The sequence below is a fragment of the Devosia sp. ZB163 genome, assembly GCF_028613635.1.
Lineage (GTDB): Bacteria > Pseudomonadota > Alphaproteobacteria > Rhizobiales > Devosiaceae > Devosia_A.
The window spans coordinates 110096-225438 of the sequence record NZ_JAQRMY010000004.1 but is presented as its reverse complement, the minus strand read 5'-3'; the positions used below and the strand labels follow the sequence as shown (position 1 = coordinate 225438).

The 115343-nt window shown below is 65.6% G+C and carries 103 protein-coding genes, 1 tRNA gene and 1 pseudogene (1 of these 105 cut by a window edge); 49 read left to right on the top strand and 56 right to left on the bottom strand.

What is annotated here, in order from left to right:
• Positions 1-136: 136 nt before the first annotated feature.
• The 8 genes from urtA to PRN20_RS19260 all read left to right on the top strand — a co-directional run bounded on the left by urtA (position 137) and on the right by PRN20_RS19260 (position 8133).
• A complete protein-coding gene (urtA, locus tag PRN20_RS19295; RefSeq protein WP_273959676.1) occupies positions 137-1396 on the top strand; it encodes an urea ABC transporter substrate-binding protein in 1260 nt (419 codons plus the stop codon).
• A gap of 213 nt (positions 1397-1609) precedes the next feature.
• The gene (urtB, locus tag PRN20_RS19290) at positions 1610-3220 is read left to right on the top strand and encodes an urea ABC transporter permease subunit UrtB (protein ID WP_443112594.1); all 1611 of its coding nucleotides are present in this window, start codon (positions 1610-1612) and stop codon (positions 3218-3220) included.
• A gap of 316 nt (positions 3221-3536) precedes the next feature.
• Positions 3537-4712 carry an urea ABC transporter permease subunit UrtC gene (gene urtC / locus PRN20_RS19285; RefSeq protein WP_273959267.1) on the top strand — a complete coding sequence of 392 codons (1176 nt, stop codon included), beginning with the start codon at positions 3537-3539 and terminating at the stop codon, positions 4710-4712.
• Positions 4709-5464: an urea ABC transporter ATP-binding protein UrtD gene (gene urtD / locus PRN20_RS19280; RefSeq protein WP_273959266.1), complete on the top strand. Its 756-nt coding sequence runs from the start codon at positions 4709-4711 to the stop codon at positions 5462-5464. The genes urtC and urtD overlap by 4 nt, the downstream gene beginning before the upstream one ends.
• 178 nt (positions 5465-5642) lie before the next feature.
• Positions 5643-6344, top strand: a complete 702-nt coding sequence (gene urtE, locus PRN20_RS19275) for an urea ABC transporter ATP-binding subunit UrtE (protein ID WP_273959265.1) — start codon at positions 5643-5645, stop codon at positions 6342-6344.
• A 194-nt stretch (positions 6345-6538) separates the two neighbouring features.
• Positions 6539-7288, top strand: coding sequence for an urease accessory protein UreD (locus PRN20_RS19270; RefSeq protein ID WP_273959264.1), 750 nt, complete (start codon positions 6539-6541; stop codon positions 7286-7288).
• 8 nt (positions 7289-7296) lie between these two features.
• The gene (locus tag PRN20_RS19265; protein ID WP_273959263.1) at positions 7297-7599 is read left to right on the top strand and encodes an urease subunit gamma; all 303 of its coding nucleotides are present in this window, start codon (positions 7297-7299) and stop codon (positions 7597-7599) included.
• A gap of 228 nt (positions 7600-7827) precedes the next feature.
• The gene (locus tag PRN20_RS19260; protein ID WP_273959262.1) at positions 7828-8133 is read left to right on the top strand and encodes an urease subunit beta; all 306 of its coding nucleotides are present in this window, start codon (positions 7828-7830) and stop codon (positions 8131-8133) included.
• A gap of 4 nt (positions 8134-8137) precedes the next feature.
• Here PRN20_RS19260 and PRN20_RS19255 read toward each other — a convergent pair whose 3' ends face one another.
• Positions 8138-8521, bottom strand: a complete 384-nt coding sequence (locus PRN20_RS19255; RefSeq protein WP_273959261.1) for a hypothetical protein — start codon at positions 8519-8521, stop codon at positions 8138-8140.
• Between the two features lie 131 nt (positions 8522-8652).
• On the opposite strand from PRN20_RS19255, the gene PRN20_RS19250 reads away from it, so the two are divergent.
• Entirely contained in the window at positions 8653-9054 is a 402-nt protein-coding gene (locus PRN20_RS19250; RefSeq protein ID WP_273959260.1) for a hypothetical protein, read from the top strand.
• 123 nt (positions 9055-9177) lie between these two features.
• On the opposite strand, the gene PRN20_RS19245 is transcribed toward PRN20_RS19250, so the two are convergent.
• Entirely contained in the window at positions 9178-10005 is an 828-nt protein-coding gene (locus tag PRN20_RS19245; RefSeq protein WP_273959259.1) for a c-type cytochrome, read from the bottom strand.
• A 166-nt stretch (positions 10006-10171) separates the two neighbouring features.
• On the opposite strand from PRN20_RS19245, the gene ureC reads away from it, so the two are divergent.
• The 10 genes from ureC to ureG all read left to right on the top strand — a co-directional run bounded on the left by ureC (position 10172) and on the right by ureG (position 17020).
• Positions 10172-11881 (top strand): urease subunit alpha, encoded by a 1710-nt coding sequence (gene ureC, locus PRN20_RS19240; RefSeq protein ID WP_273959258.1) that lies wholly within the window; start codon positions 10172-10174, stop codon positions 11879-11881.
• Between the two features lie 65 nt (positions 11882-11946).
• Positions 11947-12405 carry a DUF29 domain-containing protein gene (locus PRN20_RS19235; protein WP_273959257.1) on the top strand — a complete coding sequence of 153 codons (459 nt, stop codon included), beginning with the start codon at positions 11947-11949 and terminating at the stop codon, positions 12403-12405.
• Between the two features lie 59 nt (positions 12406-12464).
• Positions 12465-13313 carry an SDR family NAD(P)-dependent oxidoreductase gene (locus PRN20_RS19230; RefSeq protein ID WP_273959256.1) on the top strand — a complete coding sequence of 283 codons (849 nt, stop codon included), beginning with the start codon at positions 12465-12467 and terminating at the stop codon, positions 13311-13313.
• 57 nt (positions 13314-13370) lie between these two features.
• Positions 13371-13712, top strand: coding sequence for an MliC family protein (locus PRN20_RS19225; RefSeq protein WP_273959255.1), 342 nt, complete (start codon positions 13371-13373; stop codon positions 13710-13712).
• 7 nt (positions 13713-13719) lie between these two features.
• Positions 13720-14307: a hypothetical protein gene (locus tag PRN20_RS19220; protein WP_273959254.1), complete on the top strand. Its 588-nt coding sequence runs from the start codon at positions 13720-13722 to the stop codon at positions 14305-14307.
• A 2-nt stretch (positions 14308-14309) separates the two neighbouring features.
• Positions 14310-14633: a low molecular weight protein tyrosine phosphatase family protein gene (locus PRN20_RS19215; protein WP_273959253.1), complete on the top strand. Its 324-nt coding sequence runs from the start codon at positions 14310-14312 to the stop codon at positions 14631-14633.
• 62 nt (positions 14634-14695) lie between these two features.
• The gene (locus tag PRN20_RS19210) at positions 14696-15169 is read left to right on the top strand and encodes an urease accessory protein UreE (protein ID WP_273959252.1); all 474 of its coding nucleotides are present in this window, start codon (positions 14696-14698) and stop codon (positions 15167-15169) included.
• Positions 15166-15966 carry an urease accessory protein UreF gene (locus PRN20_RS19205; protein WP_273959251.1) on the top strand — a complete coding sequence of 267 codons (801 nt, stop codon included), beginning with the start codon at positions 15166-15168 and terminating at the stop codon, positions 15964-15966. The genes PRN20_RS19210 and PRN20_RS19205 overlap by 4 nt, the downstream gene beginning before the upstream one ends.
• Entirely contained in the window at positions 15963-16391 is a 429-nt protein-coding gene (locus tag PRN20_RS19200; RefSeq protein WP_273959250.1) for a DUF3995 domain-containing protein, read from the top strand. The genes PRN20_RS19205 and PRN20_RS19200 overlap by 4 nt, the downstream gene beginning before the upstream one ends.
• On the top strand, positions 16388-17020 hold the full coding sequence (gene ureG, locus PRN20_RS19195; protein ID WP_273959249.1) for an urease accessory protein UreG: 633 nt from the start codon (positions 16388-16390) through the stop codon (positions 17018-17020). Before PRN20_RS19200 ends, ureG begins: the two co-directional genes overlap by 4 nt.
• Before the next feature lie 39 nt (positions 17021-17059).
• On the opposite strand, the gene PRN20_RS19190 is transcribed toward ureG, so the two are convergent.
• Complete coding sequence (locus tag PRN20_RS19190; protein WP_273959248.1) at positions 17060-17470, bottom strand: hypothetical protein; 411 nt, start codon at positions 17468-17470, stop codon at positions 17060-17062.
• Between the two features lie 347 nt (positions 17471-17817).
• On the opposite strand from PRN20_RS19190, the gene PRN20_RS19185 reads away from it, so the two are divergent.
• Positions 17818-18201 (top strand): GNAT family N-acetyltransferase, encoded by a 384-nt coding sequence (locus PRN20_RS19185; protein ID WP_273959247.1) that lies wholly within the window; start codon positions 17818-17820, stop codon positions 18199-18201.
• 7 nt (positions 18202-18208) lie between these two features.
• On the opposite strand, the gene PRN20_RS19180 is transcribed toward PRN20_RS19185, so the two are convergent.
• The 7 genes from PRN20_RS19180 to PRN20_RS19150 all read right to left on the bottom strand — a co-directional run bounded on the left by PRN20_RS19180 (position 18209) and on the right by PRN20_RS19150 (position 30843).
• Entirely contained in the window at positions 18209-19522 is a 1314-nt protein-coding gene (locus PRN20_RS19180) for a hemolysin family protein (protein ID WP_273959246.1), read from the bottom strand.
• A gap of 95 nt (positions 19523-19617) precedes the next feature.
• Entirely contained in the window at positions 19618-21777 is a 2160-nt protein-coding gene (glgX, locus tag PRN20_RS19175; protein ID WP_273959245.1) for a glycogen debranching protein GlgX, read from the bottom strand.
• Positions 21778-21790: 13 nt separating this feature from the next.
• On the bottom strand, positions 21791-23422 hold the full coding sequence (locus tag PRN20_RS19170; protein ID WP_273959244.1) for an alpha-D-glucose phosphate-specific phosphoglucomutase: 1632 nt from the start codon (positions 23420-23422) through the stop codon (positions 21791-21793).
• Positions 23403-24863 carry a glycogen synthase GlgA gene (glgA, locus tag PRN20_RS19165; RefSeq protein ID WP_273959674.1) on the bottom strand — a complete coding sequence of 487 codons (1461 nt, stop codon included), beginning with the start codon at positions 24861-24863 and terminating at the stop codon, positions 23403-23405. The genes PRN20_RS19170 and glgA overlap by 20 nt, the downstream gene beginning before the upstream one ends.
• Before the next feature lie 13 nt (positions 24864-24876).
• Entirely contained in the window at positions 24877-26148 is a 1272-nt protein-coding gene (gene glgC, locus PRN20_RS19160) for a glucose-1-phosphate adenylyltransferase (protein ID WP_273959243.1), read from the bottom strand.
• 30 nt (positions 26149-26178) lie between these two features.
• Entirely contained in the window at positions 26179-28371 is a 2193-nt protein-coding gene (glgB, locus tag PRN20_RS19155) for a 1,4-alpha-glucan branching protein GlgB (protein ID WP_273959242.1), read from the bottom strand.
• A gap of 3 nt (positions 28372-28374) precedes the next feature.
• Positions 28375-30843 carry a glycogen/starch/alpha-glucan phosphorylase gene (locus PRN20_RS19150; RefSeq protein WP_443112593.1) on the bottom strand — a complete coding sequence of 823 codons (2469 nt, stop codon included), beginning with the start codon at positions 30841-30843 and terminating at the stop codon, positions 28375-28377.
• A 213-nt stretch (positions 30844-31056) separates the two neighbouring features.
• Here PRN20_RS19150 and PRN20_RS19145 point away from each other — a divergent pair.
• Together PRN20_RS19145 and PRN20_RS19140 are read left to right on the top strand one after the other, a co-directional pair.
• Positions 31057-31344 (top strand): annotated as a pseudogene (locus PRN20_RS19145) (type II toxin-antitoxin system RelE/ParE family toxin).
• Positions 31345-31641: an addiction module antidote protein gene (locus tag PRN20_RS19140; RefSeq protein ID WP_273959240.1), complete on the top strand. Its 297-nt coding sequence runs from the start codon at positions 31345-31347 to the stop codon at positions 31639-31641.
• 4 nt (positions 31642-31645) lie between these two features.
• Here the strand turns inward: PRN20_RS19140 and PRN20_RS19135 are convergent, their stop codons facing one another.
• The 3 genes from PRN20_RS19135 to PRN20_RS19125 form a co-directional block, all read right to left on the bottom strand.
• Positions 31646-33499: a monovalent cation:proton antiporter-2 (CPA2) family protein gene (locus PRN20_RS19135; RefSeq protein ID WP_273959239.1), complete on the bottom strand. Its 1854-nt coding sequence runs from the start codon at positions 33497-33499 to the stop codon at positions 31646-31648.
• Between the two features lie 85 nt (positions 33500-33584).
• Positions 33585-34826 (bottom strand): AI-2E family transporter, encoded by a 1242-nt coding sequence (locus tag PRN20_RS19130; RefSeq protein ID WP_273959238.1) that lies wholly within the window; start codon positions 34824-34826, stop codon positions 33585-33587.
• A gap of 55 nt (positions 34827-34881) precedes the next feature.
• Positions 34882-35994, bottom strand: coding sequence for a baeRF11 domain-containing protein (locus PRN20_RS19125; protein ID WP_273959237.1), 1113 nt, complete (start codon positions 35992-35994; stop codon positions 34882-34884).
• Between the two features lie 208 nt (positions 35995-36202).
• Here PRN20_RS19125 and PRN20_RS19120 point away from each other — a divergent pair, with 208 nt between their 5' ends.
• The 3 genes from PRN20_RS19120 (at position 36203) to PRN20_RS19110 (ending at position 37862) form a co-directional block, all read left to right on the top strand.
• On the top strand, positions 36203-37144 hold the full coding sequence (locus tag PRN20_RS19120) for a nucleoside hydrolase (protein ID WP_273959236.1): 942 nt from the start codon (positions 36203-36205) through the stop codon (positions 37142-37144).
• Between the two features lie 104 nt (positions 37145-37248).
• Positions 37249-37503: a GlsB/YeaQ/YmgE family stress response membrane protein gene (locus PRN20_RS19115; protein ID WP_273959235.1), complete on the top strand. Its 255-nt coding sequence runs from the start codon at positions 37249-37251 to the stop codon at positions 37501-37503.
• Between the two features lie 86 nt (positions 37504-37589).
• Complete coding sequence (locus PRN20_RS19110) at positions 37590-37862, top strand: hypothetical protein (protein WP_273959234.1); 273 nt, start codon at positions 37590-37592, stop codon at positions 37860-37862.
• 89 nt (positions 37863-37951) lie between these two features.
• Here PRN20_RS19110 and PRN20_RS19105 read toward each other — a convergent pair whose 3' ends face one another.
• Genes PRN20_RS19105 through PRN20_RS19095 form a run of 3 tightly spaced genes read right to left on the bottom strand, consistent with a single transcriptional unit; the run spans position 37952 to position 39985 of the window.
• Positions 37952-38509 carry a DUF1214 domain-containing protein gene (locus PRN20_RS19105; protein WP_273959233.1) on the bottom strand — a complete coding sequence of 186 codons (558 nt, stop codon included), beginning with the start codon at positions 38507-38509 and terminating at the stop codon, positions 37952-37954.
• A gap of 38 nt (positions 38510-38547) precedes the next feature.
• On the bottom strand, positions 38548-39591 hold the full coding sequence (locus PRN20_RS19100) for a DUF1214 domain-containing protein (protein ID WP_273959232.1): 1044 nt from the start codon (positions 39589-39591) through the stop codon (positions 38548-38550).
• Position 39592: 1 nt separating this feature from the next.
• A complete protein-coding gene (locus PRN20_RS19095) occupies positions 39593-39985 on the bottom strand; it encodes a hypothetical protein (protein WP_273959231.1) in 393 nt (130 codons plus the stop codon).
• Between the two features lie 241 nt (positions 39986-40226).
• Between PRN20_RS19095 and PRN20_RS19090 the strand changes: the two genes are divergently transcribed.
• A complete protein-coding gene (locus PRN20_RS19090; protein ID WP_273959230.1) occupies positions 40227-40844 on the top strand; it encodes a LysE family translocator in 618 nt (205 codons plus the stop codon).
• A 10-nt stretch (positions 40845-40854) separates the two neighbouring features.
• Here PRN20_RS19090 and PRN20_RS19085 read toward each other — a convergent pair whose 3' ends face one another.
• Positions 40855-41625, bottom strand: a complete 771-nt coding sequence (locus PRN20_RS19085) for an NYN domain-containing protein (protein WP_273959229.1) — start codon at positions 41623-41625, stop codon at positions 40855-40857.
• A 12-nt stretch (positions 41626-41637) separates the two neighbouring features.
• Entirely contained in the window at positions 41638-43041 is a 1404-nt protein-coding gene (locus PRN20_RS19080; RefSeq protein ID WP_273959228.1) for a phosphomannomutase, read from the bottom strand.
• Between the two features lie 133 nt (positions 43042-43174).
• Here PRN20_RS19080 and PRN20_RS19075 point away from each other — a divergent pair, with 133 nt between their 5' ends.
• The 5 genes from PRN20_RS19075 to PRN20_RS19055 all read left to right on the top strand — a co-directional run bounded on the left by PRN20_RS19075 (position 43175) and on the right by PRN20_RS19055 (position 46876).
• Positions 43175-43381, top strand: a complete 207-nt coding sequence (locus PRN20_RS19075) for a hypothetical protein (RefSeq protein WP_273959227.1) — start codon at positions 43175-43177, stop codon at positions 43379-43381.
• Positions 43382-43420: 39 nt separating this feature from the next.
• Positions 43421-43975, top strand: a complete 555-nt coding sequence (locus PRN20_RS19070; protein ID WP_273959226.1) for a DNA-3-methyladenine glycosylase — start codon at positions 43421-43423, stop codon at positions 43973-43975.
• Between the two features lie 60 nt (positions 43976-44035).
• Positions 44036-44338 carry a hypothetical protein gene (locus tag PRN20_RS19065; protein WP_273959225.1) on the top strand — a complete coding sequence of 101 codons (303 nt, stop codon included), beginning with the start codon at positions 44036-44038 and terminating at the stop codon, positions 44336-44338.
• A gap of 176 nt (positions 44339-44514) precedes the next feature.
• A complete protein-coding gene (locus PRN20_RS19060) occupies positions 44515-45723 on the top strand; it encodes an ATP-grasp fold amidoligase family protein (RefSeq protein WP_273959224.1) in 1209 nt (402 codons plus the stop codon).
• A gap of 28 nt (positions 45724-45751) precedes the next feature.
• A complete protein-coding gene (locus tag PRN20_RS19055; protein WP_273959223.1) occupies positions 45752-46876 on the top strand; it encodes a PQQ-dependent sugar dehydrogenase in 1125 nt (374 codons plus the stop codon).
• Between the two features lie 15 nt (positions 46877-46891).
• Here the strand turns inward: PRN20_RS19055 and PRN20_RS19050 are convergent, their stop codons facing one another.
• From PRN20_RS19050 to PRN20_RS18970, 17 genes are all read right to left on the bottom strand, one after another.
• Positions 46892-47677 (bottom strand): SDR family NAD(P)-dependent oxidoreductase, encoded by a 786-nt coding sequence (locus tag PRN20_RS19050; RefSeq protein ID WP_273959222.1) that lies wholly within the window; start codon positions 47675-47677, stop codon positions 46892-46894.
• Positions 47677-47799, bottom strand: a complete 123-nt coding sequence (locus tag PRN20_RS19045) for a hypothetical protein (protein WP_273959221.1) — start codon at positions 47797-47799, stop codon at positions 47677-47679. The genes PRN20_RS19050 and PRN20_RS19045 overlap by 1 nt, the downstream gene beginning before the upstream one ends.
• A gap of 49 nt (positions 47800-47848) precedes the next feature.
• Positions 47849-48472, bottom strand: a complete 624-nt coding sequence (locus PRN20_RS19040) for a hemopexin repeat-containing protein (RefSeq protein ID WP_273959220.1) — start codon at positions 48470-48472, stop codon at positions 47849-47851.
• A complete protein-coding gene (locus PRN20_RS19035) occupies positions 48456-48866 on the bottom strand; it encodes a hypothetical protein (RefSeq protein ID WP_273959219.1) in 411 nt (136 codons plus the stop codon). Before PRN20_RS19035 ends, PRN20_RS19040 begins: the two co-directional genes overlap by 17 nt.
• Positions 48867-48881: 15 nt before the next feature.
• On the bottom strand, positions 48882-50507 hold the full coding sequence (locus tag PRN20_RS19030) for a S8 family peptidase (protein ID WP_273959218.1): 1626 nt from the start codon (positions 50505-50507) through the stop codon (positions 48882-48884).
• A gap of 150 nt (positions 50508-50657) precedes the next feature.
• Positions 50658-51695 carry a succinylglutamate desuccinylase/aspartoacylase domain-containing protein gene (locus tag PRN20_RS19025; RefSeq protein WP_273959217.1) on the bottom strand — a complete coding sequence of 346 codons (1038 nt, stop codon included), beginning with the start codon at positions 51693-51695 and terminating at the stop codon, positions 50658-50660.
• A gap of 10 nt (positions 51696-51705) precedes the next feature.
• The gene (locus PRN20_RS19020; protein ID WP_273959216.1) at positions 51706-52878 is read right to left on the bottom strand and encodes a mandelate racemase/muconate lactonizing enzyme family protein; all 1173 of its coding nucleotides are present in this window, start codon (positions 52876-52878) and stop codon (positions 51706-51708) included.
• Between the two features lie 25 nt (positions 52879-52903).
• Positions 52904-54100, bottom strand: a complete 1197-nt coding sequence (locus PRN20_RS19015; RefSeq protein WP_273959215.1) for an NAD(P)/FAD-dependent oxidoreductase — start codon at positions 54098-54100, stop codon at positions 52904-52906.
• A gap of 20 nt (positions 54101-54120) precedes the next feature.
• Positions 54121-54438 (bottom strand): MocE family 2Fe-2S type ferredoxin, encoded by a 318-nt coding sequence (locus tag PRN20_RS19010; protein ID WP_273959214.1) that lies wholly within the window; start codon positions 54436-54438, stop codon positions 54121-54123.
• Positions 54431-55507: a fatty acid desaturase family protein gene (locus tag PRN20_RS19005; RefSeq protein ID WP_443112601.1), complete on the bottom strand. Its 1077-nt coding sequence runs from the start codon at positions 55505-55507 to the stop codon at positions 54431-54433. The genes PRN20_RS19010 and PRN20_RS19005 overlap by 8 nt, the downstream gene beginning before the upstream one ends.
• A 43-nt stretch (positions 55508-55550) precedes the next feature.
• Positions 55551-56420, bottom strand: a complete 870-nt coding sequence (locus PRN20_RS19000) for an amidohydrolase family protein (protein ID WP_273959212.1) — start codon at positions 56418-56420, stop codon at positions 55551-55553.
• Between the two features lie 17 nt (positions 56421-56437).
• Positions 56438-57211 carry an ATP-binding cassette domain-containing protein gene (locus PRN20_RS18995; protein ID WP_273959211.1) on the bottom strand — a complete coding sequence of 258 codons (774 nt, stop codon included), beginning with the start codon at positions 57209-57211 and terminating at the stop codon, positions 56438-56440.
• A gap of 70 nt (positions 57212-57281) precedes the next feature.
• Positions 57282-58262 carry a substrate-binding domain-containing protein gene (locus PRN20_RS18990; protein ID WP_273959210.1) on the bottom strand — a complete coding sequence of 327 codons (981 nt, stop codon included), beginning with the start codon at positions 58260-58262 and terminating at the stop codon, positions 57282-57284.
• Positions 58263-58330: 68 nt separating this feature from the next.
• A complete protein-coding gene (locus PRN20_RS18985; RefSeq protein WP_273959209.1) occupies positions 58331-59365 on the bottom strand; it encodes an ABC transporter permease in 1035 nt (344 codons plus the stop codon).
• Entirely contained in the window at positions 59365-60045 is a 681-nt protein-coding gene (locus PRN20_RS18980; RefSeq protein WP_273959208.1) for an RraA family protein, read from the bottom strand. The genes PRN20_RS18985 and PRN20_RS18980 overlap by 1 nt, the downstream gene beginning before the upstream one ends.
• Before the next feature lie 15 nt (positions 60046-60060).
• Positions 60061-61827 (bottom strand): IlvD/Edd family dehydratase, encoded by a 1767-nt coding sequence (locus tag PRN20_RS18975; protein WP_273959207.1) that lies wholly within the window; start codon positions 61825-61827, stop codon positions 60061-60063.
• Between the two features lie 100 nt (positions 61828-61927).
• Positions 61928-62968 carry a LacI family DNA-binding transcriptional regulator gene (locus PRN20_RS18970; protein ID WP_273959206.1) on the bottom strand — a complete coding sequence of 347 codons (1041 nt, stop codon included), beginning with the start codon at positions 62966-62968 and terminating at the stop codon, positions 61928-61930.
• Between the two features lie 68 nt (positions 62969-63036).
• Here PRN20_RS18970 and PRN20_RS18965 point away from each other — a divergent pair, with 68 nt between their 5' ends.
• Positions 63037-63774 carry an SDR family NAD(P)-dependent oxidoreductase gene (locus PRN20_RS18965; RefSeq protein WP_273959205.1) on the top strand — a complete coding sequence of 246 codons (738 nt, stop codon included), beginning with the start codon at positions 63037-63039 and terminating at the stop codon, positions 63772-63774.
• On the opposite strand, the gene PRN20_RS18960 is transcribed toward PRN20_RS18965, so the two are convergent.
• On the bottom strand, positions 63771-64973 hold the full coding sequence (locus PRN20_RS18960; protein WP_273959204.1) for a mandelate racemase/muconate lactonizing enzyme family protein: 1203 nt from the start codon (positions 64971-64973) through the stop codon (positions 63771-63773). The genes PRN20_RS18965 and PRN20_RS18960 overlap by 4 nt on opposite strands.
• A gap of 185 nt (positions 64974-65158) precedes the next feature.
• Here PRN20_RS18960 and PRN20_RS18955 point away from each other — a divergent pair, with 185 nt between their 5' ends.
• From PRN20_RS18955 to PRN20_RS22905, 7 genes are all read left to right on the top strand, one after another.
• Positions 65159-66736, top strand: coding sequence for an ABC transporter substrate-binding protein (locus tag PRN20_RS18955; protein ID WP_273959203.1), 1578 nt, complete (start codon positions 65159-65161; stop codon positions 66734-66736).
• A 71-nt stretch (positions 66737-66807) separates the two neighbouring features.
• Positions 66808-67758: an ABC transporter permease gene (locus tag PRN20_RS18950; RefSeq protein WP_273959202.1), complete on the top strand. Its 951-nt coding sequence runs from the start codon at positions 66808-66810 to the stop codon at positions 67756-67758.
• Position 67759: 1 nt separating this feature from the next.
• Positions 67760-68650 (top strand): ABC transporter permease, encoded by an 891-nt coding sequence (locus PRN20_RS18945; protein ID WP_273959201.1) that lies wholly within the window; start codon positions 67760-67762, stop codon positions 68648-68650.
• The gene (locus PRN20_RS18940; protein WP_273959200.1) at positions 68647-69624 is read left to right on the top strand and encodes an ABC transporter ATP-binding protein; all 978 of its coding nucleotides are present in this window, start codon (positions 68647-68649) and stop codon (positions 69622-69624) included. Before PRN20_RS18945 ends, PRN20_RS18940 begins: the two co-directional genes overlap by 4 nt.
• Positions 69624-70613, top strand: coding sequence for an ABC transporter ATP-binding protein (locus PRN20_RS18935; protein WP_273959199.1), 990 nt, complete (start codon positions 69624-69626; stop codon positions 70611-70613). The genes PRN20_RS18940 and PRN20_RS18935 overlap by 1 nt, the downstream gene beginning before the upstream one ends.
• Positions 70614-70666: 53 nt before the next feature.
• Positions 70667-71977 (top strand): histidinol dehydrogenase, encoded by a 1311-nt coding sequence (gene hisD, locus PRN20_RS18930; RefSeq protein ID WP_273959198.1) that lies wholly within the window; start codon positions 70667-70669, stop codon positions 71975-71977.
• A 222-nt stretch (positions 71978-72199) separates the two neighbouring features.
• A complete protein-coding gene (locus tag PRN20_RS22905; RefSeq protein ID WP_273959197.1) occupies positions 72200-72352 on the top strand; it encodes a hypothetical protein in 153 nt (50 codons plus the stop codon).
• A 68-nt stretch (positions 72353-72420) separates the two neighbouring features.
• Here the strand turns inward: PRN20_RS22905 and PRN20_RS18920 are convergent, their stop codons facing one another.
• The 7 genes from PRN20_RS18920 to PRN20_RS18890 all read right to left on the bottom strand — a co-directional run bounded on the left by PRN20_RS18920 (position 72421) and on the right by PRN20_RS18890 (position 91334).
• Complete coding sequence (locus PRN20_RS18920) at positions 72421-73185, bottom strand: ATP-binding cassette domain-containing protein (RefSeq protein WP_273959196.1); 765 nt, start codon at positions 73183-73185, stop codon at positions 72421-72423.
• Positions 73178-75451 carry an ABC transporter permease gene (locus tag PRN20_RS18915; RefSeq protein ID WP_443112600.1) on the bottom strand — a complete coding sequence of 758 codons (2274 nt, stop codon included), beginning with the start codon at positions 75449-75451 and terminating at the stop codon, positions 73178-73180. The genes PRN20_RS18920 and PRN20_RS18915 overlap by 8 nt, the downstream gene beginning before the upstream one ends.
• Positions 75452-75529: 78 nt before the next feature.
• Positions 75530-76612 (bottom strand): substrate-binding domain-containing protein, encoded by a 1083-nt coding sequence (locus tag PRN20_RS18910; protein WP_273959194.1) that lies wholly within the window; start codon positions 76610-76612, stop codon positions 75530-75532.
• Positions 76613-76920: 308 nt separating this feature from the next.
• Positions 76921-78237, bottom strand: a complete 1317-nt coding sequence (locus PRN20_RS18905) for an HlyD family type I secretion periplasmic adaptor subunit (protein WP_273959193.1) — start codon at positions 78235-78237, stop codon at positions 76921-76923.
• 13 nt (positions 78238-78250) lie between these two features.
• Positions 78251-80113 (bottom strand): calcium-binding protein, encoded by a 1863-nt coding sequence (locus PRN20_RS18900; RefSeq protein ID WP_273959192.1) that lies wholly within the window; start codon positions 80111-80113, stop codon positions 78251-78253.
• Positions 80110-81855 (bottom strand): type I secretion system permease/ATPase, encoded by a 1746-nt coding sequence (locus PRN20_RS18895; RefSeq protein WP_273959191.1) that lies wholly within the window; start codon positions 81853-81855, stop codon positions 80110-80112. Before PRN20_RS18895 ends, PRN20_RS18900 begins: the two co-directional genes overlap by 4 nt.
• Positions 81856-81920: 65 nt before the next feature.
• Positions 81921-91334 carry a peroxidase family protein gene (locus PRN20_RS18890; RefSeq protein WP_273959190.1) on the bottom strand — a complete coding sequence of 3138 codons (9414 nt, stop codon included), beginning with the start codon at positions 91332-91334 and terminating at the stop codon, positions 81921-81923.
• A gap of 165 nt (positions 91335-91499) precedes the next feature.
• On the opposite strand from PRN20_RS18890, the gene PRN20_RS18885 reads away from it, so the two are divergent.
• A complete protein-coding gene (locus PRN20_RS18885) occupies positions 91500-92909 on the top strand; it encodes a sensor histidine kinase (protein WP_273959189.1) in 1410 nt (469 codons plus the stop codon).
• Here PRN20_RS18885 and PRN20_RS18880 read toward each other — a convergent pair.
• Together PRN20_RS18880 and PRN20_RS18875 are read right to left on the bottom strand one after the other, a co-directional pair.
• On the bottom strand, positions 92906-93556 hold the full coding sequence (locus PRN20_RS18880; RefSeq protein WP_273959188.1) for a response regulator: 651 nt from the start codon (positions 93554-93556) through the stop codon (positions 92906-92908). The genes PRN20_RS18885 and PRN20_RS18880 overlap by 4 nt on opposite strands.
• A 481-nt stretch (positions 93557-94037) precedes the next feature.
• Positions 94038-96209 (bottom strand): autotransporter family protein, encoded by a 2172-nt coding sequence (locus PRN20_RS18875; protein WP_273959187.1) that lies wholly within the window; start codon positions 96207-96209, stop codon positions 94038-94040.
• Positions 96210-96222: 13 nt separating this feature from the next.
• Between PRN20_RS18875 and PRN20_RS18870 the strand changes: the two genes are divergently transcribed.
• The gene (locus tag PRN20_RS18870; RefSeq protein WP_273959186.1) at positions 96223-96759 is read left to right on the top strand and encodes a hypothetical protein; all 537 of its coding nucleotides are present in this window, start codon (positions 96223-96225) and stop codon (positions 96757-96759) included.
• On the opposite strand, the gene PRN20_RS18865 is transcribed toward PRN20_RS18870, so the two are convergent.
• The 4 genes from PRN20_RS18865 to PRN20_RS18850 all read right to left on the bottom strand — a co-directional run bounded on the left by PRN20_RS18865 (position 96749) and on the right by PRN20_RS18850 (position 101031).
• The gene (locus tag PRN20_RS18865; RefSeq protein ID WP_273959185.1) at positions 96749-97585 is read right to left on the bottom strand and encodes a carbohydrate ABC transporter permease; all 837 of its coding nucleotides are present in this window, start codon (positions 97583-97585) and stop codon (positions 96749-96751) included. The two genes, PRN20_RS18870 and PRN20_RS18865, sit on opposite strands and share 11 nt — an antisense overlap.
• On the bottom strand, positions 97582-98475 hold the full coding sequence (locus PRN20_RS18860) for a carbohydrate ABC transporter permease (RefSeq protein WP_273959184.1): 894 nt from the start codon (positions 98473-98475) through the stop codon (positions 97582-97584). Before PRN20_RS18860 ends, PRN20_RS18865 begins: the two co-directional genes overlap by 4 nt.
• Positions 98476-98553: 78 nt before the next feature.
• Positions 98554-99798 carry an ABC transporter substrate-binding protein gene (locus PRN20_RS18855; RefSeq protein ID WP_273959183.1) on the bottom strand — a complete coding sequence of 415 codons (1245 nt, stop codon included), beginning with the start codon at positions 99796-99798 and terminating at the stop codon, positions 98554-98556.
• A gap of 213 nt (positions 99799-100011) precedes the next feature.
• A complete protein-coding gene (locus PRN20_RS18850; RefSeq protein WP_273959182.1) occupies positions 100012-101031 on the bottom strand; it encodes a Gfo/Idh/MocA family protein in 1020 nt (339 codons plus the stop codon).
• Positions 101032-101372: 341 nt separating this feature from the next.
• On the opposite strand from PRN20_RS18850, the gene PRN20_RS18845 reads away from it, so the two are divergent.
• Positions 101373-102449, top strand: a complete 1077-nt coding sequence (locus PRN20_RS18845; RefSeq protein ID WP_273959181.1) for a GntR family transcriptional regulator — start codon at positions 101373-101375, stop codon at positions 102447-102449.
• Between the two features lie 103 nt (positions 102450-102552).
• Here the strand turns inward: PRN20_RS18845 and PRN20_RS18840 are convergent, their stop codons facing one another.
• Entirely contained in the window at positions 102553-102915 is a 363-nt protein-coding gene (locus tag PRN20_RS18840; protein ID WP_273959180.1) for a cation transporting ATPase C-terminal domain-containing protein, read from the bottom strand.
• A 96-nt stretch (positions 102916-103011) separates the two neighbouring features.
• Between PRN20_RS18840 and PRN20_RS18835 the strand changes: the two genes are divergently transcribed.
• Positions 103012-103995 carry a zinc-dependent alcohol dehydrogenase family protein gene (locus tag PRN20_RS18835; protein ID WP_273959179.1) on the top strand — a complete coding sequence of 328 codons (984 nt, stop codon included), beginning with the start codon at positions 103012-103014 and terminating at the stop codon, positions 103993-103995.
• A gap of 254 nt (positions 103996-104249) precedes the next feature.
• Here the strand turns inward: PRN20_RS18835 and PRN20_RS18830 are convergent, their stop codons facing one another.
• Both PRN20_RS18830 and PRN20_RS18825 read right to left on the bottom strand, forming a co-directional pair.
• On the bottom strand, positions 104250-106142 hold the full coding sequence (locus tag PRN20_RS18830) for a heavy metal translocating P-type ATPase (protein WP_273959673.1): 1893 nt from the start codon (positions 106140-106142) through the stop codon (positions 104250-104252).
• A gap of 88 nt (positions 106143-106230) precedes the next feature.
• Positions 106231-107070, bottom strand: coding sequence for a universal stress protein (locus PRN20_RS18825; RefSeq protein WP_273959178.1), 840 nt, complete (start codon positions 107068-107070; stop codon positions 106231-106233).
• A gap of 455 nt (positions 107071-107525) precedes the next feature.
• Between PRN20_RS18825 and PRN20_RS18820 the strand changes: the two genes are divergently transcribed.
• A complete protein-coding gene (locus PRN20_RS18820; protein WP_273959177.1) occupies positions 107526-108269 on the top strand; it encodes an SDR family NAD(P)-dependent oxidoreductase in 744 nt (247 codons plus the stop codon).
• A 13-nt stretch (positions 108270-108282) separates the two neighbouring features.
• Here PRN20_RS18820 and PRN20_RS18815 read toward each other — a convergent pair whose 3' ends face one another.
• Both PRN20_RS18815 and PRN20_RS18810 read right to left on the bottom strand, forming a co-directional pair.
• Positions 108283-109098 carry a DUF1365 domain-containing protein gene (locus PRN20_RS18815; protein WP_337956264.1) on the bottom strand — a complete coding sequence of 272 codons (816 nt, stop codon included), beginning with the start codon at positions 109096-109098 and terminating at the stop codon, positions 108283-108285.
• Positions 109098-110552 carry an NAD(P)/FAD-dependent oxidoreductase gene (locus tag PRN20_RS18810; protein ID WP_273959176.1) on the bottom strand — a complete coding sequence of 485 codons (1455 nt, stop codon included), beginning with the start codon at positions 110550-110552 and terminating at the stop codon, positions 109098-109100. Before PRN20_RS18810 ends, PRN20_RS18815 begins: the two co-directional genes overlap by 1 nt.
• A gap of 151 nt (positions 110553-110703) precedes the next feature.
• Between PRN20_RS18810 and PRN20_RS18805 the strand changes: the two genes are divergently transcribed.
• The 4 genes from PRN20_RS18805 (at position 110704) to PRN20_RS18790 (ending at position 113964) form a co-directional block, all read left to right on the top strand.
• On the top strand, positions 110704-111240 hold the full coding sequence (locus tag PRN20_RS18805) for a sigma-70 family RNA polymerase sigma factor (RefSeq protein WP_273959175.1): 537 nt from the start codon (positions 110704-110706) through the stop codon (positions 111238-111240).
• Positions 111237-111896, top strand: a complete 660-nt coding sequence (locus PRN20_RS18800; protein ID WP_273959174.1) for a ChrR family anti-sigma-E factor — start codon at positions 111237-111239, stop codon at positions 111894-111896. Before PRN20_RS18805 ends, PRN20_RS18800 begins: the two co-directional genes overlap by 4 nt.
• A 17-nt stretch (positions 111897-111913) precedes the next feature.
• A complete protein-coding gene (locus tag PRN20_RS18795; RefSeq protein ID WP_273959173.1) occupies positions 111914-112318 on the top strand; it encodes a DUF2177 family protein in 405 nt (134 codons plus the stop codon).
• Positions 112319-112842: 524 nt separating this feature from the next.
• Positions 112843-113964 carry an NAD(P)-dependent alcohol dehydrogenase gene (locus PRN20_RS18790; RefSeq protein ID WP_273959172.1) on the top strand — a complete coding sequence of 374 codons (1122 nt, stop codon included), beginning with the start codon at positions 112843-112845 and terminating at the stop codon, positions 113962-113964.
• A 183-nt stretch (positions 113965-114147) separates the two neighbouring features.
• Here the strand turns inward: PRN20_RS18790 and PRN20_RS18785 are convergent.
• A tRNA-Ile gene (locus PRN20_RS18785) sits at positions 114148-114223 on the bottom strand.
• Between the two features lie 193 nt (positions 114224-114416).
• Here PRN20_RS18785 and PRN20_RS18780 point away from each other — a divergent pair.
• Positions 114417-114971: a dihydrofolate reductase family protein gene (locus tag PRN20_RS18780; protein ID WP_273959171.1), complete on the top strand. Its 555-nt coding sequence runs from the start codon at positions 114417-114419 to the stop codon at positions 114969-114971.
• Positions 114972-115029: 58 nt separating this feature from the next.
• Here PRN20_RS18780 and PRN20_RS18775 read toward each other — a convergent pair whose 3' ends face one another.
• Positions 115030-115343, bottom strand: the final stretch of a protein-coding gene (locus tag PRN20_RS18775) for an aldehyde dehydrogenase family protein (RefSeq protein WP_273959170.1). The gene runs 1126 nt beyond the window's last position; 314 of the gene's 1440 nt are visible here — the last part of the coding sequence; the start codon falls outside the window, past its right edge; its stop codon occupies positions 115030-115032.

Sequence of the window (115343 nt, the reverse complement as noted above, 5' to 3'; positions counted from 1 at the left end):
TTCAGTGCCTTAGCGTCCTAACGCGGTGCTGGCACGGCGATTGCAACTTCCCTTCCGGTGCAAACAACCAAACTGTCGGAGGGTAAATATGACAGGGATTAGTCGCATAATGGCCGGTATCGGCCTGGGAGTAGCGATGACTGCCGGGGCGCTCGCGCCCCTCGCCGCCCATGCACAGGAAGAAACCATCAAGGTCGGCATCCTCCACTCGCTGTCGGGCACGATGGCGATCTCGGAGACGACCCTGAAGGACACCATGCTCTTCCTCATCGACGAGCAGAACAAGAAGGGTGGTCTCCTCGGCAAGAAGCTCGAGGCCGTGGTCGTCGACCCGGCATCGGACTGGCCGCTCTTCGCCGAGAAGGCGCGCGAGCTCATCTCGGTGAACAAGGTCGCCGCGGTGTTCGGCTGCTGGACCTCGGTGTCCCGCAAGTCCGTGCTCCCCGTCTTCAAGGAGCTCAACTCGATCCTCTTCTACCCCGTGCAGTACGAGGGCGAGGAATCCGAGCGCAACGTGTTCTACACCGGCGCTGCTCCGAACCAGCAGGCCATCCCGGCCGTCGACTACCTGATGAACGAAGAAGGCGTCGAGCGCTGGGTCCTCGCCGGCACCGACTACGTCTATCCGCAGACCACCAACAAGATCCTCGAGCAGTACCTCAAGGACAAGGGCGTGGCCGCTGAAGACATCATGATCAACTACACGCCGTTCGGGCACTCCGACTGGCAGACCATCGTCTCCGACATCAAGGCCTTCGGCTCGGCCGGCAAGAAGACCGCCGTGGTCTCGACCATCAACGGCGACGCCAACGTGCCGTTCTACAAGGAACTCGCCAACCAGGGCATCAAGGCCGAGGACATCCCGGTCGTGGCCTTCTCGGTCGGCGAGGAAGAACTGGCCGGCTTCGACACCGCCCCGCTCGTGGGTCACCTCGCCGCCTGGAACTACTTCCAGTCGGTCGATACCCCGGAGAACGCCGACTTCATCGCCAAGTGGCGCGAGTTCATCAAGAACCCCGAGCGCGTCACCAACGACCCGATGGAAGCCCACGTGATCGGCTTCAACCTGTGGGTCCAGGCCGTCGAGAAGGCCGGCACCGCCGACACCGACCCGGTGCTCGACGCCATCATCGGCCTCGAGACGCCGAACCTGACCGGCGGCATCGCCAAGATGCTCCCCAACCACCACATCACCAAGCCCGTCCTGATCGGCGAGATCCAGGCCGACGGCCAATTCGAAGTGGTGTCGGCCAGCGACCTCGTGCCGGGCGACGCCTGGTCCGACTTCCTGCCCGAATCCAAGCCGATCGAGGCCGATTGGACCGCCCCGATCAACTGCGGCAACTACAACACCGAGACCAAGGCCTGCGGCGGCGACGTCGCCACGGCTCAGTAAGCCGGCACCCAGCCTTCGCGAGGGCGGTCCGCCGCCCTCGCTTCTCCCGGATTTCCTTCGAGGCCAAAGATGAACGACGGTCAGATCGGGCTTGTGGCCTCCCCCCTCCCAGCCTCCCCCGCAAGGGGGGAAGTTCCGAGCAGTGCGAATGGCTCGATCGCGCCACAAGCACCGGCCCACACCTCCCCCCTTGCGGGGGAGGTTGGGAGGGGGGTGGCGACACGCTGGATCGCAGCGCTGCTCACCGTTCTCGCCCTGCTCTTTTCGATCACCCCCGCCTTCGCGCAGACCGATGACGCGACGCTGACAACGCTCGTCAACGCTCTCGCGCCGGGCAACTTCAAGGATCGCGAGGCTGCGGCCAAGGCTCTCGGCGCCACGGGTGATCCCCGCGCCGTTCCGGTGTTGCAGACGCTGCTCGACGGCAATCTCTATGCAGCCAAGACCACCGGCCAGGTCGTCTTCCTCGCCCGCAACGGGGTGACCGATCCGGTGACCGGCGCCGCGGTCGAAGGCATCGCCAAGGGCGACACCGAGAAGGTGAAGGTCAACAACGGCCTCCGTCGCGGGCTGCGCACCATCATCGGCCAGATGACACTTCTCAGCGAGGATCGCGGCACCCGCATGAGCGCCGCCCAGTCGGTGCTGCGCGACGCCAACCCCGACAATCTCGAACTGCTGAACTCGGCGCTATCGAGCGAGGCCGACCCCCAGATCAAGGCCGTGATGGAAACGGCCCGCGCTGCCATCATCCTCAAGACGGATGCTTCGGTGGAGGAAAAGACCGCCGCCGTGGCAGCGCTCAAGGCGCGCGGCGGACGCGATGCAGTCACGCTGCTGACCTCGGTGCTCGCCAGTTCGCCCGAGGAACTGAAGCCCCAGATCCAGGGCGCCATCGACGCGCTCAACCAGACGCAGGCCGCCTGGGGCGTGGCGCAGAATGTCTGGTACGGCATCTCGCTCGGCTCGGTGCTGCTGCTCGCCGCCATCGGCCTCGCCATCACCTTCGGCGTGATGGGCGTCATCAACATGGCGCATGGCGAGATGGTGATGCTGGGCGCCTACACCACCTTCACCGTGCAGGAGATCATCCGGCGCAGCTTCCCCGGCATGCTCGACTACTCGCTGGCGATCGCCCTGCCCCTCGCCTTCCTCGTCACGGCGCTGATCGGCATCGCCATCGAGCGCGGCATCATCCGCTGGCTCTACGGCCGGGCGCTCGAAACGCTGCTCGCCACCTGGGGCCTGTCGCTGATCCTGCAGCAGGCGATCCGCACCGCCTACGGGCCGACCAACAAGGAAGTGGCGAACCCCAGCTGGATGTCCGGCTCGTTCGACCTGGGTGGGCTCTCGATCACCTGGAACCGCTTCTGGATCGTGATCTTCGCCATCGCGGTCTTCGTGGCGCTGCTCGCCGTGCTCAACCGAACCTCGCTGGGCCTGCAGATGCGCGCCGTCACGCAGAACCGCCGCATGGCCTCGGCCATGGGCATCCGCACGCCCTTCGTCGACGCCATGACCTTCGGGCTCGGCTCGGGCATCGCCGGCCTTGCGGGCGTGGCGCTGAGCCAGATCGACAACGTCTCGCCGAACCTGGGCCAGAACTACATCATCGACAGCTTCATGGTCGTGGTCTTCGGCGGCGTCGGGAACCTCTGGGGCACGCTGGTCGGCGCGCTTTCGATCGGCATCGCCAACAAATTCCTCGAGCCCTACGCCGGCGCGGTGGTGGCCAAGATCCTGATCCTCGTGCTGATCATCCTGTTCATCCAGCGCCGGCCCAGGGGGCTGTTTGCGTTGAAGGGCCGGGCGGTGGAGCAATGATTATGCCGATCCGGAAGCCCGCTGTTCGCGCCTCCCTCCCCCTTGAGGGGAGGGATCGAGGGAGGGGGTGGTGCAGTCACCGCCGTGCTCTCCTCGCCACCCCCACCCCCAGCCCCTCCCCTCAAGGGGGAGGGGAGCCGTCAGTTCGACCGACCGGACTCCACCCCTCACCCGTCTCGGCCTTCGGCCGATCCACCCTCTCCCCGACGGGGAGAGGAATGGTGCCCCGCACCGGCCCCTCGGTATTCTTCTCCCCGTCGGGGAGAATGTGGCGCGTAGCGCCGGATGAGGGGTTCCAGGCCACCGGAGCAGGCAATTGATCACCCAACTCCTCTTCCGCGCCCTCGACAGAAAGGCGATCTGGCTGGTTGCGATCCTCGTCGCCATCGCGATTGCCGTGCCGGCGCTCAACCTGCTGGTGCCGCCGGGCTCGCCCTTCCATGTGCCGACCTACGTGGTGACGCTGTTCGGCAAGTATCTCTGCTACGCGATCCTCGCGCTCTCGCTCGATCTGGTCTGGGGCTATGTCGGGATCCTGTCGCTCGGCCACGGCGCCTTCTTCGCGCTGGGCGGCTACGCCATGGGCATGTACCTGATGCGCCAGATCGGCACGCGCGGCGTCTATGCCAACCCGGTCCTGCCCGACTTCATGGTGTTCCTGAACTGGAAGGAGTTGCCCTGGTACTGGCACGGCTTCGACATGTTCTGGTTCGCCATGCTGATGGTGGTGCTGGTGCCGGGCATCCTCGCCTTCGTCTTCGGCTACCTCGCCTTCCGCAGCCGCGTGACCGGCGTCTACCTCTCGATCATCACCCAGGCGATGACCTTCGCCCTGCTGCTCGCCTTCTTCCGCAACGACTTCGGCTTCGGCGGCAATAACGGGCTCACCGACTTCAAGGACATCCTCGGCTTCAACGTGCAGGCGGCGACAACCCGCGCGACGCTGTTCGCGCTGAGCGCGCTGTTCCTTGCCCTGTTCGTCCTCATCTGCTCGATGATCGTCAATTCCAAGCTCGGCAAGGTGATGGTTGCCGTGCGCGATGCCGAGAGCCGCACCCGCTTCCTCGGCTGGCGGCCCGAGAACGTGAAGCTCTTCGCCTTCACCGTCTCAGCCGTGATGGCGGGCATCGCCGGCGCGCTCTACGTGCCGCAGGTCGGCATCATCAACCCGGGCGAGTTCGCCCCCGAGAACTCGATCGAGGCCGTGATCTGGGTCGCGGTCGGTGGTCGCGGCACCATCGTCGGCCCCATCATCGGTGCGGTGCTCGTCAACTTCGGCAAGACCGTGTTCACCAGCGCCCTCCCCGAATACTGGCTGTTCGCGCTCGGGGGGCTGTTCGTCGTGGTGACGCTGTTCCTGCCCAAGGGCCTCGTCGGCCTGTTCGCGAAAGTCCGCACCCGCAAGGGCAAGGAACAGAGCGCCGCCGCCGAGGCCGGCGAGGATCCCACCACCCTGCCCCCGACCAAGACCGCGCCGGAGCCCGCCGAATGACCGTCCCCGACAAATCCGGCACGATGCTCTATCTCAACGGCGTCTCCGTCGCCTTCGACGGCTTCAAGGCGCTGAACAACCTCTCGATCATCGTCTATCCCAACGAGATGCTGGCGATCATCGGCCCGAACGGCGCCGGCAAGACCACCATGATGGACATCATCACCGGCAAGACCCGCCCCGACGATGGCGATGTCTATTTCGACGGGCGCACCGACCTCACCAAGCTCGACGAGGCGCAGATCGCCAACCTCGGCATCGGCCGCAAATTCCAGAAGCCGACGGTCTTCGAAAGCCACACGGTATGGGACAATCTCGTGCTGGCGCTCAAGAAGCCGCGCGGCGTGTTCAACGCGCTGTTCTATTCGCAGAGCGGAGAGGACGAGGCCCGCATCGACGAGATCCTCGCGACCGTCCGCCTCACCGCCCGCAAGGACGATCTCGCCGCCGACCTCAGCCACGGCCAGAAGCAGTGGCTGGAGGTGGGCATGCTGCTGGCCCAGGACCCCAAGTTGCTGCTGGTCGACGAGCCCGTCGCCGGCATGACCGATGCCGAAACCGTCGAGACGGCCAAGCTCCTCAAGGAGATCGCACGAACCCGCTCCGTGGTCGTCGTCGAGCACGACATGAGTTTCGTGCGCGAACTGGGCACCCGCGTCACCTGCCTCGCCGAAGGCTCGGTGCTGGCCGAGGGCTCCCTCGACCAGGTGAGCGCCAACCCGGTCGTCATCGAGCGGTATCTGGGCCGATGATGCAGTTCTACAGCCTTCATCCATGTTCCGTATCCCTCCTGCCCTTGAGGAGAACACCGGAACAGGAACTCGCCTCCCTCCCCTTCGCGGGGAGGTTTCGAGGGTGGGGGTGGTGCGGGTCGAGGGCAAAAGGACCCCCACCCCCAACTCCTCCCCGCGCAACCGCCGGAGCACGCTCATGACCACACTCGCCATCCGCGCCATCGACCTCCACTACGGCGCCGCGCAGGCGCTTAAGGGCATCACCATCGAGTGCCGTCCCGGGCGCATTACCGCGGTGCTCGGGCGCAACGGCGTGGGCAAGTCCTCGACGATGCGGGCAATCACCGGCATCAACAACGTCTCGGCCGGCGAGATCGTCTTCGACGATGCCGTGCTGAAGAAGGCGCCGCCCTACAAGCGCGCCCGCATGGGCCTCGGCTACGTTCCGCAGGGCCGCGAGATCTTCCCGCTGCTGACGGTCAAGGAAAACCTCGAGACCGGCTATGCCGGGTTGAAGCCCGGTGACCGCAACATCCCCGGCTACATCTTCGAGTTGTTCCCGATCCTGAAGTCGATGCTGGGGCGTCGTGGCGGCGACCTGTCGGGCGGGCAACAGCAGCAACTCGCCATCGGCCGGGCGCTGGTGACGCGACCCAAGGTGCTGGTGCTGGACGAACCCACCGAGGGCATCCAGCCTTCGATCATCAAGGACATCGGCCGCGCGCTGCAGTTCCTGCGCGACGAAAAGCAGATGACGATCCTCCTGGTCGAGCAGTATCTGGACTTCTGCCGCGAGATCGCCGACGACATCTACATCATGGATCGCGGTGAGATCATGCATTCCGGCCCGGCCGCCGACCTCGACCTGCCCGAGGTGCGCCGGCATTTGATGGTGTAGCATTGGCGATCCAACCCGAGCCCGCAGCCGTCGCCTCCCTCCCCCCTGAGGGGAGGGATCGAGGGAGGGGGTGGCCCGGTTCAAGAACCGAAGGACCCCCACCCCCCACCCCTCCCCTCAAGGGGGAGGGGAGCAACGCGGCCGCCCTCCCCCGCCACCAGCGCGCCCGCGGCGTCGGTCGTCTCGGCACGCGCGTGCTCGACGGCCGCACCCGGCTGACCACCCTCTTCCAGGAGGGCTGCGCCAAGATCCGGCTGCCGCATACCCATGACCAAAGCCTCCAGGCCGTGCTGATCAATACCGCCGGCGGGCTCACCGGTGGGGATGATGTCGCCTGGGAGATCGACGCCGCGCCTGGCGCCCGGGTGGTGCTGACCACGCAGGCCTGCGAGCGCGTCTACCGCTCGCTCGGGGATGACGCCACGGTGCGCTCGACGATCACGGTCGGCGCGGGCGCCCATCTCGACTGGCTGCCGCAGGAGACGATCCTGTTCGAGGGCGCCCGGCTCGATCGCGGCCTCGAGGTCGACCTCGCGCCCGACGCGAGCTTTTTTGCCATCGAGGCGATCCTCCTCGGCCGCGAGGCCATGGGCGAAGCCGCGCGCAACGCCCACCTCCGCGACAACTGGCGCATCCGGCGCGGCGGCCGCCTGATCCACGCCGAAGCGACTCGGCTGAGCGCCGACCCGCTCGAACGCGACGGGCTGGGCCTGCTCGACGGCGCCAACGCGTTCGCGACCCTCCTCTATGTCGGCGCCGATGCCGAGCTGAAGCTCGACCGGGTCCGCGATCTCCTCACCGACGCAACCGGCGCCAGCGTCGTCGGCGAACGCCTCGTCGTGCGCGCCATGGCCCCTTCGGGGCTTGCGTTGCGCCGGATCATCACGCCACTTATCGCTCACCTCTCCGGCGCAGGCACCCTGCCCCGCCTCTGGCATCTCTAGGACCGCCCATGAACCTGACGCCCCGCGAGAAAGACAAGCTGCTGATCGCCATGGCCGCGATCGTCGCGCGCAAGCGCCTCGAGCGCGGCGTGAAGCTGAACCACCCCGAGGCGATCGCGCTGATCACCGATTACGTCGTCGAGGGCGCCCGTGACGGCCGCTCGGTCGCCGACCTGATGGAGGCTGGCGCCCATGTCGTCACCCGCGACCAGGTGATGGAGGGCATCGCAGAGATGATCCACGATGTGCAGGTCGAGGCCACCTTCCCCGACGGCACCAAGCTCGTCACCGTGCATGAGCCGATCCGGTGAACGCACGGCACCTGCCCCGGGCCCGCCTCGACACCGACGCGGACTTTGCCGAGCTCGATGGGCTGGCGAGGAGAAGTGCAGTCAGGGTCCAGTCCAACCCCAAGGCGCGATCGATCTTTCCCGAGTTCCGCACGTCCAGGGACTGTGGTGAGTTTCGCACGTGGGTCATGGTCAGGATGAACGTCCACATCCCGTGTTCGCAATGCGATACCGAGAAAGGTGATCCAGATGATCCCAGGTGAAATCCGCACCGTCCCCGGCGACATCGAGCTCAATGTCGGTGCGCCGCAGATCACGCTCGAAGTCGCCAATACCGGCGACCGGCCGATCCAGGTCGGCTCGCACTACCACTTCTACGAGACCAATGCCGGGCTGAGCTTCGATCGCGAGAAGGCCCGCGGCATGCGGCTCGACATCGCCGCTGGCACCGCGGTGCGCTTCGAGCCGGGTCAGACGCGCGAGGTGAAGCTGGTCCCGCTGTCGGGGAAGCGCGAGGTCTATGGCTTCCAGCAGAAGATCATGGGGAAGCTCTGAGGCGTCACAGGTCGTTCGCGTAGAGCACCCCGCCGCCGTCACCGGCCACCTGCAGCGAGACGATCTGCTCGAGCGCCACGCCTTCGTTGCGGATCGCTGTCATCGCCATCGGGTTGATGGCGAGATTGCCCCACAGGAAGCGGATCGCGCGCCGATGGCGGTCCACTGCTGCGTAGAGCCGCCCGGCGCTGCGCTCGGCGGCGGCCAGCGACGACAGCCGGATGACCCGGAGGCCGGCCGCGCTGTGCGCCCGCTCGGCATCGCGCATGAACTTCACGCCGCCGATATCGGCGATGATGGCATTGATTTCCATGTGCTGGGCCTGCACCACCTGCGGCGCGGCGACGAACAGGGCTGCGGCGAGGATCGCGGCGAAGCGGAATTTCATGTGAGCCTCCAGGTGATTGGCGTCAGCTGAGCCCCGTTCTATGGCGAAAAGCAGCCGCCCCCGCCAGAGTCCTTTGGCATTGCCGGTCGTTTTCGTTTAGGGATGCGCCGGCTTCAACGGGCAGGACGGCAATGGCCACCAAGGAACAGGACTTCAAGGAACGCTTCGTGGCAGTGCTGCAGGACCTGCGCACCAACGGAGGCAAGGACCCCGAGGCCATGTTCCTCATCGGCAGCCTCGCCGCGCGCCTGATCGACCGGACCAGCCAGCCGAGCTGGGCCAGCTTCAAGTCCAACATGACCCCGCCGGCCTATGCGAGCCTCCTCAGCGATTTTGAGAAGCAGGGCAACCAGTTCCACCAGGACGGCAAGGCCAAGCACGCCTACGCCATCCAGGTGCTCGCCATCTCGCTCATCGCCCGCACCCAGACCGACCCTGACGTCCGCACGGGCGAGGCCTTCCTCGACGACATGCTTGGCTTCCTCATCGCCGCCTACCGCAAGGCCAGGGCCGAAGACGCCAAGCTGAACTGAGGCCCCTCCTCCGGCGACGAGGCTCGCTGACGCTCCTTGCGGATCTCGACCGCTGATGACCGTCACCTTGATCAAGCGCAGCTAGCTGGCGGGGGGAGCCGCATTGGCTCCCCGCTCCATCGCTTACTTCGCCGGCAGCGAGCGCAGGTAGAGGACCACTGCCTGTACGTCGTTGGGCTTCATCTTCGCGTAGTGCCCGATCGACATCGGCGGCAGCAGCCGGCTTCCGTTCGGGCGGACGCCCGTGGTGATGATGGTGGCGAGTTCGGCATCGCTGTAGCCCGAAAGCCCGGTCGGCGTGATGTTCGCCGCGACCGACGTGCCCCATGGTCCATGGAACTCCTGCCCGCCGGCGCCGAGCGCCGTATCGAGCATCGGCCCCTGCGGCCCGAAGGTCGTGTGGCAGACGGTGCAGTGGCCCACCGGGCCCGCGAGATAGGCGCCATACTCCGCCGTCACGCCCTCAGGCACATCGGCGACGCTCGTGATCGGCGGGCCCCAGGCTGGCGGCAGCGGGACGTTGTAGGCCGATGTGCCCGGATCGTTCTCCACCGCCGGTACGGTGCGCAGGTACATCACGATCGAGGCGAGGTCGGTGTCCGACAGGCCCTTGTAGACCTCGAACGGCATCGGCATGCCGATCACCGAACCATCGGGGCGAACGCCCTCGCGAATGGCCTTGGCGAGTTCGGCGTCGGTCCAGTCCTTCACCCGGCCGGCCGGCGTGATGTTGGGTGCGATCGCGGTGAAGGCCGGTGTCTCTTCGACCAGCCGGCCGCCCAGCTCCTGCGTGGCGACATAGCCCTCGGGCCCCAGCGGGGTGTGGCAGCTGCCGCACGCGGCAATCGAATTGACCAGGTAATCGCCCCGTTCGACCGACGGAGCAGCGTTTGCACCGCCCACGGCGAGGCTACCGGCCGCAATCGCGGCCAACCATAAAATCCGTTTCATGAAAATCCCCTCAAATACAGCGCCCAGCCTAAGCCACGATTCCGCGACCGGCAAATTTGTTTCTGCCACTCTGGTTTGCCTGCCGATTTTCGCGGCAGATATCTGGACAGCCTCAGAATTAGGCGGTTCAAATGGCGACACACGCGCGTCGCCCCAGAGGATCGTCATGCCCGCTCGCATCTCCCGCTCGACCTATGCCCAGATGTACGGGCCGACCACCGGCGACAAGGTCCGGCTGGCCGATACTGAGCTGTTCATCGAGGTGGAGCGCGACCTCACCACCTATGGCGAGGAGGTGAAGTTCGGCGGCGGCAAGGTGATCCGCGACGGCATGGGCCAGAGCCAGATCACCCGCGCCGCGGGCGCCATGGACACGGTCATCACCAACGCACTGATCGTCGACCACACCGGCATCTACAAGGCCGATGTCGGCCTCCGCGACGGGCGCATCGCGAGGATCGGCAAGGCCGGCAACCCGGACACGCAACCGGGCGTCGACGTCATCATCGGCCCCTCGACCGAGATCATCGCCGGCGAGGGCAAGATCCTCACCGCCGGCGGCATGGATTCGCACATCCATTTCATCGCGCCGCAGCAGATCGAGGAAGCGCTGATGGCCGGCATGACCACCATGGTCGGCGGCGGCACCGGCCCGGCCCACGGCACGCTCGCCACCACCTGCACCGGCGCCTGGCATGCCCAGCGCATGATCGAGGCGTTCGATGCCTTCCCGATGAACCTCGGCATCGCCGGCAAGGGCAACGCCTCGGTGCCGGCCCCGCTCGAGGAAATGATCCTCGCCGGCGTCTCGTCGCTGAAGCTGCACGAGGACTGGGGCACCACGCCCGCCGCCATCGACAACTGCCTCGCCGTCGCCGACGCCTACGACGTGCAGGTGATGATCCACACCGACACGCTGAACGAGAGCGGCTTCGTCGAGGACACCGTGCGCGCCTTCAAGGGCCGCACCATCCACGCCTTCCATACCGAAGGCGCCGGCGGCGGGCACGCGCCCGACATCATCAAGGTGGCGAGCCTGCCCAACGTGCTGCCGTCGTCCACGAACCCGACGCGGCCCTACACGGTCAACACGCTGGCCGAGCACCTCGACATGCTGATGGTCTGCCATCACCTGTCGCCGGCCATCGCCGAGGACGTCGCCTTCGCCGAGAGCCGCATCCGCAAGGAGACGATCGCCGCCGAGGACATCCTCCACGACATCGGCTGCTTCTCGATGTTCTCCTCCGACAGCCAGGCCATGGGCCGGGTCGGCGAGGTGATCATCCGCACCTGGCAAACGGCCGACAAGATGAAGAAGCAGCGCGGCCGGCTCGCCGAGGAAACCGGCGACAACGACAATTTCCGGGTGAAGCGCTACATCGCCAAGTACACGATCAACCCCGCCATCGCGCAGGGCATGAGCCGGCATATCGGCTCGATCGAAGTGGGCAAGCGCGCCGACCTGGTGCTCTGGAACCCCGCCTTCTTCGGCGTAAAGCCCGAGATGGTGTTGCTCGGCGGCTCCATCGCCGCCGCGCCGATGGGCGACCCGAACGCCTCGATCCCCACCCCGCAGCCGATGCACTACCGGCCCATGTTCGCCGGCTACGGCAAGCTCAAGACCAGTTCCACCGTCACCTTCGTCAGCCAGGCCGCCTATGACGACGGCCTGCAGGCAAAACTCGGCGTCGCCAAGGGCATGCTCCCGGTCGAGAACACCCGCGGCGGCATCACCAAGGCCTCGATGATCCACAACTCGGCGATGCCGCACCTCGAGGTCGATCCGGAGACCTACGAGGTGCGCGCGGATGGCGAATTGCTGACCTGCGAGCCGGCCACCGTGCTGCCCATGGCGCAGCGGTATTTCCTGTTCTGAGCTCGCGCGCCGGCTCAGACCACAACCGGTTTTGCTACCGTCGGTAGTTTTGATACGATACCGCCATGAACAAGATCGACCTCAAGAGGCTTGCGGGATACCGGCAGGACTTGGCGCTATGGAGTGCCGAGCAGGCCGCTCTCATCCGCGAGGGAAAGCTCGACCGCGTCGATCTCGAGAATGTCGCCGAGGAGATCGAGAGCTTGGGGCGCTCCGAGGAAAGCGAGATCGAAAACCGCATGGCGGTGCTGCTGGCGCACCTGCTGAAGCATCAGTTCCAGCCGGACAAAAGATCGCCAAGCTGGACATCGACGATCTTCGAGCAACGGTACCGCATCGCGCGTGTCATCCGTCGGAGCCCCAGCCTGAAGGCCTATCCCGCGACCACGCTCGACGGCGAGTATCTGATCGCCCGCCGAAATGCAGCTGCGGAGACGGGCATGCCGATCGAGGCCCTCCCCGAAACCTGCCCCTATACCATCGATCAAGCGCTCGACCCCGACTACCTGCCGGGTCAGTCGTAAGAACTTATCCCCGCATCTTTGTTCATGCTATGTTCCCGCGGTGAATCGGAGGAACAAGCATGGCGGTCGATCTCGCGGGCAAGGTTTGCCTCGTCACCGGGGCCAGCCGGGGCGTCGGGCGCGGCGTGGCGCTGGGGCTGCTGGAGGCGGGCGCGACGGTCTACATTACCGGGCGCACCAAGCGGGATGGTGAGCACCCGGACGGGCTCGACCGGGCCGGCTCGCTGGCCTCGGTGCTCGACGAGTCCGGCAAGTATCCGGGACGGTGCGTCGCGCATCGGGTCGATCATTCCTCCGACATCGAGACCGAAGCCATCGTCCGGCGGGTGATCGCCGACGAAGGCCGGCTCGATGTGCTCGTCAACTCCGCCTGGGGCGGCTACGAGCGCATGGAGGAAGACAACCGCTTCACCTGGGTCGATCCGATCTGGCAGCAGCCGATGTGGCGCTGGGACGCCATGATGGATGTCGGCGTGCGCTCCTCCTGGTGCGCCATACGCATTGCCACCGAGCAGATGGCGCGGCAGCGCTCGGGCCTCATCGTCAACATCTCTTTCTGGGCCGCCCAGAAGTTCATGCAGAACACCGTCTACGGCGTCTCCAAGGCCGCGATGGACAAGATGGCCCATGACGTCGCCCACCAGATGCGCGAGTTCGACGTCGCCGCCGTCGCCCTCTATCCCGGCCTCGTCCGCACCGAGGAGGTGCTGAAGAACGCGCAGTACTTCGACATGTCGAACGCCGAGAGCCCCGAGTTCCAGGGCAGCGCCGTCGCCCACCTCGCCGCCGATCCGGCGCTGATGGAGAAATCCGGGAAGGTCCACACCACTGCCGGCCTCGCCCTCGAATACGGCTATGCCGACATCGACGGCTACCAGCCCCGCCCCGCGACGCTGGAGAGCGTCTAGCCACCGCGCCTCCATCTGCTAGGCTCCCATCCTGCTGAATCGCGAGGAGAACTGCCGATGGAAGCCCTGGCCACCGCCGCCATGATGCAGAATGTGGATGTTTCCGCGCAGGTCGTCCTCGAGCTCGCCGGCAATTTCGAGCGCAACGTCGTGCACTACCAGTGCGAGGGGCTCGAGCCGTTCTCGGTGGATTTCATCAACGCCGAGCCCAACTTCCTCGCCATCGTCCCGGTGGGCGGCAAGAAGCTGGTGTTTGTCAACGTGATGTCCGGTTCAGGCGCGCGTTACGCCGCCGGCCAGTACGAATTCTGGACCAAGGGCAGCGACGCGACCCTCACCGACCTCCAGGCCGACCCGCAGACGCCGGTCAACTGCGGCGAAGTCACCAACACGCCCTGAGGCGCCCATGGAAGTCGATGTCGCCCAGGATGTGTTCGTCCATGTGCGCATCGTCATGGGCACGATCATCGGCCTGGGACTTACGCGCCTGCTGATGGGCGCCGCCGGCATCATCCAGCACCCGCAGCGGGCCAAGCTCTCGCTCATCCACCTGCTGTGGGCGGCCTCGATCACGATCGAGCTCATCCTCTTCTGGTGGTGGGAATACGACCTCGCCGGCCTCCAGAGCTGGAACTTCGGCACCTTCGCCTTCCTGATCTTCTACTCGATCACGCTGTTCGCCCTCTCGGCGCTGCTGTTCCCCGATAGGCTCGACGATTACGAAGGCTACGAAGATTTCTTCATCAAGCGCCGCCACTGGTTCTTCTCGATCTTCGGGCTGACCTTCTTCCTCGATCTCATCGACACGATGATCAAGGGAACCGACTATTTCGACCCGCTGGACTGGACCTACCTCGTGCAGATACCCGTCGGGCTGCTGCTCTCGGCCATCGCGATCTGGACGCCGAACCGGCGTTTCCAGCTGGGGTTCGTGATCCTCCATCTCGCCTATCAGGCCTGGTCCATCGTCTTCTATTTCAACATCCGCGCCTGACCATGCGCCGGATCCTCTTCATCTGCAGCCGGAACCGCCTCCGCTCGCCGACGGCCGAGCAGGTCTTTGCCGGCTACCCGGGTATCGAGGTCGCGTCGGCGGGGCTTGCGCCCGACGCCGAGGAGCGACTGACGCCGGAACACCTCGAGGGCGTCGATACGGTCTTCGTCATGGAACGCGCGCACCGCGCCAAACTCATGCGGGATTTCGGCCGTCATATCCGATCCATCAGGGTCATCTGCCTCGATATCCCGGATCGCTACGCCTACATGCAGCCCGAGCTCGTCGACATCCTGCGCGCACGGGTTACGCCGCATTTGCGGTGAGGCGGCTTCATCGCTAAGGTCGGCGGCAAGGTTGGGAAGCCTCGAAGACTTGGTCGTGTATCATGCCGCAGACGTTTCGAGCGGTAAGCTATGTGCCGCCCGGCAAGGGCGGTATTCCTTTCGATCTGGCCGTTCTCCTCCATGATGAACGCCGCGTGCGCCGGCGCAGCCTGACGCTCGTCCATGGCGACAGCGTGCTGGTCGATTTTCCCGAGCCCGTGACCCTTGCCGATCGCTCGATGCTGGAGCTCGAGGACGGGCGGCTGGTCGAGATCATCGCCGGCGAGGAGCAGCTCTACGAGGTGCGCGGGCGGGACCAGATCCATCTGAAGCGCCTCTGCTGGCACCTGGGCAACCGGCACCTCAAAACGCAGATCGAGGATGACCGCGTGCTGATCCTGCGCGACCACGTGATCCGCGACATGCTGCGCGGGCTGGGCGCCACGGTCACCGACGTGACGGAGCCCTTCAATCCCGAGGAAGGTGCCTATTCCCACAACCACGGCGAGCCGGCGCACGCGCTGCTCAACCGATGACGTCACCCGCTGCGCTCCAGAAGCTCGTCACCTGGCTGTCGCCCGCCTTCCCGGTGGGGGCCTTCGCCTGGTCGGCCGGACTTGAGATGGCGATTGCAGATCGTCGCGTAACCGATTCCGCACGCTTGATGAGCTGGATCGAGGGCGCGCTGGCGCATGGCGGGATCAGGACGGATGCCATCCTCCTCGCCCACGCCTGGCGCGCGGTGCGGGAGACCGAGCCTGCCGCTCCCCCCTCTCCAACCCTCCCCGCGAGGGGGAGGGTGCCGGCCGGCGTGTCGGGCACGATCGCGCCGCAAACTCAGAGCGGCACCTCCCCCCTTGCGGGGGAGGATGGGAGGGGGGAGGCCACCATCACCGCCCTGTCCACCCTCGCCGACCTCAGCCTCGCGCTCGTCTCGAGCCGCGAGCGCTGGATGGAGACCACCATCACCGGCGACAGCTATGTCCGCGCCGCCAGCCTGTGGCCGGCCGAGGTGCTGGCCCGCCTGCCGCAGCCCTGCCCCTATCCGATCGCCGTCGGCGCCATTGCCGCCGCCCACGACATCGACCTCGAGGACACCCTTCTCGCCTGGCTGACCGCCACCGTGCACGGGCAGGTCTCGGTCGCCATCCGCCTCGTGCCCCTGGGCCAGACGGACGGCCTCAGGATCATGTCCGCCCTCGAACCCCGCGTCGCCGCGCTGGCGAAATCCGCGGCCTCCGCGACACTTGCCGATATCGGCGCGATCGCCTACGCCGCTGACATCGCGCAGATGCGTCACGAGACGCTGGAACCGAGGATATTCCGCTCATGAGCATGTTCGTCGCCGCCCTGATCTTCGTCGTGCTGCTGGCGGTGGCGATCGCCCATTTCATGTGGGCCATCGGCAGCCCCTGGCCGATCCGCGACCCCGCGCTGCTGGCGCGCACGGTGATCGGCCGCCCCGGCGTGACGCGCGTGCCGCGCCTCGCCTCGCTCGCCGTGTCGATCCTCGTCCTTGCCGCCGGGGTATTCGCGCTGTCGCTGGCCGATCACACTGCCGGCGGCTGGTGGCTCTCGGTGGTCGGGCTCCTCCTCGCCGCTTTGTTCCTCGGCCGCGGCGCCATCGGCTACACCGACGGCTGGCGCGCCCGCTTCTCCGAGGAGCCGTTCGCCACGCTCGACCGCAAGAACTACTCCCCGCTCTGCCTTGCGCTCGGCATCGGCTACCTCCTGCTCGTGATCATGAGGCTCATATGAAATCCTCCAACGGTCCCCTCCGCATCGGCATCGGCGGCCCTGTCGGCTCAGGCAAGACGACGCTGTGCGAGATGCTGCTCAAGGCCATGCGCGAGCGCTACTCGATGGCCGTCGTCACCAATGACATCTACACCAAGGAAGACGCGCTGATCCTCAACCGGGTGCAGGCGATCTCCGAGGATCGGATCGTCGGCGTCGAGACCGGCGGCTGCCCGCATACTGCGATCCGCGAGGATGCCTCGCTCAACCTCGCGGCCATCGCCGACCTCAACCGCAAGTTTCCCGATCTCGACATCATCCTGATCGAGTCCGGCGGCGACAATCTCGCGGCGACGTTCTCGCCCGATCTGGCCGACATCACGCTCTATGTGATCTCGGTGGCGCAGGGAGAGAAGATCCCGCGCAAGGGCGGCCCGGCGATCACGCGCTCCGACCTCTTGATCGTCACGCATACCGACATCGCGCAATACGTGAACGCCAGCCTCGAAGTCATGGACGCCGATACGCGAAAGGTCCGTGAGGGTCGACCCTACGTCTTCACCGACCTGCTCCGCCGCGAGAACCTCGACGAGATCGTCGCCTTCATCGAGCGGATGGGCGGCCTCGCGCCGGCCGCGGCGGCAGAGTAGCAGGCGCCGGGCAGTTGCCCGCCCGGCGCAGTCTCTTGCTCAGTAGAGGAAGATCTCGGGGTTGCCGTTCGGATCGGCGACCGCGATCACCCGGTTCACGTCGATATTGTGGGTCTTGAACCAGTTGGCGAGCCCGGTATCGGCCTTGATGGCAGCGCGGAACTTGGTGAGATCGGCGCTTTTGGCCGTCTCGGCGCTGGCGATCTTTTCCTGGTCGCCGGCGCTGTACAGCGTCTTGGTGTCGAACACCTTGATCGAGGCGGCCTTGTCGAGGAAGCTCAGGTCGCCGGCAGTCCATTCGCCGACCATTGCGGTGAGGTTCCCGACGGGGAGTGCGTCGGCCTTCATCGCATTGACGACGGTGGCGCTGTCATTGGTGGCCGCGAGGGCCGGAGCCGACAGCAGGGCCACAATGGCAACGGCAACGGAAGTCTTGAGGTTCGGATGCATTTGATCATCTCCATACGGATCGGATTGGGCCGCAGGGCAAATCTTGCAGTGTCGCGCCGCCGGAAGATCTGGTGGCAGGGCAGCGAGCGGTCATCGGCGTGACATCGCGTCGACGGTCGGGATATGGCTCCTCGAGAGCGGCGGATGTGCGAAGGAGCAAGGGTATGTTTTCGCCCGAAACCCGCCGGATTCCGGGCGTTTTCGAACCACTCCAATCATGGACGAAGGGTAACGTTGGTAAGCTCCCGGGGACCGGTCACAAGATGACTCACAGCGAAGGATTCCTCCTCCTGAGACGGTCCCTCGCGGACCCCGCACCACCCGCCGTGTGGCCCCCCGGAGTGGAGGTGGCGCCGATCGCCGCGAGCGATGCGGGGCGAGTGCATGCGCTGCTGCAGCGCGCCTACACCAACGGCTTCGGCAAGGTGCCGGACAACCTGCTCGACTGGTGGGAGGGCCTGTTGACCGACAGCGAGTTCGACCGCAACCTCGCTCTCGTCGCGAGGCACGGCGACGACGTCGTGGGCTTCTGCCTGTGCTGGACCTCGAGCTTCGTCAAGGACCTCGTCGTCGACGCCCACTGGCGCAACCACGGCATCGGCTCGGCCCTGCTCTCGACGGCAATCGAGGCACTACGCGCCCGGCATGCCGAGGAGCTGGCGCTGAAGGTGGACATCTACAACGCCACGGCGCAGCGGCTGTATCGGCAGTTCGGGTTCGCGCAGGACTGAGCCAGGGTCAGGAAGCGCCCCGCCCCGCCGGCTTGCTGCCGATCCTGGTCACCAGCAGCTGGTTGAGCCGCAGCGTGTCGGCGTCGACGACCTCGAAGAGGTAGCCGCCGAGCTCGACCTTGTCGCCCTTGCGGGCGGCGCGGCGCAGGGTGTGGACGATGAAGCCGCCGATGGTCTCGTAGGCGCCGTCGAGCGGGAAGCTCTTGATGTTGAGCACGCGGACCACGTCGACCACCGGGGCGACGCCGTCGATGAGCCAGCTCGTGTCGTCGCGGCGCATGATTGCCTCTTCCTCGAACGGATTGGCGAGGCCCTGCATCAGCGCGCCCATCAGGTCCTTGAAGGTGACGACGCCGACGACATGCGCGTACTCGCTCACTACCACGGCAAAGCCGCTGCCGCTCGACTGGAACTCGGCCAGCACCTCCCAGACATTGAGCGTATCGGGCACCGACAGCACGTCGCGCCTCGCCTTGGCGAAATCGACCGGCGCGTCGCGATCCATCACCGTCGCGAGCACATCCTCGGCCCGCACGCAGCCGATCACCTCGTCGATGCCGCCATTGCAGATCGGATAGTGCGAGAACGGCCGGCGGCGGACCTTTTCCTGCTGCACTTCCAGCGGGTCGCTGAGGTCGAGGTAGACGATCTCGTCGCGCACCGTCATCACCGAGGTGACGCTGCGCAGCTCGAGCCCGAGCACGTTCTCGATCAGCCGGCGCTCCTTCTTCATCAGCGCCCCCGACTTCTCCCCGCCCGCAAGGATCATGCGGAAATCCTCGGTGGTCACCTCGTCGACCGGGCCGGAGGGCGCGAGGTGGAGCCGTGCGATCACCCAGTCGGCGATGCCGCTGAACAGCCACACCAGCGGCCGCAGCACCAAGACCGCCGCCTCCGGGAACCACACCAGCGCCAGCGCCACCTTCTCGGGGATAAGCATGCCGATGCGCTTGGGGATCAGGTCGGCGAAGAGGATGAACAGCGTCGTCGTGAAGAGGAACGCGAGGACCGAGCCGACCGGCGCGGCAAGGCTCCCTGCCCCGACCCGCGCCAGCGCGTCGGCGAACGTCGGCCCGAGCAACCCGTCACCGACGATGCCGGCGAGAATCGAGATCGAGTTGATGGCGATCTGGAACGCCGTGATGATGTTGCCGGCATCGGCGCGCAGCGCGGCGAACCGGATGGCCCGGCTGTCCCCGCCCTCCGCCAGCGCGCGTATCCGCACCTCGCGCGCCGCCGCGAAGGCGATCTCCGACATCGAGATGATGGAACTGGCGCCCACCAGCGCGGCGATAAGAACGAGCCCGAGCAGCGGCGACATACGGAACCTCCTGCAAAACACTGCAGCAGCCCATATGTCACATCGGCGGCCCGCGGCCAAACGGCCGGCGGCGATCTATGTTTGCGGAGCCAAGCCTACTCCGTCGGCGTCTCCTCGGGCGGCTCGTTGCCCGGCAGTTCCTGGGGCTGTTCGCCCGGCACCGTGTCCGGCTGGGGCGCCGGTTGCGGCGTTTCCGGCTGCGGTGGGACTTCCTGCGGCTGCTGCGGCGGGGTTTCCTGCGGCTGCGACGGCGGGATCTGGCCCTTCAGCAGCACGACGACCGAACGCGGGGGGAGCGTCGCGGCGCCGTCGGCCAGCGGCAGCACGGCCTGGTCGTCCGACAGCAGGCCGACCGTCCAGTAGCCCTCGGGCAGGCGTGCGAGGACCGGGTCGATCCGGCGGTTGAACCAGACGATGAGGTCTTCGTCGGCGGTCTGGAGGCGCATGCCGAGGACCGAGGCGTGGGAATCGTTCCAGTCGCCCTCGTTCATCTCCCGCCCGTCGGGATGCAGCCAGATCACGTCGCGGATGCCGTGCCGCGCCTGCCCGGTGAGGAAATGATCGTGGGTGATCGCCGGATGGAGCCGGCGGAAATCGTTGAGGGCCGAAACGTAGTCGACCAGCGCCCCGTCGGCCTTCTCCCAGTCGAGCCAGGTGATCTCGTTGTCCTGCGCATAGGCATTGTTGTTGCCGTTCTGCGTGCGCCCGAACTCGTCGCCCTGCTGGATGAGCGGCAGGCCGCGGCTGAGGAGCAGCGTCGCCAGCAGCGCCCGCACGTCGCGGCGCCGGGCGGCATTGATGCCCGCGTCGTCCGTCGGCCCCTCGGCGCCGCAGTTCCACGAGTAGTTGTTGTTGTGCCCGTCGCGGTTCTGCTCGCCGTTCGCCTCGTTGTGCTTGTCGAGATAGGAGACCAGGTCGACGAGGGTGAAGCCGTCGTGGACGGCAAGCATGTTCACCCCGGCGCTCGGCTTGCGGCCGGCGAAGTTGAAGATCTCGGCCGACCCGGCCACCTTGCCGGCCAGCGCGCCGATCTTGCCCTGGTCGCCCTTCCAGAACGAGCGGATGTCGTCGCGGAAGGTATCGTTGTGCTCGTGGAACTCCTTGCCGAAGCGTCCGAGCTGATATCCCCCCGGACCCGGATCCCACGGCTCGGCGACGAGGATGGATTTGCTGAGCACCGGATCGGACTTGATCATCTGCAGCATCTGCGCGTCCGGATTGAACCCCGGCTCGCGCCCCAGCACGGTGGCGAGATCGAAGCGGAAGCCCGAGACGCCCATCTCCTCGACGAAGTAGCGCAGGGACTCGATCACCAGCCGCTGCACCGCGGGATGGTCGCCGCGCAGCGTGTTGCCGGTGCCGGTGTCGTTGACGAGCACCTGCTTGCCGTCGACTTCGACGAACCGGTAGTAGGTCCTCGCGTCGAGCCCCATCATCGAGAGCATGGGGCCATTGGCGTCGCCCTCGCCGGTATGGTTGTAGACCACGTCGAGGATCACCGAGATGCCCGCCTTGCGGTACATGTCGGTCATGGTGCGCAGTTCCTGCGGACCGCGCGGCGCGAGCCGCGGATCGAGCGCGAAATAGGTGACCGGGTTGTAGCCCCACGCGTTGGTCAGCCCCAGCGCCGGCAGGTGCCCCTCGTCAATCCAGGCGGCCGTCGGCATCAGTTGCACCGTGTCGACGCCCAGGTACTTGAAGTGGTCGATCACCCGCTTGGTCGTGAGCCCCGCAATGGTGCCGCGCAGCGGCCCCTGCACCGAGGGGTGGCGCATGGTGTAGCCGCGCACGTTGAGCTCGTAGAAGAACTGCGGCGACCTGCGGCGCGGCATCACCGCCTTGTTGCTGGCGCCGACGACGATCGCCTTGGGCACCAGCGGCGCCGTGTCCACCGCCTCGTCGCGATGCAGCCGCAGGCGCGGCGAGCGCACGAAGGTGCGGTCGATACGTTTTGCATAGGGGTCGACGAGGAGCTTGGCGGGATCGAAGAAATAGCCCTGGTCGGGGTCGTAGCGCCCGTCGGCGCGCAAGCCGTACCTGGCCCCTGCCCCGATGCCGGCCACCAGCCCGTGATGGATGTGGTCGTCGTGTCCGTCGAGTTCGATGCGTGCGATTTCCGTGTCGAGCTCGTCGTAGATCGACACCCAGATGGCCGACGCCGTCTCCGAATAAACGGCGAAGTTCACCCCCTCGGCGGTGATGGTCGCGCCAAGTTTCTCCGGGCTTCCGCCACCCGGCACCAGAACCGGTTTCACTGCGACAGGATCCTCAAGTGACAACGCTCGGCGCGTCACGACCGGTTCGCGCCTTGATGCCCGCGAGGCTGTCGGCGATGGCGATGAGGGGAGCGAGAGCCGACTGAGTGTCGAGATCGTGCTGTCCATGCGGTGGTTCGTACCGTTCCAGGTAGAGTCGCAACGTGGCGCCTACGGTCCCGGTTCCACTGAGCCTCAGTACGATACGGCTCCCATCGGAGAAGCCGATGCGGATGCCCTGCTTGCCGCTGGTCGAGCCGTCGATCGGATCGTGGTAGGTGAAGTCGTCCGCATAGGCGACGGGGCGTCCTTCGAGCGTCTGCCCCGCGAGGGTGGGGAGCCTGGCGCGGAGGTCGTCCATCAGCTGGTTCGCCGCGGCCGCATCGACCTCCTCGTAGTCGTGGCGCGTGTAGTAGTTGCGCCCATAGGTCGCCCAGTGATCCTGCACGATCATGTCGACGCTCTGCTCGCGCGCCGCGATGATGTTGAGCCACAGCAGCACGGCCCACAGTCCGTCCTTCTCGCGCACGTGGTTGGAGCCGGTGCCCGCCGATTCCTCGCCGCAGATGGTCACCCGGCCGGCATCGAGCAGGTTGCCGAAGAACTTCCAGCCGGTCGGCGTCTCGTGCATCTCGATGCCGAGCTTTTCCGCCACGCGATCGGCCGCGGCGCTGGTCGGCATCGAGCGGGCGATGCCGGCGATGCCTGCCGCATAGCCCGGCGCATGCGGGGCGTTGGCCGCGAGGATGGCGAGCGAGTCCGAGGGCGTGACGAACCGGTTCTTGCCGATGATCAGGTTGCGGTCGCCATCGCCGTCCGAGGCGGCGCCGAAATCCGGTCCGTCCTCGCTCATCATCAGGTCGTAGAGGTCCTTGGCGTAGACGAGGTTCGGATCGGGGTGGCCGCCGCCGAAATCGGGCGACGGCGTGCCGTTGATCACCGTTCCCTCGGGCGCGCCCAGCATCCCCTCGAGGATGCGATGGGCGTACGGGCCGGTGACGGCGTGCATGGCATCGAAGCGCATGCTGAAGCCGGCCGCGAACATCGCCCGGATGCGATTGAAGTCGAACAGCCTCTCCATCAGCGCGGCATAGTCGGCCACGGGGTCGATGACCTCGACAGTCATGCCGGCCGATTGCTGGATGCCGATGCGGCTGAGATCCACATCGGGCGCGTCGACGGTGTAGTAGCGGTCGATCACCTTTGAGCGCTCGAACACCGCCTCGGTGATGCGCTCGGGCGCCGGCCCGCCGTTCGAGACGTTGTACTTGATGCCGAAATCGCCCTCCGGCCCGCCCGGATTGTGGCTGGCGGACAGGATCAGGCCCCCGAAGGCCTTGTGATGGCGGATCACGTGGCTCGCGGCTGGCGTCGACAGCAGCCCGTTCTGGCCGACGAGTACGGAGCCGAAGCCGTTGGCTGCCGCGATCCTGATGATCTTCTGGATGGCGACGTCGTTGAAATAGCGGCCGTCGCCGCCCAGCACGAGCGTCTTGCCCTTGAAGCCCTCGAGGCAGTCGAAGATCGACTGCACGAAGTTCTCGAGATAGTTGGGCACCATGAACGCCGCCGTGCGCTTCCTCAGCCCGGACGTGCCCGGTTTCTGGTCCGCGAACGGCGTGGTCTCAATCGTCAGAATCGTCATCGCGTGTATGCCCCAGAAGTGAGCCGTAGAGATCGGCATATTTTTCGGCGCTGAGGTCCCACGAAACGTCGGACTTCATCCCGCGCCGCTGCATCTTGTGCCACACCTTGGGCCGCGCAAAGAGGGCGATCGTACGACGGATCGCCTCGGCCAGTGCGACTTCAGTGGCCGGCGAGAACACGACGCCCGTTCCGACGCCCGCCTCGATCGCGGCTTCGTTGGCATCGATCACGGTGTCGGCGAGCCCGCCCACCCGGCTCACCACCGGAATGCAGCCGTAGCGCAGCCCGTAGAGCTGGGTCAGGCCGCACGGCTCGAACCGCGACGGGATCAGGATCGCATCCGCCCCGCCCTGGATCAGGTGGCTGAGTTTTTCGTCATAACCGATCATGACGCCCACCTTGCCGGGGTGCCGCAGCGCCGCGCCGGCAAAGGCGTCCTCGATCCACTGCTCGCCCGAACCGAGCACCACCAGCCGCCCGCCCTGCGCGACGAGGTCGTCGATCCGGGGCGGCAGCATGTCGAGCCCCTTCTGCCAGGTGAGCCGGCTGACCACCGAGAAGATCGGCCCCTCGCCCGGCTCCAGGCCGAACCGTTCTTCGAGCGCCGCCCGGTTGGCCGCGCGCTGGGCGATCGTACTGGCCGTGTAGGGCTGAACCAGCGCCGGATCGGTGGCTGGATTCCATTCCGTCGTGTCGATACCGTTGAGGATGCCGGCCACCGTCTCGGCCCGCTCCTGCAGCAGTCCCTCAAGCCCCATGCCGTAGTCGGCCGTTCGAATCTCGTGCGCGTAGGTTGGGCTGACGGTCGTGACCGCGTCGGCGAGCATCAGGCCGGCCTTGAGGAAGCTGATGCCGCCGAAATACTCGATCGCACCCGAGCGCGCCGCCTCGTAGTCGAGGCGCAGCCCGTTGAACACATCCCAGCCGAACGCGCCCTGGAAGGCGATGTTGTGCACGGTGACGACGGTCTTTGCCGTGCTGCCGGGATTGAACCGCGCATAGGCCGGCACCAGTCCGGCCTGCCAGTCGTGGCAGTGGAGGATATCCGGCCTGTAGCCCTCGATCCGCCCGCGCGAGATCTCGTAGGCGGCGTAGCTCAGTCCGGCGAAGCGCTGCCAGTTGTCCGGCCAGTCCTTGCCGTCGGGTCCGAGATAGGGATTGCCCGGCCGGTCGTAGAGGTGCGGTGCGTCGATGGCGATGACGTCGAGCCCGCCGGCCCGGCCCGCGACCAGCCGCGCCTCTTCGCCGAAGAAGTCGTCGAACCCGTGAACCTCGCGACCGCTCGAAAGCGCAGCCATCACCTTGGGATAGCCCGGCACGAGCACGCGCATCGACACCCCGTGCGGCGCGAGCGCGGCCGGCAAGGCGCCGACCACGTCGGCCAGCCCACCCGTCTTGATCAGCGGATAGGCCTCCGCGGCGACGGAGAGAACCTCGATCATGCGTTCCCCGCTAGCGACTGGCCAGATAGGCGTCGACCATCGGTTGGGTGACCAGTGTCACACCGTCGGCCGTGCGGCGGAACCACTGGGCGTCGAAACTGGCGTCTTCGCCTACCACCAGTCCCTCCGGAATGTTGACGCCCCGGTCGAGGACGACCTTCCTGAGCCGTGCGCCGCGCCCGATCGTGCAATAGGGCAGCACCACCGCCTCGTGCAGTTCCGAATAGGAATGGACGCGACTGCCCGTCGACAGCAGCGTCTTGGTCAGCGCGCCGCCCGAGATGATGCAGTCGCCCGAGACCAGCGAGTTCACCGCCGTGCCGCGCCGTCCGTCGAAATCGTGCACGAACTTGGCCGGCGGCGTGATCTCCGCAAAGGTCCAGATCGGCCAGTCGCGATCGTAGAGGTCGAGCTGCGGGGTCACGTCGCAGAGGTCGATATTGGCCTTCCAGTAGGCATCCACCGTCCCCACGTCGCGCCAGTACGCCACTTCCTCGTTGGGCGAGCGCACGCACGAGCGCGGGAAGCGATGGGCCCAGGCCGAGCCGTGCTTGACGATGTAGGGGATGATGTCCTTGCCGAAGTCGCGGCTCGAGCCCTCGGTCGCCGCGTCGCGGCGCAACTGCTCCATCAGGAACCGCGTCTCGAACACGTAGATGCCCATCGACGCCAGTGCATAGTCGGGCTTGTCCGGAATGCCGGGCGGGTTCTTGGGCTTTTCGACGAAATCGACGATCCGGTCGCGCCCGTCGACGGCCATCACGCCGAAGCCGGTCGCCTCCATGCGCGGCACCTCGAGGCAGCCGATGGTCACGTCGGCGCCCGTATCGACGTGCTGCCGGAGCATGATCTCGTAGTCCATCTTGTAGATGTGGTCGCCCGCCAGCAGCACGATGTAGCGCGGGCCGTAGTCCTCGATGATGTCCATGTTCTGGTACACGGCATCGGCAGTGCCCTCGTACCACTGCGTCTCGGACACGCGCTGCGAAGCCGGCAGCACGTCGAAGCTCTCGTTTCGCTCGGTGCGGAGGAAGTTCCAGCCGCGCTGCAGGTGGCGGATCAGCGAGTGCGCCTGGTACTGCGTCGCCACCGAGATGCGGCGGATGCCGGAGTTGAGCGCGTTCGACAGCGCGAAGTCGATGATGCGCGACTTGCCGCCGAAATAGACGGCCGGCTTGGCGCGCCGGTCGGTCAACTCGAACAGGCGCGTCCCGCGTCCCCCTGCCAAGACATAAGCCATCGCCTCGCGCGCCAGCGGTGATGGTGTCCGATAGTCAGCCATGCTTCCCTCCCCTAACCCGTGTTGTCCCGCTTAGGCGGGATCGTATTTCAGATACAAAGTCGACATCGGCGGCAGGTAGAGATCGGCGTACGGGCCGAGCCCCTCCACCTCGCTGGCATGGGCGGTGACCCGGCCCTGGTTGCCCTTGTTGGTGCCCCCGTACCAGCCCGCATCGGTATTGAGCCGCTCGACCCATGTTCCGGCAACGGGCATCGGCACCCGGTACTTGTCGCGCGGCATCGGGGTCATGTTCGAGATCACGACCACCGGGTCCGCGCCCGGCGCCTTGCGCGCGAAGGCGAACACCGAGTTGGCATGGTCGTTCGCGATCAGCCACTCGAAGCCCTCCGGCTCGTTGTCGCGCGCATGCAGCGCCGGCAGCTCGCGATAGAGCGCGTTGAGGTCCGTCACCAGCCGCCTGATGCCCTCGTGCGAGGGCGCATCGAGCAGCCACCAGTCGAGGCCGCGCGACTCGTTCCACTCATCGCGCTGCGCGAACTCCTGCCCCATGAACAACAGCTTCTTGCCCGGCCAGCCCCACATGAACCCGTAGTAGGAACGCAATCCTGCAAACTGAGCCCAGTCGTCGCCGCCCATCTTGCTGAGCAGCGTTCCCTTGCCGTGCACCACCTCGTCATGGCTCAGGGGAAGGATGAAGTTCTCCGCGTAAGCGTAGAGTGACGCAAAGGTCATGTCGTTGTGATGATAGCGGCGGTGGATCGGGTTGCGGCTCATGTAGCGCAGGGTGTCGTTCATGAACCCCATGTTCCACTTGAACCCGAAGCCCAGCCCACCGGCATCCACCGGCGCGCTCACCCCACTCCACGAGGTCGATTCCTCGGCGATCATCATCACGCCCGGATGCTGCGCATAGGCCTCGGTGTTCACCCGCTTGAGGAACTCGACCGCCTCGAGGTTGTGGTTACCCCCGAACTGGTTCGGCACCCACTCCCCCGGCTGGCGTGAGTAATCGAGGTAGAGCATCGAGGCCACCGCATCGACGCGAAGCCCGTCGAGATGGAAGGCCTCCAGCCAATACAGCGCGTTGTTGACGAGGAAGCTCGAAACCTCCTGGCGCCCGAAATTGTAGATCGCGGTGTTCCAGTCCGGGTGGTAGCCCTTGCGCGGATCGAGGTGCTCGTAGAGCGCCGTGCCGTCGAAACGGGCGAGCCCGTGCTCGTCGGTCGGGAAATGCGCCGGGACCCAGTCGAGGATCACCCCCAGCCCCGCCGCGTGCGCCGTGTCGACGAAGCGCGCGAACCCGGCGGGATCACCGAACCGCGCGGTCGGCGCATAGAGCCCGGTGGGCTGGTAGCCCCAGCTCGGGTCATACGGGTGCTCGGTGATCGGCAGCAGTTCGAGATGCGTGAAGCCGCTGTCGGCCGCATAGGGGATCAGCTGCTCGGCGAGCTGGTCGTAGCTCATGAACGAGCCATCCGCCCGCCGCCGCCACGAGCCCAGGTGCACCTCGTAGATCGAGACCGGCTTCCGCCGCCAGTCGGTCCTGGCGCGCTTCTCCATGTACGCCGCATCGGTCCATTCGAACGGACGCGGGTTGGCGATCACCGAGGCGGTCTTGGGCCGAAACTCAGACTGCCGCGCGAACGGATCGGCCTTCAGCGGCTGCAGCTGCCCGTTGGCGCCCACGATCTCGTACTTGTAGATCTCGCCCGGCCCGACATTGGGGATGAACACTTCCCAGATGCCGGTGTTGACGCGCATCCGCATCGGATGCCGCCGCCCGTCCCATTCGTTGAATGGTCCGACGACGCTGACCCGGCGCGCATTGGGTGCCCAGACCGCGAAATGCGTGCCGCTGACGCCCTCGAACTCCATCGCGTGGGCGCCGAGCTTGTCGAACAGCCTCAGGTGCGAGCCCTCGCCGATATAGTAGTCGTCCATCGGCCCCAGGACCGGCCCGAAACTGTAGGGGTCGAGCACGTCCCATTCGCCGCCGTCGTTGCGGGCATGGTAGCTGACCGGTATCCGGCCGCTGACCTTGACCTCGCCTTCGAAGAAACCGTCGCCGCGCGGCTGCAGCTCGCCCAGGATGCGCTGGTCGAGCGTGCGCGCCGAAACCGTCTCCGCATGTGGGATGAATGTCCGCGCCACCCACGTCTCGCCCACCTGGTGCAGGCCCAGAAGGGCGAACGGATCCGCATGGCGGCCGGCGACGATCGCCCTGATGTCGCTGTCAGCCGCCTGCCACTTCGCTTTCGTCAAGCCCTAACCCCCGATGACCGGGACATTCCAGATGTCCCTGGCGTACTGCGTGATCGTACGATCCGAGGAAAACCAGCCGACATGTGCAGTGTTCCTGATCGCCATCGAATACCATTTGCGCGGGTTGATCCAGACCTCGTCGACGCTCCGCTGCGCCGCCGCATAGGCGTCGAAGTCGCGCGCCACCATGAACCAGTCGTGGTCGTAGAGCCCGCCGATGAGATCGCGGTAGCGGTACGGGTCGTCCGGCGAGAACACGCCCGTGGCAATCGCCTCCAGCGCCTCGCGCAGCGCCGGCGAGTTGTCGATCGCCGTCCGCGGTACCTCGCTGCGGTTGCGCTTCTCGGCCACCTTGTCCGCGGTGAGCCCGAAGATCACCATGTTCTCCGGCCCCACCTGCTCCAGCATCTCGACATTGGCGCCGTCGAGCGTGCCGATGGTGATGGCGCCGTTGGCCATGAACTTCATGTTGCCGGTGCCCGAGGCCTCCATGCCGGCCGTCGAGATCTGCTCCGACAGGTCGGCCGCCGGGATGATCTGCTCGGCGAGGCTGACGTTGTAGTTGGGCAGGAACACCACCTTGAGCAGGCCGCGCACCGCCGGATCGTTGTTGATCACCTTGGCGACGTCGTTGATCAGCTTGATGATCAGCTTGGCGTTCCAGTAGCCCGGCGCCGCCTTGCCCGCGAACACCTTCACCCGAGGCACCCAGTCCTTCTCCGGATGCGAGCGGATCGCCGAGTACTGCGCCACCGCCTCGATGATGTTGAGCAGCTGCCGCTTGTACTCGTGGATGCGCTTGACCTGCACGTCGAACATGGCGTCGGGCGAAACCACGATCCCCAGCCGGTCCTTGATCACCTGCGCCAGCTTCACCTTGTTGTCGCGCTTCACCGCCGCGAACTGATCCTGGAAAGTCGGATCGTCGGCATGCCTGTCCAGGGCGGCGAGCAGCTCCAGGTTGTCCTGGAACTCCGGCCCGATCCGCTCACTGATCAGCTTGGTGAGGCCCGGGTTGCACTGCAGCAGCCATCGCCGCGGCGTCACGCCGTTGGTCTTGTTGTTGATCCGGCCCGGATAGAGCCGGTTGAGATCGGCGAACAGCGTCTTCTTCAGGAGGTCCGAGTGGAGCGCCGAGACGCCGTTGATCGAATGCGCGCCGACGAAGGCCAGCTGGCCCATGCGCACGCGGCGCCCGCCATGCTCGTCGATCAGCGACAGGTTGGCGATCTGCGCGTCGGTGAAGCCGCCCATCTCGCGCGCCTCCGCCAGCACCTGGGCGTTGATCGCGTAGATGATCTGCATCTGTCGCGGCAGCATCCGCTCCAGCAGGCCCACCGGCCAGGTCTCCAGCGCCTCGGGCAGCAGCGTATGGTTGGTGTAGCCGAACGTCGCCTTGGTGAGCTTCCAGGCAGCGGCGAACTTCATGCCGTGGACGTCGATGAGGATGCGCATCAACTCGGCGATCGAGATCGCCGGGTGCGTGTCGTTGAGCTGGATGGCCACCTTGTCGCTGAGCGAGCCGAGGTCGCCATAGGCCTGCATGTGGCGGCGGACGATGTCCTGCAGCGAGGCGGAGGAGAAGAAGAACTCCTGGCGCAGGCGCAGCTCCTGCCCCGAGGGAGTGGAGTCGGCGGGATACAGCACCCGCGTCACCGCCGCCGCCCGGGCGCTCTCCTCGAGGGCGCCGATGTGGTCGCCGGCATTGAACCTGTCGAGCAGGATGGGGTCGATCGGCTGGGCCGACCACAGGCGCAACGTGTTCACGCGCTTGCCGCGCCAGCCCACGATCGGTGTGTCGAAGGCCACTGCGAGGAGGTGCTCGGCCGGTCGCCATTCGAGGCGCGTCGAACCGTCGGGCTCGGCCACCGGCTCGACATGCCCGCCGAAGCCGATCTCGTAGCTGGATTCCCGGCGCTCGAACTCCCAGGGATTGCCGTGCGCGAGCCAGTCCTCGGGCAGCTCGACCTGCCAGCCATCGCTCATCTCCTGGCGGAACAGCCCGTGCACATAGCGGATGCCGTAGCCATAGGCCGGGATGCCGACCGTCGCCATCGACTCCATGAAGCACGCGGCAAGGCGGCCAAGGCCGCCATTGCCCAGCGCCGCATCGGGCTCGAGGTTGATCAGGTCGCCGAGATCGACATTGAAGTTCTTGAGCGCGGCGCGCACCGGCTCCATCGCGCCGATATTGCTCATCGCGTCGCGCATCAGCCGGCCGATAAGGAACTCGAGGCTCAGGTAGTAGACGCGCTTGTTCGACGTGCGCCACGTCTCGCGGCTCGACTCCATCCACTGGTCGATGATGTGGTCGCGGACCGTCAGGATCGTCGCCTTCAGCCAATCATGCGGCCGCGCGACGATCGGGTCCTTGCCGATGGAATAGATGAGGTTCTCGAGAATCTCCGCCTGCAGCGCCTCGGTAGTCAGCGCGCTCTTCTGCGGGACGGGAGCATCCAAAACGAGGGGCATTTGCGCCATTGTCGCAATCCATACGTCATTACGATGTTCCCCTCTAGAGACTCACCCTTGCATTGAATCGAACCGCTGTGAAGTCCCGATGAGAACGGTTCTAAGGCAGCCTGCCTAAACCTTGGTCGGTTTTTCCAAGCCCGATCGCACAGCGCGTGAACTGCGGTTCACACCGCACTTTACACGACCCGAGGCGTGAACTACGGTTCACACATGATCGAAGTTCGCCAGACCGAGGACTTTCGGCATTGGCTCCGGGGCCTGGCCGACGCCCAGGCGGCGAAGCGGATCGCGCAGCGCATTGTCCGCGTGTAAGCCGGACTACTGGGCGACGCCAAGTTCTTCGACGGAATCGGCGAGCTTCGTATCGATTACGGGCCGGGCTACCGGGTCTACTTCGTGCAGCGCGGCAAGGTGCTGATCGTCCTGCTCGCGGGTGGCGACAAGTCCACCCAGAGCAAGGACATCAAGCGGGCGAGGAAGCTCGCCAAGGAGGTTTGAATGGCGATCGAAACCACACTGTTCGATGCGGCGGAGTTCCTTGACGACCCGACCTCCCAGGCCGAGCTGCTGGCCGATGCCTTCGAGAGCGGCAACGCCACCTACATTGCTCAGGCTCTGGGGGTCGTGGCCAGGGCCCGCGGCATGAGCGACATTGCTCGGGAGGCCGGGGTGACGCGTGAGGCGCTGTACAAGGCACTCAGCGAACGGGGCGATCCGAAGCTGAGCACCCTGCTGGGTGTCGCGCGGGCGCTGGGCGTGAAGCTCACCGCCACGCCTTTGGCACGGAACGACTAGGCCCCTAAGCCTTCTCCTGCTCGCCCTCGGGCGCGATGATCGGCTCCGACGGCCCCGCCACCGTGCCGCTTTCGCGCGCCTGGTCTTCGGCATTGGCGATGAGCAGTTCGCGGCCGGCCATGATGCCGCCTACCATCTGCTGGCTGAAGCGCTGGCGGTCGTTCTCGCGCACCTTCTCGATGATCTCGTCGACTTCCATCGTGTCGACACCCAGTGCCCTGAGCGTCTCGGCGCCGAACTCGAGCGAGGACTCGAAGAGCTCGCGCAGCTGGTAGTCGACGCCGGCCTTCACCAGTTCCAGCGAGTGCCCGCGATCGAACGAGCGGGCGAAGACCTTGGCCAGCGGAAACTCCGACTTCACCAGCTCCACGATCCGCGTCGCCGCCTCCTTCTTGTCGACGCAGACGAGGACGAGGTCGGCCGTCCCTGCCCCGGCGGCGCGCAGGATGTCGAGCCGCGTGCCGTCGCCATAGTAGATCTTGAAGCCGAAGGTCTGCGCCACCTCGATCATCTCGACGTCGTTGTCGATGATCGAGATCGAGTGCTGGCCCTTGGCGATGAGCGGCTGGCTGGCGATCTGCCCGAAGCGCCCGAACCCGATCATCAGCACATTGCCGGTCAGCCCCTCGGGCTTCTCCACGCCTTCGAGCGACCGTGCCGGCTTGGGCAGGAACTTCAGCAGCATCGTCGAGAACGGCGTCAGCGCCATCGAGATGATGACCGTCGCCGTGAAGATGGCGCTGAGCTCGCCACTAAGCAGCCCGCTCGCGGTTGCCGTGGTGTAGAGCACGAAGGCGAACTCGCCGCCCTGCGCCATCAGCACGGCCCGCTCGAGCGCTGTCTGGTTGCTCCCGCCCAGCAGCCGGGCGAGCCCGTAGATCACCGCGCCCTTGAGCAGCATGTAGGTCAGCACCGCGAGCGCGATGAACTGCCAGTTGGCGGCCACCACCCTGAGGTCGAGCGCCATGCCGACCGCGAGGAAGAACAGCCCCAGGAGGAGGCCGCGGAACGGCTCGACATCTGCCTCGAGTTGATGCCGGAAGGTCGAGGTCGAAAGCAGCACGCCCGCCATGAAGGCGCCCATGGCCATCGACAGCCCGCCCAGTTCCATGATCAGCGCCGCGCCCAGCACCACTAGCAGCGCCGCCGCGGTCATCACCTCGCGCGCCTTCGATTCTGCGAGCAGCTTGAACACCGGGTTCAGCACCCAGCGCCCCGCGAAGATCACGGCAACGATCGAGGCCACCGCGACGCCCACGCTGATCCAGCGCTGCGTGGCGCTGACGTCTGCATCGCCCCCCGGCGAGATGAGCGCCACCGCCGCCAGCAGCGGTACGATCGCGAGGTCTTCGAGCAGCAGCACAGAGACGATCTTCTGCCCGTCCGGAGTTTGCAGCTCGCCGCGCTCGGCGAGGATCTGCATGACGATGGCGGTCGAGGTGAGCACGAAGCCGAGGCCGGCCACGAACGCCACTGCCGGCGTCAGCCCGAGGAGGAAGACGCCGGCGAGAGTGAGGACGGCGCCGCACAGCCCGACCTGCAGCACGCCGAGTCCGAATATCTCCTTGCGCAGGCCCCAGAGCTTGGCCGGCTCCATCTCGAGGCCGACGATGAACAGGAAGAGCACCACGCCCAGTTCGGCCGCGTGCAGCACCGATTGGGGATCGCTGACCACCTTGAGGCCAAACGGTCCCAGCACCAGCCCCGCCGCAAGATAGCCCAGCACCGAGCCGAGCCCCAGCCGCCGGAACAGCGGCACCGCTATGACGCCCGCGCCCAGGATCGCGGCGATCTGCACCAGGTCGATGCCGCCGTGCGCCGCCACTTCGGCCGCATGCGCAGCCACTTCGCCCGCCATCAGTCACCTCTGTCCCGTCTGGAATCTGTCAAGCGTGAGGCCAGAGTACGGGTGCGTCAAGGCTGTCCAATCGGCCAGATTGCCATCACCCGGCAGGTGCCGTCCGGGAACGGGTAGCGGCACCCTTCCGCGCCGGCTCCTTCGCGGTCTTGGGCGGTGATGGCGGTGCCGCCTTGGGCTCGGCCGCGTCCGCATCCCGGTTTGCCTTCTGCTCCAGCGCCCGGCGCACCCGCCGCGGCGGTACTGCGGTCATCGGCAGGATGTGCGTCGCCACCGAGTAGAGCACCAGCAGCGAGGGCACCGCGACAAGGCCGCCGACCGGGCCCCAGGCCCAGATCCAGAACGTCAGCGCCAGAAAGATCATGAACGGGTTGATCGTCATCGTCCGACCCAGCAGGTTCGGGGTGACGAAGTTGCCCTCGATGAAGTTGATGCCGAAGTAGAGCGCCATCGGCAGCAGCCCGCCGAACAGCCCGCCGGTGGTGCCGAGCCCGACAAGGAACAGCACCAGCGCCATGACGGCCTGCCCGATGAACGGGATGTAGTTGAGCACCGCCGCCATTGCGCCCCACAGCAGCGGCGACGGCAGGCCGACCGCCCAGGCCATGAGCGTGACGACCACCCCTACCCCCAGGTTCACCAGCGAGATGGTGAGCAGGTACTTCGACACCTTCTGCTCGACATCGCGGAACACATGCGCGGTCCGCCAGCGCATCCGCCGGCTGACGCAGAGCGAGAGCGTCGCGATGCGGATGTTGTCGCGCGTCGCGAGGAAAAAGTAGAGCGAGACGAGGAACACGCCGATCTGCGCGAGGATCGCCGGCGCCAGCATGGCGATGCCGGTGACGGCGCTGCTGTCCTGCACTGTCACTTCCATGGATGCGCCGCCGCCCAGCACGCCCTTCACCTGCTCCTGCAACGCCCCGATCGCCGCAATCGGCTCCCGCCAGTTGGCGAGTTCGGCCTGTATGCGCTGCCACACGACGGGCAGGCGCGCAGCCCACTCGCTCAGGGGCCCGTAGAACAAGGCGCCGCCGACGAGGATGCCGACGAGGAAGACAAGCACCAGGACACCGGCCGAAAGCGGTTCGGGCACCCCGCGCTGCTCCAGCATGTCGGCGACCGGGCCGAACATCAGCCCGACGGTGATGGCGAGAAACAGTGGCGCCAGGACGACCTGCGCCTCGCGCACGGCGACGAAGGCAACGACGATGCCGATGCCGACGACCGCCATCTGGGCCGCATTGCCGAGCACGCGCTCGAAATTGGTCTTGGCGATGGCGTCGTTCAGTCCCTTGCGGCGGACGGTGACCCTCTGGTTTCGCATCTTGGCTCCCATGCGATGATCATGCAGAACGCCGATGCGATGCCCCGCGTTCCGGCTAGACCGGATAGCGCAGCACGGCGGCCAGTTCCGCGCCCTCCGGCAGGTCCGCGGCCCGGACGCCGAGCACCCTGGCGCCGCTGTCGAGCGCCCGGCCGGCGATCTCGTCGATCACGCCGTAGGTCGTGGCATCATCCGTCTTGGCGAACGTCACCCCGCCATCGTCGTCCACGAGGCCGGGGATGTGGTCGTCGATATTGACCAGCATGGCCGCGACGGCACCGCGCGTGGCCGCTCGCGCCGCATCCGACACGTCCGAAGTCGCCCGCCCGGAGGAGCGCCGCTCATGGAACAGCGTGGCGAAATCGTCGATCTGGCGCCGGTAGGCTGCGTCGAGCACCGGCCGCGCCGCCTCCGCCAGTTGTCCCGGCGTCAGGCGGTCCGGCGATGTCTTGATCGTCTCGGGCAGGAGCTCGCCGAAGCTGCTCATCTCGCGGAACATCGACTCGAGCCGGCCGGTGGACGCGAGGATCAGCGGCACGTCGCTGCCGGCCACGACCGGCCGCAAGGCCCGGACTACCGCCCGCACATACTTGCCGAGCTGGACGTTCTGCTCCTCGAGCCCGCCGCCCCGGCCGTCGCTGGTGCGGTCGTTGAGCGTCGACTTGCCGACCGCGCTCGCGCCGTCCCGCGGCAAGGCATCGACACTCACCTCGCGCGCCGGCTGGTCCGGCTCGACGTCGATCAGCCGCACCGCCCCTTCCGACAGCGCCAGCACCCGCGCCACCTGCGGGAATGCCAGCGCCCTGAGCAGCGGCTTCAGGTAGAACCGGTCGGCGACATCGAGCGTCTCGGGCACGCTCGTCGCCAGCCGGAAGCTGTGGAGCTGGTCCGGCGCCGCGAGCACCAGCAGCGTGTGCGCCTGATGCGCCCAGAAATCGTCGTCCCCCGCCACGTCCTCGAGCCGGGACATCACCGCCTCGACGCGGCGCTTGTCGCGCCCCTCCAGTTGCCGCCAGACCTGCGCGATCGCGTTGCGGAAGGCGATGCGCGAGGCGCCGGTCGCTCCCGTCACCGGCGTCGTCGGCGTAACGATCGACACGCAGATGTCGGCCCTGACGGCCCTCAGCGCCGCGAACTCGGACTTGGTGGGAATGTCCACGTACAGCATCTCTGCGCCTTTCCGGATCGGTTGTCCCGGAACGACTAGCAGCGCCGGCTTCACGAGCCCTCCAGAGCCAGGACAAAAAACGCTGAGAACTTGCCTACAATTGCCCTTCGGGCGATCTTCGCCCCCCATTCCACGCCGGGTTGCGCTGTGCCGTTCCGCCACTAACATGCGCCCCGGAATCAATCTCTCAGGGGCTCGCGCTAAACCCATGGCACGCAAGATCATTATCGACACCGACCCGGGCCAGGACGATGCCGTCGCCATCCTGATGGCCCTCGCCTCGCCCCAGGACTTCGATATCCTCGGCATCGTCGCCGTCGCCGGCAACGTCAGCCTCGCGCAGAACGCCCGCAATGCGCTGAAAGTGGTCGAGCTCGCCGGCCGCAAGGACATCGCCGTCTATGCCGGCTGCGAGCGCCCCATGCGCCGCACCCTCGTCACTGCCGAGCACGTGCACGGCGAGACCGGCCTCGACGGCCCGGACCTGCCGCTGCCCAAGCTCAAGATCGAGGAGCAGCACGGCGTCGACTTCATCATCGACACGCTGATGGCGCACGAGTCCGGCACCGTGACCCTCGCGACGCTCGGGCCGCTCACCAACGTCGCCATGGCCATGGTCAAGGAGCCGCGCATCATCCCGCGCATTGAGGAGATCGTGATGATGGGCGGCGGCTATTTCGAGATGGGCAACATCACGCCCGCCGCCGAGTTCAACATCTATGTCGATCCCGATGCGGCCGATGTCGTGCTGCGCTCGGGCGTGCCGATCGCCATGCTGCCGCTCGACGTCACCCACATGATCCTGTCGACGCCCGAACGGCTCGCGAGGATCCGCGCGCTCGGCAACAAGTCCGGCGAGGCCGTGTACCAGATGCTGAGCTTCTCCGAGCGCTTCGACCTGCAGAAGTACGGCTCCAACGGCGCCCCGCTGCACGATCCCTGCGTCATCGCCTACATGCTCAAGCCCGAGCTCTTCAAAGGCCGCCACATCAACGTCGTCATCGAGACCGCCAGCGAGCTCACCGTGGGCATGACCGTTGCCGACTACTGGGGCGTCACCAGCCGGCCCAGGAACGTCATGTACCTGCGTTCCGGCGACGCCGAAGGCTTCTACGCGCTGCTGACCGAACGGCTCAGCCGCCTGCCCTGATGCCAAAGCATTGACAGTTCGGGCCCTTAGCAGCGAGTCTTCATCGTGCGGCGGGTGAGTCGCACGATGCTGCTCCGGCCGCTTATGTTGCGAGGGGCTTCATAATGGACCTTGGTTCTCTCCTGATCATCCTGATCGTTGGTGGCGTGGCCGGCTGGCTTGCCGGTCTCATCGTCAAGGGCTCGGGCTTCGGCCTGGTTGGCGACATCGTCATCGGCATCGTAGGCGGCCTGTTGGCCGGTTGGCTGCTCCCCATGATCGGGGTCAGCTTCGGCGGCCTGATCGGTTCCATCATCATGGCGGTGATCGGCGCAGTCATCCTGCTCCTGGTCATCCGCGTCATCCGTCGAGCCACCTGACGCGCCGTAAGGATAAATACCCAGGCCGGGCGCATGAGCCGCCCGTCCTGGCCTCTCCCCTGGTGGAGGACCAGGGTGCCGCCCATTTGGCTCTGCTGGGCTACTGGCTGTTTCGCCTCGTCGTCGCCGGCTTCGGCGCTCTCTACGCCGCCGCCCTGATCTGGAACGCGGTCGGCCTCACCGGCTGGTTCGGCGCCGCGACGCCGCTTTCCGGCGTGTATCTCCTGGTGCTTGGCCTGCCCTGGACGCTGGGGGCCGCCTTCTTTCCCGAACACCTGCAGCCGCTCGTCGCCGCGCTTGCGCCCGGCATCACCTTCGGCATCCTGCTCGCACTGTGCCGACCACCGGTGCGCGACTAGAAACAAAATCCCCGGCTTCCGGGACGGGAAGCCGGGGCAGTTTCCCTTCGCGACCATGCGCACGAAGGGTCAGGAGCCATCCTGAAGGGTTATCCGGCGGGCTGTGCCTCCGGGAATATCCAGCTGCCATCGAGGATTGCGGCCTGCGGCCGGTAGAGGCGCACCGTGTAGTTCCAGCCGGCCGGCGTCGACAGGCAGTTGGGCACCGTGCCGTCGCAGCCGCCGAACTGGATATCGACCGACCCGTCGGCGTTCCTCGTGGCGTTGATGTTGTTGATCGAATAGGCGTCGAACGCGTTCCGCGTGAAGAATCCCTGCCCGCCGTGGACGCTGATCGACCACAGTCCGTCCACCGGCAGGTCGGCCGGCACGTGCAGCCTGTGGATGGTCTTGCCGTCGTTCAGATCCGGGACGATCCCGAACGAGCGCACGGACCGCGCCGGGGTACCGGCCCAGCCGACCGGCGTGCCGACAAGGGTGGCTGCCGTGATCGTGCCCTGTCCGGCCGAAGCCCACGGCGCCATCCCGGTCGTGCGAGCGGCCGTCCCGTGTTTGCCATGCGCGCCCTGATCGTCGCCCAGTTCCTGGCCCATCGCGACTGCTATCAGCACTGCCGCCAGCCCGAAGGCCCCCAGCGTCATCTTCATGATGCGTCCCCTGTGAGGTTTGCTCCACGTCATTGCAGTCACGGCCCTTCTGCAGGCACCGCCTGCGGGAATGTCCAGCTGCCGTCGAGGATGGAGGCATCGGGCCGGTAGAGCCGGACCATGTAGTTCCAGCCATCATCGATCGGCAGGCAGTTCGGCACGCTGCCTTCACAGCCGCCGAAATGGATCGTCACCGATCCGTCTTCAGCCTTCTTTCCGGTCACGTTGTTGATGGAATACGCATTGAGGTCGTTGGGCGCGTAGTAGCCGTCCTTGGTGTAACGGCTCACCGACCAGAAGCCCTTGACGGGCACGTCCTTGGGCACGACCAGCTTGTAGGTTGTCGCCCCGTCGTTCTTTTCGGGCGCGACGTTGAGGTAGAGCGCACCCTCTTCCGGGTTGCCGCCCCAGGCCGAGGCTGCGCCGACGAGACGTCGTACCGGGTCCACCTCGTCCTTGGTGCCGAACATCCCCCTGGTGTCCGGCAGTTGCGCCGCCAGTGCCAGCAATGCCTGGCGCGTCGCCGCCTGGCTCGCCTGGTCCCACTGCGGCACTTCGAAGGTGCCGGGACCGCCCGGCTGCTCGACCCTCATGGCATCCTGCAGCGCGTGCACCGCCTTGAGATCCTCGGGATCGTTGGGGTCGACCAGCGTGCGGATCGCAGCGAGCGCGTAGCGCGTGCCGACGCTGTCCTTGTTCAGCGGGTAGCTGCCGGCGCCGTAGTGCAGTTCGGTCGTGTACTGGTCTTCGTTGATGACCTGCAGCGACATGAACCGATCACCGGCATCAGGCAGGATCACCGTCGCCGGTCCCGCGTCGAGGTCGAGCACCACGCCAGAGTAGAGCGTGTCCCGGTTCAACCGGATGACCGACTGGTGCGCAATGTCGGCCGGCTCCCGATGGTGCAGGAACGTTCCGAGCCCGCCGGCATCCTTCACGAGGTTGCCGATATAGAGGTCGCTCTCGGCCCGCACGAAGTTGTCCACGTTCACCGGCACCGGACCCAAGTCCCCCGTCTCCAGCGCGACGGCTCCTGCAATCATCAGTCCGGACAGGGCAAAGGCCGCGAGCGAGCGCCTCATCTCACCCCTCCACCTTCACGATGTCGGGTAACTGCCAGCTCTTGTCGAACAGCGCTTCCGTCGGCGCGTACAACCGGAACATGAGCTCGAATTCGCGCTCGGGATCGGTCGGCACCCAGTTGCTTTGCGTGAGCGTCCGGTTGTGCCAGTCGAGCGACCGGCCCCGGTTGATGACGTCTCCGACCTTGCCCGGCGTCTTGGTGAGCATCTGCTGGCGCATCAGGTCGGTATTGACCGCCGGCATGCCCCAGATGGCCGCCTCGGGTATGCGTCGCTCGATGATCGATTTCTGCACGTCCGGCGGAAGCTCGGCCTGCGCCATCGCCGGCGTGGCCATGATCGCCGACGCAAGCGTCGCGACAAGGCCGAACGGCTGGGTGTGGCTGGCGAACATACCGGCTCCTCAAATGCGTTCCACCGCCCCGGACAGGGGGCGCTCGGTTCGCGGCGAACTGGCATAAGCCAGCCGTGAGGCGCCGTGTTATGTGCGGGGGAGTAGGCGCTCCGCGCGTAAGCGCCTCCCTAACCGACTGCCATCAATCCCACCGAAGTTTTGGCAAAAATGCACCGAAAGGAGGCCGCTCTTGCCGCCCCGTGCCGCTCGGCGCTAGAAGGCAGCCGCTAGGAGCATCGCCATGGATATCGTCACCCTCGCCGCCTTCACCATCGCCTACGCCATTGCCGTGATCGTCCCCGGTCCGGGCGTCGCGGCCGTCGTCGCGCGGGCACTGGGCGGCGGTTTCCGGGCGGCATTCCCGATGGTCCTCGGCATCCTGGTCGGCGACCTCGTCTACCTCGTCTTCGCGCTGTTCGGCCTCGCCGCCATCGCCACGTGGTTCGGGCCGGTCTTCGTCATCGTGAAGTGGGCCGGCGCGCTCTACCTGCTCTACGTCGCCTGGCAGTTCTGGAGCGCCAAGCCGGGCTCCGAGCAGATCGGCGCCAAGCAGGATGCCAGCGCCTGGAAGACCTTCCTCTCGGGCTTCGCCCTCACCATGGGCAACCCCAAGACCATCGTGTTCTACCTCGCGCTGCTGCCCACCGTGATCCCGCTCGACAAGCCCATCACCGCGCTCGGCTTCCTCGAACTCACCGGTATCGTGGTGGTCGTGCTGCTCGCCATCGGTTGCGCTTATGCCGGCCTCGCCGCCGCCGCGCGCGACTTCTTCAAGTCCACCCGCGCCATCCGCGCCCTCAACCGCACCGCCGGCGTCATCATGGCGACGGCAGCGGCACTGGTCGTCGTGCGCGAGTAGGCGGCGGGCGTCAGCCCTTCTGGCCTCCCCTGGGCGAGCCCCTGCGGCCCGCCGAACCGCCCTTTGGCTTCAGCCGCACCTTGAGCCGCCCGCCGTCCTCTTCGTTCAGTTCGAGCGAGGGCAGGTCGCGCACGAGGTCGCTGAGCTTCTTGTAGCCGTAGGTGCGGGGGTCGAAGTCGGGCGCGAGGTTGGCGAGTTGGCTGCCGATCGAACCGAGCAGGACCCAGCCGGTCTCGGTCTCGATCTCGGCGATGGCTTTGCGCAGCAGGTCATCTGCCTTGCTGATCGGCTCCAGTGCCTTGCCGCGTTCACCGGTGCCGCCCTTGGCTGCCGCATCGGGCAAGAGGTTCTCGGTGTAGATGAAGCGCCGGCAGGCCTGCCGGAAGCTCTCCGGCGTCTTCAGCTCTCCAAAGCCGTAGACGTCGACGCCCTCCTCCCGGATACGCGCCGCCAGCCGGGTGAAGTCGCTGTCGGACGACACGAGGCAGAACCCGTCGAACCGTCCGGAATGGAGCAGGTCCATGGCGTCGATCACCAGCGTGATATCGGACGCATTCTTGCCTGTGGTGTAGGCGAACTGCTGCTGCGGAATGATCGCGTACTTGGTGAGGACATCCGCCCAAGCCTTTGATCTTGGGCTGGAGAAGTCGCCGTAGATGCGCCGCACGCTGGCCTCGCCCAGCTTGGCGATTTCCTCGAACAGACCGTCGACGATCTTCGCCGAGGCGTTGTCCGCGTCGATCAGCACCGCAAGCCTTGCCTGTTTCCCGCCGTTTGCCATTCCAGTCCTCCGTTAGCGCACCGCCGACCCCGCGGCTGCGAGACCCCAGGCAAGCAGTTCCTGGGCCCGCTCCGGCGTCACGCCCTCAACATAGCACCGAAGCTCGGGCGCGTTGCCCGAAGCGCGGTAATGAACCGTGTCGCCCGAGGTGAGCGAGAAGCGCAGGCCGTCGATGGCCGAGAGGCTCTCGATCTCGCCCACCGGCGCGAAGAACCGCTGGGCATAGCCTTGGGTTTCCACCAGATCCCTAAGGAACGCCCCACTCCGCTCGCTCGGCACATGCGCCAGCCGATCGGCCAGCGCCGCGCGGACCGGGAGCGTCTGCACCAGCCCGGCAAGGCTCTGGCCGAGCTTGGCGGCCGTACCCAGCACGGCGAGGATCGGCAGCACCGCGTCGCGCGTCGGCAGCGCCTTCAGCAGCCGGCCGTTGATGGTCACGTCCGTGCCCAGCAGCAGCCCGCCATTGGCCTCGAAGCCGACCACCGCGCCCGGCGAGCCTTGCGCCGCGCTCTCCATGCCCGCGATGACGAAGGGCGAGCCCACCCTGGTGCGCTCGACCCGGCCGAACCAGCCCACGCCCTCGATCGCCGAGTTCGACGTCACCGGCGTCACCACCCGGTCGGCCCCGAGGAAGCGAGATGCCACCATGCCCAGCACGTCGCCGCGCACGAATTCGCCATTGCCGTCGATGAGCAGCGGCCGGTCGCCGTCACCGTCGGTCGAGACCACCGCGTCGAGCTTGTACCGGTCGATCCAGCCGAAGCGCGGCTCGAACAGCGCGTCGGAGAACGCTTCCGTATCGACCGCGACGAACGTCTCGGAACGCTCGAGCCGTACCACCTCGGCCCCCGCCCGGGTGAGGAACGACACCAGCAAGTCGCGCGCCACTGACGAGTGCTCGAACACGCCGATGCGCCAGCCATTGAGCGCAGTGGCGTCGAGCATGCCGCGATAGCGCTGCCGGTAGCGGTCGCCGGCAAGGATGCTCTCGTCCACCGCCCTGCCCTCGCCCTGCGGCACCGCCGCCGCGAGCGCCGCCGATATCCCGGCCTCGTCCGCCTTCGTGATCTCGCCAGCCGCCACGTAGAACTTGAGCCCGTTGCGATCGGCCGGGATGTGGCTGCCCGTCACCATGATCGCCGGCGCGCGGTTCTCCATGGCGTGCAGCGCCAGCGCTGGGGTCGGCAACACGCCGCAGTCGACCGGCTGGAGCCCCGCCGCGCGGATCGCCACGGCGCAGTCCTCGACGATCGCCGGGCTCGAGGCACGCAGGTCGCGGCCCAGATACACCCGCTTGCCCGCCGCCGTGCCAAGATGGGCGAGGAAAGCCGCCGTGTAGCGCCTTGCCGCGCCATCGGTCAGTTCCGTCGCGAGCCCGCGCAGGCCGCTCGTGCCAAACTTGAGTGAATCCGTCATCGCCGCAGTATCCGAAGGTGAAGCGCCAGCAATCTCATGGCCCTTCGCCGCCGCGCAAGCCATTCAGGCGTCGTTAATGCTTCGTTCATCATCACCGCCCACATTCGTCAGCATGATTGTCCAGAAGCGCACGATGAACTGGCTGCCCCGCGCGTCGATGTACGACGAGATGCAGGCTGCCCGCGAGAAGCGCCGCGCCAATCTCCAGGCCGACATGGCCAACTCGGCCAACAACAACGCCGCGCTCATCTCGACCAACACCACGTCCGGTGAGTCGGTGAACCTGACGCTGCGGATCGCCGCCGCGCGCATCCAGAACGGCACCACCCGCAAGGTCTAGCACCTTGCCTTGTCTGGATAATTTCCCCAGACTCCGCCCATGTCGCCCGATACGTTCTTCTCCCGCGAAGTCACCCTCGTCGCCCGCGAGCTGCTCGGCGCCGAACTGCTCGTCGACGGTGTCGGCGGCCTGATCGTCGAAACCGAGGCCTACCATCCCACCGAGCCCGCCTCGCACGCGCATCGCGGCCCGACGCCCCGCAACGCCTCGATGTTCCTCGGTCCCGGCTTCGTCTACGTCTACCGCTCCTATGGCATCCACTGGTGCCTGAACTTCGTCTGCAGCGACGCCTCCGCCGTCCTCATCCGCGCCATCGAACCCACTGCAGGCATTGAGAAAATGGCCGAGCGGCGAGGGCTCGCCAATCCGCGCGAGCTGTGCTCGGGCCCCGGCAAGCTGGCCGAGGCGCTGGCCATCACCAAGGCCCATGACGGGCTCCGCATCGACGCCGCTCCGTTCGCTCTCCGCCTCCCCGCTACGCCGCCCGCAGTGGTGATCGGGCCGCGTATCGGCATCACCAAAGCCGCCGATCTCCCCTGGCGTTTCGGCGTCGCCGGCTCGGCCTATCTCAGCAAGGCGTTTCGCCGCGCCTAGGTGGGTTCCCCTTCGCCCCCGCTTTGGCTAGTTTGCGCCCGCAGAAACAAGGAGAAGCCCGTGCAGGTCGAAGCGCTGATCAAGGAATTGCTGGCAACCGGCAGCATGAACGAGGAAACCACCGCCGACCTCAACCGCTGGCTCGAGGAAGCCACTGCCGGCACGCTCCATGCCGACGACGCGGAATACATCCAGGCGCTGCACGCCCGCATTACCGGCGCGCCCCAGCCCGAGCCGCTGCTCTCCGACACGGAGCCGGCGCGCCTTGACGGCCTTACCATCGAGGACTGGCGCGATCGCGCTCTCCGCGCCGAGGCGGAACTCGCCGCCCTCAAGGACAGCATCAGCGCGACGAGCGCTTGACCAACGGCACCTCGCCCAAGTACATGCGCCCTTGCGTGGGGCGCATTTACACTGGTTTTACAATGGATTCTCAGGTCCCTCGGCCTTGGAAGGGCCCTTTCCGTGCGCTGGAAATAGCCTATACCCGTCGCAAGGTCCTCCGTGACTTCCGTCGCGACTTCGGGCGCACCCCCAACTTGCAGTCACCGGCGACCTACAACGAGCGCCTCTCGCACCGTTTGGTCTATGACCGCGATCCGCGCCTGAAGGTCGTAAGCGACAAGATCGCCGTGAAGGACTACGTCGCCGAGCGCCTCGGCGACCGCTACAACGTCCCCCTGCTCGGCAAGTGGCGTCGGGCCAAGGATATCGACTGGGCCGCCCTGCCCGCGAGGTTCGTCATCAAGCCCAATGAGGGTTCCGGCCGGTTCGCGCTCGTCCGCGGCGAAGCGGACCGCAACCCGCAACGCCTGCGTGCCTTCGCCCAGCTCTGGCTCAAGCGCCGCTGGTTCGACTGGCTCGCCCAGGAATGGGGCTATCGCGGCATACCCCGTTACATCATGGCGGAGCCGTTGCTGGAGGGCCGCAACGGCGGCATCCCCTCCGAGGTCAACGTGTTCACCTTCGGGGGCCGCGTCGGGCTCATCCGGCTCTTCACCGGCCGCAAGACCCGGCCCGAGCGCCGCGATGCCTGGTTCGACCCCACTGGGCGCCAGCTCGACATCGGCGTCGATCCGATCCGCGGCGCGCGCATGGAACTCAGCGAGCGCGATCGCCTCGAGATCGTGGATATCTCCGAGAAGCTGGCCGCCGGCTGGGACCACCTGCGTGTCGATCTCTACCTGACCAGCGACGGCATCAAGGTGGGCGAGCTCACGCCCTACTCCTGGGGTGGGCGGGCGCAATGGCGCCCCGAGAGCGTCGACGCCAAGGTCGGCGCCCTGTGGGGCGGCGAGACCGACTACTCGATCTTCGAGGACTTCCGCGACCCCGCTCTCGCCGACTCTCCCCCGTCCGATCCACTGGTCTGGTTGCGCACCTGGCAGGACCTGATCAACGCCGGCGACTACGAGACCTCGCGCCAGCTCTTCGCTTCCGACGTCGTCGCCTTCGGCTCGCTCGCCGAGAGCATGCGGGGGCTCGCCGAACTCGAGGCGAACCAGTGGCGGAAGATCTGGGGCACGATCCGCGATTTCAGGTTCGAGGAGCCGGTTATCCTCTCCGACCACGAGGAGGCCTATACTGTGGCCGTTCGCTGGAGTTCGGAGGGGCAGACCGAAAATGGAGGTTGGTACGAACGCCGCGGTCGGTGCACTCTGATGCTGCAACGCCTTGGCCCTGCTCTCGTTTGTACCCATAGCCACTTTTCGATGGACCCCGGTATTCCGGCGCGCCGCGCGGGCTAGGAACGGGGTCCCGACTTCGGAGACCACAATGCAGTTCCTGCCTGCCCTCCTCGTCACGATCCTCGCCGCCATCGCCTCTCCGGCGGCGGCGCAACCGGTGCAACTGGCGACGCGCCTCGTCACCGACGGCCTCGACATGCCGCTCTTCGCCACCGCGCCGGCCGGCGACCCGCGGCTGTTCGTGCTCGAGCAGACCGGGCGCATCCGCATCGTCGCCGATGGCGCCTTGCTCGAGCGGCCCTTCCTCGATCTGAGCGGCAGCGTCAGCAACGGCAACGAGCAGGGGCTGCTCGGCTTGGCCTTCCACCCTGACTACGCCGAGAACGGCCGCTTCTTCGTCAACTACACCGACGGCGACGGCGACACCCAGGTCGTCGCCTACACCGTCTCGGCCGACGCCAATGTCGCGGACCCGGCCTCGGCGACGACCCTGCTGACCATCGACCAGCCCGCCCGCAATCACAACGGCGGCTGGCTCGGCTTCGGCCCCGATGGGCTGCTCTACATCGGCATGGGCGATGGCGGCGGCGCCGGCGACCGCCAGAACCGGGCGCAGAACCCCAACGAACTGCTCGGCAAGCTGCTCCGCATCCACGTCGATGGCGCGACGCCCTACACCATTCCGCCGGCCAACCCTTATGCCGCCGGCGGCGGCGCGCCCGAGATCTTCGCGATCGGCCTCCGCAATCCCTGGCGCATCGATTTCGACGGCGACCTCATCTACATCGCCGATGTCGGCCAGAACGCACAGGAAGAGATCGACGTCATCGGCACCGCCGATGCCGGTGCCAACCTCGGCTGGCGTATCATGGAAGGCGATGCCTGCTTCCAGGCCGAGACCTGCAACCGTGACGGCCTTGTCCTGCCGATCTACACCTATTCCCACGACAGCGGCGGCTGCTCGATCACCGGCGGCTACGTCTACCGCGGCAAGGCCATCCCCGAGCTCGACGGCCATTACTTCTTCGCCGATTTCTGCGACGGCCGCGTCCACTCCCTCACCTATTCCGAGGGCACCGCGGGCAACGTGACCGACTGGACCGACCAGCTCGGCACCCCCGGCGCCATCACCTCATTCGGCGAGGACAGCGCCGGTGAGCTCTACATCACGACGATCGAGGGCAACCTGCTGCAGCTGGTGCGGGCGGAATAGCCCGCGAGCAAGCAGTCACCAGACGGTGTAGCCGCCATCGACCACGAAATTGGCGCCGGTGACGTAGCTCGAAGCCGGGCTAGCGAGGTAGAGGGCGAGCGGGCCGATCTCTTCGGGCCGGCCCGGGCGGCCGAGCGGGATGCCGGCAGACAGGCGCTCGATCACCTCGGGGTGGTCGCGCTCCCAGCGCTGGTTGGCCTCGGTCATCATCAGGCCGGGCGAGATGGAATTGACGTTGATGCCATGCGGGGCCCAGTCCGAGGCAGTGGCCCGGGTGAAGTGCAGTACAGCAGCCTTGGCCGCTTCGTAGTGCCGGCCGCCGATGCCGCGGTTGATGATCAGCCCGCTCATCGAGGCGATATTGATGATGCGCCCGCCCCTGCCGCCGGCGATCATTGCCTTGCCGAGGTCGCGCGTGGCGACGAAGGTGCTGGTCAGGTTGAAGTCGAACAGCTCGCGCCAGCTGTCGGTCGTCTGGTCCTCGATGGGCACATTGAGAGAGCGGTTTCCGACATTGTTGATGATGACGTCGGGTGTGCCCGCAGTAGCGAGGACGGCCCGGCAGGTGGCTTCCGCACCTTCGGGCGTCGCCATGTCGCCCTCGATGCCCCACGCCTTGACGCCGCGGGCCTCGAGCTCGTCGACGGTAGCGGAGAGCGATGCCGCGGTGCGGCCGGAGATCGCGACATTGGCGCCGGCATCCGCCAGGGCCAGCGCCATGACACGGCCAAGGCCGCGGCTGGCGCCGGAGACGAATGCTGTTTTGCCGTCAAGGCGGAAGAGATCGAGCGTGCTGGGCATCATACGGACTTCAAATCGAGAACCTCGGACATGGCAACAGGCCGCTTCTGCGCCAGCGAGAGCAGCGTTGCCTCGATCATGGCGGTTACGACGAGCCCGTCGCGGCCCGTGCACTCGGGCACGATATCGTCAGCGACGCAATCGATGAAGTGAAGAGAGAGAAACGAGGCCTCAGGGGCCGCTGCCGAGGTTCCAGCGTGACAGGTGCGAGCGCGGGATGTCGGGCCGGCTCGTCGCCCAGTCGTAGCGCTGGTAGTGGGCGCCGCGGAACAGGTAGGCTTTGCCCGCATAGGCGCCCTCGCCGTTGACGCCGGCATGGATGCCGTTCGCGAACATCCCAACGAGATTCCAGTCGGTCAACGGACGCGGCGCCGTTGTCGTGTCCGTGGCCCAGTCATATGTCACGTATTGCTTGTCCCGGAAGAAGAAGGTCTTCCCCTCTCGTGCCCCATACCCGTTGATTGCAGCATCGACGCCATCGAGGAACGGAGCCGGCAGGTGCCAGGCCGCGAGCGATGTCGGCGGACCGACCGTGTTCGATGCCCAGTCGTAGCGGACATACTGGCCGCCCCGGAAGAAATAGGCGCGGCCCAGGTAGGAACCGAGACCGTTGACGGCGGCATCCACCCCAGATGAGAAGGGTGACGGCAGGTTCCAGGCGCTCAGCGGTGCCGGACGCTGGTCCAGTCGGTCGAGGGTCCAGTCGTAGCGAAGGTATCGCGTGCCTCGAAAGAAATAGACCTTGCCGGCATAGGGGGCGCGGCCCTCGAGCGCAGTGTCAAAGATCCATGCCATTGTCGCTCCCCGTGGAAAGCCGCGTCGACACGCCGGCCGCAGCGTCGTAGTCCACCAGCATCCGTGACCGGCGCACCGGGAAATGCAGGCGGAACAGGGGCCGGGTGCCGTCTTCGCGCCTCTCGCGGGCCGTCAGAACCACGCCCTCCGGCAGGGCGATGCCGCGACTGCGCAGAACCTCCTCCGCATTCTCGCGAATACGCCCGGGCAGCTCGGCAGAGTCGGTGAACTCGTCGACGAGTTCCAGGAGGCCGGTGTTCCGACCCAACTCCAGCAGCGTCCTGTGCACCATCGCCTGATCAGGGCTGAGCGAGCGTTCGGTGCTGTTCAGCGCGGCCTCGTGTCCTTCCAGCATCCGCTGGATCCGCTCGCGGTTCAGTTCGGAGATCGGCATGGCATCCCTCCCGTTCTACCGCCTGAGCCGTGCGGGCTTTAGCGCCGACACGGCGTCCATCGCATCGATGCGGCCATTGCCGACGAACGTGTTCCAAGGACCGTTCTCGGATTGACCGTTGTAAGGCGACGGTGGCACCCGGTTGGAGGTGCCCTCGATGATCGCGCGTATCTCGGCGGGTGTGAGCGTGGGCTCGATGGCGATCAGCATCGCGGCCAGTCCGGCTACATGCGGCGCCGCCGCCGAAGTCCCGGTGAAGTCGTGGACCCAATCCTTCCGGTCGAGATCCGAAAGCGTCCCGCTCCCGCGCGTCGTCGTCGTCGGCACGTCCACGCCGGGGGCAACAACGGATAGTGGTGTCCCGAAGTTCGAGAAGTTGGCGCGGCGGTCATTGTTGTTGACCGCGCCGCACGCGATCACGTTTGGGTGGGTCGCCGGGTAAGTGATCACGCCGCCACCGTTGCCTGCCGCCGCACAGAGCACCACGCCATTGGCGTCGTTCAATGCCCGGTCGGTGACGAGCGTGCTCGGCCAGCCCGTCGTGTTCCAGCTCATGTTGATCACGCGTGCGCCGTTGGCGACTGCGAAATTTATCAGCCGCGCCGCCTCCGTGTTCGTGAAAGAACTGAAGGCCAGCGGCATGATCCTCGACCAGTAGCCGGCGACACTCGCGACTCCCTTGAGATTGTGGGAAGTGGCGCCGGCTATGCCCGCGACCATCGTTCCGTGGCCCGCCGCAAAGCCCGGCACGCCAGTGTTGGAGCCGTTGCCGCTGATCCCTCCGCTACCGGCGACATAGGCTATGTCGGGGTGCGTCAGGTCACACCCGCTGTCGATGACGGCGATGATGACGTCAAAGCCCGACCCGGTGGCCACCACGTCATGTGCCGTTCGCCCCGGGCCGTAGGCGCGGATGCGCCTCAGGTTCCACTGCCCTGGATAAGCTGGCAGGTTCGGCTGGGGGCCCGCGGGATAGAAGGTGTCGACGGGGTCCATCGACAACGGAACGAGGAGCGGCATGTTCTCGTAGAGGACAGCATCTGCGTTGCCGGCCCGCTGCCGCAGTTGTTCCTGCGCGACACGTGCCGCCGGACGGGTACGCGGCTCCTCGATGGAATAGCGGCGATAGCCGTTGAGGTAGCTCGACCCCTCGTCATCCGCGCGCAGGCCTTCGCCCTCGAGACCAGAAACGACCTCGTCCACGATGAGCACGTCCGGCACTGGACAATGGAGGCTCTGGCGCCCTGCAATCTCCGGGTCGCGGTAGACGGCGCCGACCCATTCGAGCTCGCCATCGAAGGCGGCGTCGAGCTCTTCATAGAGCCCCGCATCGAGCGGGGCGCCCAGCGCCTCCCGCACCCAGAAGCGGCGATCGGTGTGGTTTACGACCTCGAACTCGGTGTCGCCCCTGTCCTCGGCCCTGTCGCGCTCCAGCTCAAGCCCGAACCTCCCCAGGCGTTCGGCTAGCTGGCCCTTGTCGACCGGCCGCAGGAAGCACAGAAGCGCGCGCGTGGCGTCGAGCTCGACCCAATGCGCACTGTCCTGCTGGAGAAGAAATGGGTATCCGCCAAAAGAAGAAGGGGCATCACGCACTGCAACCACCCGCTGACACGCTTCAACCGCAGTCACGGTGATTAGCAATTGTTTAACTATAGTACAATCAGGCCAAAGTGGATCTGGCGGAACGCGTACGATTTCGCACAACCTCTCCGGACGAAAAATAGAAGGCGGATCTGCCGCAGCGCGATCAGTGGCGACGAACGCAGCCGGCTACTGCCGAAGACTATACCTTCAGCGGACCCAGTCTTCGATCTGTCCGGTGATGGCGATGTGCTGGCCCTGGGTGACGCGCGCGCCCCAGGCCTGCGCTGCGAGCAAGCCATCGACTTCGGAGCGGACTGGCCAGGGCGCGGCGTCGAGGTGCTGGAAGTCGTGCAGGTAGCCGACGACTTCGCCGGCCGCTACGGCATCAGCGGGCTTCTTCAGCGCCTCGTAATGACCATCGAAGGGCGCGATCACCACGCACCGGCGGTCGACGATCGAGATCTTTCGCTGCGTACCGTCGGCATGGTGGGCGATCGGCGCGATCTCGCCGTAGAGCTGATCCCAGTGAACCATGGCGGCGCGGATGCCGTGACGGGCGTAGCGCACACCGTCCGGCTGGACCGAGCGCCCCCAGCCCAGTTCGGCGCCGATGGTGATCTTGCCCAGCCGCTCGGCCTCGCTGGTCAATAGGCCCGGCGTCTCGTTCTGGTAGACGAGCACGATCGGCGAGCCGAACCAGCGCGCCGTCTGCTCGATACGGCGGTTCTGCTCGGGATCGGGGATGGGGTGGAAGCTCGGGCCGAGCGCGAACTGTGCCACCTCGCCGCCGGCATGCATATCGAGAACCACGTGCACATGCGGCCAGATGGTCCTGCGCACGAAATCGGCGATGCGATGCGTGATGCGGCCGAGACTGGGGATACGGCCGGCATCGGCGACGAAGGCGCGGTTGAGGTTCACCCCGTCGTCGAGGACTGAGTCGCGCGCGCCAGCACGGAAAGCGGCAACGTTGAGCACCGGCACGAGGATGATGCGGCCACGCACATCAGCGATGTCGATCTCACCCAGGAGGTGCTTGATGGCGATCGGCCCCTCGTATTCGTTGCCATGCGTCGAGCCGAAGGCGACGAGCCCCTTGCCCGGGGTGGCGTCGGGGCCGACGAGGACGGAGAGCGGGATCAGGTGGTCGCCCCAGATACCGTCATGCGGCAGGGCCACCAGGTAGTCGCGGCGTCCGGGTGACTCGAGGTCCAGCGCAGCGGCGGTGACGATACGGCGATCCATGTCCGTCTCCTCAGCGGGCCCGGTGGGCGTCGATGAAACCGGTGTCGACCTCGATGCCGATGCCGACGCCATCGGGGATGGCGATGCAGCCATCCGCATCAAGACCGAGCGACGTTGGAGCGATCCCCGCGGTCAGCGGGCTCTGGCTGACGTTGAACTCGACGAAGTGGGCGCGTGGCAGCGTCGCGATGAGCTGCAGGCTGTAGCCGGTGAGGAGGTGCGTGAGCCACGAGTGCGGCACGAGGTCGATGCCGGCGCGGGTGGCCATTTGCGCCACCTGCTTCGCCACAGTAATGCCGCCGCAACGCGTGAGGTCGGGCTGGATCACATCCACGCAGCCCTGCTCGATGAAGCGGGCGAATTCCCAGTGGGTCGAAACCTGCTCGCCCGCTGCAATCGGCACCGGGCTCGATGCGCGCACCGCTGCGTACTCGTCGAAGTTCTCCGGGTGGATGAAGTCCTCGACCCAGCGCACGCCGTAGTCACCCAGCCACTGGCAGAGCGCCTCGTTGTCGGAAAGGCTGCGGGGCTGCATCCGGTTGGGGGTCACTGTCGGATACCAACCGGGATCGACCATGAGATGACGATCGGGGCCGAGAGCCTGACGGGCGGCAGCGATCAGTTCGCGGTCGCGCCCGGGGTCCTGCCCGAACACGCCCCAGCCGAACTTCACGGCGCGGTAGCCCTTGTCGATATAGGCGTTGGCGGCCTCGATCATGCCCTCTGGAGTGGAGCGGAACAGGGTCGAGGCATAGGCCATGACCTTGTCGCGCCGGCGCCCACCCAGGAGTTGGGACAGCGACATGCCGGCAGCCTGCGCGCGGATCGACCACAGGCAGTTGTCGAGGGCCGAAATGCAGTGCATGGCGATGCCACGCCGGCCATAGTAGGCGCTGCCGACATAGAGTTTGTCCCAGAGGCGCTCGACATCCAGCGGGTCCTCGCCGACCAGCAGGCTCCCCAGCGTACGGAAGCCGACCGTCGCCATGCCCTCCCCGGAAATGATGCTGACCGCCGCGGGCGCCAGCGTCTCGACATCCGACCAGCCGGTGAGACCCTCATCGGTAGCGACGCGGATGAGCAGCTGCCAGTCGCCATTGTCGGTGGCCTCGGCGCCGCTGGCACCCGCGCCATAGGCGGCAGTGCCACGCAGCAGGATCGGTTCGACTTCGGTGATCTTCATCGTCGCTCCTCGGGGTTGCCCATGATCATTGCAGCAGGGCTTTCAATGGGCGGGACGGATCGGCCAGATGGCCGGGGTCGGGCGCGGCGCGGGCGGCGATCAAGCGGCTCGCAATCTTGATGCCGCGCGATGCTGACGTGCCCGAGCCCAACGATGCGGCGCCAACCAGTCGACCAGATGGATCAAGCTGGAACTGCGTGACGAGGCCATCCTCGATCCTGTCCACAGTCGTGGCTCCGGCGGCAGGCACGCCCGCCGTGTAGAGACCCAGGTCGTACTGGTCGCTCCACATCCACGGCACAACGCCGATCGGCTGGCCCTGCCCCGCCATGTTGCGGCCAGCCGCCACGCCGTAGTCACCGGCGCTTTGCCAGCTTTCGAGCCGCACCATGGCGTCGTCGAAGAGCGGATGCGCGCTGATGGCGCAGTCGCCTGCGGCGAAGATCCCCTCGGCTACCTGCAGCATATTGTCGGTGACGATGCCGCCAGCGACGGCGAGCCCGGCTTGTTCGGCAAGCGCTGTTCGCGGTGTCACACCAATGGCGGCGATGATGGTATCGGCCTCGACCAGGCGACCGTCACTCAGCGCTACGCCAGCCGCCGACACAGACGCTGGAGCCACGCCGGTGAGGATCGTCACGCCGTTGCTGCGATGCGTCTCCGCCAGCACCGAGGCCAGTGCCTCCGGTACGCCGCGACCGAGGACGCGCGGGCCGGCCTCGATCACCGTCACCGCGAGGCCGCGCTGGCGGGCGGCCGCTGCCAGTTCGAGACCGATCAACCCGCCGCCCACGATTGCCAACCGCCTGGCCCCGGCGAAGGCAGGTTGCAGGCGCGCAAGATCAGCGGCGTTACGCAAGGTGTGAATGGTTACGGCGTCGCTCCCCGGCAGGTCGAGACGGCGGGGTGCGGCGCCCGTCGCCAGCAGCAGCCGGTCATAGGCCAGAGCGTGCCCGGTCGAGAGTTCGACACGCCATCGGTCCCGATCGATGCCGGTTGCGGAAGCGCCGGTCGTCAGTGCGATGCCCGCGACGGCATAGTCGGCCGCTTTCCGGATCGGCATCAGCCCGGTATGGCTTCCGGTCAGTAGGCCCTTCGACAGCGGTGGCCGCTCATAGGGCAGATGTGCCTCGTCACCGACGATCGTTATCGGGCCGGCATGGCCGGCCTCTCGCATCGCGAACGCCGCCGACACGCCGGCAAAGCCGGCACCGATGATCACCGCCGCGTCCGATGCCATCGTCAGACGGTGAGTTCGATCAGCACGTGGTCGCCGTCGACCCGAACCGGATAGGTCGCGAGGTTCACGCAGACCGGTGCACCCTTTGCTGCGCCAGTGCGGTAGTCGAAACGGCCATTGTGCTTGGGACACTCGATAATGGAATCCATCACGAAGCCATCCGCAAGGTGTGCCTGCTCGTGGGTGCAATGCCCATCGGTGGCGTAGAACTTGTCGTCGGGGCTGCGATAGATGGCGAAGGTTCTCCCGCCATGATCGAACCGAACGACGTCCTCGGTGTCGATGTCGTCGACACCGCAAGCCCGGATCCACTCAGCCATGGGTCGCCTCCACACGTTCCGGCAGCTGTCCGGCACCGGGCGGCAATTGCTTCTTGATGAAATACGATGGGTCGCCCAGTTGCCGCAGGATCGTCGGCAGGATTTCGCGCCAGGCCGCCATCACGCTGGGGGACGCCGGCGGACAATCCGCCTTCACCTCCTCATGCAGCGCCTTGAGCGCGTGGTACGGAACCATCGGGTACATGTGGTGCTCCACATGGTAGTTCATGTTCCAGTAGATGAAGCGGAACACCGGGTTCATGTAGACCGTGCGGGCGTCGAGCCGGTGATCCAGCACGTCCTCTGCCAGCCCCAGATGCTGCGTATTGCCGATCCACCACAGCAACCAGATACCGTAGATGTTCGGCCCGCCGATCAGCACCACCGGCAGCAGGCTCCAGGTCCCGATTGCCACCACGATGGCAGCGACGTGGATGCCCAGGATGACGATCCCTTCCACCTGCACCCGCCAACGTTCCATCTCGGGGATGTAGTCCAGCTCCTCCGCGTTGAGGCGGCCCAGGCTGTAGCGTGCCAGCGTTGCCAGCGACTGCGGCACGTTCACGAGCCCGACGATGTTGAGCACCATGATGATCAGCTGCGGCGGCCGCATGCCGGCGATCTCCGGATCGCGCCCGACGATGATCGTGTCGGTGTGGTGCCGCGTATGGCTCCACCGCCAGGCGGTCGGGCTGCGCAGCATCAGGAACGAGGCCAGCGCGTAGACGACATCGTTGATCCAGACGGTGCGGAACGCCGTGCGGTGCCCGCATTCGTGCCAGCGGGAGTCGGCCGCCGAGGCATAGAGCACGCCATAGACGGCAAAGACCGGCACCGCCCACCACGTTCCCCATAGCCAGATGCCGAGGCCGCCGAAGACCAGGATCAGGCCCAGCCAGATCGCGGTATCGCGCAGCGCCGGCCCGTCCGATCTTGCCATCAGTTCCTTCAACCGCTTGCGCGGTATCGGCGACTTGTACCACTCGCCGTTGGCGAGGCCCTTCTCGATCGCCCTGGCAGCCTCGGGGCCAACCAGCGAGTAATCGCGGTTGGTAGCAAAACGCAGCAACGAACTCATCTTCATGGCACGAACCCCTCCATGCCTTCCCCCGCTATTTCAGCGGGTTGTCGCCCTTCCACCAGTGATCGAACGGGTTCGACCACAGGATCGACTGGATGGTTTCCTCGCTGACCTTGGGCAGCGGCGTACCCTCGACCTGCTTGTTGATGTTGATGAGCCCATCCGCCGATTCCGCCACGCCCGCGAACGGGAAGTCGGTGCCGAAGAAGATCTTGTCGGCGGTCCGGTACTCCTCGGCCAGGATCAGCATGTTGTAGTACTGCCAGGGCCGGTAGAAGAGCGCCGACTGCTCCAGCCAGACATTGGGTTGCTTCCGCGCCACGACGATCGCCTCGTCGTACCAGGGGTGGCCCATGTGGGCGAGGATCATCGTGAGGTCGGGATACTTGAGCGCGATCGGCTCGACATGGATGGCCCGGCCCAGTTCCACCGGCGCATTGCGCGCATAGGTGGTGCCCATGTGCATGGTCAGGGGAATGTTGTTCTTCTGCAGGTATTCGTAGACCGGTTCGAGACGCGGATCCGACAGGTGCACGCCGTTGTAGATCGGCCCGAACTTGACGCCCTTCAGGCCCAGGTCCTCGATGCCATGGATCATCATGTCCATGTAGTCGGGACGGCGCGGATCGACATAGGCAAAGCCCACGAACTTGTCGGGGTACTTGGCCACGGCCGCGGCCGTCGTCTCGTCGTCGCCCTCCACGCCGATCGCGTCGGCATAGCGCAGCGTGAAGATGATCGCCTTCTCGGCGTCGGCCATCGCCTTGTAGAGCGTGTCGGCGTCCGACTTGTGGGTGATCTCGCCCTTGCGCACGCGGCCATGCAGCGTCCAGTACAGCGGCAGGATGTGATCTTCGTTGTAGATATTGACGTGACAGTCGCAATACGCGCGTGCGGCCATGATTATCCCTCCAGATATTATGCGGCGCCGACGATGCGCTGCTTGTGCAGCGACATCAGGAAGTCGGTGAGTTCGTTGTAGGTCATCGACGCGGTCGGCGCGTCGAGCGCGATCTCCCCGCGGTCGAGCACCACCAGGCGGTCGCAGACCTCGTGCACGTGGTGGATGTTGTGTTCGATGTAGATGCAGCTGCGCCCCCCCGCCTTGATCGAGCGGATGAAGTCGAGCACCTTGTTCACTTCCTTGAGCGCCAGCGCCACCGTCGGCTCGTCGAGCACGATCAGGTCGCTGTCGAAATGCATCGCGCGGCCGATCGCGACGCCCTGTCGCTCGCCGCCCGACAGGCGGCTCACCGGCGTATCGACATCGATGCCAACGCCGCGAAAGCCGATAGTGGAGCGCATGATCTGGTCGGCGATCCGCTTTTCCGCTTTCACGTCGATGAAGCCGAGCCAGTTGGTGATCGGGCGACCCACGAAGAAGTTGCGCCACAGCGGCTGCTTCTCGCCCAGCGAGGAGTCCTGGTAGACCGTCTCGATCTTGAGCTTGTGCGCTTCCTTGACCGTGTAGCTCGAGGCATCGATCTTCTGTCCGCGCACATGGATGGTGCCGCTGGTCGGCGGCTCCACCCCCGTCAGCACCTTGATCAGGGTCGACTTGCCGGCGCCATTGTCGCCGATCAGCCCGACGATCTCGTTCGAACCGATCTCGAGCGTCACGTTCCTGAGGCTGACAACCTTGCCGTAGTGCTTGCTCACGTTCTCGAGCTGGACGATGGGTGTGGAAGTCATGTGAGGTCCCGAGCTTGGGCGGTGGGTGGAAATGGCGCCGCCGGGCCGACGGCGCCATCGTCTGGTCGGCTTAGCGGATGCCGGTCTTGACCAGCGCTTCGAGCGCCTCGACGTTGGCCTGGGTCAGCGAACCGCCGCCCGTGTTGAGGTCGAGGCCGCCCAGGCCGTACTTCTTCTCGAGCACGGCGGCGAGCACCGGCATGAAGCCCTGCAGGTAGGGCTGCTGGTCGAGAACGGCGGTGACATAGCCGTCCTTCACGCCCTGGATCGCGGCAGTCGAAATGTCGAAACCGGAGGTGATGATCTCGCCCGGCTGCTTGCCTGCATCCTTGAGGACGCGGTCGAGCACAGCGGTGATGCCGCCATGGCCCGGCACGATGATTGCCTTGGTCTCGGGATTGGCCTCGAGATAGGCCACCAGCACCGGCACCGAGAGCGACGGGTCGGCGACGGCTTCGTTCGACCACTGCAGCTTGTCGTAGCTGATCTTCTTCTCGTCCAGCACCTCGCCCACAGCGGTCGCGATGTCGTAGCCCGGCGCGCCCTCGATGAAAGTGCCGTAGACCACGACCTTGTCGCCCTCGACCAGGTTGCCGTTGCTGATGGTCATGGCGGCGAGGTTCTTGCCCGCGCCGTAGTTGTCGAGGCCGAAGTAGCTGAGGCCCGTGCCGGGCAGGTTGGTGTTGTTGACGATCACGACGATGCCGTCGGCCTTGGCCTTTTCGACGAACGAGGTCATCGCGTCGGTGCCCGGATGACCCATCACCACGATGGCGTCGGGCACCGCGGCCAGCGCTTCGTTGGCCTGGGTCAGCATACGCTGCGGATCCCAGCCCGAGTGCTGCTCGATCAGGTTGACCTTGAGCACGCGCGCCGCGTCACGGGCGCCCAGCTCGCGGGCCAGCGTGGCGGTGTCGCCAGGATTGCCGCCCATCTGGAAGTAGATCGTCATACCGCTGTCGACGGCTTCCTGCGCGGTGGCGGCGACCGGAGCCGCAACCATCGCGGCACCCAGCGCAAGGCCGGCAAGGCTCTTGATCAGTGATTTCATGTCAGTTCCCTCTCATGTGTTGTTCACCGCCGGCAGGGTGCATAGCCCCTGCCCCGCCGACGGTGGTTTCAAGACCGCATGCGCGAGCGCATGGATTTGATCAGAGGCACCTTGTCGGGGTCCTCGATGGCCGTGTTCATCACCACCGAGATGATGAAGACGAGGCCGATGAAGAAGCGTGTCCAGAAGCCCTGGATACCGCTGGCGACGAGGCCGGCCTCGATCACGGCGACGATCAGCGCGGCAAAGACGGTGCCCGCTACCTTGCCCGAGCCGCCGAAGATCGAGGTGCCGCCGATGAACACCGCTGCGATCACCGTCAGCAGGTAACCGGTGCCCTGCGAGTTGAAGTAGGTCGTGGTCTCGACGGTGAGGAAGGCGCCGGCGAGGGCCGACAGGAAGCCCATCAGCGTGAAGAGCTTGATCTTCTCGCGGTCGATAGCGATGCCGACCACCTTGGCCACCTTGGCGCTGTCGCCGATGAACAGGATGTTTTCACCGAAGCGGTGCCGGTTGAGGATCATCCAGATCACCACCGCGATACCGATCGCCCACAGCATCTGCACCGGGAACACGCCGCCTATGCGTCCCACCATGATGGTGTGGATGAGCGAACCCTGGATGTCGGGAATGGCGATCGAGATGCCGTTCGACACCACCGTCACCAGCCCGCCCCACAGGAACATCATGGCCAGCGTGGCGATCATCGATGGGATGCCCAGCTTGGTAACGACCACCCCGTTGACGAAGCCCATGAGCGTACCGGTCGCGAGTGCCGCAACCAGCGCCAGCCAGGTCATGTCATATTGCTGGAACAGTACGGAGAAGACGTAGCTGGAAAAGGCGATGACCGACGGGAAAGACAGGTCCATTTCGCCCGCCGTCGCCACCAGCGTCAGGCCCAGCGCCACGATCAGCGGCGGCGGCACCGAGGCCATGAAGCTCATGTACACGCGGTAGCCCATGAAGGCCCGCGGGGCCGTGATCATGAACAGCACGATCAGGATCACGAATACCAGGGCGGTCGCCGTGCCTTCGATCTTGAAGAACTCGGCGACCGGGTTGCGGCGTGTGGGAGTGACTTCCCTTCCGATCGCAGCCATCAGAGCACACCGTAGCGTGCGTAGACGTCGCGCAGGTAGCTGCCGGCGCGCAGTTCGTTGATCGAATGGTGCTCGCCGTTGATCTTGTCGAAAGCGAACTGCAGCACCGTGGCTTCCACCGCCTGCGGCACCACCACGACGCCATCGGCATCGCCGAACACCAGGTCGCCCGGCGTCACGCGGACGCCGTCCACGATCACAGGAACGTCCACGGCCTGGATCTGGCCCCGCCCCTTGGAGTCGAGCGGCGCAATACCGGTATGGAACACGGGCAGCTGCAACTCGCGGATGCCCATGATGTCGCGCACCATGCCGTCGGTAACGCAGCCAGCGGCACCGCGGGCGCGCGTCGCGGTCGAGAGCAGGCTGCCCCAGGGGGCGATGCGACTCGAACCACCGCAGGCGAATACGGCGACGTCCCCCGGCTTGAGATCGTCGACGATCGCGATCTCGAGCTCGTACGGGTTCACGCCCTCTTCGACGTAGCTCACTTCCATGTACTGACCGGTGCGGGCACGCCCGCAGAGCTTGAGAGCGTCGTCCAGTGGACGCATGCGCGACGTCATCGCCTGGTTCCACACGCCGGCCGCATCGAGCGCATCGCTGAGCACGGCCGAGTAGAGCTTCTCCCAGCCTTCTGGAAGCGGCGGGTTTTGACGGGAGGTGAACGCGGAGGTCACGGGAAGTGCCCTTTTCTAGAACGAGACTTTGGAGGGAGGCGTGCCGCTGCCGCCTACGAGGAAGTCGAAATCGACCCCCTTGTCGGCCTGCTGCACGTGATCGATGAAGAGCCGGCCATAGCCGCGCTCATAGGCCGGCGGCGGCGGCACGAAAGCCGCGCGGCGCCGTTCGAGTTCCTCGGCGGGAACATCGAGTTCGAGTTTGCGAGCGGCGCAGTCGAGCACGATGTAATCGCCCGTCCGCACCAGCGCGAGTGGGCCACCGAGCGCCGATTCCGGCGCCACGTGCAGCACCACCGTGCCGAAGGCGGTGCCGCTCATGCGCGCATCGGAGACACGCACCATGTCGGTGACGCCCTGCTCGAGCAGCTTCTTGGGCAGCGCCATCGTGCCGGCTTCGGGCATGCCCGGATAGCCGCGCGGCCCGGCGTTCTTGAGCACGAGGATGCTGTCGGCATCGACGTCCAGCGCCGGGTCATCGATGCGGGCGCGGAGGTCTTCGGAATTCTCGAAGACCATAGCGCGGCCGCGATGCTGCATCAGTCGCGGCGACGCGGCCGACGGCTTGATGATCGCGCCATTGGGGGCAAGGTTGCCCTTGAGCACCATCATGCCGCCCTGTGGCGTCAGCGGATTGTCGAGGGTGCGGATCGCCTCGTCGTTCCAGCACTCCGCCCCGGCGATGCGCTCGCCGATCGTGCCGCCCTCGACCGCAACCGCGCCGAGGTTGAGCATTTGCGAAATGCGCTTCATCACCACCGGCAGGCCGCCGGCGTCGAAGAACTCTTCCATCAGGAAGCGGCCCGAGGGCTTGAGGTCGACGATGGTCGGCACGTCACGGCCGAGCGCGTCCCAGTCCTCGAGCTTGAAGTCGACGCCCAGCCGCCCGGCGAGCGCCAAGAGATGCACCACCGCATTGGTCGAGCCGCCGATGGCACCATTGACCTTCACCGCATTCTCGAAGGCGGCCCTGGTCAGGATCTTGGAGATGGTGATGTTCTGCCGGACCAGCTCCACGGCGCGCTTGCCCGACTGCTCGGCCAGCACCGCGCGCCGGCTGTCGGGCGCAGGGATCGAGCCGTTCATGGCAAAGCCGATACCCATCGCCTCGCCCAGGGACGCCATCGTGGAGGCGGTGCCCATGGTCATGCACGACCCGGCCGAGCGGCTCATGGCTGCCTCGGCAGCGTCCAACTCGGCCTTGGAAATCTTGCCGGTACGATACTCTTCGTCGAGCTTGAAGATGTCGGTGCCCGAACCCAGCACACGCCCACGGAAGCGGGCGTTCAGCATCGGCCCGCCCGACACCAGCACCGCCGGAATATCGCAGCTCGCCGCGCCCATCAGCACCGCTGGGGTGGTCTTGTCGCAGCCGGCCAGCAGCACCACGCCGTCGATCGGGTTGGCGCGGATCGTCTCTTCGACATCCATCGCCACGAGGTTGCGGAACATCATCGTGGTCGGCCGCATCAGCGGCTCGCCCAGGCTCGTCACCGGAAACTCCAGCGGGAAGCCGCCCGCCATCAACACACCGCGCTTCACATGCTCGGCAAGCTCGCGCAGGTGCCGGTTGCAGTTGGTCAGCTCCGACCAGGTGTTGCAGATGCCGATCACGGGCCGGCCGTCGAGCAGTTCGGGCGAGAACCCCTGGCTCTTCATCCAGCTGCGCGGCACGAAGCCGTATTTGCCGGCGCGGGCAAACCACTCGGAACTGCGATAGGCCCGCGGCTCGCCCGGTTTTGCGCTCGTCTCGCTGACGCTTGTGCCGACTTGGTCGTTCATCCGCCGTCCACCCCTGCGACGATCAGCGGCGCCCTCAGCCGCATGAACATGTAACGTTACATGCGCAGTCGTCGTCAAGAGGCTTTCTGCGTGGCCCCAGTCAGGTAGTGAAGCCCTGCTCGAATACGACAGGCAGGGTGATCTCGGCGGCGTTGAAATGCCCGGATTTCAGGCGTTGCAGCATGGCCTCGCCGGCCTTCTCGCCTAGCTCGTAGGCTGGGGACAACACCGTGGTGAGATGCGGCCGCGAGTAGCGATGGGCGTCGAATCCGTTGAAGCCGACGACACGCACATCCTCAGGCACCCGCACGGCGCGATCGTTGAGCAGCAGCATGGCCGCGATGGCGATCGGGTCGTTAGCGCCGACCACTGCGTCGGGCAACGGATTGGTCTCGAGGTAGGTCGAAAGGGCCGCCTGCACGTCTGCAAAGGATTCGCTGTTGGCAGGCAGGACGGTCAGCGTGGCGTGTCCTCCCGCGGCAGCTATGCTGTCGCGCAGTCCCGCGATGCGGCTCTCCACCGCCGGCCAGATCTGCCGTGGGGTCACCACAAGCATCCGCTCGACGCGCCGCGCCAGCAGGTGATCACCAATCAGTCGCCCGCCGCCCAGGTCGTCCTGGCGCAGGGCACAGACGTCGGCATCCCCCAGATCCGCCGTTTGCTGGAACAGCACCAGCGGCTGCTCCAACTCGGCCAGGCGGCGCGCCACGACAGCGCGCTCCTCGGCCGGCCCCGAGATCATGGCGCAGAAGCCCGCCACCTCGTAGTTGCGCAGGATCATCGACTGCGCCAGCGCCGCGCTCGGCACCCCGTAGATGCTGAGCGTGTAGTCGGCGCGGTTGAGCGCATTGGCCAGCCCCGCCACCACCTGGCAGGTGAAGAAGTCGGCGAGGAAGGTCGGCGACTCGTCCACGATGACCATGCCGATCGAGCGCTGCTCGGCTACGCGCAGGTTCCGGGCATTGGTCGAGCGGCGGTAGTTGAGCCGTTCGATCTCCCGCTCAACCCGCTTGCGCGTCGCAGGACTGACGAACTGCAGCCGGCCATTGAGCACGTTGGACACGGTCATCGGCGACACTTCGGCCGCTCGCGCTACGTCCTTGATTGTCGCCCGCTCCTTGCGGACTACCTTGCCTGTCACTCACAAACCTCGACCAGCGCCTCGGCAGCATATATCGTTACATGCGACCGCTTTCCAAGGGATACCCGATGTCCACCTACGCCAACTACCCCAGCCTTGCCGGCAAATCCATCTTCATTACAGGTGGGGCAACAGGAATCGGCGCCAGCCTCGTCGAGCACTTCGTGGCGCAGGGATCGCGGGTGGCCTTCATCGACATCGACGACGAGGCAGCCGCGGCGCTCTCAGCCGATGGACGGTCACGCTACCTCCGGTGCGACGTCCGCGATGTTGCTGCGCTCCGTTCTGCACTTTCCGACGCCGGTGACGTCGACGTCCTCGTCAACAATGCCGCACGCGACGACCGTCACGCCGTGGAGGATGTCGACGTCGACTACTGGGACGAACGCCTTGCCGTGAACCTCCGTCCCCACTTCTTCGCCGCCCAGGCCGTCCGCGCCGGCATGGCCCGCCGAGGCGGTGGTTCCATCATCAATCTGGGCTCGGTGACAGTGCAGATGTCATCCGGTCAGATGGCCGCCTATGTTACTGCAAAGGCTGGCATTTATGGCCTGACCCGAGCGCTCGCCCGGGACTTCGGCCAGGACCGGATCCGCGTCAACTGCCTCGTTCCCGGCTGGGTCATGACAGAGCGACAGCGCACGCTGTGGCTTGGTCCAGATGGAGAAAAGCGCATCGCCGAACGCCAGTGCATCCCCGACCCGCTGATCCCCGAGGATATCGCGCGGATGGCGCTGTTCCTCGCCGCCGACGACAGCAGGCACTGCACCGCGCAGCAGTTCATCGTCGACGGCGGTTGGGTCTAGTCGAGGCTGGAAATCCGCCGCACCAGGTCGGGGCGGTCGAACACCTGCGGGTGCAGATCGGTCCCCAGTCCCGGCCCTTCCATCGGGTAGACGTAGCCACCCTCGATGCGCGGGGTCACGGTCACCAGGTCCTTGTACCAGCCGTCATAATAGGCGCGGACCGACTCCTGGATCAGGGTGTTGGGCTGGCTGAACGAGGCATGGATCGTCGCGGCGAAGGCCACCGGCCCGACACAGTCATGTGCCGCGAACGGCCGGTGATACACCTCCGCCAGCGATGCAATCTTGCGCGCCTCGGTCAGTCCGCCGCACCAGCCCACATCGACCATCACCACGTGCGTCGCGTCGCGCTCCAGCAGTTCCTTGTAGGGATATCGCGTCGCCAGCACTTCGCTGGCGCAGGTCCATACCGGCGTCGATCGCGCGAATTCCGCCAACGCCTGCGGCGAGTTCATCCGGATCGGATCTTCGTACCAGGTAGGCTTGTAGGGCTCGAGCGCCCTGGCGATCTGCATTGCCGTCGGCAGGTTCCACAGGCTGTGGAGTTCGACCATGATCTCCATCCGGTCGCCTACAGCCCTGCGAATCTTCTCGAATGGCTCCAGCGCCAGCTTGAGCTGGTCGTTGGTGATGTACCGCCCGCCATTCTCCATGCCCGCAGGATCGAAGGGCCAGATCTTCATCGCCCCGATACCCGAGTCCAGCAGGTCTTCCGCCAACTCGCCCGCGCGATGCATGAAGCCATCCAGGTCGGCGTAACGGCTATCGCCCTGCCCGGAAGCCCAATTGTCCACCGGCTTGAAGTTCCGCGCCTGGGCATAGCGCGGATTGGCGCAGGTATTGTAGATGCGCAGCTTGTCATGGCAGCGGCCGCCCAGCATCTGATGCACCGGCAGATTGCAGGCCCGACCGAACAGGTCCCACAGCGCCACGTCTAGGGCCGATAGAGCTCGCATCTCCACGCCGGAGGACGAGAAGCCGAGAGCAGCGTAAAGCATCTCGTGATGGATCGCTTCGATCTGCAGCGGGTCACGCCCCAGCAGTCGTGGCGCCAGCACCTCGTGGATATGCGCGCTTACCGAGCCGGGCCCGAAGAAGGTCTCACCCAGCCCGATGATCCCCTCATCCGTGTGCACCCGCACCCAGACGACGTTGGAAAACTCCTCGGTGTAGAGCGTCTCGATTGCCCTGATCTTCATCGTCCCCTCCCCTGCAAATACCGCCGCGCCGATCCTCGCCGCGGCACCCCGGCACGAAAGTCGCCGACTACCTCTTGACGACCCGGCTCGAAGTCTGAATGAATACATTTAACGATACATCTACTGGCGGCTGTCAAGCCGCCTATCGGTTCGCCTGCCGCCAAATGCATAACAGGGAGAACACCATGAGTATCAGCAAGCGTCTTGTCTTCGGCACCGGACTGGCGGCAGCAATGCTCGCCAGCTTCGGTGCAACTGCCCAGGATCAATTCACCTGTCCGAACCAGGGAGGCGACCTCATCGTCGGCCTCGAAGGCGCGCCGGGCACGCTCGATCAGCAGACGGCAACCTCGTCGGCAGTGCGCAACATCGCGATGAACGTCTTTGAAGCGCTGATTATCCGCGACGAGAACATGGCCCCGACGCCTGACCTCGCCGATGAGATCACCGTCAGCGACGACGGCCTCAGCTACACCTTCAAGCTTCGCCAGGGCGTGACCTTCCACAACGGCAAGCCCATGACCTCCGCCGACGTCCTGGCCTCGTTCGAGCGCTACAAGACGGTCGGCGTCAGCCGTTCGATCATGACCTCGGTCAAGAGCTGGGAAGCCCCGGACGCGAGCACCTTCGTGATCACGCTCAACGAGGCGCAGCCGACATTCCTCGAGAACCTGTCGTCCTCGACTGCCCCAGTGGTGATCATGCCGGCTGAGGAAGCCGGCAAAGCGGCCGGCCAAGTCGAGATCATCGGTACCGGCCCGTTCAAGCTGGCCGAGTTCGTGCCCGACAGCCATGTCAAGCTCGAGCGCTTTGCCGAGTACGTGCCGGGCAACGCCCTGCCCGGCTTGAGCGGCTTTGCCGGCCACAAGCAGGCCTGCGTCGATACCGTTACCTTCCGCATGCTGACCGAGACGGCCGCACGCATGGCCGCCCTCGAAACCGGCGAAGTGCACATCGTCGAATCCGTGCCGGCAATCTCGATGGAACGACTCGCTGCCGTGGAAGGCGTCGAACTGCTGACGCTCGACGCATTCGGCCTCAACATCGGTTATCCGAACTGGTCAGCGCCGCCGACCGACAACCTGCAGGTTCGTCAGGCCATGCTCGCGGCGCTGAACATGGAAGAGATCATGGAGGCCGCGACCGACGGCGTCTTCCAGCTCAACCCGAGCCTGCAATTCCCCGGCACCACATACTTCTCCACCGCCGGCGGAGAGCTCTACAACCAGAACAGCATCGAGCGCGCCAAGACCCTGCTCGCCGAGGGCGGCTACAACAACGAACCGGTCGTGCTGCTGACCACCCAGCAGATCACCACGATGTACAACACGGCCCTGGTCATGCAGGCGCAGTTGCAGGCCGCCGGCATCAACGCGCAGCTGCAGGTCTACGACTGGCCGACAGCGCTCGCCACCAGCGAGAAGGAAACCACGGGCTGGAACTTCTTCTTCACACACTGGACCGGTTCGGCCGCCCAGGGTGGCGCAACGACGCTGCGCAACCTCGCGGCACCGGCCAACATCTACAAGCCGCAGGATCCGGCCGGCGACCCCGCCTATAATGCCGCCTTCCAGCAGGTGCAGAATGGCGCCACCATCGAGGAACGCGCTGCTGCCTTCGCCGAGGCCCAGAAGGTCACCTTCGAGAACGTCCTGGCCATTCCGTTCGGCGTGATGTCGAACGTCCAGGGCATTCGCTCAAACGTGGAGGGCTTCAAGCCCTTCTACAACACCCGGGTCTCGAACGTCTGGCTCCAGCCCTGATCCGACTGCAGGCGGGCCGCCTCGGTCCGCCTGCCTCCTGACCTGACGACAACGACCACGGGGCCTGCGAGATGATCAGCTTTGTCGTTTCCCGCCTGTTGCAGGCGATCCCCATCCTGATCCTGGTCAGCCTGATCGCCTTCGGCATCATCTACCTCATCCCGGGCGATGCCGCCGTGGTGATCGGCGGCCCCTCGGCTACCCCCGAAGAGCTCGAACAGATCCGTCGCAATCTCGGCCTCGACCAGCCGCTGCACGTGCAGATCGCCACCTTCTACATCAACCTGTTCAAGGGCGATCTCGGGCGCTCACTCACGCTCGGCATTCCGGTGATGGACGCGCTCATCGCCCGCTCGCCGATCACCATCGGCATTGCGATCTACTCGCTGGTGCTGACCATCGTCATCGGGCTCAGCACCGGCATGCTCGCGGCCCTCAACCACAACCGGTGGATTGATCAGGCCGCGACGCTGTTCGCGCTGCTGGGCGTGTCGCTGCCCAATTTCTGGCTGTCGCTCGTGATGATCGTCCTGTTCTCGGTGATGCTGGGCTGGTTGCCCACCGGTGGGTACATCCCGTTCACCCAGGACCCGATCGGCTGGCTGCGCACGACGACCTTGCCCGCCGCCGCCCTCGCCTTGTTGCAGGCAGGCCTGCTCACCCGAATAACCCGCTCGACCCTGCTCGAAGTGCTCAACCAGGACTACATCCGCACCGCCCGCGCCAAGGGCCTGCCCGAATGGATCGTCGTCGGGCGGCATGCCCTCGCAAACGTCATGATGCCGGTCGTCACCATGGTCGGGCTGGTCCTCTCGGTCCTCTTGTCCGGCTCGATCGTCATCGAGTCCATTTTCGGTATTCCCGGTATCGGCTCGCTGCTCGGCAGCGCCATATCCAACCGCGACTATCCGATGATTCAGGGCGGCCTGCTGTTCGTCACTACCGCGCTCCTGCTCCTCAACATCGTGATCGACCTGCTCTACACCGCCCTCGACCCCCGCATTCGTGTCAAGGGGCGCTGAGATGAGCGACCTCACGCACGCCGCCCAGCCCTCGCGCCTGTCGCTGGCCCTGGCGTCGATGCGCCACTGGCTGCGCCGCCTTGCAGCGAACCGCTCCTTCCTCCTCGGTGCCATCCTCTTTGGCAGCATCTGCGTGCTGACCCTGCTGACGCCGCTGATTACCAGCGTCGATCCCAACGCGCTGTCGGTTCGCAATCGCTTCAAGCCACCATCCGACCAATACCTGCTGGGTACCGACAATCTCGGTCGCGACATGCTGTCCCGAGTCCTCAATGGTGCTCGGCTCAGCCTCTCCATCGGCTTTGCCGTGGTAGCCCTCAACGCCGTGTTCGGCGTCTTCCTGGGCGCTATCGCCGGCTACTATCGCCGCCTCGACGACCTCCTGATGCGCCTCGCCGATGCGCTGATGGCCTTTCCCGCCGTGCTCCTCGCCATCGGCATCGCGGCCGCCCTTGGTCCTTCGGCGGCCACGGCGATCATTGCACTCGCCGTGGTCTACATTCCCCGCACCGCGCGGGTCGTGCGCGCCTCCATCATGGTAGCGCGCGAGCTGGACTACGTTCAGGCCGCGCGAGCGGCGGGAGCGAGGGACGGCCGCATTCTGTGGCACCACATCCTGCCTAACTGCCTCGCGCCGCTTATCGTGCAACTGAGCTTCGTCTTTGCCTACGCCGTGCTCTCCGAGGCCGTCCTGAGTTTCCTTGGCCTCAGTGCTCCGCCGACACAGCCCAGCTGGGGCGTGCTCATCGCCGAGGGCCGCACCTACATGCGCGAGGCAGCTTGGCTGACCGTGATCCCGGGCATCGCCATTGCCGTCACCGTGCTCGGCCTCAACCTCCTCGGCGACGGACTGCGAGATGTGCTCGATCCCCGCATGAAGGTGGAACAATGACCGCTGCTCCACTGCTCAGCGTGCGTGACCTGACCGTCAGTTTCGGCGGTCGAGTCACGGCGGTTCGGGACGCGAGCTTCGACGTGCGTCCCGGCGAACTGCTCGGCGTCGTCGGCGAAAGCGGTTCGGGCAAGAGCATCACCGCGCTCGCAGTGATGGGCCTGCTGCCGCCTACCGCCACGGTCACCGGCTCAATCCTGTTTGACGAGCAGGACCTGCTCGCCATGCCACGCAGCCGGCTGCGCAAGCTGCGCGGCCGCGAGATCGGCATGATCTTCCAGGAGCCGATGACGTCGCTCAATCCGGTCTTCACGATCGGCGACCAGATCACCGAGGCGATCCTCGTGCACGAGCGCATGAGCCGGAAGGCTGCATGGGACCGCGCCAGCGAACTGCTCGAGAAGGTGGGCATCCCTGCCCCTCGCCGCCGGCTGCAGGACTATCCGCACCAGCTCTCGGGCGGCATGCGACAGCGCGTGATGATCGCGATCGCCCTCTCGTCCTCACCCAAGCTGCTGATTGCCGACGAGCCCACGACCGCGCTCGACGTCACCATCCAGGCCCAGCTTCTCGACCTCCTGAACCAGCTGCGCGAGGATTTCGGCACCGCCATCCTGCTGATCACCCACAACATGGGCGTGATGGCGGAAGTAGCCGACCGCGTGGTGGTGATGTACGCCAGCCGCATCGTCGAGCAATCCGGCATCTTCGATCTCTTCGATCGGCCGCAGCACCCCTACACGGAAGGCTTGCTCGGAAGCACGCCCGAACTCGACGCCGATACGCCGCGGCTGCGCACCATTGCCGGCACCATGCCCAACCCGTCCGAATTGCCCCCCGGCTGCCTGTTCGCACCGCGTTGCCCCAAGGTGGTCGACGCCTGCCTCGCGGCGCAACCTGCGCTGGTGCCGGTTGCGCCTGACCAGCGTGCTGCCTGCATCCTGGCCCCCGGACTGATCGAGAGCACGCCCTGATGACATCCCCGCTGCTGTCGGTGGACGGCCTGAGCAAACACTTCCCGGTAGAGAGTAGTGACTGGCTCGCTCCCAGGCAGACGCTTCGTGCCGTCGACGGCGTGTCGTTCACCCTTGGCAGCCGCGAGACACTTGGTCTGGTTGGGGAATCCGGTTGCGGAAAATCCACCACCGGGCGCCTGATCCTGAGGCTGATCGAGCCCACAGCCGGCACGGTGCAATTCGACGGCCAGGATCTCGCGACGATCCCCAAGGAAGACCTGCGCCGGCTGCGCCGCAGCATGCAGATCATCTTCCAGGATCCCCAGGCCTCCCTCAATCCTCGCCATCGCGTCGAAGACCTGATCCTCGAGCCACTCTACGCGCAAGGCGAAGCGCCGAGCGCCGAGCTGACACGCTATGCCGGCGACCTGCTCGAGAAGGTCGGCCTGTCGCGCCGCCACCTCAGTCGCTTTCCGCACGAATTCTCCGGCGGCCAGCGCCAGCGCATCGGTATCGCCCGCGCCATTGCGCCAAAGCCGCGACTGATCATCTGCGACGAGGCCGTGTCGGCGCTCGATGTGTCCGTCCAGGCCCAGGTCATCAACCTGCTGCAGGACCTGCAGGACGAGCTCGGGATGAGCTACCTGTTCATCGGACACGACCTTGCCGTGGTGCGTCACGTAGCGGATACAATGGCCGTGATGTATCTGGGACGCATCGTCGAGATGGCCCCGAAGGACGCGCTCTATCGCCAGCCGATGCACCCCTATACGCAGGCGTTGCTGGGGTCGGTGCCGGTCTCCCATCCCAGCCGCCGCCGCGACCGCAAGCGGCTGGAAGGCGAGATACCTAGTCCGCTGAACCCGCCGTCGGGCTGTCACTTCCACCCCCGCTGCCGCTTCGCCCAGAGCATATGCAAGCTCGAAGCCCCGGCGCTGCGCACCGTAGCTCCGGGACAGCAGGCGGCCTGCCATTTCGCCGAGCAGATTGCCGCGGCCACGCCTTAGTGCATCCCCGCGCGCTGGCACACCAACGATCACAAGCCGAGGAGGAGGCGCACATGGCGCGCTGGCTGAAGCAGAGCAAGTCGATTCAGGAACGAGCTGAGGACCACAAGCAGGTCCGGCAAGTCGTCGAGACCATCCTTGCCGATATCGAGAAACGCGGCGACGCGGCAGTGCGAGATCTGTCGCGCCAGTTCGACGGTTGGGATCGACCGGACTTTCGGCTGAGCCGTGCCGAGATCCACGCGTGCCTGGCGCAACTGTCCGACCAGGACCTGTCAGATATCGCTTTCGCTCAGGCACAAGTCCGGAACTTCGCGGAAAAGCAGAAGGCGACGATGCATGACCTCGAGGTCGAGACCATGCCGGGCGTGACGCTGGGCCATCGGCACCTCCCCGTGGGGGCCGTCGGCTGCTACGTCCCGGGCGGCAAGTACCCCCTGCTCGCTTCGGCGCACATGTCTGTGCTGACGGCCAAGGTGGCGGGCTGCGGTCGCGTCATCACCTGCGCACCTCCCTTTGCAGGCAGCCCCGCTCCGGCGATCGTTGCTGCGCAGCACATGGCCGGCGCAGACGAGATCTACGTGCTGGGCGGCGTCCAGGCGATCGGCGCCATGGCTATCGGCACGGAGTCGATCAGCCCCGTGGACATGCTCGTTGGACCGGGCAATGCCTACGTCGCCGAGGCCAAGCGCCAGCTCTTCGGTCGTGTTGGCATCGACCTGCTGGCTGGCCCTACCGAGACGCTGGTCATTGCCGACGAAACAGTCGATGGCGAACTCTGTGCAACCGACCTGCTCGGCCAGGCTGAACACGGCCCGACCTCCCCTGCCATCCTGCTCACCAATTCCGAGAGGCTGGCGCGAGACACCATGTCGGAGATCGAGCGCATTCTTGCGATACTCCCAACCGGCGAGATCGCCCGGAAGTCCTGGGAGGATTTCGGCGAGGTCATCGTATGCGACGACTATGACGAGATGCTCGAAGTTGCCGATCGCATCGCGTCGGAGCACGTGCAGGTCATGACTGATCGCGATCTCTGGTTTCGCGACCGGCTGCATAACTACGGCGCGCTGTTCCTCGGTCCGCGTACCAATGTCGCCTATGGCGACAAGGTCATAGGCACCAACCACACGCTGCCCACCATGAAGGCCGCGCGCTACACCGGCGGCCTGTGGGTCGGAAAGTTCATGAAGACCTGCACCTGGCAGATCGTCGAGTCCGACGAGGCCTCGGCCCTGGTCGGGAGCTATGCGTCGCGCCTCTCCATGCTGGAGGGCTTCGCGGGCCACGCCGAGCAGGCGAACGTCCGCGTGCGCCGCTACGGCCGCCGCAACGTGCCCTACGCGGAGGCGGCGCAGCCGTAGGGCCGCGCCGTCAGAGGCCGGACAGCATTACCTGAACCTCAGCCGATTCCATGCCTGCGACACAGATCGACCGTCAGAGCCTTTGGTAGCGCCCGGATCAATCCGGCCTTTCCCCACCATGCCGGTTTGAATCAGCCCCCTACAGGTTCATCGGCACGCGGATAGCGACGGGGCCGGACTTTCGAACGCTCACGGCGGACGCTGCAGGGCCTTGCCTATCGCATGCTCGGCTCGCGCAACGACGCCAAGGATGCGGTTCAGGATACATTTTCTCAAATGGCAGACGGCAGACCGAGGCGCCATCGACAGCCCGGCCGCCTGGCTTACGACCATCTGCACGCGGCGTTGCCTCGACATGTTGCGGGCCGCGCGTAAGTGCCACGGCCGTGCCCGCAGACGCTCCCTGAAGTATCGTAAACGGCGGTCGCGGTTCTTGCCCCGGATCACACCGAAGTAGCGGTGTCCCGCGTGCCGGCGATCATCAGATGGAGGACCTCCTCCTCGGTTGTCGACTTGATCTGGCGATCGCCGACGTTCTCGCCGCGCTTGAGCACCATGACCCGGTCGCCGACCTCGAAGATGTCAACGAGGCGGTGCGAGATGATGATCTGCGCCACGCCGTGGGCCTTGAGCTGCAGCATGGTCTCGAGCAGCGTCCGGGTGGCAGTGACCGACAGGTTTGCCGTCGGCTCGTCGAGGATCAGGACCTTGGGGTTGAAGGAGATTGCCCGGGCAATCGCGACCGATTGCTGCCGCCCGCCCGACAGGCTCTCGACCTTCTGGTAGACCGAGTTGACATTGACATTGAGGCGCTCGAGGACCTCTCCCGCCTCCCTGTACATCCTGCGGCGATCTACGAAGATGCCCCTGCGGGGCCAGCGGCCGAGGAAGATGTTCTGCGCCACGTCGAGGTTCCCGCACAGCGCGAAGTCCTGGTAGATCATCTCGATGCCACGCTCGCGGCTCTCGTGCGGGGTGCGGAAATTGGTCGGCTGGCCGTCGATGAGCACCTCGCCCGAGTCCCGGTGATAGGCGCCGGTCAGCACCTTCATCAGCGTCGACTTGCCGGCCGAGTTGTCGCCGACCAGCCCGAGGATTTCGCCTGGCTGGAGTGTCAGGCTCACGTCGACCAGCGCCTTGACCGCGCCGAAGGACTTGTTGACGCCGCGCATCTCGACAACGGGCACCTGCGCGTTCCGGTCAGACATCGCGAACCCCCTGCCCTTGCCGGCGCCGCTCCGCCAGGGCCGACCAGAGCTGACCGAAGATGTTCTGCTGACGCACCCAGATGTCGAGCAGCACTGCGCCGATCAGGATGCCGCCGATGAAGGTGTTGACCCAGTGCTGCGGCAGGCTGAACGAGCTGCCGTCGGGCAGGATGATGTTGAGCTGCATCAGTGCGCGCACCAGGGTGATCACCGCCGCGCCGGCGAGTGAGCCGAGGATGGTGCCGAAACCACCGAAGATGGAGCCGCCGCCGATGATGACGGAGGCGATGGCATCGAGCTCCCGGAACTGGCCGGCGACCGGGTTGAAGCTGCGGAAGTAGGCGACGTTGATGACGCCGGCCATGGCGGCGCAGAAGCCGCAGAACAACATGGCGTAGGTGCGGACCCGGTCGGTATTTATGCCCGCATAGTCGGCCGCGCGGCGGTTGCCGCCGGTTGCGTAGACCTGCTGGCCGAACACGGTGGCGCCGAGGACCACGGCGGCGATCAGTGCGACCAGAGCCATCCAGATGGTCTGGACGCTGACGACGCCGACAATTTCCCCGAACAGCCCGCCCGGAGCCGGGATGCGGAAGAAGGCGAGCACGTCGCCGAGCTTCCGGCCGATGAGGTTGTAGGGCTCTTTCCAGCCGGTAAGTTGCTGGCCGGCGACGATCCAGGCCGCTACGCCGCGCGCGACATAGAACATGCCCAGCGTCGCGATGAAGGCCGGGAGCTTGAAGCGCACCGTGACGATGGCATTGACGCCGCCTGCCAGCGTGCCGGCAAACACCCCCAGAAGGACCGCGCTGACCGGGTCGAGACCGAGGACCTTGAGCGAGTATGCAGCGACGCTGCCGGCAAGTGCCAGCACGGCGCCGACCGACAGGTCGATGTCGCCGCAGGCGATGACGTAGGTCATGCCGACGGAAATGAGCGCCAGCTCGGTGAAGTTCAGCAGGATCGCGAACGTGTTGGGCAGGCCTGCCCAGTAGTCCGGTCGCAGCAGCAGGCCCACCAGCCACAGCACCACCGTGAGGATGATGGCCAGGGCGTCGCGGCGGACGAGGAACCTCATGATGCCCCGTGCGCTCACCGCCAGGTCCGACGTGCGCGTGCCCTTGGTCTGAACGCCCTCGATGGCCACGCCGCCGACATCGGTGATGACGGGCTCCGGTCCCCCGGTGAGGCGGGCCCATAGCCGCTGCGGGAGCTTGCGCCGGATGATGTAGGGCTCGATGAGGACCGCGACGACCAGCAGCGTGCCGATGAAGGCCGGCACAGCGCCGGCAGGCAGGGTGTAGGTGGCCTGGACCTCCAGCACCTTGCCGTCGATCTCGGTCTGCCGGACGATCGGCCAGCCTTCCTGCAGCACCTTGTAGATGAGGCCGGTCAGCAACACGCCGATATAGGAGCCGATGACGCGGCCCCGACCACCGCTGAGCGAGGCGCCGCCGATGATCACCGCGGCGATGACGATCAGTTCGGTCAGCAGCCCCGCCTGCGAGGTGATGCCCTTGTTCTGGGCGATCAGCATCAGGCCGCCCACGGTGGCGCACAGCGCGGACATGACATAGGCGCGGATGCGGACCCAGTTCGTCGGGATGCCGGCATAGATCGCCGCCTGCTCGTTGCCGCCGGTGGCCAGCGTCTCGTAGCCCCACCGGGTCTTGGCGAGAACCACCGCGCCGAGGGCGACGGCCACGAGGCAGATGATGATCTGGTTGTTGAAACCCAGCGCGTTGGTTTCGCCCAGCTGGAAGAACCACCCGTAGTCCCGGGCCTTGACCGGAAACAGGATCGAACGGCCGCCGGTCAGCCCGAGCACCATGCCGCGGCCGATGAGCAGCATGGTCAGCGTGGCGATGAAGGCCGGGACGCGGAGGAACGTGACCAGCACGCCGTTGACGAAGCCGATCGCAGTGCCGACGACCAGGCACACCAGAATGGCCGGTACGACGCCCATGTCGTAGTGCGCCGGGTTGAAGACATAGGCGAAGACCACGCCGACGAGGCCCAGCGTCGAGCCGATCGACAGATCGATGTCCTTGTTGGCGATGACGAAGGTCATGCCGACCGCCATCACCCCGAACCGCGCGGTGTCGCGCAGCAGCGCCTGCAGGGCATCGGTCGTGCCGAAGAAGGCGGGGTTGAGTGCGGCGCCAACGACATAGAGCAGCACCATCAGCGAGAGCAGCCCCACTTCCCAGCCCCCCACCAGTTGCAGGGGAGGCCGCCCCGCGGGCATCCTCGAGACCGCCGACACCATCTACTGCTCCTCGCGCCATGACGATGCGCTGCGGGGGACGGGCTCCCCCGCAGCGCTCAGCGTTTCGCGGTCCGCCTAGTTTTCGAACCGCTTGCCAACGTTGGCCACTGTGTCCTTGGTCACGAGCTGGGCACGGGTATCGAGATTGGCCGCCGAGATGCCGCGGTCGATCTGCAGATAGAGCTGCATCACCGGCCAGAACCCCTGCAGGAACGGCTGCTGTCCGAGCGCACCGGTGAGGTTGCCGCTCTTGATGCCTTCCTGCTGGGCCGGGCCCAGGTCAAAGCCATAGGCGCACATCTTGTCGGTGTTGCCCGTCTGCTGGACGGCGCTGACGAGGGCCGGCGTGAAGACGTTGTTGCCAGCAAAGGCGCCGACCACGTCGCCGCGCGACTCGATCAGCGAGACGATCGAGTTGGCGGGATCGTTCATGTCGGCCGCGACGCCGACATTCTCCGGTCCGGCGTCGACCTTGAAGTTGGCGAGGATGCCGGCTGCGTCGAGCGCCTTGACGATGGCGTTGTAGGCGGACGTGACGCGGTTGTTGACCTCGATGTTACCCATGGCGGTATCGTTCGGCAGGATGATCGAGCCCTGCGTGATGCCGCGCTCCTGCAGGCACTTGACCAGGGCCTCGCCGGCAATGGCGGCCGCCGAGGCATCCTGACCGGTATGGCTGATCGAGCTGCGATTGAGCAGGTTCGGGTCGAACGAGTTGGTGGTGGCGATGGGAATGCCCGCCTTCTCCGCCGCCCGCACGATGTCGTCGTAGGCGCCGACCTGAGGCGTGGTCATGATCAGGCCATCGAGCGTGGGGTCGTTGACGATCTGGTTGAGGATCTCGATCTCGCGGGCCGGATCGTCGGTCGGCGACTCCGAACCGAGCAGCAGGACCTTGGCGCCGATCAGGTCGGCTGCGACGGTGGCGCCGACATAGACCGGGTCGAAGAAGCCGTTGCCGGCCGTGTGGGTGACGATGGCGAAGGTCAGCACACCGTCGTTGGAGTGGAAGTTCTTTGTTCCTTCGGCTTCCTTGGCTGCATCCGAGAAACTGTATCCGCCCACGGCAGACGAAACGCTTCCCGATTGCGACAGAGCGCCCGAAGCACTTGAGGCAACGAGCACCAAGGCGCTCACGGCGCCCAGAAGATATCTCATAGTTCCCTCCCTACACGCCGGAGATTTCCGGCGCCGAGAACTATACGAATATTTGAAGATATCTACAACGTGCACGTACATCAGCAGGATGCACGGCAGCCCCCAGGGCCATGGTCACTCTGCGCCTTGCGTTCGATTTCGTACACGACAATGAAGTCTATGCGCGCGACTAGGACCGATGGAAACCGAGTCGAAGTCGGTCGGTTGAGTCCGCGGATCGACAACGGATGTCATTCCGGGCTCTCAGCTGCCAGAACTCCAGCGACGGCAGCCGCATACCGCCCTCTGTTCCAGGATGCCGGACGCCGCTACTCCTCCCGGAATGCGCGGGCGAGTTGATCGGTGAAGGGCTTGGCGAGATAGGCCAGGGGGGTCATCGCTTCGGTCTCGACGAATGCCTCAACCGGCATACCGGGTCGCAGGTCCAGGCCGGCATTGCTCAACTCATGTGCGTCGAGCGTGATCTCGCCCAGATAGAAGGACGCCCCGCTGGCATTGTCGTACTGCGCCGCAGCGGCAACTCGGGTCACGCGCCCCGCCAGCTCGGGGGTGGTCCGCTGGTTGAAGGCCGAGAAGCGTAGTTTGGCGGGGTCGCCGACTGCGATCTGGTCGACATCGGTGACGCGCAGCCGCACCTCGACCTTCAGGGCTGCGCCAGCCGGCACGATCGTGACCAGCGTCTCGGCAGGCGTGATGACGCCGCCAATGGTGCTTACGTTCAGCTCGTTGATGGTGCCCCCTATCGGAGCTCGGATATCGGTTCGCGACAGGCGGTCCGTCACGGCGAGGTAGCGCTCGTTGAGTTCCGCCATGCTGGCATCGATCTGGCGCAGCTCCCGCTGGGCCTCGGTTCGGGCCGTTTCATCGATCGCCAGTTTCTGGAGCTGCACTTCGCTCTGCCGTGCTCCGGCCCGGGCCATCGACGCTTCGATCTCGCCACGCTGCCCGAGCATCCGGGTGAGCTCACGGCTCAGGGAGCTGACCCTTGAGCCCTCGATGAAGCCGTCGGCGGCGAGGCCCGAGAGCTTGGAGTGCTCATCCTCGACCAGCGCGATCTCGTCGGACAGGGCATCGAGCTGGGAGCGCAAGCCTGCTGTCTCCTGGCCGAGTTGCTCCTCCTGCAGCGACAACTGCTCCTTCTGCCGCGTGCGACCAAGGACGTTGCCCGCAAACAGCTGGCTCTCTCCTGCCATGAGCATTGCAAGCGCTGGGTCGGGGAAGTCGAATGCGGCCGGGAAACGGATGGCCGTGAGGCCGTCGCGCTCCGCCAGCAGCCGCGCCCGGCGTCCCTCGAGTTCCCGCAGCTGCGAAAGCACGATTCCCTGCTCCGCCCGGGTCTGCGCATCGTCTAGGCGCAGCAGCACCTGTCCGGCCTCGACCTGCTGGCCGTCCTTGACGGCAATATCGGCGACGATGCCGCCGTCGCGGTGTTGAACCTCCTTGAGGTCCCCCTGGATCTCGACGGTCCCGGTCGCGATGACTGCGCCGGAAAGCGTGGTGGCAGTGCCCCAGTAGGTCACGCCACCGATCAGCGCGAGGCTGGCAAGCAAGCCGAACAGGACGTGTCCCGTCAGCCGGTCTCGAACCGGAGCGCCGAAGTCGGCTGCATCAGAGGTCATGGTCATGTGCTGGCTCCGGTCATGCCGTGGCAACCTCGTAGACATATGGCTGGTAGTGGCCGTGGACGGTGACGGTCATCTCGAACTCGAAATCGCCGTTCCCGTCGAACTCGAAGATCGTCAGCTCGCCGAGCTCATCATCGGTGCGGTGGCGGATCCGCAGCTCCAGCTCCCCCGGCCCATCGTCGTCGCGATCCCGGTAGTATCGCTCGAAGCGATCCTCCTCCTCCTCGCGTTCGTCCATCGAGAACTCGTAGGAGGCGACGTGAATGCGGTCGCCGGCGACGAAATCGAGGATGTCGTGGATGAGCATCGGCCGCGATACGTCCTCCGGCAGTTCGAAGACGAAGGTGTCCTCGCCTTCGCCGCCGGTGAGCCGCATCTGTTCGCCGCCCACGGTGAAGATGTCGTCGCCAGCTCCGCCCATGACGACTTCGAAACCCGAGATGGTGTCGAGCCCCGCCTCCGCTCCGGCGGCCGTGCCGGCGATGAAGTCGATGTGCAGGCTTGCAGCATGGGCGGAGTAGTCGAGCGTGTCCTCGCCCTCGCCGCCATCGAAATGGTCGTTGGCTGCATCCCTTGACGCAATCACGGTATCATCGTCGAGATCGCCGAATACGCGATCCGCGCCGGCACCGTCCTCGAGGACGTCGTCACCAGCACCGCCGTCGAGCACGTCGTCGCCGTCGTTGCCCTGCAGCAGGTCATCGCCGCTGTCGCCAAACAGGAGATCGTCGCCGAGCCCTCCCGTCAGGTGGTCATCTCCACTTTCGCCACGAACGATGTCGTCGTCCGCCTCGCCGTGCAACCGATCGTTGCCTTCGCCGCCGGAAATGAGGTCGTTCCCGGCACCGCCAAAGACGACATCATCCCCCCTGCCCGCTATTATCGTGTCATTCCCGGCGGCGCCGACGATGCGATCATTGCCGTCGCCACCCAGGATGACGTCATTGCCTGCGAGGCCGTCGATGATGTCGTGGCCGGCACCTGCGTCGATCTGGTCCGGCTTCGTCGTGCCGGGCAACATGTCGTCGCCGGGTGTCCCGAGGATGGGCCCGCGCACCAGCGGGATCAGCGCGCTGCGGGTGGCAGTCAGTTCCCCATCGGTGACCTTGAAGGTCACCAGCACCGTCTGCGGGACGGCGGCTAAGTTCGACGTGTAGATGAGGCCGTCCGCTGTCTGGGCGACGGAACCCTCCGAAACGCGAACGTCGCTGATCGACAACTGGTCGCCATCCGCGTCGCTGGCACCCTGGAGCAGCTGATCGAACCCGATCAACAGCACGCCACCGGCGACGGCCTCGTTGAGGCGAAGCGTGGCGCCAGCCTCGGGGGCACGGTTGCGGCGGTCGGGGCCCGGATCCGGGGGCGCCTCGGCGGATGGCGCCGACGGCCCTCCCCCTGCCCCGCCGCCGGAAGCCCCGTTCGGGACATCTGGCGCGGGACTTACGACCGGTACATCCGGCAGTCCGGGCTGCGGGAACTCGATCGGCGGGGAGTCGATCAGCGTGAAGGGGCGTGCGGGAAATGGAACGACATTGCCGTGGTAGCGCCCATAGATATCCCCATCAGCAACCAATCGCGGAGTGAACTCGGCGGCAGCCGGCGTCGCCTGCTCCTCAGCGACCATTGCAGACAGGGGGCGGACAAGCTCGGGAGCCGCACCCCCTTCGTCGCGCTGCGGTTCGCCGGCGGCAGCCTCTGTCGCCTTGGGCAAGCGCAGGTCGGGAAATGCGGTGCGCAAATAGCCGCCTATCGCGGCGATGACGAGCCCGACCAGGAGCGGAAGGGCCGTGCGCCGCTCCGGCGCACCGAGTTTGTCGTAGCGGTCGGCCCCCTCCGTCCCGCTGGCATCGCTTTTTGCGCCAGTGACCTCGATCATGCCGACAACTCCTGCGTCTCGGTCGCAACCCTGACCGGACGCAGGCCACCGCGGGTCGCCGCGAGCACCTCGTCCTTGGGACCAAAGCTCGTCATGCGACCGTTCTGGATGACGGCGACCTGATCCACTGCGACCAGCGCGCTCGGTCGATGCGCAACGATGATGGCAATGCCGTCCCGCGCGCGGATGTCATTGATGGCGCGGGTCAGCGCCGTTTCACCGTCGGCATCGAGGTTCGAGTTCGGCTCGTCCATTATGACGAGGAACGGATTGCCATAGAGGGCCCGGGCGAGGCCGATGCGTTGGCGCTGCCCCGCCGACAGCGCGCTGCCCTGGGGGCCGACCTGCGTGTCGTATCCATCCTCGAACTGCACGATCATGTCATGCACGCCCGCCGCCTTGGCGGCGGCCACAACCTTGGCGCTGTCGCGTTGCGGGGCAAGCCGGGAGATGTTCTCCCAGATGGTCGCGTCGAGCAGGCCAACGTCCTGCGGCAGGTAGCCGATATGGTCGCCGAGCTCGTCGGGAGACCATTGAGCGAGTTCGGCGCCGTCGAGGCGAACACTGCCGCGTATGGGCTCCCAGATGCCGGTGAGCGCCTTGACGAGCGTCGTCTTGCCCCCGGCGCTGGGCCCGATGATGCCGAGGGCCTGCCCGCCCCTGAGCTCGAAGGCCACTTCGCTGAGCAGGACACGGCCACTTGCAGGGGCCGCCACCGTGATCCGATCGACGGTGAGGCGGCTAGACGGGGCAGGAAGCGGCATCGGTGGCTGGCCGTCGCCCATCGCCACCAGGGTGTCACGCAGCCTGCGCATCGAGTTGCGGGCCGAGATGACGTTCTTCCAGTTGCCGATGGCGAGGTCGATCGGAGCCAGCGCACGCGTGGCAGCAACCGATGCTGCAATGATGGCACCGGGCGACAACTGGCCCATGATCGTGAGATAGGCGCCCAACCCCAGGACCGCCGACTGCAGCAGCATCCGTAGCACCCGGGAAAACGCCCCCAGCGTGCCGCTGATGTCGGTCGTCTGCGTCTGCAGGTTCAGATGCTCGCGGTTGGCGACGTCGTAGCGCGCGACGGCGCGTCCGGCAAAGCCCATCGCCTTCAGGATGTCGGCGTTACGGGTGTTGGAGTCGGCTACGGCGTTGCGGGCAATCGCCGCCTGCTGGGTTGCTCCCGCGAGACGGCGGGACATCAGTTCGTTGAGGACGGTGAGCAGCGTCAGCACGACCGCTCCGCCCAGCGTCAACGCGCCGAGGGCTGGATGGAGCAGGTAGACGAACAGCAGGTAGACAGGCACCCAGGGCAGGTCGAAGATCGCCATCGGCCCCTGGCTGCCAAGGAAACTGCGCACCGTATCGACGTCGCGCCCACGCTCCAGCGACTCCGCGGTGGAGAAGCCGAAGCGCGGCATGTCGATAGCGACCTTGTGGGCGATCGGGGCGAACTTGCGGTCCAGCCGGGCTCCTACACGGACCAGCACCTGCGACCGCACGACGTCGAACAGCCCCTGGAACAGGTATAGCCCGATTGCGAGCACGGACAGGGCGACAAGCGTCGGAATGCTGCCGCTTGCCAGGGCCCGGTCGTAGATCTGCAGCATGTAGAACGCGCCGGTCAGCGCCAGGATGTTGATGATCCCGGAGATGCCGAAGAGATAGAGCCCGATACCCTGGAACTCCCTTTTGAGCATGTCGGCCACGCGCCTCTCGGAAGTCGCCTTGGCATTTGAGCTGCGCATGGAATTTGCCTCGTTTACTGCGGCGATTGGGCCGGGCGGCGCGGTCGCCGCCCGGCCGGGCTCGGCTAGAGGTTGAAGTCATCCTGGGTAAGGCTGTGCGTCCCCTTGATGGAGAGCTTGAACTCCGGAGCCGTGGTGCCGCTCACATTGCCCTGGACGACGGTGTAGGCGCCGTCCTCCCGGGTCTCGTGGGTGACCTGCAGGTCGCGGATACCCGAGATGGCAGAGTTGGTCAGTCGGAAGGCCTGGTCGCCGAAGGTTGCCGCGTCGGCGTCGATGCCGCTCAGGTCGAGTTTGTCGCCTGCCTCGAAGCCAAGGATGGTGTCGCCGTTGGCGGCCGCGATCGTCTTGAACACGAAGGTGTCGTCGCCGGTGCCGCCATCGATGACGTTGACCTTGTCGCTGGCGGTGATGCGGTCGTTGCCGGAGCCGGACACGACATTCTCGATGTGCCAGAGCGTGTCGGTTCCGGTGGCCGCGCTCACCGCGCTGCCGAGCCCATCGATACCGGTGCCCAGATCGATCGTCGCGTTGGCGGTGATGCTGGACATGTCGAGCGTGTCCGTGCCCGCGCCACCGGTCATCTCATCGCCGAAATAGGAGTCGTTGCCATCTCCTGCTTCCGCGACGAACCGGTCATTGCCAGCGCCGCCAACGACCACGTCGTTTCCCCTGCCCGCACTCACATAGTCGTTGCCGCCATCGCCGAAGAGCCGGTCGTCACCATCTCCGCCGTAGATCATGTCGGCGTCGGCGCCACCCAGGACCGTGTCGTCGCCTTCATCGCCGAATATCGTGTCGGCGCCGGCCAGGCCCGAGAGGAAGTCCGCGCCAGCCCCGCCGATCAGGATGTCGGCGCCGCCATAGCCGATGGCTACGTCGTCTCCGTTAAAGCCGATCAGGTAGTCGTCCTCGGCCCCTCCGATGAGTACGTCGTTGCCGGCAGTGCCGACCACGGGTGCGGTTTCCGGCTCGGTCGGGTCCGGCTCGGTCGGGTCCGGCTCAGTCGGGTCCGGATCAGTCGGACCCGGGGGAGTGTTGGGCTCGTTCGGTTCGTTAGGCTGGTTGGGTTCGGTCGGCTCCTGTGGCGTCCCGTTGTCGCCAGCACTGCTGCTGACAATGACCGGCAGTCCGTTGGGGCTCATGAAGGTGATCGAATGGGAGGCGCCGACCAGCGTCGTCGTGCCGTCCTCGTTGGGCCGAACCGCGTATTCTGAGAGGTTCCGGCCATCCGGCAGCTCGATCACATCCTGTGGCCGGAGCGTCCCGATGATCACGTCATTGCCGCCGCCGGTCCTGAACACGATGCGGTGGGCCGACAGCAGTGACGTCACGTCGATGGTGTCGTTCCCGTTGGTCCCCAGCACGGTGATGGTGTCGGGCCTCAGGCTCGTGGTCACCGAGAAGTCGCCGTACATCTCGAAGGTGTCGCCGCCGGAGCTGCCGGGCCCGCTTACGCCGGCGCCGTTGACCACGATCTCCTCGATCTCGGTCAGCACTGCGATGATGGTCTCGACACCATCTGCGCCCTCGCGGGTCACGACGATTTCGGCCTCGTCGCTGCCGGCAAAGCCGATGCCCGCTACCGCCTCATCGTAGGTGTAGATGCGGTACACCTCCTGCTCGGCATTGCCGATGATCTGGAACAGGTCGCCGTCGACGCCTTCCATGCCGCCGTTGATGGTGTCCGAGCCGTCCCCGACCGACCAGATGAAGATGTCGTCATCAGGCGTTCCGGGAAGCGTGTTGTCGTCGCCGTCGCCGATATCGCTGCCGTTGAGCGTGTCGTCGCCGGGGCCGCCGATAATCACGTCTTCGCCGGGCCCGCCGACAATGGTGTCGTCGCCATCGGAGCCGAAGAGGATGGCCGGCCCGGTCGGAATGCCGGCTACGCTCGTGACCACGGTCAGGTCGAGTCCATTGCCGAAACGGATCCGCTCGATGCCCGACAGCGTGTCGACATCGCCGGTCGCGAGGTGGGTGACGGTGGCGAGCCCGGCGCCGCTCAGGCCGAAGGCATAGTCGCCGGCGCTGCCGGCAAAGACCGCCGTATCGGTCCCGCCGCCGCCGTTGAGCGTGTCGCTGCCGGCCCCGCCATCGAGGATGTCGTCATTGGCGCCGCCGACAAGATTGTCGTCGCCGCCATTGCCGACGAGCGTGTCGTTGCCGGCGCCGCCACTCAGGGTGTTGGCGCCCTCGTTGCCCGTGAGCACATTGTTCAGCGCATTGCCGGTCGCGCTGAGGGCTTCGGTGCCGGTGGCGCCGACGAGGACGACGTTCTCCACCTCGCCCTGGACATGCGCCGCATTGGTCAGGTTGCGGGTGACGTCGGAGTAGATCGTGTCGATACCCTCGCCGGCCTGTTCGATGACCAGGTCGGCGCCCTGCACACGGTAGATGTCGTCGCCCGCGCCACCCGACATCGTATCGGCGCCGGCTCCGCCGACGAGGATGTCGTTGCCGCCGTTGCCGTGGAGTTCGTCGTTGTTGTTGAAGCCCAGGATCAGGTCGGCCGAGCCTCCGCCGTGCAGCGCCGAGGCGCCCGCGTTGGCGGCGTTGGTGCCGGGGACGATTGTGTAGGACGCGCCGTCGATCTCGGCCCGCTCGATGCTGACCAGCGTGTCGGTGCCCCCGGCGGCGCTCGCCACCGTGATCTGTCCGGCCGCAAGGGCGAACGTGTGGGCCGCGATATTGCCCCGCAGCACCACGGCATCGCTGCCGCCCCCGCCGTTCAGCGTGTTGTTGGCCGAATTGCCGGTCAGCCGGTTGTCCTTGACGTTGCCGATGCCATCGATCGCGGCGTTGCCGGTGAGAACCAGGTTCTCGGCGTCGGCGGCGAGCACATACTCGTCGAGCGCGGTCTCCACCGTGTCGTTGCCACTCGTATCGGTGATGACGTCGGAGAAGCTGTCGACGACATAGGTGTCGTCGCCGCCCTCGCCGGCCATGGTGTCGGCGCCTGCCCCACCATCGATGATGTTGTTGGCGCCATCGCCCTGGAGCGTATCGTTGTGGGCGCTGCCGACGAGGTTCTCGATATTGATCAGCCGGTCGAGGCCGGCGCCGCCGGTATCCTGTTCCTCGAACGCAGCGCGGGTCGGCGTCGCCGAGAGCGATACGGTCACGGCAGCCGCCGCCGAGGCGTAGGAAGCGGTGTCGTTGCCCGCCCCGCCATCGATGCGGTCGTTGCCGTCCCCGCCCTCGAGGACGTCGTCGCCCTCCTCGCCGTAGAGCAGGTCGTTGTCGGCGCCGCCGTCGAGCGTGTCGTTGCCGAACCCGCCACGCAGGTCGTCATTGCCGGCACGACCCGACAGGGCATTCGCCGAGCCATTGCCGCGCAGGGTGTCGTCGCCGCTGCCTGCAACGACGTTCTCGACGCCGCGGATGAACGAGAAGCCGGTCGCTGCGCCCGAGAGCATGTTGACCGACACGTCGTCGGCGGTCTCGTACACCAGCGTGTCGGTGCCGCCGGCGAGATGCAGCTCTGCCGCCTCGACATTGGCGACGCTCGTCGTGCCGTTCACTGAGGAGATGACGCCGCCGGCGAGGGCCACCGTCACCGTGTCATTGGCGGCAAACACGCCTTCGACGATCCTCAGCGTGTCGGAACCGCTGCCACCGTCGATGTCGTCGGCGCCTTCGCCGTTGCCATGGATGATGACGTCATTCCCCGCGCCTCCGTCGACCGTGTCGTCGCCGAGGCCGCCGTTGATCACGTCGTTGCCGTCGCCGCCGGACAAGGTGTCGGCTCCGCCGCCGCCGGACAGGCTGTCATTGCCGAGGCCGCCATCGATCTGGTTTGCGTCTCCGCCGGCAAGCACGATGTCGTCGCCGATGGTCGTACCGCCCTGTGCGTCGCCAGCCGTCGCGTCGATCACTGCGAGGTTGGAGACGATGTGGTTGCCCACGACCTGGGTGACCGCCGAGATGACCTGCTCCGCGGAGCCGCCGTCGTCGGTGTAGTCGATGCGCATGCGAAGCTTGCTGCCGACCAGCTCAGGTCCCGGCACGAAGGTTCGTGCGTTGCCACCGTCCGCGGCGGGCACGCTCGTCCAGGTGGCCCCGTCGTCGGTCGAGTACTCCCACTGGTAGATGAGGAGCCCCTCTTCGAAGGCGTCGGTGATCCCGTCCGGATCGGTGAACGCGGCCGTCGCCGTCAGGGGCAGGCCCTCGGTCGGCGTCATGTCGCTGATGAGCACGTCGCCAGTCGGATTGCCGTCGACATTGTTCACCGGGTCGGTGGGCTGCGAGGTCACCACTTCCAGCACGCCGCCGCCATCGGTGTAGGTGCCGATGACACGAATCCTCAGGCCCACATGCTCCTCGGTCGGCGTGAAACTGCTGCCCGCGGCACCGGGGATGTTGATGTAGTCGCCGGTGCCGTCATTGCGCTCGATCTGCCAGCGATAGGTGATCTGGCCGCTGGCGATCGTCCCGTCGGGATTGTTGAGGTCGCGAATGGCGTTGGCGTTGACGGTCAGCGGCTCGCCTTCCTGCGCCGGCAGACCCTCGATGGTCAGCCGGCCCGTCGGGTCGTAGTTGCCGGTCTGGCGGATGGTGTAGATGCCATCGGCGAACAGGATACGCTCGATGCCGACGAGGGTATCGACCCCCTCGTCGATCTGCGGATCGACCTCCTCCATTTCGCGCCGGGCGACGATCGTCCTGTCGCCGACATGGGTGATCTCGTACCAGTCGCGATTGCCGGCGAAGACCGCCGTGTCGGTGTCGTTGCTCGGGTCCTCGTCGTACTTGATCTCGCGGACGATATGCATCTGGCTGGGCTTGATCGCGCGGGTCAGCAGCAGTTCGCTCAGCGACTTGCCCACCCATGCAGCCGGGATCGGATCCCCCGAACTGTCGACCTGCCCCGCCGTGAACACGTGCTTGAGCGTGTCGACCGTGGCGATCTCGTTGGCCGCCGTGTTCTCGAGAGCCTGCGATGTCGCGGGATCGAGGCCCGTAATGCGGATGCGGACGTTCAGCCAGGCGTCGCCGTGGATGAAGTCGTCGCCGCCGCGACCCTCGATGAGGTCGCCGCCATCGCCACCGATCAGCAGGTTGCCGCCGGTCCAGGCGGTGACCTTCTCGAGGTCGACATCGTCGTTCTCGGGCGTGTACTCGGCGAGGCCGAGCAGCTCGCGCAGCCCGTCGATGCGGTTGACGCCAGCCTGCGACAGCTCGTGGTTCACGAGGCTCAGCTCGAGCTCGATCTCCTCGTCGCTGCCCCGGTCATCGCCGCGCAGGATGTCGTTGTGGTCCCAGCCGGAAAGTGCCTCGGTCTGGTCGAAGCGGTCGCGCAGGATGTCGTCCGCCACTGTGGTGAAGAACGGGATGCGCATGTCGGCGTCGGCGGCAATGTCGCTGCCCTTGTAGATGGCCCAGTCGAAGCCGAACATGCCCTCGTTGCGCATGACGCTTTCGCCCTGGACCATGATGTCGTCGCCGGACTCGGCGTCGAAATCGTTCTCGTTCTCGCCGGCGATCAGCACGTCATGGCCGAGGATGGTGGAGTTGAAGAACAGCTCCGAGTTGTCGCCGTTGAGGACGTCGAAGCCGTCCCCGCCTTCCATCCAGTCGTCGCCCTCGTTGCCGAGCAGGAAGTCGTGGTCGAGGCCGCCGAGGACGAAGTCGTCGCCCTCGCCGCCGAACACCTCGGTGGCATCGACGCCGACGAGGAAAACGTCCTTGCCGTCGCCGCCCATCAGGACGTCGAGGCCGTTGGAGTTGGCGATGACGTCGTCGCCGCTCTCGCCCTTGATGAAGTCGCCGGTGTCGCCGCTGTCGGTGATGATGTCATCGCCAGCTCCGCCGACCACGAGGTCGACGCCGTGACCGCCCTCGATGCGATCGTCGCCAGCGCCTCCCCAGATGCCGTCGTCACCGTCGCCGCCTATGATCGTGTCGTTGCCGGCTGTGCCGCCCATCACCATGTGCTCGCCGCCGGTGAAGCGCAGATAGTTGGTCTCCACCGCCGCGGTCGTCGGATCGTCGCGCTGCACCTTGGCCCGCAGGGCGCCGAGGAACGGATCGTCGCCCACCGGATCGGTCTCGATCTGGCTGAGCTTGTTGACCTCGAGCACGCCGTCGTACCGCGCGAAGGAGTCGACGCCGATATGGTGGGTGATGATGTCGTCTTCGGTCCCGCGGATGCCGTCCGGGCCGGGCTGCACCAGGTCGGTATTGGCCATGATGAGCTTGGAGAACGCGTTGTTCTCGAGCTCGTTCAGCAGGTTGAGGCCCTGCGTGCGGGACAGGTAGTAGAACCGGTCGCCTTCCTGCAGGTTCTCCATCTGCAGCTCGAACACGGCGTTGAAGGTCGACCCCAGCATGCCGCCGAACGGCATGACCTTTTCCGCGAGGCCGCCGATCCAGAGGTCCACCCGGTTAAGTCCGGTCTCTGTGTTGGCCCAGGCACCGGTGCTGTTGAGGAAGTCGAGCCGGTCGGCGATGTCGACCGGACGCAGCACATCGAGTCGGATGTCATCGACGAGGATCTGGTTGCCGCTTCCGCCGGTCTGCTGGATCTCGATGCGCAGCCCGAGCCCGGCGAGGCCGGCCGCAATCGGCCCCGTCTCGAGAACAACCGTCGACCAGTCGCCATTGGCCGGCGGCGCCAGCTGGATGGTTGCAATCACCTGGCCGTCGGCGGTCACAAGGCGCGCCTCGCCTCCCGGCCAGGCCATGTCTGTGCGGTCGCCGATGTTCAGCGTCAGCCGATAGCTGACACCCTCCTCGAGGGCATGCCCCGTCAGTTGCGAAAGGAGGGCCCCCTGCCCCAGCCAGGCAACATTCGGGCCCGTCAGTCCGGTGGGATCGACAATCCCGGCGGCAGGTGCGAAGAGCCCACCGACGCCGGTCATCGTCCAGCCGCTCGGCGGGGTGAACGTGTAGTTGCCGAGCGGATCCACCGTGACCCCGGGCGCCCCCGGCGCCAGCGAGTCCGTCTCGAACGCCCCATTGGCAATGACGATGGCGTCGGGATCGGTCGGCTCGCCCAAACCCAGCAGTGCCATCGCCGCGTCGCGCTTGTCCTCGAGAGTGGTCGCGGCGAGAATCAGCGGGTGCTCGCCATAGGCGGCGAGGAAGTTGATGATCGAGGCCGGCGTCTTGAGGTTGGCGCCGAAATCGGCCCAGCTTTCATAGGGCTTGAGCCAGCTGGAGCTGGTTGCGGCGTAAAGCTGCTCGCGCGCCTCGTTGAGCGTCGGGATACCCGCATCGCGACCACGCGCCAGGTTGATGGCGGCGAGGTCGAGAGGAAGCCCGAGCAGATTGTTGCGGAGCGACTCCACCACGAACTCGTCGATGGCGTTGCCGCGGACATAGGTCAGGCCGCGGACAATCGCGCCGGCCGCCTGTTCGGCGGTGATGCCACCGTCATTGTCGTACAGCACCGGATTGAGGAAGGCCTCGATCAGTCCGACATCAATGCCTTGCCAGCCGGCCGCGCTCGCGAGGGGCTGGCCGTCCGGGCCGATCGGCTGGCCCTGGTCATTGAGAGGCAGGAGCTTCAGATGGTCGGTCAGCATGGAATGACCGAACCGGTACACCGTGTGGGCGAACTCGGCGAAGATCGCCGGGTTGACGTCCGTGATGGTGTTGAACACGAACAGATCGATGTTCGGCTGCACCTTGCGGCCGAACTCCTCGAACACGAGGTGCTGGTACTGCATCTCCGTGGCGAAGCGCGCCGTCTGGAACAGGCGCTCGCCATCCCACTTGAGCGTGCTCGTGTCGGCAGGCAGCGTGTTGACGTCGACGAGGAGCCATTCGTTGAGGAAGGCGAGGTCGTCCGCGCGGCCGCTCGCGGCGATTTCGAGGACCTGCTTCTTGACGTCTTCGATCTGCCGATTGTGCTCGGAATGGAAGATGTGGTGAACCGCGGTCAGCCCGATGTTCTCGTTGCCGCGACCGTCGCCGGTAATGAAGTGCCGGTCGAGCAATTCGTTGTCGTACTGCAGGTTCGCGCCGGTGTTGGGATCGAACGGAACCGGGTTGCCGAACGCGTCGGTGCCGGTGTCCGGATCGGGCGCGAGGCTCGCCGGCGAGTTCGGATCGAACACGGGGGCGGCGTTGTGGGCGATGTCGTCGAGGAACTGATGCGAGGTCCGCACCGGCCCCAGTCCGCCGTTGAGATCCGCGAGCACCACCGGATTTCCGGGTGAAGCCGAGACCGTCAGGTCGTCGGCGGTGTTGGGGATCATGTCCGGGCCGATATTGACCACGACCTGCGGGAAGCCGTCTTCGCCCCGGATGAACTCGCCGTAGGGGTCAGTGCGAAGCAGGGGTACACCGAGCACGTCGATATCGCTCAGTTCGATGCCGAGCAGGTTCAGCGCCTGCGCCTTGACGTCACCCCAGGTCGCGAGGCCTCCCTCGGCTCCATCGAGGAGGCGGCCGGTGGCCATCGGCACGTCGTGGCCGAGCACCTCGTCGAACACCATTTCGTATTCGCGCAGGAACACCTGATGCGAGGGATGCGAGGTGTAGGTCTGGTTCTGGTCGATGAAGGGCGTGGTCTTGTTCTTCGCGTCTGCGACGTCATCGGCCGTGCCGAGCACGCCATCCGGCCCCGGCGTCATTGTCGGGTCGAGACGCGTCAGCACCATGAACGCGCGGGACGGAGGCACCTCGTCTCCACTGCCGGCGATGCCGTCGGGACCATGGGTCCGCAGCGGATCGTCGGCAGCCAGCGGCACGAAGATGGTCCCGTTGTTGCCTTTGTGGATCAGGTCGAGGCCGTGATCGAAGAACTGGCCAAAGAAGGTCATCCAGGCATTGAACGGCGCTGACAGCCCCTCGTCCGGGGCCACGTTCGGCAGCACGATGCTGTTGCCGTCCATCTCGAAGCCGTAGTCGGCGGCGAGCTGCTCGTGCAGCGTGGTGCGGAGCGGCTCGATTGCCGCCTCGACTGCGGCGGCCTTCTCGGCGGCAGTCGGCGGATCGGCGGGGTTCGGATGGGCGGCGGCGAGAGTGGCGAGGGCCGTCTGCGCGGCCGATCCGGCAGCATCGAGATAGGTCTGGTAGGCGGCGCGGATAGCGTTGACCGCGACCAGCACATCCCCCTCGTACTCCGCGAACTGGAGCGCGGCGATGATCGCCGCAGGGTTCTTCAGCGTCTGGTCGGCAACGAGGTTGGTGATGATGCGCGGATCGCTGTCCACGACATGGCCGCCGTTGCCGTAGTCGTTGTTGATGACGTCGCCGCCGGGAGCCGGCCCGTTGATGTCGACGCTCTCGTTGTCCGTCTCCACCCGCCAGCTTGGGTCGAGCAGGCGCGGCATGGGCTGGTCGGAAGCGCCCCAGTTTTCGCGGCCGGCGATGAGGTTGTTGTACGTCCCATCCACGGTGCGCAACCCGTAGGGCAGATGCGGCTGGGCAATGAGCTCGGTGAGAGGGGTGCCGGCAGCGTGGGCCTCGGCGATCTCGATCTGCTTGAGTATGAACTCCAGGTCGTGCTGGTTGAGTTTGACCGCCATCGTTCCCTCCTGTTGGCGGTATTTCTCCCGACCGCCATGCTGGCTGCTGGGCATCGACCCAGCTGTGGATAGTCGGGTGCAATTGTTGGTGGAAGCGCGAGGGACGCGATACTGCTCAACGGAAGGTTTTGTTTTCCGCCTTGTGACCAGTTTGGGGTCTAGACTTTGGTTAGGTGGCTTACTGGACTTTGGTCAAAACTCGCCTTCAGTGACCGCCCCATCTCGACCCAGTTCCTGGTGGTTGCCGGCGTGGTGCTGTGCGTGACCATGGCGGTGCTCGGCACCTGGGTGAACGAGCAGATCAAGCACTCGGTGCTGGTCACCTCCGGCGCCCAGGCGACCAACTTCATGACTGGCTTCCTCGAGCCCCGGGTCCAGGATCTGCTGAGCGACGGCACCCTGCCCCAGGCGCGGCAGCGCGAGCTCGATGAGCTCTTCATCGACACGCCGCTCGGCAACACTGTCGTTTCGATCAAGATCTGGCGCGAGGACGGGGTGGTCATCTACAGCACCACCAAGGACCTGATCGGCCAGCGCTTCGCCTCCAACGACGTCACCAAGGCCGCGGCCGGCGAGATCGTGGCAGAGTACGAGGATCTGGTCAGCCAGGAGAGCGCGTACGAGCAGACGCTCGATATGGCGCTGATCGAAGTGTACGCGCCGCTCTACCGCACCGGCACCTCGCAGGTGCTGGCCGTCGGCGAGATCTACGAGAATGCCAACGCCCTGGCCGCGGAACTCTCGCAAAGCCGCCTGATCACCTGGGTGGTCGTGGCCTTGACCACCATCTTCATGCTCGCGGTGCTCTACCTCATCGTCCGCCGCGGCGCGGCCACCATCGCGCGGCAGCGCTCCGAGGCGAACCGGTTGGCTTGGCAGAATGCCGAGTTGCGGGTTGTCGCCGACAGAAGCCGGCTGCTGGCCAGCGAAGCCAATGAGCAGTACCTGGGTCGTATCGGCTCGGACATTCACGATGGGCCGATCCAGTTGCTCACCCTGGGCATGCTCCGGTTGACCACCGTCGTGCGGAGCCTCACCAACCGCAAGAAATCCGGCCCACCTCCGGTCGAGCAGATCGAAAGCGCCATCACCATCACGGAAGAAGCCCTCGGGGAACTGCGCAACATCTCCACCGGTCTCAGCCTGCCGGAGGTCGGACAAAGCAGTCTCGAAGAAGCCATTCGCCTCGCCGTCTTCCGGCACGAAGACCTTACCGGCGAGAAGGTGCAGTACAAGCAGTCGGCCTTGCCGGCGAGTGTCAATGAGGCACTCAAGCTCTGCGTCTACCGCATCGTGCAGGAAGGGCTGACGAACGCCACCAAGCACGCGCCCGGAGCGCCCAAGCAGGTATCGGTCTCCACCGTCGACGGGCAGCTGCTGGTGGAAGTGGCCGATCAGGGGCCAGGCATGGCGGCGGCGGAAACCGATAGCGAGGGGCGGCCACGGCTCGGCCTTGCCGGCATGCGCAACCGGGTGGTGGCGCTGAAGGGCACGGTGGAGGTGATTTCGGAGCCGAACCGGGGTACCCGCGTCATTGCCAGGCTGCCGCTCGAGGACATGCCCGTCGACCGCTAGTCGAGGCTGCCCTTCTTCTGCGCCTCCAGCACGACCTCAAGCCGATTGCGGGCGTTCAGCTTGTTCATCAGGCCGCTCATGTAGTATTTCACGGTCTTCTCGCTGAGCAGCATCTCCGACGCGATTTCCCGGTTCGTCCGGGCGTGCAAGAGGTGCTCGACGATCTGCTTCTCGCGAACGCTGAGCTTGACGGCCTTCTCGAAGGGCGAGCCGCGCGCCGACTTGTTGCGGAGTCCGGTGAGTACCTGCCCGGCATATTGCTTGGTGATGAACATCTCCCCGTTCATCACCGCCTCTACCGCCTCCAGCACCTCCTCAACCCGGCCACCCTTGAGGACAAAGCCGGTGGCGCCGGCATCGAGCGCCTTGAGGACCGAATCAAAACTGGAGAACGCCGTGTACACGACGACGTGCGTTCCGGGTTCGCTGTGCGAGATCTGGGTGATCGCCTCGAAGACATTGCCCGGCATGGACAGGTCGAGGAACAGCACGTCGGGCCGATGGCCCGCTACGATCTCCAGCGCAGCGTCTGCCGATGCCCCTTCCGCTACAACCTCGTATCCAGGTTCGAACCTGAACAGAGCAGACATGCCCTTAAGTAGAACCGGATGATCATCAACGAAGGCAACACGTATGGCCGATGTCAACTTGCGACTAAGTCCCAGTGCTTCAACGACGACGCTGAGATAGCAATAGCATAACGAGCCAACGGCGAACAGATGCTCGTTAATGATTGGTTAAATGGTTAACCACACTCACCCCACTCAGCTGCTGCACTGTACGATTACGCACCAAGTACTTTGCCACGGCAACGTCACCGTTAGGCGATCGTGGGTACTCGATCATCGAACTCGCCATCATCGGTCCGGCGACGCCACCCGTTCGGCAGAGTAGGCCGATGAAGTGCGCAACGGAGACCCGTCTGAAGGCGCAGCCTCGGGCTGGGCGTCGCTGCCACCAACAGAGATTCTCGACGTCGCCGGCGCCCGAATGGTCAAGCTCCAGGTTCAGCTCGAGCTGCACGGACAACGCCTGCGCATGCACAGGCGCCGGGGATTCCTTCGAGGCTGCGGCTCAGGCTGCTGGCGCGATGCCGGGCCAGCACCCCGCCAGCGGATGCAGCCAGTGTTAGAGTCTTCCTCTAAGACCTGCTGTCACCCCAAGGCTGTAGCTGTCGCCGGGGTTGCTCAGGCTCGTGCCGACGTTGGCTTCGCCGTAGAGCGACAGCGTGTTGCCGGCCCAGTTGACCGAGGCGCCAAGTCCGACACCGCCCCATGCCGGGTCGGTCCTGCTGGTCAGCGTATCGCCGCCGATGCTGGTCGATGTGCCGTCGAGGAACTCGTAGGTGAGGTTGGCGATGCCGTAGAGGCGGGTGCGACCGGTCTCGCCAGCAGTGTCCTGCCAGTCTGCCTCGCGGTCGACCGAGATGCCCAGTCGGCCGAGCAGGCCGTCGCCGCTCTCGAGGGCCACGGTCGAGCCGAACGATGCGAAGTCGTCGAAATCCACCGCGGAATAGGTCAGCTGTGCCTGGGGTGTCACCGACCAGTGGTCTCCCAGCCCGATCTCCTGCCCGGCCTCGAGGCTGAGCGCATAGCCGAAGCCGGCATTACCGGAGACCAGCGTGACGCCGAGCGTATCGGAGCTCAGCGCACTGTCGAACCAGGTGAGCTTGCCCTGCGCGTCGAGATAGAAGCCCTCGCTGCCGTACCAGGTCAGCGATGTGCCGAGGCCGTATCCCGTGCTGGCGACGCCGCCAAGGCCGGAGGCGGAAGCGATGTCGGCCGCGATGGTGCCGAACTGCGCGTTGACGCCGCCGACGAGCGTTCCGGCCTCGTTCTGGCTGAGCACGCCGTCGAGACCGGCCTGAAACTGCCAGGTGGTCACATCGTAGCTGGCGCCGGTGGTCGAGCTACCGGGAGCGATCGAGAGGTGGCCAACCTCGATGCGACCCCAGATCCCACGGCCCTCGGCATCGCCTGCGGACCATGTGCGATTGCCGATGCGCTGCTGCAGGCTCTCGGTGGTGTTGAAGGCCTGGAGCGCCGCGGCGACGTAGGCCTCAATGACCGGGGCGGCCGGCTGGATCACCGGCTCGTCGTCGATGATGGTGCGCAGGTACCAGTCGCCGTCACCGGTGTCCTGGTAGAGGCCATAGAGATAGGCGCCGCCGATCACCGCCTGCTCACCGTTGTACGTGGTGTCGCCGAGCAGATTGAAGAGACCATCCGAGGTGCCGCCGACATCGATGATCTTGATGCCGGTGGTGGTCACCCCGCCAACGCCACCCCTGTTGGTGACCGTGACGTTCGTTGTTCCAGTGGTGTTGCCGGCCACGACGAAGCGGCCGGTGACGGAACTGTCGTCGCCTAGCGCGGTTTCGATATGCAGGTGGTTTCCGGTGCCGGCGTGATCGCCGTCGATGACCAGCGTGCCGCCGGCGCCAATCCGCGTTGCGCCGGCATAGGTGCTGATATCGGCGAGGGTGAGCGTACCAGTGCCCACGACGCCAAGGCCGCCCACACCACTGAAGCCCTCTGCGTCGATTGCGAAGCCGTTCGTGTCGACGGTCAGGCCGCCGGCAGCTATGACAAGTTCGTTGACTGTCAGCGTCCCGGTGAAGGTTGCGTTGCTGGCAAGCGCGCGAAGGGTGGCGTTGTCGAAGGTGACCTGCGCGGTTCCCGCGCCCTTGATGAAGCCGGTCGTCTCCAGCGTGCTGCCGCCGTTGACGTTGATGGTTCCGACGACGCCAGCGATCAGCCCCAAGCGCACACCGCCTTGGGCACCGACGACACCACCGTTCTCGATGTTGAGTACCCCGGTACCGCTGCCGCCGACGTTCAGCAGACCCCCGATGGTCCACTTCGATCCGGGTCCCTTCACCGTCGCTACGACGTTGGCTCCGGCCCCCGAGCCGACGGATGCAAGGCCCGTGCTGGTGAGTGTGCTGCCGTTCTGAATGGTCAGCGAGCCAGTCGCTCCCCCGAGCAGCAAGCTCCCCGTTGACCCTGTAGCGGGACCATTGATCCCCAGGACGGCTGGTCTTCCATTGGTCATGACGACGTTGGCGCTGGTGGGCGGCACTCCACCTGACCAGTTCGACCCCTCCGTCCAGTCGGTACTGGTGTTGCCGTTCCAGGTCTGGGCCGCTGCCGGCCCGGTGAGGAGGACGATTGCGGCGACGGAGGCTCCGGCCCAGGCCGCCCAGCGGCTCGGCCCTCTTGCGGCCGCAATCACGCGGCCTTCGCCGTGGCACGCCCAGTCGACTGCTCGCCCACAAGGAGCGCTCATAACAATGGTCATATTATCTCTCTAGTTGGCGAGTGGCCTCGCCGATGGTCCGCCCTACTGCATCGCCAAGCTTCGTCGCGATGAATCGCTAAATCTGGACAATGACTTACTCGCAACGATGCTGACGTTAGCTCACGCAGCCTGTCTTGAAAATGATAGCATTGATCACAATTTTGCCGACTTTCGACTAAGCTTGCCGAAAGCTAGCAAGCGCCTCCTCTGGCAGGCGCGCCGCAGCCAGCGCGGCAACAGATCGGCGAGAACGAACGGTTTGGTCTGCCAGCTTCCGGGTAACCTGTTCACGCAGCGCGAGATGCAGGTCGAAACCGCGCCCAACCAGCGCCACCGGCCGCTCTATCAACTCCGACGCCACGAGCCGGGCAACAAGGGACAATCGCGTACCTTCGACGGGGCCGAACACCCGGCCGGATGCGCCGACCGCTTCACCACGGGCGACAAGCTCGCCGACGGTACCGCAGGCAACCCAACGGCTCGTCGTTCCGCCGATATCGAAGCCAAGCCGGACCCGGGTGCCCATAGCGTTCTGCTGCCTAACCCTTGACCGCGCCAGCCGAGAGCCCGGCGACCAGGTAGCGCTGAACCACCAAGAAGAAGGCCAGAGCCGGCAGGGCGAAGATCACTGCCGCGGCCATCATCTGACTCCAGTCGAGGGTGTATTCGCCGCGGAACGAGGTGAGGCCCACCGAGAGTACCCACTGATCCTGCGATGCGATCAGCGTGCGGGCGAGGAAGAACTCATCCCAGCCCGAGATGAACGACATCGCCACGACCACGACGAGACCGGGCAGCGACAGCGGTAGGATCACCCGATAGAAGGCGCCCAGCTGCGAGCAGCCGTCGATCATCGCCTGCTGTTCGATCTCCACAGGGATTTGGTCGAAGAAGCCTTTGAGCAGCCAGATTGCCAGCGGCAGGATGAAGGCTGTGTCGGCGATCGCGAGGCCTACCAGACTGTTGTAAAGCCCGATCTGCTGGAAGATCACAAAGAGCGGCACGACGATCAGCGCGGCCGGCAGGAGCTGCGAGAACAGGATTATTACCGTGAAGACGGAGGTCGTTCGGGTCTTGAAGCGCGACAGGGCGTAGGCTGCATTGATGGCGATGATTGTGGAGAACAGCGAGGTGCTCCCCGCCACGATCAGGGTGTTCAGCAGCCAGCGGCCGATGTCGCGCTCTTCGAAGATGGTCCAGTAAGACTCGAGACTGAACCCGCTCGGGATCAGGTGCGGCGGCCAGGTGAAGATGCTGTCGGTTTCGACCGACGAGACGAACATCCAGTAGTAGGGGAAGAACACGATGGCCGCAAAGACCAGCGTCAGGGCAAACCAGAATGCGTTGAGGATCGACTTCTTGCGTGCCGGGGTCATTTGGCCTGGTTGCTCCGCATGATGCTCCAGAAATAGACGAGGCTGAACGCCAAGAGGATCAGCAGCAGCACGGTGCCGACAGCCGCGGCGTAGCCGACGCGCTGGTACTCAAAGGCGGTGTTGTAGGTGAGAACGGACAGCGTTTCGGTCGAACGGGCTGGGCCGCCGCGGGTCATCGCATAGATCATGGTGACGCGCCGGAACGAGTTGAGGATGAGCAGCAGGATCAGGATGACGTTTACTGACCTGAGGCCGGGAAGCGTCACATGCACGAAGCGCGTCCACGCACCGGCGCCATCCATTTTGGCGGCTTCGTATTGTTCCTCGGGAATGGTCTGAAGACCAGCCAGGATAATCAGCATGGCCAGGGGGAACTGCTGCCAGGCGGTCAGCACAACTAGTGCAGGTAGCGCCAGGTGCGACTGCGACAGCCAGGCCTGCGGTTGCTCGATCACGCCAATCATTACCAACAGGTAGTTGCCGACGCCGAATTGCGGGTCGAGCATCCAGGCGAAGATCAGGACCGCGACGACTTCCGGGATAGCCCATGGCAAGATGAAGATAGTCCGAATGAAGCCGCGGCCCTTGAAGTCGCGGTTCAGCAGCAATGCGAATCCCAGGCCCAAGGCATAGGTGCAGATTACCGAGGCCGCGCCATAGACCGCCGTCACCCTGAGCGAGTTCCAGAAATACTCGTCCTGGAACAGGGCATTGAAGTTGGCGAGACCGATGAACTTGCCCGCGGAATAGTTGAGTATCCGGGTATTGAAGAAGCTCAACGCAACGCCCTGGACGATGGGCCAGATCAGGATCACGGCCAGCAGGATCGCCACCGGCCCGAGCAGCCATATCGGCAGCCAGTTGATGCGTTGCGAGATGGGTCTTGGCATTGGCATTCTTCACATTGGATCCGGAGGGATGTTTCGGGGTGGATTGCACCACCCCGAAACCCAAGGGATGGGTAGCCGCTAGAGCGTCGCCTTCCAGTTTTCCAGCTTGCCCTGCAGGGCATTGAGCCCGTCTTCGACCGTGGTCTTGCCCGAATAGATTTCAGACAGGGCGTCGACCACCATCTGGCGGAACTCTGCTGCCTGAATCAGATAGCCTGGAGGTGCATAGCCGATGCCGCCGGGATACTGGGCGGCAATGTCGGCCATCTTGCCGACCCAGGCGTTCTTGGCGAGGAACTCGGGGCTGGCCTGCACCTTGGTGCCGGGGATCTGCAGCAAATCCTCGAGCCAGCGACGCTGGGCGTCTTCGCTGAGGTACGTCGTGAGCAGCTTGCACGCCGCCTCCGGGTTGGGCGACTTGGCCGGAATGACGTAGAAGGCGCCGCCCGTGATTGCCGCGTGGGTCGGCGTCGGCACCACTTCGAAGTCGATATCGGCCATCATCTCGGGCTTCTGACTCTGCACCTGGGTCATCAGCCAGGGCCCCTCGAACATGATCGCGACCTTGCCGTCGAGGAACAGGTCGCGCGCCTGGATCACGCCGAGGCCAACGGGAGCCAGTTGCTCGTCCATGAAGCGCTTGATCCAGCCAATGGCTTCGATGTTCCTGGGGTCGTTGGCGGTGATCGTGCCATCGGGCTGCGACCAGTCCGAGCCGTAGCCAAGCACCCATTGCATCGAGTTGATGTAGACATGGAGTGGTGCCGCCATGTCGTTGCCGAAGGCGTAGCCGTAGGCGCCGGTCTTCTCCTTGACCGCCTTGGCCGCGGCGTAGAGTTCCTCGACGGTCTTGGGCATCTCGGCGATACCGGCATCGGCCAGGAGCTTCTTGTTCACCACCACTGACCAGGGGCTCATGGTGAGCGGCACGCCATAGGTCTTTCCGTCGACCTGGGCAAAGCTCACCGAAGGCAGTAGGCGGTCACCAAAACCGCCATCGGCGATGCACTGGTCAAGCGGCGCCAGCGTGCCGGCGTCGATCATCGGCGGCAGCATGGAGGTGAAGGCAGTCATCAGATCTGGCACGGCGCCACCGGCGATCTGGGTGGTCACGACCTTCTCGAAGTCGGCAGATGGAATCTGGGTTGGCGTGACCTTGGTGCCTTCGGCTGCCTCGAACTGGGCCGTATTGTTCTTGAACCAGACGCCGACATTGCCCTCTTCCCACATCCAGCTGGGAACGCTCAGCGTCTGTGCTTGCGCCCCGGCGATTGCGAGGCTCAGCGATATGGTCGCTACTGCTGAAAACAGAAGTTGTTTCATCTACCAGTCTCCCTTGCTTCTATGTATTGGGGCCCCCGCCCCTACTTCAGGCCGCGTCCAGAGCGACGCGGAGAATTCCTCCAGCATTCGCCAACCGTGCTTCGGCTTGGGGTAGTCGAACCCCGGCAACAGCACGAAAATGGCGAGCTTGGTGTTGTGGTTGGCACCGACAACAGCCTCGGTTCCACCTGGCTCACCTCCTGCCCAGTTGCCCTAGACGGACAGTTGCACCGGCTGACCGAGGCGAGCCGCCTCGATCAGGGCGCTGATAATCCTGGTATTGGCGAGGCCATCCTCGCCCGTCGCCAGCACGGGCTTGTCGTGCAGCACTGCCTCGACAAAGTGCACCACGGCGTCGAGCACAAAGCCTGTCAAATGCGGCCCGAACGGCGGCACCAGCATGTCAGGGAACGAGCCCTTCTCGGTGGTATAGAGTTCCATGGTGCGATTGTGCGATCCGTCGATGTTGATGGCACCCTTGCTGCCGAGGAACTCGAGCTTGAGGTCCTTCACCGTGTTGTAGGTGCGCGGCAGTATCCAGGCGTGTTCGAAGACGGCGACGGTGCCCTTTGCATACTCCACCGTGGCGACATGGAAGTCGGGCGCGTTGACACCCAGTTCTGTGAGAACGCCATCACGCGAAACGACGTAGGCGCGCACCGGCTTGTCATCGAGAATCCAGCCGACGACATCGATCATGTGGCTACCCAGGAACCACAGGGCCGACGAGTTGCTCGACCACTTCAGCATGTCCTGCGGCACAGTCACGGTGTTGCTCAAGCGAGCGTAGACGTAGGACGGCTTCCCAATGTCGCCGCGCGCCAGGGCGTCGCGAGCCGCCACCATCGGCGGGTTGGCCCGATTGTGGAAATCGACCATCAGCTTGACGCCGGCCTTGCGGGCGGCAGCGATCATCGCCTCGGCATCCTCGATGGTAGTGGCCAGAGGCTTTTCCACCAGGATGTGTTTGCCGGCTTCGACCGCGGCGATGGTGGCGGCACGATGGGCGTGGTCCGGTGTGGCGATCGAGACCGCCACTACGTCGGGATCGGCGAGCACCTCGTTGAGATCGGTGGTGTACTTGCCGGCACAATAAGTCTCGGCGATGCGCTTGGCGCGAGACTCGTCGAGATCACAGACATACTTGAAGTCCACCAACGGATGGCGGCTGTAAGCCTGCGCGTGCCTCTCACCGAACAACCCGGCGCCAACCAGGGCAAAACCGTTCTTCATACTTTCCTCGTTTCGACAGTTGGCGGCACTTTTGGGCCGCCGGGTACTTCACTTCCCGATCTCGATATGATACCGGTATTATATTGCGGTATCAGAGATTGGGCGAACAGGTGCAGCCAAAGGGATCGATGTCGGGAAGCCCATCGTCTCACTCCAACTCGCGCGGAACTGCGCGAGTTGCCCACGATTGTTGGATTTACCAGGAAATTTCATCCACCCCACCCGGCGCTGCGAATTCCGTGCTATCCGCGGAGGGTCTGGCGACCTCGTGCCTTGCCATCCCCCCTAACGGCCCGATTGTGGTATGATACATGTCCTACAAAACTCGTCAATAGAGCGTCATGGATAAGACTGGTACTCTTGTTGGTCTGCTGCTGGAGCGGATCGAAAGCGGTGAATACCCTGCGGGGGAAGCCGTGCCCTCGGAGCGTCAGCTGGGGGAGGAACTCGGGCTGTCGCGGACAACGATCCGCCGAGCCATCGACGACCTGGTGCAGCAGGGAAGGTTGCAGCGCCAGCCGGGCCGCGGCACTTTCGTCGCCAGCGGCATCGCCCCGGCCGAGGCAGCGGCCGGGGCACAGCGCATCGTGTCGGTGATCATTCCGACCTTCTCGAACCCCTACTACGGCGAGATGGTCAACGGCATCGAGAAGGAAGCGCGGCGTTACGACCTGCGCGTCATGGTGGGGCAATCTGACTACTCGACCGCCAGCGAGAGCTCGCAGCTCAGCCAGTCGGCCGCTGATCGCGCCGTATGCGGGGCACTTGTCGTCCCCGACTCGGTCGAGCAGCCTTCAGCCGGCGTGCGGCAGTTCCTCGGGACTGGCAAGCCGCTGGTCTATATCGGACGGTGGCCAAAAACCGTGGCCTGCGATGGAGTCTGTGTCGACTATCGGATGGCCGCTCAGCAGGCAGTCGAGCACCTGATCGGACTGGGGCACGAGCGGATCGCCTATGTCGAAGGGCTGCCGCACCTGCCGGGATTCTCACCTTACGATGGCTATGCCGACGTGCTGCGAGATCGCAAGCTCGCCATCAAGTCGGAACTGGTGCGCTCCTACGATCTGCCATCGGAAGTGGCGGGCCAGCGCTCCGTTGCCGATCTGGTCTCGAGCGGGGCGAAGTTCACCGCGATCTTTGCCCGCAACGACGTGACCGCAATGGGGGTCATCCAGGGCTTGCGCGAGGCCGGCCTGCGCGTGCCACAAGACGTCTCGGTGGTCTCAATCGCCAACAGCCTGTGGTCGCGCTCGCTCGACCCGCCGCTGACCAGCGTCAATCCGCACCCGGCAGCCGTCGGTCAGCTGGCCATGCGCATGCTGAACGATCGACTGGATGGCGTCTATACCGGGCCGGCGATCCGCACAGCGGTGACGCCCGACCTGATCATTCGGGCGTCCACTGCTGAAGCTCCCTAGCTGGTACGGCGGAACTGCCGGTCAGGGCTAATGTCGCCTTCTTCATTCGGGACATGCGACGGCACTGTAGCCGCAAGGAAGGCCAGGAACTGGCTGCGGGCTTTCAATCGCGGGGGGCAGCATGCCGCGCCCGGTGCGCCCGGGCAAGGAACCACCGCTTCACCTGCTCCGCCATGATCAGATATGTGGCTGTCACAGCAGCCAGCGCTAGCAGCACCTCGATCGGGATCGGCACGAAACCGAACCATCTGCCGAGCGGGGTAAACGGCAAAGCCAGCGCGATCACCACAATACCCAGCGAGCTGGCGGCAAGCGCCGGATGCGCCTGACTCAACCATGGCCGCGCCTCCGTGCGGATGACGAAGATCACCAGCAACTGGGTCATCAGCGATTCGACGAACCAACCTGTCTGGAACAGACGGCGCTGCTGGTTCCTGCCACTATTCAGGCGAAGGGTCGCCACCATGCCGAGGACCACACCGGGGCGCACGCGCTTCCGAAGGGCCAGGGCGGGGTGTAGAGTCTGTTCCCACAGGCCCTCTGCCCTCCTCAGGGGATTGTGATGCGAGCCATGCGATTGCATCAGGTGATGACGCCTCTGGTACTCGACGACATCCCTATACCGGTGCCGGCCGAGGGCGAGGTGTTGATTAGGGTCAGCGCGTGCGCCGTATGCCGCACGGACCTCCACATCATCGATGGTGACCTGCCACCCCATCGCCTTCCATTGGTGCCCGGCCATGAGATCGTCGGCGTGGTTGCCGGCCTGGGCCCCGCGACACAGGGGCTCGCGCTGGGCGACCGAGTTGGCGTTACCTGGCTCGGGGGCACCTGCGGCGTGTGTCGGTACTGCCGAGCCGGGCGGGAGAACCTCTGTGATTTCCCCGTTTTCACCGGCTACGATCGCGATGGCGGCTACGCGGAGTACTGCGTTGCCCGGGCAGCCTACTGCGTACGACTGCCCCTTGGCGGCACTGATGAACACATCGCCCCCCTGATGTGTGCGGGGCTCATTGGCTTCCGCTCCTATCGTCGGGCGGCTCCAGCCAAGCGGCTTGGCCTCGTCGGCTTTGGGGCTGCGGCTCATATCATTGCTCAGGTCGCCCAGGCAGATGGTATCGACGTCTATGCCTTCACTCGACCTGGAGACGTCGCAGGCCAGGAGTTTGCGCGACGACTGGGAGCAGTATGGTCAGGTGGCAGCGACGAGCGTCCGGCCGAGTTGCTCGACGCAGCCATCATCTTCGCTCCCGATGGAGGCCTCGTGCCGCTAGCCCTGCGCCTCGTTCGCAAGGGCGGTAGCGTGATTGCGGCCGGCATCCATATGAGCGACGTTCCGTCGTTTCCCTATGGTGACCTTTGGGGCGAGCGGGAGATAGCATCGATCGCAAATCTGACCCGCGCCGACGCAGCTGATTTCTTCGCACGATTTGGCTCATCTGGACTGCAGACGAATGTGACGACCTATCCACTGGAGCGCGCAAACGAAGCGCTGCGAGACCTTCGAGAGGGCGGGTTCACCGGCGCGGCCGTGCTTGTTCCCTAGGGTGGCCCTTCGCGCTGACATCGGCGGCGAGACCGCCGACGAGGAAACCGGCGGACGCAACGACTGGATGGTCCGCATTGCACGGTTTGCTGCAGCGAGCGCTGCCATCATCGGTTCAAACGCGCCTGACCCTTCCGGCCCCAGGGGAGAGGCGCTCCTCATCACCGCCGATCCCGCCTTGAATCTCGATGAGACAGTGAGCCACCAGAAGAACAGATTGCGGTTCACAATGCCGGGACGGGCCCAACTGCTGATCATGAGGACCCAATGGATCCAGTGCGGTCCCTTGCGGCTGCCCCGAGACTGGAATCGTGCAAGGGCTCTATCCGCAGGGCGCGAAGGGCGTTCAGGATAACCGCCACGTCGATTACCTCCTGCAGAAGTGCTCCTTGTACCGGGCTCAGGAAGCCCAGTGCCGCAGCGAACATGCCCATGAACGACAGGCCGATCCCGACGACAACGCTTTCCATTGCGATACGCCGCGAACGCCTGGCGATCTCGATACCCTGTCCCAGCCGATCGATCCGGTCCACGAGCAGGACGACATCCGCAGCCTCAGCGGAGGCCGCTGCGCCGCGGGCCCCCATCGCGACCCCGACATCGGCGGCCGCGAGGGCCGGCGCGTCGTTGACGCCGTCCCCCACCATCATGACCGGACCGTTCTTGCGCTCGCTAAGGACCAGCAGGACCTTCTGATCGGGCGTCAGCCCTGCCCGGATGGCGTCGAGGCCGAGACCGCCTGCTACACGCTCCGCAACCTCCGCCCGGTCGCCCGTCGCCAGGAGCACGCGCCTGATGCCTTCCTTGCGCAGCCCCACCACCAACTGTGGTGCCTCCTCGCGCAAGGGATCGGCCATCACGAGATGCCCGGCCATACGGCCGTCCACGGCCACCGCGACGAGCACGGAACCGACGCTGAGGGCGGGATAGTCAGGGACCCGCCCTACCCGCCTCGCTACGAATTCATGTCCGCCGACGACAATGTCATGACCCTCCACCTTACCCGCCACACCTTCACCCGGCGTCTCTGTCACCTCCGAGGGGATGGGGAGCGCCAGCCCGCGGGCCCGAGCTGCCGCGACGATGGCCTGGGCCACCGGGTGCTTGGAGGCCTGGTCGAGGGCTGCCGCGTACCGCAAGACTTCTGACTCGGCGATGTCGCCATGGGTTTCGGTCGAAACGATCCTGGGGCGACCGTCCGTCAGCGTCCCGGTCTTGTCGAGGATCATCGTGCGGATACGGGCCATTGCTTCCAGCGGCTTTGCTCCCTTTATCAGCACGCCGAAGTGGGCGGCGCGAGACAAGCCGGCGACGAGGGCTACCGGGACCGCAAGGATCAATGGGCAAGGTGTTGCCACCACCAGCACCGCAACAGCGCGGACAGGATCTCCCGAGAACCACCACGCCCCTACGGCGAGGACGACGGTCACAGCCAGGAAGCCCATGGACCAGCGATCGGCGAGCCTCGACATCGGGGCCTTTGACCGCTGGGCCTCCTCGACCAACCTGACAATCCCGGCGTAGGTGCTCTCCTTGGCCGGGCGCGTAGCGACAAGGTCGAACGCTTCGCCGGCATTGGTCGATCCACTCATCGCGTCGGCGCCGTCCGCCAGGCGCACCGGCAGGGCTTCCCCCGTCAGCGCCGAGGTATCCAGGAAGGCTACGGTTGAGGCCACCGTGCCGTCCACGGGAACGACGTCGCCCTGGCGGATCAGCAGGCGATCGCCCGGCTCGATTTCGTCCAGTGGGAAATCCGCTAGCCCCCCGTTTCGATATCTGGTGGCGACACGCGGAACGCGGGAGAGCAGGTGATGCATTTCCCGTCGCGCACGGCCCTCAGCGTAACTCTCAAGGAAGGTGCCGCCCGAATACATGACCGCAACAATGGCGGCGGCCATCGCCTCCCCCACCGCCAAGGCAGCGGCCATGGAGAGGGCGGCAACGATGTCCAGACCGACCTCCCCCTGCATCAGGCTGCGTAGAATTTCGACGACCAGAGCTGCAAGGACCGGGAGCACGCCGATGCTCCATGCGACAGCGGCCGCTTCTGCCCGACCGGTCAACTGCAGCGTAAGGCCGACCACGAAACCGGCCAGGGCCAGCACCAGCAGGCCGATCTTCAGGCGGTTTTCAGTTGGCTGGCTCATCTCGTTCATCCTCTCCGAGGGCGAAGGAGCGGTCCCTGGCACGAACGATGCCGCTGATCGTACGCCCCGCGTTCCATCACTCTCCAAACTAATGCGAGAGTAGGACCGGAAGCCGCAACCGCTCTAGAACGCCCTTCGTGGCGCCGCCCAGAACAAAGTCACGCAGGCGGGAGTGGCCAAAGCCTCCCATTGCAAGGAGCCGGCTTTCCGTCGAGAGCGCACCTTCCTGCAGGGCATCGGCAACGCTTCGATCGCCCAGTCCGACCTTTACGGGAGTGGCGTTGTAGCCGCGCCTCTCCAGCCATGACGTGAGAGCGTTGGCAAGATTTGTCCCGCCTAGCGGCTTCTCGTCCTCGATGGTGAGAACGCAGATGTGCCCTCCCACGCCAAGCAGGGGCAGCGCGTCGCCTAGAGCCCGGGCGGCAACTCGGCTGCCATCCCAGGCGATCGCGATACGGTCGAGGGCAGCGGGACGGGTTGCGGGGGGAACCATGATGGCTGGGCGCCCGGATCCGAAGACGATAGCCTGCGCCAGGTCCGGGACCGCACCGGTCTCAGCGGACCAAGGGAGTAGTGTGAGGTCGCAGTAGCGCGCCTCCGAAGCGGCGACGTCGGATACTTCGCCGAAGAGAACTTTCTTTGTCGTGAAGGTCGCTTCGAGCTGCGGTGCCGACGCCTCGTGCACGAGCCCCTGCAAACGAACGCACTCGGCCCTGCTTCTCTGTTCCGCGGCCTGAACGATGCCGGGAAGGTTGATCAGGTAGTCACCTAGTCCGGATGATACTCTCGGGAGGTCGACCGCAAATGTGGTGACGTGAAGTCCGCAACCAATCGAAGCGGCGTAACTGATCGCAGACTTGATTGCCCCGTCCTCAACCGTGTCGGGGTAGGTTACTAGGGGCATGTAGGCAAGGCGGGTGTGCGTCATGTCGGATCTCCACACTATCGGCCCGTCGCGGACCCTGCCCTGGAGGCGCTCTGAGACTGGCAGCAAAGCTGCACGCTGAGGTTGATTTGGATCAAACAGCAGGGGCAGCTTCACCATCCTAATGGTCTAGGCCACTAAATCGTTCGCGTTGAAGGTCCGCTTTGCGCCAGAGCGGCCAACCACGCCCGCTCATCACCTCCCCCGATCATCACCACCGATCAAGTCGTCCATGCCTCATTGCGGTTCCGATCCGCAGCCAGCGGCTGGTCGCGTCGGCGTTGTTTGGTGCCGTAGAACCAACCATTGATGAGGGACGCATGGTGCTTCTCGGCCAGGTGCGCCTTGGCCCGGCAGGTTCTGGCACAGGAGGTCACCGCCGCCCTTCCCCGGCCTGCGGCCACTGATCCAACCGTGGCATCCCAGCGTTTTGTCTGAAGGAACAAGGAGTTTTCTACATGGCGGCGAGACGACTGGCTTGGGTGACCGGTGCGGGCTCCGGGATTGGGCGCGCCTTGGCCGAGCGTTTGGGCCAGACGGGGTGGCGGGTGGCGGTTTCGGCGCGCACCCAGGCCGATCTTGATAGTCTTGCCGTGCCCGGCGTCATCTACCCTTTTGTTCTCGATGTTACCGACAACGCCGCCGTGGCCGCGACCGTCGCGCAGATAACAAAAGAGATGGGCGACATCGATCTAGTGGTGCTGGGCGCGGGTATTTATGAGCCGATTATGGCCCAAGGTTTTGATCGCGACGCTTTCGCCCGCACGTTGGATGTGAACGTGATGGGCACCGTCAATTGCCTGAACGCAATAATGCCTGCCATGATCGGCCGTCGCGACGGCCACATTGCGGTCATGGCGTCGGTCGCCGGTTTTGTTGGACTGCCAGGCGCATCGGCCTACGGAGCCAGCAAGGCCGCTCTCAACGTCATGGCCGAAGCGCTGGAGCCCGATCTTGAGCGGCACAATGTGCGCATCTCCATCATCAATCCGGGCTTCGTCGACACGCCATTGACCCGCAAGAACGACTTTCCCATGCCGTTTTTGATAACGACGGATGCGGCGGTCGACGCGATTATGCGAGGTCTGGAGCGGCCCCGGTTCGAGATCATCTTCCCCTGGCAAATGGCCGTGGCGATGAAATTGCTGGCGCTGCTGCCCCATCGTCTCCGGCTCACAATTACGCGCAGGATGGTCCGCTAACCGGCCACGGAATTCACCGCGTCTCTGCTGCCTCTAGCGCAGGGTTGACGTCGACAGTATGGCCCGAAAGGCCGCCGATGGTCATACCATTCGCTGCAGGACGATGGCGGAACACCGGCACCCGTTTGAGCAGCAGGCGCAAGGCCTCCCAATGGATGGCACCGACTACCTTGAGCGTCATCAGCGGATAGCGGAACAGGGCGCCCGCCAGTTCCCGGTCGGTGAATTCGCGCCGCTCGCCGCCGAAAACGGCGCGCAACAGAAGGCCCTCGCTGTCAGTCTCATCGATGCGCAGCATAACGTGGTCGCCCGGTGCCAACACATGGAAATTGTAGCGGCAATCCATCGGTATGAAGGGCGAGACATAGAACTGCTTGGCGCAACTGTGCCGGTATGGGCCAGCCTCTTCGCTGGTGCGCAGCACGTAAATCCAGCGTTCCCCGAATGTGTTGGACACTTCGTAGATCAGCGCCCGGACTGCGCCCCCGGCATCGCTACAATAGTAGACGGTCAGCGGATTGAAGACGAAACCAAACAGCCGCGGGTAGCTGAGGATTTCGATGCGAGGATGGGGCATGTCTAGTCCCGCCTGAACCAGCACATCCTCGACCCAGTCGCGCAGGCCGCTCTTCCGGCCGTCCCCGAGGTCCTTTTCCCACACACTGAGCGGCGCCCAACGGTTGAACCCAAAGAGCGAGCTGCGCTGGCTCAATGCGGGCGCTTCATCGAGGTCGAGCAGCAGCGAAAACACCCTGTAACGCAGACTGTGCCGGCGCGGACGCAGTCGGGTATGGACGACATGCCCGCGATAGAGCCCTGATCTGGCCATCAGGGCACCGGTTCTATCGCTGGCCGGCGCGCGATACGTTCGGCTTGCGGAGCGACCGTCCACGGCCGCGCCACCCCGCTCAATGCCTCGGCTACGGCAAGGCCCGACTGCAGGGCGTCCTCATGGAATCCATAGCCAAAATAGCTGCCGCAGAACCAGGTATTGCGGTTGGCATTGAGCCGCCACAGCTGCTGCTGGGCCTTGAGCGCCGCCTTGTCGAACAACGGGTGGTTGTAGTTGAAGCTCCGCAGCACCTGATCTGACGCAATCGCCTGGTTCGGATTGAGCGTAACGAATAGCGGATGCCGCCGATCTAGATTTTGCAGGCGGTTCATCCAATAGGTCACGCACAGCGCGTCCTCCGGACCGGTTGCCCCTGCCACGTAGTTCCAACTCGACCAGGCCCGTCGGCGGCGCGGCATCAGGCTCCGGTCCGTGTGCAATACGGCCAGGTTTGGAGTGTAGCGAAACGCCCCCAGCAATTCCGTCTCCACCGCATCGGGATCGGCCAGCAATGTGAGCGCCTGATCCGCATGGGTGGCTATGACGATCTCATCGAAACGGTCGGTGTGGCCATGGGCGTCCGTCACCACCACGCCATCGACGCCCCGCGCCACGGCCTTCGCCGCGCATCCGAGCCGGAGGCTGGCCGGCGTCAGCGCTGCGAGGCGATCCACATAGCTGCGACTGCCCCCGGTGACCGTCCGCCAGGTCGGTCGCCCAGCCAGCTTGAGCAAGCCGTGGCTCTCAAAGAAGCGGATGAATGCAAACAGCGGGTAGTCACGCATCTGGCTAGACGATGCCGACCAGATCGCCGCGCCGATGGGCAGCAGGTGGTCGTCGATAAACGACTGCGCATAGCCGCCATCATCGAGAAATTCGCCGAGCGTCATTTCCTGTAGCTCGGTGCGATACAGCAGTCCCGGCGCGTCACGATAGAAGCGCGTCAGGTCACGCAGCATGCGCCAGAACCGGGCGCGCAGGATGTTGCTTGGCTGGGCCATGATGGCCGAGCTGGAATATTCGAGCCGGCCGCCATCCAGCGACGCGGAGAAGGACATTTCCGACGCCTGGGTCGCAACACCAAGATGATCGAACAGCGCGACCAGGTTGGGGTAATTGCCCTCGTTATAGACGATGAAACCGGTATCGACGGCGGTCGACGTTGATCCGGTGGCTACATCGACCGTGTTGGCATGGCCCCCTAGCCGGTTTTCGGCCTCATATATTACCACCTCATTGGCGCCACTCAGCATCCAGGCGGCCGAGAGCCCGGCAATGCCGGACCCGATGACAGCGATCCTGCGTGTCGGCGAATGGGACTGAGCGCGCTTCACAATCGTATCCTCGTGCGTGGTGCGATCAGTACGACCAACGGTGTCGGGTGGATGACAGGCCGGAAAAATAAACTGGCGCGTGATCCAGATAGCCGGGGCCGCCGTACCCTCCGCCATGAGACAGAGTTCGCTTGCATCCAATTTCGGTTTGACCGGGACTCCCACTGCACTACTTGTTGCGGGATTGAGTGGTGCGGTGCGTGTGCGCCGTCGAGGACAACGAACGAGAGCCATGCCTGGTGAGGATAGCGACGATGTCGAGCACCAGATGACGCTGCTCTTGCTGCAGGTCGGTCGCTCACGGGACGTAGAGGCGTTTGAAGCTCTGTTTCGTCATTTCGGCCCGCGCATCAAGGCCTACATGGCCAAGGTCGACCGCAATCGTGCCGAAGAGCTGACGCAGGAGACGATGATGTCGGTCTGGCGCAAGGCCAGTCTTTTCGACGCTACCCGTGGTGTCGCCGCCAGCTGGATTTTCACCATCGCCCGAAATCAGCGTATCGACGCCCTTCGGCGCGACCGCCGGGCCGAGATCGATCCCGACGATCCCGCGCTTGTGCCGGAGACGCCAATGGCTGCCGATCAGGCGCTAGACATCAGCCAGAATGTCAGGCTGATGCGGGAGGCAATGGCGACCCTGCCGTCGGAGCAGCTGCAGGTTCTCGAACTGTCTTTCTACCAGGAACAGTCCCAGAGCGAGATTGCCACCCGTCTCGCCTTGCCGCTGGGTACTGTCAAATCGCGCATGCGGCTGGGTTTTGCCAAGCTCCGGGCGGTTCTCGAAGGTGGGAGCAAGCAACCATGATGCCGCAGCACCACCTTAGCGAAGACCTGTTGCTCGCTTATGCGGCCGGCAATCTGTCGGAAGGCTGGACCATTGCCGTCGCCTCCCATCTCGCATTTTGCCCCCAATGCCGCGCCCAGTCGGCGCAGGCCGATATGCTCGGCGGCGCCATGCTCGACACAATCGACCCTGAGCCTCTGGCCAATGACGCCTGGAGTGCAATGCGGGCTCGTCTCGACGCCGACGTCCAACTGGCGAAGGCCCTGCCTGCCAGGGCCACGGCACCGGGAAAGCTCGTCCTGCCAATGCCCCTGCGCGCCTATGTCGGCGGCGACATCGACACCATTCATTGGCGCGCCCTGGGGCGCGGAGCTGCGCAAATGATGCTGCCCACATCCGATCCGACGACCCAGGTCAGGTTGCTGCGCATCCCCGCCGGCAAGCCCGTGCCGGAACACAGCCATGGCGGGCGGGAAGTGACCTTGGTGCTGTCCGGCAGCTTCCGCGATGGCGAGCAACTGTTCGGCCCCGGCGACATCGAGGATGCAGACGGCTCCGTCCTGCATACCCCGACGGCCACGCCGGAAGCCGACTGCATCTGTCTGGCGGTGACCGACGCGCCGCTGCGCTTTAGCAGCTGGATCGTGCGGCTGATCCAGCCCATCCTCAAGATCTAGCAAAGGCAACACGATCCATGGTCAACCATCTGGTCGCCTACGCATCGACCGCCTTCGTGTTCTTTGCGGTGGATTTCGTGTGGCTGACGAAACTGTCGACGGGCATCTATCGCCCGCAGCTTGGCAAGCTGCTGCTGGACCAGCCGAACCTGCTCATCGCCGGGCTATTCTACCTCTTCTATGTCGGGGGCATCGTCTACTTCGCTGTTGCACCGGCACTGGCCGACGGCGGATGGAGCAAGGCGCTGGTGGCCGGGCTGGTCCTGGGCTTTGTCGCCTATGGAACCTACGACCTCACCAATCTCTCTACCCTGCGCGACTGGCCCTGGTCGGTGACCCTGATCGACCTCGCCTGGGGCACCGCCCTTACCGGTGTGGCGGCGGTTTCAGGCTTCTTCATCACGCAATTCTTCCTGCGCTGATCCAGATCATTGATCCAATAGGGAAAGGCGAGCGCAGCGTAAGTCCGATGTCAGAGGATGCTCGGCCCGCGCGAGAAGTTGAGGGACGCGCCGTTCCTGGAGGAGAGCGGCATTGGCGCCGACAACTTCATCCACCCGAAAGGACAAACTCAGATTCTGGAGCCCGTCGAACCTAGGGCACCCTTCACCGCGTGAAGGGGTCGCTGCGATGCAACTACTTGTGGTCCAAAGAGGTCCGCCATCCTCGCGGGCTGCGGAGCGGCAGGGAGAACCACGTGTGTCATTCCCGTCTGAGGGCGGCCAGACTTATTAGTGCCACATAATATCCTGCTGTTGGTGATGCCTGCATCCGACCCAGTCCATGCCTTCGCGCGGGAGGATGGGATATTGCTGACTACTGCGGCAGACTGCTTCGAGCCAGAAGCAGATATGGCCTACGGGCCTTCAAACCGGCGATCGATCCATCTCAACTACAGTGACCGATCGCAGGCGCACGTTGGCTGCACCAGACAAGGGAGCACGAGATGATCTCCACCTTGACCAAGCCAAACGCGGCCCGTCGCGGTCGCCCCTCCAAGAAGATGAAGGCTGCGGTTTTTGTCGAGCCCGGCCGGATCGAACTTGAGGACAAGCCCATCCCCGATGTCGGGCCGCTCGATGCCCTGATCCGCATCACCCTGACGACCATCTGTGGCACTGACGTCCACATCCTTAAGGGCGAGTACCCGGTCGCAAGGGGCCTCACAATCGGCCACGAGCCGGTGGGTGTGATCGAAAAACTCGGGTCAGCGGTCCAAGGCTACCGCGAGGGGCAGCGCGTGATCGCGGGAGCGATTACGCCGTCCGGGCACAGCGCAGCCTGCCTTTGCGGCTGTTACTCGCAGGACGGTGCCGGAACCGTGCACGGCTTCAAGGCGCTCGGTGGCTGGCGCTTCGGCAACACGATCGACGGCGCCCAAGCCGAGTACCTGCTGGTGCCGGATGCAATGACCAACCTGGCGCCCGTTCCCGACAAGCTGACGGACGAGCAGGTACTCATGTGTCCCGACATCATGTCGACAGGCTTCTCCGGCGCCGAACGGGGCAAGATTCGGATCGGTGACAGTGTCGCCGTGTTCGCTCAGGGTCCCATTGGCCTTTGTGCCACTGTTGGCGCGAAGCTGATGGGAGCGACGCGCATCATCGTTGTCGAAAGCGTGCCGGAGCGGCAGGCCATGGCGCTGAAGATGGGCGCGGCCGAGGTGGTCGACTTTACCAAGGTCAATCCGGCCGAAGAGATCATGCGGCTCACCGATGGCCGGGGGGTGGATGTCGCCATCGAGGCGCTCGGCAAGCAGGCCACGTTCGAGGGGGCGCTGCGCGTGCTGCGCCCCGGCGGCACCCTGTCTTCGCTTGGCGTCTACTCCGGGGACCTCAAGATTCCGCTGGATGCATTCGGTGCGGGCCTCGCGGACAAAACGATCGTCACGACGCTCTGCCCCGGGGGCAAGGAGCGCATGCGGCGCCTCATGGAGGTTATTGCCTCCTCCCGCGCCGACCTCCGGCCCCTCGTCACCCACCGGTTCCGGCTGGACGACATCGTCTCGGCGTACGAGCTATTCGCCAATCAGCGCGATGGAGTCATGAAGGTCGCGATCACACCCTGACCAGCGCAGTGCGGGCGGTAACGACAGAACCCGCCGGGCTGCAGCAGCTCCCCGCGAGTGACGGCAGCGGCGCTCGCAGCCTCGAAGGCGCGCCTGTGACAGACAGGTTCTGGAGCGCCCAATCCTCGGTGAATGTTACCCATTCCTGGGCCGCCCAGACACAGGTAGCTATCTGGAAGGGAATGGTGGGCCCACCAGGACTCGAACCTGGAACCAGACCGTTATGAGCGGTCGGCTCTAACCATTGAGCTATGGGCCCCTGCCCGACAACAGAGCGCCGCCTCCTTAGCAAGCGACGGCATGGAAGCAAAGTGGCTTGGTTCGGTGTGTACCGTCCGCCTACCATTCTCTCCCCCCACGACTTTTCTGTATCGCCAAGTCGATCTTGCCGAAGGCCGCTCGTCGTGTTGATGAACGGCCCATTGGCGGGCTGGAAGAAACAGGAGAACAACATGCGCAAACTCACTGCAGGCTTTTTCCATTCCGTCGATGGGGTCGTCGAGGCGCCCAACCAGTGGCAGTTCGATGCGTTCGATGACGAACTGGGCGCCCTGCTCGGCGAGACCATGCCCAGGATCGACACCGTGCTGCTGGGTCGCGTCGGTTACGAGGAGTGGGCAGGCTACTGGCCGAACGCCCAGGCCGACCAGGATTTCGCTAGCTTCATCAATAACATGCCCAAGTACGTCGCCTCCCGCACGCTAAAGCAGGATCAGCTCAAGTGGCAGAACTCGACGCTGATCGAAGGCGATTTCGTCGAGTTCGCGAAGCAGCTCAAGGCCAGGGATGGCGGCGAGATCGCCGTGATGGGCGGCATCTCACTGGCCCGGCAGCTGTTCTTCGCGGGCCTCCTCGAAGAACTGACGCTGATCACCCACCCGGTCGTCGCCGGCAAGGGCAAGCGCATGTTCGAAGCCACCGACCCGGTCACCCGTCTCGAGCTCAAGAAGAGCACCACAACGAGCAAGGGCAACGTTGTCTCGGTCTATGGACTGAAGCCGGAATAGGCGAAGGCCCGCGCATCTCCTTGATGCGCGGGCCTCAGTCTTTTGCGGCGACTCCGCCTCAGCCGGCGGCGGTGTAGGCCGTCTTCACCTGGGTGAAGAACTCGGCGGCGTACTTGCCCTGCTCCTTGGGGCCGTAGCTCGAGCCCTTGCGGCCGCCGAACGGGACGTGGAAATCGACGCCGGCGGTGGGCACGTTGACCATCACCATTCCGGCTTCGGCGTTGCGCTTGAAGTGCGTCGCGTACTTGAGCGAGGTGGTGACGATGCCGGCGGAGAGCCCGAAATCGGTGTCGTTGGCAACAGCCAGCGCCTCGTCGTAGTCCTTGACGCGGATCACGGCGGCCACGGGCCCGAAGATCTCTTCGCGGGCGA

Excerpts from the sequence above, each read along its gene's own strand:
- urtA (WP_273959676.1), top strand. The coding sequence starts at position 137 with ATGACTGCCGGGGCGCTCGCGCCCCTCGCCGCCCATGCACAGGAAGAA.
- urtD (WP_273959266.1), top strand. The coding sequence starts at position 4,709 with ATGACCGTCCCCGACAAATCCGGCACGATGCTCTATCTCAACGGCGTC.
- urtE (WP_273959265.1), top strand. The coding sequence starts at position 5,643 with ATGACCACACTCGCCATCCGCGCCATCGACCTCCACTACGGCGCCGCG.
- PRN20_RS19265 (WP_273959263.1), top strand. The coding sequence starts at position 7,297 with ATGAACCTGACGCCCCGCGAGAAAGACAAGCTGCTGATCGCCATGGCC.
- PRN20_RS19260 (WP_273959262.1), top strand. The coding sequence starts at position 7,828 with ATGATCCCAGGTGAAATCCGCACCGTCCCCGGCGACATCGAGCTCAAT.
- PRN20_RS19255 (WP_273959261.1), bottom strand. The coding sequence starts at position 8,521 with ATGAAATTCCGCTTCGCCGCGATCCTCGCCGCAGCCCTGTTCGTCGCC.
- PRN20_RS19250 (WP_273959260.1), top strand. The coding sequence starts at position 8,653 with ATGGCCACCAAGGAACAGGACTTCAAGGAACGCTTCGTGGCAGTGCTG.
- PRN20_RS19245 (WP_273959259.1), bottom strand. The coding sequence starts at position 10,005 with ATGAAACGGATTTTATGGTTGGCCGCGATTGCGGCCGGTAGCCTCGCC.
- ureC (WP_273959258.1), top strand. The coding sequence starts at position 10,172 with ATGCCCGCTCGCATCTCCCGCTCGACCTATGCCCAGATGTACGGGCCG.
- PRN20_RS19235 (WP_273959257.1), top strand. The coding sequence starts at position 11,947 with ATGAACAAGATCGACCTCAAGAGGCTTGCGGGATACCGGCAGGACTTG.
- PRN20_RS19230 (WP_273959256.1), top strand. The coding sequence starts at position 12,465 with ATGGCGGTCGATCTCGCGGGCAAGGTTTGCCTCGTCACCGGGGCCAGC.
- PRN20_RS19225 (WP_273959255.1), top strand. The coding sequence starts at position 13,371 with ATGGAAGCCCTGGCCACCGCCGCCATGATGCAGAATGTGGATGTTTCC.
- PRN20_RS19220 (WP_273959254.1), top strand. The coding sequence starts at position 13,720 with ATGGAAGTCGATGTCGCCCAGGATGTGTTCGTCCATGTGCGCATCGTC.
- PRN20_RS19215 (WP_273959253.1), top strand. The coding sequence starts at position 14,310 with ATGCGCCGGATCCTCTTCATCTGCAGCCGGAACCGCCTCCGCTCGCCG.
- PRN20_RS19210 (WP_273959252.1), top strand. The coding sequence starts at position 14,696 with ATGCCGCAGACGTTTCGAGCGGTAAGCTATGTGCCGCCCGGCAAGGGC.
- PRN20_RS19205 (WP_273959251.1), top strand. The coding sequence starts at position 15,166 with ATGACGTCACCCGCTGCGCTCCAGAAGCTCGTCACCTGGCTGTCGCCC.
- PRN20_RS19200 (WP_273959250.1), top strand. The coding sequence starts at position 15,963 with ATGAGCATGTTCGTCGCCGCCCTGATCTTCGTCGTGCTGCTGGCGGTG.
- ureG (WP_273959249.1), top strand. The coding sequence starts at position 16,388 with ATGAAATCCTCCAACGGTCCCCTCCGCATCGGCATCGGCGGCCCTGTC.
- PRN20_RS19190 (WP_273959248.1), bottom strand. The coding sequence starts at position 17,470 with ATGCATCCGAACCTCAAGACTTCCGTTGCCGTTGCCATTGTGGCCCTG.
- PRN20_RS19180 (WP_273959246.1), bottom strand. The coding sequence starts at position 19,522 with ATGTCGCCGCTGCTCGGGCTCGTTCTTATCGCCGCGCTGGTGGGCGCC.
- PRN20_RS19170 (WP_273959244.1), bottom strand. The coding sequence starts at position 23,422 with ATGACGATTCTGACGATTGAGACCACGCCGTTCGCGGACCAGAAACCG.
- glgC (WP_273959243.1), bottom strand. The coding sequence starts at position 26,148 with ATGGCTGACTATCGGACACCATCACCGCTGGCGCGCGAGGCGATGGCT.
- PRN20_RS19150 (WP_443112593.1), bottom strand. The coding sequence starts at position 30,843 with ATGCCCCTCGTTTTGGATGCTCCCGTCCCGCAGAAGAGCGCGCTGACT.
- PRN20_RS19140 (WP_273959240.1), top strand. The coding sequence starts at position 31,345 with ATGGCGATCGAAACCACACTGTTCGATGCGGCGGAGTTCCTTGACGAC.
- PRN20_RS19135 (WP_273959239.1), bottom strand. The coding sequence starts at position 33,499 with ATGGCGGGCGAAGTGGCTGCGCATGCGGCCGAAGTGGCGGCGCACGGC.
- PRN20_RS19130 (WP_273959238.1), bottom strand. The coding sequence starts at position 34,826 with ATGCGAAACCAGAGGGTCACCGTCCGCCGCAAGGGACTGAACGACGCC.
- PRN20_RS19125 (WP_273959237.1), bottom strand. The coding sequence starts at position 35,994 with ATGCTGTACGTGGACATTCCCACCAAGTCCGAGTTCGCGGCGCTGAGG.
- PRN20_RS19120 (WP_273959236.1), top strand. The coding sequence starts at position 36,203 with ATGGCACGCAAGATCATTATCGACACCGACCCGGGCCAGGACGATGCC.
- PRN20_RS19115 (WP_273959235.1), top strand. The coding sequence starts at position 37,249 with ATGGACCTTGGTTCTCTCCTGATCATCCTGATCGTTGGTGGCGTGGCC.
- PRN20_RS19105 (WP_273959233.1), bottom strand. The coding sequence starts at position 38,509 with ATGAAGATGACGCTGGGGGCCTTCGGGCTGGCGGCAGTGCTGATAGCA.
- PRN20_RS19100 (WP_273959232.1), bottom strand. The coding sequence starts at position 39,591 with ATGAGGCGCTCGCTCGCGGCCTTTGCCCTGTCCGGACTGATGATTGCA.
- PRN20_RS19095 (WP_273959231.1), bottom strand. The coding sequence starts at position 39,985 with ATGTTCGCCAGCCACACCCAGCCGTTCGGCCTTGTCGCGACGCTTGCG.
- PRN20_RS19090 (WP_273959230.1), top strand. The coding sequence starts at position 40,227 with ATGGATATCGTCACCCTCGCCGCCTTCACCATCGCCTACGCCATTGCC.
- PRN20_RS19085 (WP_273959229.1), bottom strand. The coding sequence starts at position 41,625 with ATGGCAAACGGCGGGAAACAGGCAAGGCTTGCGGTGCTGATCGACGCG.
- PRN20_RS19080 (WP_273959228.1), bottom strand. The coding sequence starts at position 43,041 with ATGACGGATTCACTCAAGTTTGGCACGAGCGGCCTGCGCGGGCTCGCG.
- PRN20_RS19075 (WP_273959227.1), top strand. The coding sequence starts at position 43,175 with ATGAACTGGCTGCCCCGCGCGTCGATGTACGACGAGATGCAGGCTGCC.
- PRN20_RS19070 (WP_273959226.1), top strand. The coding sequence starts at position 43,421 with ATGTCGCCCGATACGTTCTTCTCCCGCGAAGTCACCCTCGTCGCCCGC.
- PRN20_RS19055 (WP_273959223.1), top strand. The coding sequence starts at position 45,752 with ATGCAGTTCCTGCCTGCCCTCCTCGTCACGATCCTCGCCGCCATCGCC.
- PRN20_RS19050 (WP_273959222.1), bottom strand. The coding sequence starts at position 47,677 with ATGCCCAGCACGCTCGATCTCTTCCGCCTTGACGGCAAAACAGCATTC.
- PRN20_RS19040 (WP_273959220.1), bottom strand. The coding sequence starts at position 48,472 with ATGGCATGGATCTTTGACACTGCGCTCGAGGGCCGCGCCCCCTATGCC.
- PRN20_RS19035 (WP_273959219.1), bottom strand. The coding sequence starts at position 48,866 with ATGCCGATCTCCGAACTGAACCGCGAGCGGATCCAGCGGATGCTGGAA.
- PRN20_RS19025 (WP_273959217.1), bottom strand. The coding sequence starts at position 51,695 with ATGGATCGCCGTATCGTCACCGCCGCTGCGCTGGACCTCGAGTCACCC.
- PRN20_RS19020 (WP_273959216.1), bottom strand. The coding sequence starts at position 52,878 with ATGAAGATCACCGAAGTCGAACCGATCCTGCTGCGTGGCACTGCCGCC.
- PRN20_RS19010 (WP_273959214.1), bottom strand. The coding sequence starts at position 54,438 with ATGGCTGAGTGGATCCGGGCTTGCGGTGTCGACGACATCGACACCGAG.
- PRN20_RS19000 (WP_273959212.1), bottom strand. The coding sequence starts at position 56,420 with ATGGCCGCACGCGCGTATTGCGACTGTCACGTCAATATCTACAACGAA.
- PRN20_RS18995 (WP_273959211.1), bottom strand. The coding sequence starts at position 57,211 with ATGACTTCCACACCCATCGTCCAGCTCGAGAACGTGAGCAAGCACTAC.
- PRN20_RS18990 (WP_273959210.1), bottom strand. The coding sequence starts at position 58,262 with ATGAAATCACTGATCAAGAGCCTTGCCGGCCTTGCGCTGGGTGCCGCG.
- PRN20_RS18985 (WP_273959209.1), bottom strand. The coding sequence starts at position 59,365 with ATGGCTGCGATCGGAAGGGAAGTCACTCCCACACGCCGCAACCCGGTC.
- PRN20_RS18975 (WP_273959207.1), bottom strand. The coding sequence starts at position 61,827 with ATGAACGACCAAGTCGGCACAAGCGTCAGCGAGACGAGCGCAAAACCG.
- PRN20_RS18965 (WP_273959205.1), top strand. The coding sequence starts at position 63,037 with ATGTCCACCTACGCCAACTACCCCAGCCTTGCCGGCAAATCCATCTTC.
- PRN20_RS18960 (WP_273959204.1), bottom strand. The coding sequence starts at position 64,973 with ATGAAGATCAGGGCAATCGAGACGCTCTACACCGAGGAGTTTTCCAAC.
- PRN20_RS18955 (WP_273959203.1), top strand. The coding sequence starts at position 65,159 with ATGAGTATCAGCAAGCGTCTTGTCTTCGGCACCGGACTGGCGGCAGCA.
- PRN20_RS18950 (WP_273959202.1), top strand. The coding sequence starts at position 66,808 with ATGATCAGCTTTGTCGTTTCCCGCCTGTTGCAGGCGATCCCCATCCTG.
- PRN20_RS18945 (WP_273959201.1), top strand. The coding sequence starts at position 67,760 with ATGAGCGACCTCACGCACGCCGCCCAGCCCTCGCGCCTGTCGCTGGCC.
- PRN20_RS18940 (WP_273959200.1), top strand. The coding sequence starts at position 68,647 with ATGACCGCTGCTCCACTGCTCAGCGTGCGTGACCTGACCGTCAGTTTC.
- PRN20_RS18935 (WP_273959199.1), top strand. The coding sequence starts at position 69,624 with ATGACATCCCCGCTGCTGTCGGTGGACGGCCTGAGCAAACACTTCCCG.
- hisD (WP_273959198.1), top strand. The coding sequence starts at position 70,667 with ATGGCGCGCTGGCTGAAGCAGAGCAAGTCGATTCAGGAACGAGCTGAG.
- PRN20_RS22905 (WP_273959197.1), top strand. The coding sequence starts at position 72,200 with ATGCTCGGCTCGCGCAACGACGCCAAGGATGCGGTTCAGGATACATTT.
- PRN20_RS18920 (WP_273959196.1), bottom strand. The coding sequence starts at position 73,185 with ATGTCTGACCGGAACGCGCAGGTGCCCGTTGTCGAGATGCGCGGCGTC.
- PRN20_RS18910 (WP_273959194.1), bottom strand. The coding sequence starts at position 76,612 with ATGAGATATCTTCTGGGCGCCGTGAGCGCCTTGGTGCTCGTTGCCTCA.
- PRN20_RS18905 (WP_273959193.1), bottom strand. The coding sequence starts at position 78,237 with ATGACCATGACCTCTGATGCAGCCGACTTCGGCGCTCCGGTTCGAGAC.
- PRN20_RS18900 (WP_273959192.1), bottom strand. The coding sequence starts at position 80,113 with ATGATCGAGGTCACTGGCGCAAAAAGCGATGCCAGCGGGACGGAGGGG.
- PRN20_RS18895 (WP_273959191.1), bottom strand. The coding sequence starts at position 81,855 with ATGCGCAGCTCAAATGCCAAGGCGACTTCCGAGAGGCGCGTGGCCGAC.
- PRN20_RS18890 (WP_273959190.1), bottom strand. The coding sequence starts at position 91,334 with ATGGCGGTCAAACTCAACCAGCACGACCTGGAGTTCATACTCAAGCAG.
- PRN20_RS18875 (WP_273959187.1), bottom strand. The coding sequence starts at position 96,209 with ATGACCATTGTTATGAGCGCTCCTTGTGGGCGAGCAGTCGACTGGGCG.
- PRN20_RS18865 (WP_273959185.1), bottom strand. The coding sequence starts at position 97,585 with ATGACCCCGGCACGCAAGAAGTCGATCCTCAACGCATTCTGGTTTGCC.
- PRN20_RS18860 (WP_273959184.1), bottom strand. The coding sequence starts at position 98,475 with ATGCCAAGACCCATCTCGCAACGCATCAACTGGCTGCCGATATGGCTG.
- PRN20_RS18855 (WP_273959183.1), bottom strand. The coding sequence starts at position 99,798 with ATGAAACAACTTCTGTTTTCAGCAGTAGCGACCATATCGCTGAGCCTC.
- PRN20_RS18850 (WP_273959182.1), bottom strand. The coding sequence starts at position 101,031 with ATGAAGAACGGTTTTGCCCTGGTTGGCGCCGGGTTGTTCGGTGAGAGG.
- PRN20_RS18845 (WP_273959181.1), top strand. The coding sequence starts at position 101,373 with ATGGATAAGACTGGTACTCTTGTTGGTCTGCTGCTGGAGCGGATCGAA.
- PRN20_RS18840 (WP_273959180.1), bottom strand. The coding sequence starts at position 102,915 with ATGGTGGCGACCCTTCGCCTGAATAGTGGCAGGAACCAGCAGCGCCGT.
- PRN20_RS18835 (WP_273959179.1), top strand. The coding sequence starts at position 103,012 with ATGCGAGCCATGCGATTGCATCAGGTGATGACGCCTCTGGTACTCGAC.
- PRN20_RS18830 (WP_273959673.1), bottom strand. The coding sequence starts at position 106,142 with ATGAGCCAGCCAACTGAAAACCGCCTGAAGATCGGCCTGCTGGTGCTG.
- PRN20_RS18825 (WP_273959178.1), bottom strand. The coding sequence starts at position 107,070 with ATGACGCACACCCGCCTTGCCTACATGCCCCTAGTAACCTACCCCGAC.
- PRN20_RS18820 (WP_273959177.1), top strand. The coding sequence starts at position 107,526 with ATGGCGGCGAGACGACTGGCTTGGGTGACCGGTGCGGGCTCCGGGATT.
- PRN20_RS18815 (WP_337956264.1), bottom strand. The coding sequence starts at position 109,098 with ATGGCCAGATCAGGGCTCTATCGCGGGCATGTCGTCCATACCCGACTG.
- PRN20_RS18810 (WP_273959176.1), bottom strand. The coding sequence starts at position 110,552 with ATGGCGGAGGGTACGGCGGCCCCGGCTATCTGGATCACGCGCCAGTTT.
- PRN20_RS18805 (WP_273959175.1), top strand. The coding sequence starts at position 110,704 with ATGACGCTGCTCTTGCTGCAGGTCGGTCGCTCACGGGACGTAGAGGCG.
- PRN20_RS18800 (WP_273959174.1), top strand. The coding sequence starts at position 111,237 with ATGATGCCGCAGCACCACCTTAGCGAAGACCTGTTGCTCGCTTATGCG.
- PRN20_RS18795 (WP_273959173.1), top strand. The coding sequence starts at position 111,914 with ATGGTCAACCATCTGGTCGCCTACGCATCGACCGCCTTCGTGTTCTTT.
- PRN20_RS18790 (WP_273959172.1), top strand. The coding sequence starts at position 112,843 with ATGATCTCCACCTTGACCAAGCCAAACGCGGCCCGTCGCGGTCGCCCC.
- PRN20_RS18780 (WP_273959171.1), top strand. The coding sequence starts at position 114,417 with ATGCGCAAACTCACTGCAGGCTTTTTCCATTCCGTCGATGGGGTCGTC.